This window comes from Rossellomorea aquimaris (assembly GCF_020172085.1).
GTDB classification, from domain to species: Bacteria; Bacillota; Bacilli; order Bacillales; family Bacillaceae_B; genus Rossellomorea; species Rossellomorea aquimaris_E.
The window spans coordinates 459,597-574,939 of record NZ_JAIVAT010000007.1; the positions used below are offsets into that span (position 1 = coordinate 459,597).

The following is a 115,343-nucleotide window of genomic DNA, read 5'->3' on the forward strand; positions in this document are numbered from 1 at the left end:
TCGATGATGAATGTTCCGCGGTCAGCAAGACCATCTTCTTCATTAAGTACATCGAAACCGCGAGTGATGCGTTGAGACGGATCACCGATCATTGCGTATTTGATTTTACCGATTTTTTCAGAGCTGTCGTGCCAGCCTTTATGTGTAAAGTGCGTGTCCGTAGAAACAGAATATACCTCTACGCCAAGCTCTTTAAGTGTTTCGTAGTTATTTTGAAGGTCTTCAAGTTCTGTCGGGCATACAAATGTGAAGTCTGCAGGGTAGAAGCAGAAAATGCTCCATTGACCTTTTAGGCTTTCGTCTGTAACAGTGATGAACTCACCATCTTTGAATGCTTCTGCTTTAAATGGTACGACTTGTGAACCGATTAATGACATAGTGTAAATTCCTCCTAAGTAGTGGTGTTTGATTGAGAATCATTAACAGATTGTAATAATTCTAATTCGATATTCATTATTATATATTTACGTTTTTTTGTCAAGGGAAAAGCTTCTATATTTAGAAAAGGGGGATTTTCATGTTCAAAAACGCAATGATAATAGTATTCCTGCTCGCTTTGTTTCCTATGCAGGTCAATGCTGCTACATCAAAGGTTATAGTAGAGGGAAGTGCGGGTGGTTTCCATTATAAAATGATCAAGGAAGACCGTACGATATTTTGGGAAATTGGTTCTAAGAAACATGAGAAGACGTTCAAGCAAAACAGTGAGAATAAAGGATATGTGGAGAGTTTTCGGGAAGCTGTGAGTGAAGCAGAAGTTCACCGTTTTACTCTGGTGGCATCGGCTGGGTATTTTGTTTTTGTCGGGATTATAGCATGGATACTTTATAAAAAAAGAAGTAATATATTTTGGCAATTGAGATTGTTCATTGCCTTTCTGGCTTGTGGTGCGGTTTATTTTGCGGTTACGAATTATATCGAAATGCAGGCAGCGCTTCAGGATGCAGGATATTATTATGGAGTGCTGGTGGTGGAGTAAAGTCAGACATACTGATTGAGGAATAAGAAGACCTCCTTTTCACTATGATGAAGAGTGGGTCTAATGATTATTTTTAGAAAATTTTAAAAAGTAGGTTGCAAAATGACACTGGTGTCGATATAATGAGATTAATAAAACGACACTAATGTCATTTTAAAAAGGGGAGATTCAAATGGAGAACTCTTTACGAAAAAACAAATCGTTCATCACACTGATGACGGCACAGGCCATTTCGGGGCTTGGGGATTGGTTAAGTATTGTGGCGATCATTACACTTGTCGGGTTAAAATGGGAAGCAACACCGATGCAAATGTCATTGATCATATTGAGTCTGGCATTGCCGATGGCTCTCCTTGGACCGGTCACGGGTACGATAGCTGACAGGATGGAACGGAAGACGCTGATGGTGTTTTCCGATGTGGTGAGGGGTGTATTGATTCTGCTCCTGACCCTGGCGACGAATGTGTGGATGGTATATGGATGCTTGTTTCTGACGGGGATGTTCTCCTCGGTATTCATTCCTGCGAAGAACGGGAAGTTGAAGGAACTGGTGGCCAACGAGAACATCAAAGGGGCCATGTCGCTTTCATCTACAATCGATTCAGGCACGAAAGTCATCGGTCCACTTGTGAGCGGGATACTCGTATCACTGATCGGCACATACAACGTCTTTTATCTAGACTCCGCCACCTTCTTCCTATCGGCAATCCTCATCTTCCTGTTGCCGAAAGCCGTCAAGGAAGTGGAAGTAGAAGTGGAGAAGAGGGACGGACCTTCCTTTAAAGAGGAAATCAAAGTCGGTTTTTCGTTCATTAAGAAAAGCAGCTTCTTATTATATGGATTGTTTTTGCTGGGGGTCAGTTTATTGATACTACAGTTATCGGATTCCCAATTCATTGTCCTGTTGCGTCAATTGACGGACGTTTCACCTAATCTCCTCGGGTATTTGGTGTCGAGTGCAGGTGTCGGGATGCTGCTAACAGGAATTTATCTTTCAAGGAAAACCGAGTACAATGCATTTGTCTTGATGTGTATCGGAGTGCTTGGGATCGGCCTTGGATTTGGATTGATGGGGGTTCTGACGTATTTTGACCTGAGTCTGTCGATGCTCTGGGTGCCCGCTCTTGGTCTAATGGCAGGAGCATCTGCCGGCTTCGTCTTCATCCCTTTCCAGGCAGCGACCCAGGAGAAAACACCCGTTCACATGACAGGCAGGGTCTTCGGCGTCGTCAACAGCACGACGACAACGGCAACGATCATCGGTCCGCTGGCAGGGGGAGCCCTTGCCACGTTGATTGGAATCATCCCGTCTTTTATCGTGACAGGTTCATTATTGATCGTATTATTCATCGTTTCAATCACAGTTAAGAATAAAGTAGAGGAGGAGACGGATGTCACCGAAAGTCAGTCAGGAACACAAGGAGCAGCGCCGCTCTAACTTATTGCAGGCCGCCCGTGAGGTCTTTATAGAGCATGGATATGAAAACACCACGATGAAGCACGTCATGGAGAAGGCAGGTGTCAGCAGGGGCGGATTGTATCAATACTTTGAAAATAAAGAGGATCTCTTTGAAGCCTTGATTGAGGCAGAGCAAGTGGAGGTCATCGAGGGAAGCGTCCAGGCGATGCTGAAACAGCAGGGGAGTTATTGGGACGTTCTGCTTATGAGCTTTCTCGGGGAAAGTAAGGAGGCAACGAATGAGATGGATGCCCTCGCCCCTTCCAAGCTTGAATACTTTATCACGGGACGGAATGATGAAAGGAAGAAGGAACACGCCAGGAAACGATTCACTCAGGCGTATCAAATGACCGTCAATATTATAGAGGCAGGTGTCAAAGCAGGGGAATTCACTCCTAGGTTTGATGCAGAGGTGATGGCAAAGGCTATCATCTCCCATATCGACGGGATGGCAATGGATCATGCGATTCTTGATTCTGAAACGATTCTGTTGAAGGAGCAGACGGAGTTGTTAATAGGATATTTGAAGTGGGGATTGGGTGTAGCGGAGTAGGATGGGAACGATGATATAATTGAGATTTCGCTGATGAAATCGGAAATCGCCGATAAAATTGAAATTTCGCCGTTAAAATCCGGAAATCGCCGTTAAAATTGAGATATCGCTGATGAAACCCGGAAATCGCCGTTAAAATTGAAATTTCGCCGTTAAAATCCGGAAATCGCCGTTATAATTGAGATATCGCCGATAAAATCCAGATATCGCCGTTAAATTTAAAATTTCGCCGATAAACCCTTCATCTCGAAGTCCCACCAACATACAAGGGGACAGGTACCACAGACCGATCCGGTCCACGGTGCCTGTCCCCTCGGCTTTTTTTATCCTGAACGCTGTTCTCCCTTCCCCTTTCTCGTTTTCCAAAATACGACCACCCCCAATAGAAACGGCAGGACGAATTGAATCGGAATATGAAGATAATATGGGACAAGCTTCAAACCAACATATAAATGCTCGGCAATGTCTCGGCTTCGATGGAGGGACAGGAGATACACGGCCGCCATTAAGAGGAAGACGTGCCAATTCTTCTGTTTCTTCTTGAATAGCTGGGTGAGGACGACTCGTGCAGCATACATGAAGACGGAGACTTTTATGAAACCTCCTCCGATTAACAGGAGGTAGGTGAAGATTTCCATATGCTCGATGATCCCTAAATATGTGACCAATTCCATCGCTTTTACAAAAGGGAAGTAATAGGTGCTTGCAAAGGGGGCATGTAGGATCCCGATGACCAGCTCCATGGTGATCATGATGATCACGCCGGCAATGACGATTGGAATCCAAACGAACTTCTGCAGCTTTTCTTTTTGGGCAGTGAGTGGAAGCAACACGAGAAATACGACTAGTTCCCCATAAGGGAAAGTCAGTCCTGTCGGGAAAATCATGCTCCTGATTGGTTTCCATCCATGGGAGAAAAGAGGGAGCAGGTACCGTGCCTGAAATTCTTCCGAGAAGAAACCGAGCAGCCACAATACGACCAGGATCAAAAAGGAAAAGAAGGTCATGATCACTGCGCTTCTCGCAATCGCCTCGATCCCAAGCATCACACTATAGCCGACAATGAGCAAAAAAGGAACAGAAGCAATCCAGTTTGGGGCATCGGGATAAAGAATCTGAGTAGTGAAAAAGGCAAAGTCATTCATGACCCTGGCTGCTATGTAAAGAAAGTAAAAACTAAAAATGAAAGCAATGATTTTGGCCAAAAAGGAACCGAACCCCATTTGCAATAGGGGCACAAATTCCTTCCATGAGCTTTTCTTTACGATAAGAAGATAGAAGTAGAATAAGAGGATGCCGAATCCTATTTCCATTGCAATCGCCCAAATGCTGTCTTCCATGGCGGTAAAGTTCAGACCGACCACAATGGTACTTCCTGTCAGAAAGAGAAGCATCATGGAACATACTTCAAGCGTGGACATAGATACCTTATTCATGTTTTCCCTCCTCCTTTTGTATTATTGTTTAATATGGCCGAATCGAATGAATTCGACATTGACACTGGTGTCTACATTTACATTCGATAGAAAATCTTTCTCGTTCCTCTTTTTTGCCCAAATATTCGGCTCCTGGCGATAAAGGGCATCTTTCAGCCCAAGTACGTCTGTACCGTCTTCTTGAGCCTTCTTGATGACCGCCTCTATATCAGCCTTGATTTTTTTCTCCAATTGAGACTTCAGTGTATTTTTAAGAGAGAGCTTTGTAAGATCCTTTCCGCATCCGATTTGCTCGAGATTTCCTTTGACCTTCACCTTTACACGGAACGAGACTGGTTGGGTTTCTGCTTTCAGGGAGGAGGAAGTGGAAATTGTATTCATCGTGAATTCATCATCTGAATCCGGACATGGTGCCGAGATGTTTACAACCTGATCGATTCCTTTCATAAGAGCCAACGAATTGCTTTCTTCATTGGTTAAGTAGGAAGAAAACTTCTCTCCTTTAAAAGTCGCAAACCCTTCAAGAGAAATATGGGCGGCTGGGGAAAACTCTTCTATATTCCCCTTGGTCATGCCTTTGTCGATATCCCCGTGAATCTCCACATAAGGGATGATGATATCCGACGTATGGTCTGTTAAATAACTTAGGATCCGTTCCGATGAAGAGTTCACTAGATTTCCCCAGACTTCTTTCGAATTTTTCAGCATCGTATTCGTATATAAGGCAGTCAGTTTCTCCTGGGGGGTGAACAATGTTAAAAATAATTCGGGACGATCATTTTTGACAATGATAGTGTTAATGCTCGCCGGAACCCTGGGATTGCGGACGAGAAAATCCAATGTTTCATTCAAACCCTCCTCTTTTACAAGTCTTTCGCTCAAGGTAACCACTTGTAGAGTATCGAGAATCGGTTCTTTCAACGTTTCTTTCTTGATTTTTTCGATGGCTTCCGGTATGGTTTTGCCTTTTTGGGTGTAGGTGAATCCGCCTGTCGGATCCACTGAATTCTTCTGGTTGGCCGAAGGGTTGAAAACCTGCAGGGTAACGACATACTGGTCATCCAATTGATCAATCCCGAGGCCAGACACCAGTTCGACTTCATTTAATTGGCTATTCTTTATATATCCCACAATAATCGATCCCAACAGGATGAACAAAATGGTGATGAGACGCAATTTGGATAAATTCACGAGTCATTCTCCTTTTTCGGCTGATCTTCCATCTGTTCCTCTTTATGAAATGCGGGAATGGACTGGTTAATTTCAGGTATCGGCTTCCGGATGAAGACATCCTTTTGCAAATCCCGTCGTGTAAAGGGTGAGATCGGTGCAAGGTACGGGACCGAGAATGATCTCAGGTAGCAGAGATGAACCAATAACATTAATGTGAATAAGGCAATTCCGTATAATCCAAGTAAAGCTCCAATCAAGATCAAACTGATTTTAAGAATCCTAACGGAATAATTCATGGATGCAATCGGAATGATGCTAGAATAGATAAACGAAATACTGATGATCACCAGAGTGATGGGCTGTACGAGCTGTGCTTCCACAGATGCCTGGCCGAAAACGATGGCGCCAAACAGAGAGATGGTGATGACAAGGTTCTGTGGTAGACGGCTCGAGCCTTCATAGATGGCATCGGTCAGACTTAATACAAGAAGTGTTTCAAAAACGGTGGGAAACGGGACGGACTGCTGCTGTGCCGTGAAACCCACCAATAAATTTACCGGCAGAAGACCTTTATGAAAGGTCGTGAATGCCACATACAAGGCAGGGATATAGAGCGATAACCAGAAGAAAATAAATCGTAATGGCCGTACGTATTTGGTGGCTTCGCTGTTTAAGTAATAATCATCTGGCGATTGGAAGAATTGAATAAGCACAGCCGGCGCAATTAGAACGAACGGGGTTCCATCTACGACGATGCACACCCGACCCTCAAGGATTTCCGCTGATGCCACATCCGGCCGGTCAGAATTCAAAACCAATGGAAAAAGCGATTTTGACTCTTTTGTCAAATACTCGGTAATATAATTCGAACCGATGACAGAATCATAGGTCATTTCGTTTAGCTTCTTTTTAATGCTGGATAAAATCTCGGTATCGACCATGTTCTCTAGGTAAACAAGCGTGACGGACGTATTGGTGATCTTCCCGTAAGTTTGGGTGTCAACCTTTAGCGTCGGATTTTTGATGTATTTGCGAATAAGGGCTACATTCCCGCTTCGGCTCTCGGTAAAGCCGACATCCGGCCCCTGGACAGTGCGTTGTCCCTTTGGATTGGAGAGGGACCGTTCCATCCATTTTGATGTATCTGCAGAGAGAACGTCCGCTTCGCCTTCAAAAAGGATGACAGTGGCACCATTCACCAGCTTTTCAATGACCTTGCTAGTGTCTTGAACGATCTCTATATCTCTGACCTGAAGGACCTCTTGGATTAGAAAAGGGAAGGAAAACTCCTCTTTCTCAGGCACTGATTTTTGCAGCAAAGGTTCGATAATATGTTCCTGAATGGACATCGTATCCACAATGTTTTCTATGTAAAGCAGGCAGGCTGGAAGGTGACCGCCGGGTAGCTTTAAATACCGGGATTTAACATCCGAGCTTTCCCCGAAGGATGCAAGAAGGCCTGAGACTCTTTCTGCTAAGTTCTGATTCATTACGCTCACCCTTTTGGTAGTGTCAATAGGATAGTATGCGCTGAAGGGGTGTAAGTCATTCTTACGATAGTTGAAATGATAAAAGGTATCCAACGTTCTTGTCACGCTGGCGTTTATTGAAAAAGAGCCAGGGTCTCCTGGCTCTTTCTTCTATTCCTGGACGGACCCGATTTTAAAGAGTTCATACCATCCTTGAATGTCTTTCTCGTCACAGACATTCAATTCCAGTAAAATGTTTCTTGAAAATTCGAGTGCTGCGGTTCCATTCGCCGTGATCAGCCCATTGTCGCGTACCGATGGTTTGGCAATGTAGTGTTCCTCGCCGCGATATTGAGGCGCTCCCTCTTTTAAATAAGGAAGAGAATTTCCCGTATGCTTATGGTGATCGAGGAATCCGTGTATGCCAAGGAATGTCGTGGCATCACAAATGGCCGCGACTGGGATGTTTTTTTCGAAGCAATCCTGTACAATCTTCTTTACCTGTTGATTCTTTTCTTCGCGCCATGTGGTTCCGCCTGGCATGATCAACATGCTGAAGTCCGATGGTACATCCTCCAAGCTGTAATCGGGAAGAACCTTCAATCCTCCCATGGAAACCTTAGGCTCCTTATCAATGGCAATCGTTTGAACCTGATAGCCCGTCCACGATTTGTTCAACTCCGCCGTGACGTAACTTGCTTCCCAATCGGCGAAGCCGTCTGTGATAAACACCAACACTCTTTTCAAATGCATCCCCTCCTTGTTATATTTTACCATAGGGGTTGGCTGCGAGAGAGGGATGACTTAGTAAATTTGAAATCGCTGATAAAATGGGGATTTCGCTGATATATTTAAAATGTCGCTGATAAAATCCGTATTTCGCTGATATATGGAAAATTTCGCTGATAAATGAGTAAGAGGCAAGAAATATTATATGTAAACGCATACCCAATCCCCCATACGCACATCCTTAGGACATATGTCCTTTCACAAAACCCCAACCTCCTATTAAATAGAACAAAGAATAGGAGGATGAACGATGAAAGGTGCTTTATTTGCTCTGTTAGGAGGACTTTGCATCACGATGCAGGGGATCTTCAATGCACGGATGAGTGACGCGATCGGCGGGTGGCATACGACTTCGATGGTCCACCTGGTGGCGTTTATTATATCGATGACCATATATATGAAAGTTAGGGATGGAAAAGGAAAGAGTTTCAGGCAGGTGCCGTTCCTGTATTTGATCGGCGGCACGTTCGGAGTGATCGTGGTGTTCTCGGAACTGACGGCGATCCACAGTATCGGGCCGGCAGCGGCGATCGCAATCTTGCTCGTCGCACAGATCGGAACGGCCTTCCTCATAGAATCACGGGGATGGTTCGGGGAAAAGAAAATCCCGGTCACGCCTCGGCAGGTTGTCGGACTCACGATGATGCTTGCAGGAGTGATTCTGTTTCAATTGTAGAAAAGGAGTCGGATGATGAAAGAAATCCAAGGTGCTCAACCAGACCGTTATATTACACAGTTTGAGCTGGACGATTTATTTCCAGCTGATTTCAGAAATAAGATCAACATGTACTCTTTTGAAAAAGAAGACGTTTTATTTTCCACAGGAGAAGAGCTCGACGAACTGTATTTTCTCATGGAAGGGAAAATCAAGATCTTCACGCATTCACCGGAAGGAAAGCTGTTAATCAACCGATTCAAACGGCCCCTTGCCTTGATCGGGGATGTGGAATATTCGAAAGGGACAGCGGTCCTTAATTCAGTGGAAGCCGTCACGGATGGGGTGTTCCTGTCGGTAGGTTTTACCGATTTGGCAAGGCTAGAGAAAGAGAACCCCGCGATCATGCGCTTTCTGTTTGATACCGTGGCCCACAAGTTTTATACCGAAATGAGTATCACAAGCATGCACATGCTGTATCCCGTCGAAGTAAGGCTCGCAAGCTACTTGCTATCCATTTCCGAAGCAGGCGAAGGGACCATGTTCCATCAGGAAATGCACACGTCCAATCTCATGGAGCTTGCCGAATGGATCGGCACGAGCTACCGCCACCTGAACCGGGTGCTGAAGAAGATGGCAACGGACGGTCTCATCGAAAGGGTCAACGGCTCCATCACCATCAAAGACCTGGAACAACTCAGTATCCTTGGAAAAGGAAACATCTACGAATAAGGAGGAACTCACATGTTCGGAATCGGATTAGCCATCATAGCAGGCATCCTGATCAGTCTGCAAAACGTATTCAACGCCCGTGTCAGTGAAAAAACAGGCCCATGGGCGACCACGAGTCTTGTCCTCGGACTCGGCCTCGTTTGTTCACTGCCGGTTTTCTATACAATGGAAGATAAAAGTCTCTTGGATTTCAGCGGTGTGAATCCCGTGTTTCTTTTTAGCGGAGTGTTCGGCGTCGGAATCGTGTTCTTCTTGATGAGGGGAGTCACGCTGATCGGCCCGGCGTATGCGATTTCCATTGCGCTTATTTCACAAATCATCATCGCGTTCATGGTCAACACAGGAGGCTGGTTCGGGTTTGAACCGTCTTCATTGTCCTGGGAGAAACTTCTCGGGATTGGCCTGTTGATTGGCGGGGTGTTGGTGTATAAGCTGGAGAAGCAGAATGAGGAGCAGATTGAAGAAGAAAGAGAAAGTATAGGGGCGTGATGCCCAATAACATAGAGAAGGCGCATGCTCCTTAATGGGGGCATGCGCCTTTTCGTCTATGAATGCCACTTTCCAATTTCCTCACCCATCCTCACTGGGCCTTTTTCCCGGGTGAAGCTGAACTTCCCTTTAGGAACACAGATGACGACCGTCGAGCCAAATGAGAAGTACCCATACGAATCACCGCGATGAACGGTGTCTGCTTCATTCGTCCGAACGATCGAGTTCACATTCAGTGCCCCGACCATGACATGAGCAAGAGGAGATCCTGCCACATCGAATCGGGAGACGAGTCGATAATTCCGGGTTAGTGGACGGAGACCGTGCTTCAGTCCGAGCTCGTTCACGGGATCTGCGTGTTTCCCGAGCGTGTAGACTTCCTCCACTTTCGCATCGATCGGCACATGAACGCGGTGGTAATCAGTCGGGCTCAAGTAGAAGATGAGAACTTGTCCGCCCGCGTAGGGTGCTGCTTTCTCTTTAGATCCCAATAGTTCTTCCACCGTATAATCCTGACCTTTGACCATAAACGTGCTCTCCGGGGTCAAATCGTCGACGACGGAAAGATATCCGTCGCACGGACTGACGAAAGCATCGGGGGAATCGGCGACCGGTCGCGCACCAGGCTTTAATTCCCGTGTGAAAATATCATGAAGGGTGCCATAGTCACGGAGTCCCCGTGTGGCTTCGTCCATATTCAGCTTATAGAGTTTGGCAAAAGAGGCGATGAACGGTTTGCTCACTTTTGATTGAGCGAATCGTCGTAGTCCATTTGCGATGACGGGATGTCCGTTCAATTCGAATACTTTTCGATAAAATGTGGTCCTAATCATGTATGGTCACGTCCTTTAAGGGATGGTATGAGTGTTCCTTCATTCGTCTGTTCGATTTGTTGATAATAATGGAGGAAGGGGGATTTGTCAATGGATTTGTGGGGAGAGAGGGGCGGGATGAAAAGGGATCCGGCTGGCGTTATTTTGTCTGCTTTTGGAGGGGAAGGTCTTTGGATGGTCTGTTTTAGCTGGAGTGGTATCTTGAAAGGGTCTCAGATGGCTGGATTTGAAGTGTCATTCTTGATGAGTACGGTCTTCGCAGAGGAATTAAACGGGTTTTGACTTTTTTTAAACCGGTTTCCTGATTATTAATCCTCAAATGAATGTATTCATCCTGAATTCTCATTTATTAATCCAAAAATACAATAATTAATCCTCCGTGTCGAATTTTCTTTAATCTAACTAAAAAGCCCCTCTCATCAACGGATAGGGGGGACTTTGATTGAAAAAAATTGCTCTTTTACAAATTGATATTCCTCTTTTGAACTCCTCAGCAGTCCATACCTTACTTTATCATAAATGGGAATGATCTCGGTTGGTCCTTCGATTCTCTTAAACCATTCAGATAGTGTTTCGTGATGCCGTTTCTTTTGAGAAGCGGTTAAACACTGCTCCCATTTTATGAGTAAGACCCTGACCCCATCCATATTTTGAAGCGATAGTGGTTCTCGAACATCCTTCTCATACACATCCGTTTTAGGTAAAGGGGTGCGTTGATCCATGAAAACTTCCTGTAACTCATCCCGCTGCTTATTGCGTCTTTTGGCTAAGAAATAAAACAATAGGAGCACCAGTACTATGGCTCCAATGGCAGCTTTCATACGTGATCCACCTTTGTTTCGGATGTCTGCTACTAGATCGGGGCCACCTATGATTCTATACAAAACTCTCCATTTAGGTGGTTCTCCATTCCATTCCTCCCACTTCGAATTTGAACTTACAACGATAGGGGGAGCGTCTGATTCCATGACTTTCTCTTCGACTGAAAAATGAGATTTGATTTTATTGGTCATCGACATGGACGATAGGGTAAACAAATATCCTATACAGGAGCTGAGCAATAAAAAGAGAAGGGTGAAGAATAATTTCTTTTTCATGGATTTCCCCTTTACTACGTGTTTGTAAGATAATGGTAACAAAATCCAGACTAAAGAAAAATCACGCCTCATCCCAAAGGACAAGGCGTGACACTCACTATCTCAAATCAAACCGATCCGCATCCATCACCTTCACCCACGCGGCAACAAAGTCACGGACGAATTTCTCTTGGTTATCATCCTGTGCATAGACTTCCGCAAGGGCACGTAAAACAGAATTCGAACCGAATACAAGGTCAAAACGTGTAGCCGTTCTCACGACTTCTCCTGTTTTGCGGTCGCGGCCTTCGTACTCATTGAACCCGACTGGTTTCCACTCAATGCCCATATCTAACAGGTTCACGAAGAAGTCGTTGTTTAATGTACCGACTCTGTCAGTGAAGACACCGTGCTTCGAGTCGCCGTGGTTGGCTCCAAGAGAACGCATGCCTCCGATGAGGACGGTCATTTCCGGTGCAGTCAAACCAAGAAGCTGTGATTTATCCACCAGCATTTCTTCCGGGCTGACGGCGAATTCCTGTTTCTGATAGTTACGGAATCCGTCTGATACCGGCTCGAGCACTCCGAAGTTCTCGACGTCGGTCTGTTCGGCAGTAGCGTCTCCGCGTCCAGGTGAGAACGGTACGGTTACGTCGAAGCCAGCATCACGAGCGGCTTTTTCAATTCCCGCGTTACCGCCTAATACGATCAAGTCCGCTAGGCTTACTTTTTTATCTAGCTTGCTTTGAAGGTCTTCGAACACACCCAGGACTTTTTCAAGCTGAGCCGGTTCGTTCGCTTCCCAATCTTTCTGAGGAGCTAAGCGGATGCGTGCCCCGTTTGCGCCTCCGCGCATATCGGAACCGCGATAGGTAACAGCGGATGCCCAGGCCGTTTTCACGAGCTCACTAACCGTTAAGCCAGTATCTAAGATCTTTTCTTTTAATGAAGCTACTTCACTATCTGATAGATCGTAGTCCACGGCTGGAACCGGATCCTGCCAGATTAACTCTTCATCCGGAACCTCTGGTCCCCAGTATCTTGCTTTCGGCCCCATGTCACGGTGAAGAAGCTTGAACCAGGCGCGTGAGAAGGCGTCGGCGAATTCGTCCGGATTCTCGTGGAAGTGACGGGAGATTTTTTCATAATCCGGGTCCATCCGAAGCGCCATATCCGCCGTTGTCATCATTGTTTTCACTTTGATGGAAGGATCTTCGGCGTCCGGTGCCATATGTTCTTCCGTCATGCCGACCGGAGTCCATTGGGATGCACCAGCTGCGCTCTTCGTTTTCTCCCACTCGTAGCCGAATAGAAGGTCGAAGTAGCCGTTGTCCCATTTTGTCGGGTTCGTTGTCCAGGCACCATCGACACCACTTGAAATCGTGTCACGACCTTTTCCGCTTCCGTATGAGCTGATCCAGCCAAATCCTTGATTTTCGATATCTGCCGCTTCCGGATCTTCGCCGACAAGGGCAGCGTCTCCGGCTCCATGTGATTTACCGAATGTGTGACCGCCTGCGACAAGGGCGACAGTTTCATAGTCGTTCATCCCCATGCGTCCGAACGTGTCGCGGATATCACGAGCACTTCCAAGTGGATCCGGTTCACCGTTCGGGCCTTCCGGATTGACGTAGATAAGCCCCATCTGGACGGCTGCTAATGGATTTTCAAGCTCGCGGTCACCTGAGTAACGGTTGTCGGCGAGCCACTCTTTTTCATTTCCCCAATACACATCTTCTTCAGGATGCCAGATGTCTTCGCGTCCAGCTCCGAATCCGAAGGTCTTCAAGCCCATAGATTCAAGGGCGACGTTACCTGTAAAGACGAGAAGGTCCGCCCAGGAGATTTTGTTTCCGTACTTTTGCTTGATCGGCCATAACAGACGGCGGGCTTTGTCCAGGTTGACGTTATCCGGCCAGCTGTTTAATGGCGCAAAGCGCTGTGCACCTGACGAACCGCCTCCGCGTCCGTCCGTTTCACGGTATGTACCTGCCGCGTGCCATGACATGCGGATGAAGAATGGACCGTAGTGACCGTAATCGGCCGGCCACCAATCCTGGCTGTCTGTCATCAGATTGTGAAGATCCTGCTTCAGGGCATCGTAGTCAAGCTTTGCGAATTCTTCCTTGTAATCGAAGTCTTCCCCCATCGGGTTGGATTTCCGGTCGTGCTGGCGAAGGATGCTGAGGTTGAGCATGTTCGGCCACCAGTGTTTGTTCGTCGTACCTCCAGGAGCTGTCGTCGTCGTGATGGCACTGTCCTTGTGATGAGTGAAAGGACATTCTCCAGATGCTGCTGTGTGATCCTTTTGATCAGGGCGATTTTGGTTTTCCATTACGATTCACCTTCCTGTTTTAAAATGGTGGGAGTAGCAACTACCACATAAATAGTGTGATAATTATAATAATTCTTAATTATCATTATAAAAGATTAGAATGTTTATTGAAAGCGTGAAGCTTCCAAGGATGGTGAATTTTAACATGGTGTTAACAAATCGAGATTTTTAGACACGTTGAGCCTGGCCGGAAGAGCATGATTGTATATGGAATGGAATACTAGTTAAGTAGTACTCCTTATAAAATGTCCTGTATAAGTTTGTTTTATAACATAAAAAGGGGGCGGAATGATGAAGAAATGGGTTTTGATTTTAGCTGTAGCTGTTAGCCTGGCTGCTTGTAATCTACAACCACCTGGTAAGGGAAAACCAGTGGGGACCAAAGATGTTATAGAAGAAAATCCAGTCTCTTATGAAAATGATTCCTTTAAAGAGGTAGTCGTCACTCAATCTGAAGATGAAATCATTGTGACGGGGAAGGCCCAAGTATTTGAGGGGGTTTTTCAATACGCTCTTTATAATGGAGAAATCGTGTTGGCAGAGGATCACTACCAAACAGAAGGGGCTCCTGCCTGGGGTGAATTTACCCTTACGTTTAAAAATGACTTGGTCACCAAAAATGAAATGAAACTTGAGTTGTTTTTCTACTCGGCAAAGGATGGGGCGAAAACGAATATCTTGGAAATCCCATTTTAGATGAGCTGTGTGCAGCTCATCTTTTTGTGTCTGCTTTCTTCTTTTTATAAAAATCATACCCAATCCCCGTGAAAAAAAGGAAAAGTAGTAAATAGAGCACGAACAACTCGGCTAATTCCATCACTCGAAAGGGACTGAAGGCATTATGCCATGCTTTCGAAACATCATATCCCTGTAGAAGGTCGAGACCCATGGAAAACGCCGTTAAACATCCCATCATTAAAAAGGTAATGCCCATGATTTTCATGAAGATCACACTCCTGCTATTAGGTTCTTCTCTTAGTGGGTGGTTCATACTGTTCTTCCTTTTGTTAAAAATTACATAGAAACCCCGGATATGGTTAAAGTAATAAAAAAGTAGAAGAAGGGTGCTATCACTTATGCCTTCGTTCTTTAAAGGTAGGAAACCAAAGAAGAACCAACAGCCGGATTCTGAGCCAGCATCCGGGCACTCTGAAGACCATATACAGGAGTCCTTATCCGATAATCTTGAGTTCATCAAACAGAAAACAGGAAATAGTTCAGATGTTGTCATTCGTCATGTGAAAATGGGGGAGAAGTCCACCATTCAAGCGGCGATCGTTTATATTGAAGGAATTGTGGACGATCAATTCATTCAAGAGTTCTTGCTGCAATCGATGATGAAAGATGAGCATAAAGAAACACTGAACGAGCACGATGCATTGGAAGTGATTTCAGATAACATGATGACCGTTGGACACGTGTCATCTTTTGATACATGGGTGGATCTGTTTCATTACTTAATGGAAGGGGACACCGTTGTTCTGATCGATGGAATTTCAAAGGCTTTACGTGCATGCACGAAAGGCGGGGAAACGAGGTCCATTTCAGAATCGACCACTCAAATGGTGGTCCGCGGTCCGAAAGGGGCCTTTACCGAGACGATCTCCACCAATACCGCCATGGTGCGCCGCATCATCAAGACCCCTGATTTATGGATGGAGTCCTTCAAGGTAGGGCGCGTCACGAAGACAGATGTGAACCTGATGTACATACATGGCATTGCGAATGATCAAGTGGTCAAAGAGGTTCGTGAGCGGTTAAACAAGATTGATATCGACAGCATATTGGAATCAGGCTATATCGAACAGTTGATAGAAGATCAAACAATGACCCCGTTTCCGACTATTTTTAATACGGAACGGCCTGATGTTGTGGCAGGGAATCTGTTTGAGGGACGTGTCGCCATATTTGTGGATGGAAGTCCATTTGTGCTGATTGCCCCTGCTGTGTTTATTCAGTTCTTTCAGTCGGCGGAGGATTATTACGCCCGCTTCGATATTGCAACGTCGATCCGTCTGCTACGGATACTGATGTTTACCATTTCACTGATTGCCCCTGCGACCTTTGTGGCCGTCACCACCTTTCATCAGGAAATGGTGCCGACGACGCTCATTGTCGCCATCGCCGCTCAAAGGGAGTCCGTCCCTTTCCCGGCTTTCGTGGAAGCCCTCCTGATGGAAATCACGTTTGAAATCCTGCGGGAAGCCGGGATTCGATTGCCGAAAGCGATTGGATCCGCCGTATCGATTGTAGGGGCACTTGTCATTGGGCAGGCGGCGGTTCAAGCGAGCATCGTGTCACCGGCGATGGTCATCATCGTATCGATGACGGCGATTGCAAGCTTTGCGACCCCTTCGTTTGACATGGCGATTTCTGCCCGTTTGATCAGGTTTTTGTTCATGATTGGGGCTGCCACATTTGGTTTCTACGGAATCATTTTGATCTTCCTGATGATGGTCGTTCATTTATCCAGTCTGCGTTCCTTTGGGGTGCCCTATATGGCCCCGCTTGCTCCATTCATCCCGGTCAATAATAAAGATACCTTTGTACGATTACCGTGGTGGACGTTAAGACAACGACCACGGTTAATGAGTGCGAATACAACAAGGCAAGGGACGCAGCAAGGTCCGAAGACGCCTGCGTCCCGTAAAATGGTCAACCGGGGTCGGAAGGAGGGTGGCAGCAATGGGTCGTAGTAAAGGGATGATTTTCTTCATCATGATGACCGTGACTGTTTTGCTTTCGGGCTGTTGGAGTAAGAAAGAACTGACCGACCTTGCCATCGTATCCGCGATGGGGGTGGATAAAACAGAAGATGGAAAATATGCCATGACCCTGCAAATCATCAATCCCGGGAACGTCGCCGGGGGGATGCATGGTTCACAAAGTCCGCCCGTTTCCATCTATTCGGCAACCGGGGATAATCTAGTGGAAGCAAGCAGGCGTGCCTCGGGCAAAATTTCCCGCAGGTTATATTATGCCCACGCGAATCTCGTGGTGGTGGGAGAGAAGCTTGCCAGAGAAGAAGGTGTAGCGAAAATCATCGATGCCATCGACCGAGATCATGAATTTCGGATCACGACCACCATGGTGATTGCGAATTCTTCTACCGCAGAAGATCTGCTTAGAACGTTAACCCCGATTGATAAAATTCCAGCCAATAAAATTCTAAAAGCATTGGAATTCTCCCAAAAGAAATGGGGTCATAGCTTGAAGACGTCGATTCAGGACGTGATGAAGGGATTGCAATCATCCGATGGGGCTACGGTGGTATCGGGGTTTCGTCTTGTTGGAGATCCGAAGCGAGCCAGCCAGTTGGACAATATTCAGGAAAGTGAGCCGGAATCCACACTCGAAGCCAGTGGCATTGGCATTTTGAAAAAAGGAAAACTAGTGGACTGGGCGTACGGCCAAACGGCGAGAGGAACGGTATGGATTAAGGATGAAATCCAGGGTACAGACATCAACATTGATTGGAAAGAGCATAAAGAGGCTATCGCCTATCAAACGATCCGCCAGAAAACAACCGTGTCCGGGCAAATGAAAAATGGTCAGCCTCATATTTCCGTTCATACGAGGGTGGAAGGAAGCATAGGGGAAATGAATGTGCCTCTTGATATCACGGATGTAAAGATCATTTCGAAGATGGAAAAAAAGTTGGAGAAAAAGATCAAAGGGGAAATCAAACAAGCCATTGAACAAGCTCAGGCAAACAAAGCCGATGTCTTTGGTTTTGACGAAGTCATCCGGCGTGCTGCACGGGATGATTGGCAGAAGCTGAAGCCGATGTGGAACGATGTGTATTTTCCCGAATTAAAAGTGGATATAACAGTGGAAACGTACATTCGTCGTGCCGGCCTTAGAAATAAATCGTTTCTTTCGAGCTTGGACGAAGAGTAAGAGAAAGGAGGGACCAGTAAAGTGGAAAAGGCAAAAATCAGCAGTATTCAGCTCTTTGTCTTGATGGTTTTATTTGAAATGGGGAGTGCTTTACTCGTCCCTCTTGCCATAGATGCCAAAAAAGACGCGTGGCTGGCGATCCTGATCGGAATGGTCGTCAGTTTAGTTCTATTGCTCGTCTATCATAAACTGTATTGGTATTACCCAGACCTATTGCCGACAGAGTACGTGCAGAAGATCCTGGGGAAAGTAGCTGGAACGATCCTTGCGCTCCTGTATATTTTTTACTTCATGTATGATGCTTCAAGGGTTCTGCGCGACTTTGGTGAAATGCTATTATCCTCTGCCTATCCGGAAACGCCTTTATTCATTGCCAATGCCCTGTTAATGCTTGTCATCATCTATATGGTTCGAAAAGGGATCGAGGTTATCGGACGATCGGGAGAGCTGCTGTTTATGTTCATGTTTAGTCTTTCGGTCGTTGGATTTATTTTGATCGTCGTTTCCGGTCTGATCGATTTCAGCAACTTGCAACCGGTACTGGAAGAAGGGCTTATGCCTGTCCTGAAAGTCGCCCTTACTCAAACCTTGTATTTCCCGTTTACAGAAGTCATTGTTTTCACGATGATTTTGCCGTACTTAAATAATCCAAAGAAGGCGAAGTTGACGATGATGTGTGCAACAGGATTAAGTGGAATCAATTTGATTCTGACGATGCTCATTAATATCAGTGTCCTTGGTGTGGATTTGACGGCACGTTCCCAATTTCCCCTGCTTAGTACGGTTCAGACGATCCAGGTAGCCGATTTTCTGGAGCGGCTGGATGTCTTTTTCATGCTTGGTTTAGTCATCGGTATTTTCTTTAAAATCAGTATATTGTTTTACGCGGCCGTCATCGGGACCTCCAGCTTATTCAAGGTTCAATCGCCTTCTAGATTGGCTTATCCCCTAGGGCTGATCGTTCTATTTATCTCGATGTCGATTGCGAGTAATTTTCAGGAGCATATCCATGAAGGAATGAAGGTAGCCATGTATGTCGTACATTTGCCTCTTCTTGTCATCTTTCCGTTCCTCCTTCTTCTGATTGCGTTCGTGAAAAATAGGAAAAAAACAAGCGGGTAAACTTTCTATAAAATAGAAGGGACAGTAGAATGGAGAGAGAATACATAGCTAAGAAGGATTAAATAAAGGAAGTGGATAGGATGGATCTCGAAACGGTGATGGGGGAGCTCGAAGCCCTCGGGAAGGAACGATCGAAGAAGATGTACATATCAAACGGTGCCCATGAGCCGGTGTTTGGCGTAGCGACGGGTGCCATGAAGCCTATGGCTAAGAAAATCAAGAAAGATCAGGCGCTCGCTGAAGAACTGTATGCTACAGGGAATTACGATGCCATGTACTTTGCCGGCATCATCGCCGATCCGAAAGCGATGACTGAAGCAGACTTTGAACGGTGGATCGAAGGAGCCTACTTCTACATGCTGTCGGACTACGTGGTGGCGGTGACGCTTTCTGAATCCGATATCGCTCAAGAGGTGGCCGATAAATGGATCGCAAGCGGGGAAGAACTGAAGATGTCAGCAGGATGGAGCTGCTACTGCTGGCTCCTCGGGAACCGGAAGGACGAAGCGTTTTCCGAAACAAAGCTTGCCGGAATGCTCCAGAAAGTGAAAGAAACCATCCATGATGCACCGGAACGGACGAAATCCGCGATGAATAACTTTGTCACGACCGTAGGGGTTTCCTATGTCCCACTTCATGAAAGAGCCCTCCAGACAGCAAAGGAAATCGGGCCGGTTGAAATGGTACGGGAAGGGAAGAAGAACAGCGTCCTAAAGGCTGCCGATGATATTGAGAAGCAGGTGGAGAAGGGACGGATCGGGTTTAAGAGGAAATATGTGAGGTGTTAAAAGAGACGGATCTGCTTGTTTGGCCAATGCAGATCCGTTTCTTTTTTTAGAGGGGCAAAGGTACATGGTGTCGAATGGTATGGGGAGAAGAATAGAAAAGGAGAGAATTCTATGAAATTCCTATGTATCGGCTACTATAATGCGGAGAAGATGGATGCAAAACCAAAGGGAGTGATCGAGACAGTCATGTCAGAATGTGGACCACATCTTGATACATTTTACAAGACGGGTCAAGTGTTGCTGGACGTGGGCGTGGAACAAGGTGAGAAACAGGTAAGGAGAAACAGTGGGCAGGTGAAGGTGACAGCTTCACAAGAGGACGGAGAAAAGATCGGCAGTGTGTTCATCCTTGAAGCGGGGAACATGGAAGAAGCGATTCAGGTAGCGTCCCTTCATCCATCGGTCCAAGTGGAAGCGGGAGAGGAGTTCGACTGGAGACTTGAAGTCCACCGTGTCCATACTTATAAAGGAGATCGGAACTTAAAAACCACATGAGATTCAACAAGACATTTGAAAAAATAAGCTTTATTCTGAAAAATCTAGAGGGACAGGTTCCATGGCCTAAAAGAGCCAAGGGACCTGTCCCTCTGGTATTTTGGTATTTAAACTTTTTAGAAAACCTCTTTTGCCTTTGTTTCGTCTAATTAAGTGGGAGGGAAGACTGTGGAGGAACTATTGGAAATGAGGATACAATCAATGGAAAGTAAAACGATTGAGGAAGTCGTGGAGCAGTATGGGGAGGACGTGTGGAAGCTTGTCTTCTCATATGTACGCCATGAACAGGCTGCGGACGATCTTACTCAGGAGATATTTATAAAAGTGTATAAGAAGATGGATACCTTTTCAGGTCGAGCATCGCTGCGTACGTGGATATGGAGGGTAGCGATCAATCACTGTAAAGATTACTTGAATAGCTGGTATAAGCGGAAGGTGTTTACGGAAGAAGACCAACAATTTCAAATGATGAGTTCCGGGAGTTCGGTTGAAGGGGATGTCATACAGAGAAGTGAGGACCGGGAGCTTGAAGAAGCCGTGCTGGGACTTCCAGTAAAGTACAGAGAAATCATTTATCTACATTATTATGCAGAGCGCACGATAAAAGAAATATCCGTCCTTTTGGATGTAAAGGAAAATACGGTGAAAACACGGTTAAGGAAAGCGAAGCAATTATTGAAGGAAGGCTTGGTGAATGGATGATGGAGGAACGTTTAGAAGGACTTCGAAAAGCGATGGACCTCGGTTCATTTAAGCAAATGCCTTTTACAGAAGAGAAAAAGCAGATGATCAAAAGAGGAATCAAAAACTCCAAGGGAAATGACCAGGATATCCTATTGCATATATTGCAATTACTAATGGACAAGAAGACCGGACATGAACTCCTCAAGAATCTTCGCAGCAGGGGAATCACTCAATATGAGGATAGACATGGCTTCCTGTACACCGCCCTTCACAAAATGGAACAGGACAAGCTGTTGGACTCCTCTTGGGAACTAGAAGGGAAGTACTATAAACTATCAAGTCGGGGAAGGAAAGCCCTTCAACGGCTGGAAGAAGGAAAAAGCGTGAAAAATCTTTCCTTCCAAGCATTACTTGAGGGGGAGTGAGGATGAGGGAAACGAGAGTGGATTATCTAAACCGCGTGATCCGGCAAGTGAGGTCCAAAGAAGCGAAGCAGTTCGTCGCCGATGAGCTTCAGCATCACCTGGAAGAGGAAATGAGGAGCTTAACAAAAGCCGGTATGGATGAACGGGCTGCGGAAGATAAAGCGATTAAGCAAATGGGAAGTGCAGAACGCCTTGGGATGGAAATGAATAAGCTTCATCGTCCTCGTGTGGATTGGATCATGATTGGGTTGGTTCTGTTGATCTCGTCCATTGGGGTTCTTCCTAGCATGCATGTGAGTCCAGAATTGTATAATGATAACGGCTTTCTATTCAGGGAAATCACCTTCCTTCTAATCGGCATCTTCCTTTCTGCATTACTGATGTTGTTTGATTACCGGAAACTCCGTGTATTCAGATGGTGGATTTATGGTGGGACGGCCTTCATTCTGATTGTTTTAATGTTCTTTCCCAATACGTATATCAATGGGGAAGCCCATTTCAGAATTGCAAGCTTCACACTTGACAGCACAACTGCAGTCACTGCATTGGTGTTGAGTTGGATTACATACTTTGGCAACCCCAAAACGTCTTTTTGGTGGATTCTCCCTTTCATTGCTGTAAGCCTTTATTCATTAGTGATGCTTCCAAGTGCACCTGCTATATTTGTTTTTACATTGACTTTAACAGCACTGTTGTGGGGGCGTTTTAAATACAAAAGAAAGGTTATAATTTGGGGTTATTCGTTCATAGCAGCTTTCGTCGGAGTCATGATATTAAATGCCGAACCATACCAACTGTATAGGTTGTATGCCTTCGTTCAACCAGAGGAGTACGGAAGTAATTTTGGTTACATGTACTTGCGTAATCATGCACTAATGGCTGAAGGAGGGTGGTTCGGAGTACAAGGGGGCACGGAGACGATCAATGAAGGTCATACAAGCTTTGCCCTGACAACGATTACCTATTATTACGGGTGGATAACAGGCGGTGCACTCATCCTGATTGGATTATTCATCATGTACCGGATGCTGCGTCATATCCGATCGATCAAGGAACCCTTGGGACAAGCGATCATCCTTGGTGGGGTCTCATTATTCTCAACACAATTCCTCTATAATGTGGGGATGACCTTGGGATTTCTGCCTCACACGGGGATGTCCCTTCCATTCGTAAGTTATGGGTTGAACCCGACATTACAGACGTTTATCGTAGTGGGGTTATTTTTGAGTGTTTATAGAAGAAAATCAATCATTTCCTCTGGAAAGAAGCGAGAGGAGATGAAGGGTGATGTTTGATTCAAAGTGTAATGTAAATTAACAATGAAATATGCCGTTTATATACATTCAATGGTGAGCGGGATTAAACAATGGATATGTTGGATGCAATGAAACGGATTTCGATCTGCCAGTCATGTACTCCATAATTTCAATGGATCAATTGATCGAGTCAAATAAAGAAACCGCAGCAAAAACCAAAGAGGAATGATATAAATGGTATACAGATCAGAACGACATTTCACCTGCTGGTGATACAACGATTTTCACCAATTCCTCTCTCTACCAAGCGTGGGGGATGAGTTTTCAAACTGGTTCACGAGCAACTGGTGATCGCAGAAGGAAGTGATCATGAGATACATAAGAATCAGCCGGGGAGTGTGGTGGCATCTTTGTATAGATTAAAGAAGCCGAAAACCAAGGGATTCAAAGAGACAGGTCCCCCTACCTGAATGAGCCAAGGTACCTGTCCCTCTGGCTTCAAAAAATAGGCTTTATTTGAAAAATACCATGGAATTTTTCCTGTACTAATGGAATGGTCCATGCCTCTATCCCTCTGCTGAATAGAATAGGATAGAGGTGAAAACGATGAAAAAATTTAATGATTACAATTTATTGCCGAAGCTAAGAAAAGGAGGAAGTTTAAACAAAAGTGCAGGCTTACTTCCTCCTGACAGCTGTGACTTTTTTCCTTATCAAAGTGAGGGTCCACAAGGGCCGCAGGGACCAGCGGGGCCTCAAGGACCACAGGGGGAAACAGGACCACAAGGACCCGAAGGATCAGGTGTATTTGAATGGGGGGAACTGGTGATATGGGCAGATTCCAATGCGCCGGGCCCGGGAGATGGGACTCCATCGGATCCGTACACGTCCCTCCAGGCAGCCGTTGATGCCGGAACGAATAGTGCGGAGGCTGTTGCAACCGGGATGAGGGCGAGGGTTATTGTTCTTATCGCCGCAAACTCTGCCTTTAACGAAGATGTGGTCATTCCTCCTGCACGACATGTTCAAATGCTCGGCGTGGGACCGTGGCAACTAGGTGATTCGACTCTGGCCGATTTTGCTTCAGCGGTTCCGAGAAGCATTACCATTGAGACCAGTATTGCAGCTGAACAGGCGTACACGTCCCAGGGACCGGAATTTGTGGCCAGTCCTGTGACAGTGGTGGGTACGATCAACAATGGAACCTCTGTCAGCACGAATTCCAATTACACAGATGGAGCCATCATCAGTGGGGATATCACCTTTCAAAATGTGAACGAGGTAGATCCGGCTACCGCTGTTGAATTTCAACTATTAAATGCCAGGGTAGTCGGAGACATCCAGCAGGCCGGCAACATGAGGGATGTGAACGCGTACCTCTACAGTACCCGGATCAACCGGATGATTCATGACGGGTTAAGGATTCAGCGGATGGTCGAATCCCGGGCAGACGGAGTCATCGCTGTTGCCGCCTATAATCATATTAACGCCACATTGTTCCTGGGCGACGTCACGATTCCCGAGGTGGGAAGTGATCTCCCTCCGGTAGGTATATTCAATAGTGATTTCCAAGACATGGAATGGGACGGACCATTGACCCTTGATGGAGCCTCCAACTACCGTTTCGTGACCAACGAAAATGGATTTACAGGAACGAAGACGGTGATGTTTGAACCCTAAAAATGATGGAACAAGCATGAATGTGAAAAGCGATCTTCAGCATGGTGGAAGATCGCTTTTTTTTGATAAATAAAAACCCCCTCATAAACTCTGTGAGGAGGTTCAATCATTCGTTTCCGAACCACGTTTTATGCGCTTCGATTTCGTTGTCGTGCTCTTGATCCCAATAGTCTACTTGATACGAATAATCATAGTTCATAATACACTGTATTCCACTGCCCTGAGCGTCATGACCCGCACCGTAGTTGTGGGAGAATTCGTGCTGTGCCGCATGCCATGTGTTCTCGGCTCCTTGATCAAGGTTGACACTGATGGCACTTCCGTTTGGTGCAGAAGGGTACACGTACGCGATACCTCCTGAGTTGAAGTTCACATCACGTGTGAAACCTGCCACGAAATCATAGCCGTTTCCGTTAAAGTCACGGTCAAGATCCTGCAGGATTTCAGATGCGCTGTTTCCGTTCGAGTCCCATTGTGCAAATGCTTTAATTTCAAAATCGATGCCGTGATCACGCGTGAAGCCGTCATCCGCTTTTTCAATAATATTCGTCGTCAGCGTTTGCCAATCAGGATGCGCCGCGCGGTATTCTTCATCCACGGCTACGAGTACCGTGACAGTCCGGTCTGTTGTTGCTGGTGGCTCCTCGGTTCCAGTTCCGGTACCGCCTCCTCCAAGCCAGTCGAACAAGCCGAATAATTCTTCAGAGGATGGATCTTGTTCCTTCGACTTTTTAATGGATTTCTCCTTGATTTTCTTCCCTTTTTCATTCAATACATCCGCAGTCGTATTGCTCTCGACGCGTGATGGGACGTCAAATGTCTGCTTCCCTTTTGTTTTTGCTTTTGGCAGCACATGTCCGATTTCCACCGTGTTCCCTTGGGAATCGATGATCGCTGTCTCAGCCGATGCACTTGTCGCATTCGGTAAGAATGTCATGGATAAAGCTAAAGATAATGTAAGTAGTCCGGTTTTCTTCATGTGATGATCCTCCTAATATGTACTAGCCTGGCCGGGCAACTATTAATCTATCATAAAAAACTCCCAGTATCCTGAGGGTTATTGTAAAGATTTCCTCTTCAGAAGGGGAGGTTAGACTCATTTTTTGTTAAAAAGGTGTAAATGGAAGGATTGAAAATGTGGGTGTGGCAGGGGGATAGGTCCTGTGGTCTAGGTTGGGTATAAGGGTAAGATTTTTCGACAAAGAGATCATTTCTATGAAAATGGTGCTCATAAATGTAAAGAGAAGGTGATGGACAGGTAGTTAATCCAATGAAATAGCTTCAACATCATTACTTTAGAACAACTCGAGTGAAAATCCATCATAAAAAAGGGGATATCCCGCGGTACGCCAACCCGACCACGGGACATCCCCTGCTTCTTACGTCTTCGGAAACGTAAATCCTTCCCCAAATACATCCCGCACATCGTGAACGACGACGAATGCTTTCTCATCGATCTGCTGGATCATTTTTTTCAGAAGGAAAAGTTCCTGTTTATTGATAACCACATACAGAATATCCTTCGATTCCTTCGAGTAGTGGCCTCTTGCGTTGATGACGGTCACCCCGCGGTCCATTTCGGCACTCACTTTTTCCGCGATGGCATCGGTATCCAGTGAAATGATCGTGACCGCCTTTCGTGTATCGAAACCATCGATCAAATAATCGAGGATTTTCGTGCTAATATAAATAGAGATCCCGGTGTACATCGTATTCTCGATTCCAATGACGAACGAAGAACCAAGCACCACAAGGATATCAAATACAAACATCGTCGTGCTGACGGCCCAGCCAAAATGCTGGTTGAGCATGCGGGCAATGATGGTCGAACCGCCTGTCGTACCACCTGAACGAAGCACAAGGCCGAGTCCGAGCCCGATGAACACACCTGCAAACACGGTGCCTAACATGATGTCGACGGAATGCCCCATTCCTTCTGTCAAATGAATGAAGAGGGAAGTAAAGAAGATGGCAAGCATCGTGTACCATGTCACCCGTTTATTTAATACCTTATATCCGATCGCGAGCAGGATGCCGTTCATGACGAAGTTGGTAATACCCGGCGACCAACCCCATACATAATAAAGGGTCATGGAGATCCCCGTCACGCCGCCTTCCCCAAGCTCATTCGGGATCGCAAACAAATTGACCCCGAGAGCGAAGAATAAGGAGCCAATAATAATCAATGTCATTTCTTTCGCAGTCGTATTCATATCATCACTCCATTCTCGTTGAATACTAGGATACTATAGCACATGGGAAGCCGGGGGGACAGGTCCGTTGGTGCTTTTTTTGAGGTGGTGGGACAAGGGACCTGTCCCCATGGCACGAATTGCTGGAAGCGAGTGAGGAAATAGAGGAGAGCCACAAGGACAGGTCCAGTGGCTCTTTTTTTGTAAAAGAAAATATATTTATTTGTCAACCATTAAACCAATTATTAACAATTCTGTCACAGTCGATTATTTAACTAGAAAATAAAGTAAATAGTCCTGTGCATCGTGTATGGGATCCCTTACATTTAAGGTAATACATAATAGGATAAAAATGGTTAATGTAGATAGTTCCATATGAAGTCACTCACGTAAAGGAGGAAGGTCGTGGACACTCAACTGATCATCTCACTCGTTATTCTAATCATTCTGGCTGACATCGGTTCCATCATCCTCTTTGTGAAATTTAGAAGAGGAGACATGGAGGTAAATCCATTCATCACCATCCTGAAGAAAGAAGCTCAGATTTTCTACTATGCTCTGTTCAAGTGGAAGGTAAAGGTAAAGCCCACCGAAGGAACGTATGCCTACCATAAAGGCTCCAACTATTTCTGGCTCTTCATCGCACTTCTCCATGAACAGGTTATCGAAGCGTTCGCTTTTCATTACTATTTAAAAGATGTGGATCCACTCCGAGCGGATATCCTCGTCGTAATGCATGTCTACAGTATCCTTTATATGCTCGGGGACTATAACCTTGTCCGCAACTTACCGATTCAATTCAAAGATAATCAAGTCCTCATGAACGTCGGCGTGAGGAGGTCACTCCGGTTTCACATAGAAGATGTCGCAGCCATACAGCCGGCAAGGACCCAATATGCCAAAAGTGGCGGCATCATCCATGAGAAACATGTGTTTCATGTGGCCATGCTGCCGAGAGTATTCACACGCGTATTCGGGATGATTGATGAATTGAGGTATGAGATCGTCTTCAAGGAACCGATTGAGGGGAAAGGATATTTCGGACAGAAAAAAGTGGTGAAGAAGGCGTTGGTTTATATGGAGGATCCGGAACCGTTTATCTCTCATCTTCGCGAAAAAGTGGAGGTGGAGAATAAACGATTATCATAAGATTATAAGCGAATGGAGCTACATGTTTCGACAAACAGCTCATATAATGGAAAACCGGCTCATATATCAAAATTCCGGCCCATATATTTTCAAACGGGCTCATATATTTTTATTCCGGCTCATAAATGGTCAAAACTGGCTCATATCCTGTGGTGAGGGACACATTCTATCTCTTTGCACCCCTCAAATACCTTTCATTAGCCCCGTACATAGTTAATAAAAAGAGTTTGATAGGTTCCATTTACACAAATAGGGTCTAGAACATGTTAAATGATCAATATAAGTACTTGGAAAATAAAAAAACAGCCGGCCCCAGCCGGCTGTTCCTCACTCATTTAACTCTTCTGCGCATTCATCGCTTCCCATTCTTCCTTACTCGGGCCATACACGCCAGGAACTCTCAAACCAGCTTGACGCATTAATACCGTCAATTGTCCACGGTGATGAGCCTGATGTTGAATTAACAGGCGGAATACGGCTTGAACCGGCATGTCCATTCCAAAGAGATTCACCATTTCGTTCATTTTCTCATCAGACACTTGCTCAGAAACGGCTTCTGCAAGGCGGTCGCTGACAAGCTTATACGTTTCGCTGATTTCTGCAGCTGTTACTGGTGCGTCTTTGCGAAGATCCGGCACCTCAAATGTGATGCCAAGCTGAGCAGGGAAGTAGTATGTAGCTCCCGTGATGTGCCAGGCAACGCTTCCGATGCTGTACAAATCAGGTGTCACTTCTTGCTTCAATGACTCGTCCGTCAGTGCGTCTAATACCTTTTGAGTGACGGCAGCTTCTTGTTTCCATTCTTGTAAGAAATCATTTTTTGATGTGAACATGGCAATTCCTCCCTTAATGTGATCACCATTATTGTAGCATGCTCTGTGTTCATTACGCTTCTTTTAAGGCTGCTGATTTTTTATCTGGCGTTATATTTCATATTAATGGATCCTGCTTTCGATTCCCGCTCAATCAGCGTTCTCTCTTTGTTTCTTACGATGACCTTCAGTTTTTTTGTAGAGTGTTTGGCGGCTTTGGCTTTGATGCTCCAATCGTCTCCGTTCCGACTTAGCTGGAGAATCCCTGCTTGATTCATGCTGAAGAGTAAACCATCAGATGTTTTAAACGTATCGGCATTCCAATAGACCGCTTCCGTCAACTGTAGCTTCTTGTTCTTCACGACTTGCACATCCCGGTCATTGCGAAGGATCTCTATAGGAGAATCGCTTTTGATCTCATCGAATTCCTCTTTCGTGGCACCGGGTACGACGATATATTGATAGCGATTTGATTTCGGTTTGTAACCGTGATTGATCCAAAGGCTCAGTACTTTTTCTTTAACCTGTGGTTCGCCGTCATACCGTTGATTGATTTTATTCCAGCTCGCTTCCCGTTTGTTCAGCATCAGGTGGATGCGGTCGTTGTTTCCGGGAAACAGGTATCCGATGCCGTCGTGGTAGACCCAGCTCGGTTTATCAATCGTCTTGTGAGTGGAATCATCGAGTGTGGGTGTTTCGGACGTTTCAACCGGTTGATTCCAGATGCGCTGGTCGATGGTCGTGACGATAGGGTGCTTGCTCTCCGAATGGATATCGGCACCGAGAGCAACAATACTGTCTCCGAAAAAGAACCAGGATTTTTTCGCTGATAATTCCTGATACTTCATGTTCATGGCAGAAACCCCATTCTTCCCATCACTGAACATGAAGGTGTCATTGTTTTTGCCGGAAAGGGGTTCTTTCTTATCATCACTGTGGACGACGGTGGTCCCGGGGATCTTGCGCCAGTCCCAGACCGGGAAGATGCCTGCATAACCGTTCCCTTTTAAATAGAAGAGATTCGCACCGTCGGCCATATGACGATTGTTGATGCCTTCTCCGTTATAGTACGGCTCGCTTGATGTCATTTCCTCCGGCAGTACCCGGACGGAGCTGTAGTACTCCTTCTGATGATGAACCATCAATCCGGATTTCTCATACGCCCGATTGCCGGTGAATGGGGGACGCTTGCCCTCCAGGCGTTCGATCAGACGATTGAAGTCATCACTTCGGTTGGTCGGTAATGTTTCCATCATTTTGGCGGTGGATATCACATCCTGGAGTTCATTATCCTTCCGGGTAATCCCTCTTCCCAATGACGTGTAATCGAAGGTGTCACCGGTGATGAACCATTGAATGCCGTCCAGGATAAAGTGAGAGAGCAAATGATAGTCTTTACTGGAAAAAGAATAGGGTGTTCCGTGCACGAAGGTGAACATCCTCGACACTTCTAATGCGTACCGTATTCCATATGTACCGGTCTGGACGGATTGTTCATGCTGGTGAAACGTCATATCGGGCTGAATGCCGATACTGCTCACCTTTAATGATTCTTCTATGGAAGAGACCGCGTGCTTGATGGCCACAGGATCTTCCCGCACTAAACCGGTGACATACTTCACTTTTTCACCTTGAATCAAGTTCAGACCGTGCTGTGGGGGAGATTCGAATTCGGTATATTTTTGCAGTAGGTTTAACGAATCTTCCTCGGTGTTCGTCGAGAGTTCCCCGTCCATCAACAGAAGGATATTACTCATGAGCATCGGGATTCTCAGCTTATTCCACCACCAGTTTCCGGCTGTTACGGGATGAGAATTCCAGTATTCCAGTCCTGCCTGGATGTCGTTTTTCAATTCTTGATCCTGGTGTGTTCGATAGGCTTTTGCCATGGTTTCCAAACGCTCTAAGTGCTGCACCGTTTCCCGCGGATTCTCAGCACTCTCTCTGTACGTGATATCCGAGAATTTCCCTTCACTGTTCAGTTTCTTCTCGAGGGAACCTATGTCCTGATCGCTGAGCGAGTCAGTCAAATAGGCAGTGTACCGCTGTTTCAGTTGGGGCAAGGTGTCTTCTTTAGGCTTTTCCTGTTCATCGTCAGGAATGAAAAGCATCATGATGGCCGCCAGTAGTATGATGGCCAGTGAAATGAGTGTTATTTTCTTCGTTATGGTCAATCGTCTCACCTTTCATCCTGATAGTCTGTTTGGTAAAAGGTAACATACTTTGAGGGAAGGGGATGGGGTCCATACTAAAATGATAGAAGGATGTAATATAACGGTGTGGCTGTGACATTTTTAAGAGAATTGTTACAAGAGTGGCAAGGCAGGGGATCATAACGATCAGTAAGAGGATTATATATTAAAATACCGGACCATAAATCCCTCATCCGTTTTATATCTCTCGAAAGTAGCAGTCCATAAAATTTGAATACCTAGGAACAATCATTACACCGCTGTTGATTTCCGTGCAAGACTTCGCTTTCCTCGGGCGGAAGGCGAGCCTCCTCGTCGCTGACGCTCCTGCGGGGTCTCACCTATTCCGCTTTTCCCGTAGGAGTCTTCGTCTTGCACTCCAATCAACAGCTAGAACCTGCTATTTACACCATTTGTGCTTTATCCATAACAAAAAAATCCGAACGATTTCGAAATATCGTTCGGATTTTACTTTGACTAAAACACTTTTGACCAGCCTTATCTATTATCTCGCCTCAATCCCACTACTGGCCAAGCGTTCTACCCCAGCATACGTATTCCCCGATAGAGTCAGCTGTTCGACACCAGCGACGACATTGATCCCGTAACGGCCATTTCTCAAAGAATTATCCCGAATGCATATGTTGGAGAATGAACTTGTCCCATCAAAGCCTTTGTTAATGCGGATCACATCCGATGCCGGGGAAGCTTCCCGATTGGCAATCGTATTTCCGCTGACACGGACATTGTTCCCCCCGGCGATATCAATGGCAGCCGAAAACCTTCCAATGCCGTCGATCGTATTTTCTATGATCTCTACATTGTCGTTGTATATCGATATGCCAGACCACATATCATACTCATTGGTTTCTTTATACGTGTCATAGACATTATCCTGGTAAAAGCTGTTGTGGATCTGGTTATGAGCGACAATCGCACCCGGGGACTGGATCTTGATCGCCCGTTTATGATTTCGTTCAAATGTATTGTGCTGGATGGTCACGTGAACATCATCCTTGAATCCCTGGACGACGATCCCGTCTCCGTCATCTTTAGGCCCAATATCTGAAATCAACGAATGCTGGATCGTGATGTTCCGGCTCACAGGTTGGGTAGATAAAGCAGGGCTGATGAGAATCCCACGGGCGACTTTATGGTTCCAGCCGACATTGGATGAAATGTTTTTGGCAAAGACATCTCGAATCGTCAAACCTTCGAACAACACATCCTGAACGCCACCTTCAACGCGGATGGCAATCGGCGTGGACGTTGACAGAGGGGAATTATCGGGCTGGCTGAAGCGGGTCAGCTCAACATCCTTCACTGTCAGGTTGCTTGTGCCGTTCATGACGGTCATCCCGCGCAGGAATGTACGACCTCCATCGATCGTTAAGTCGTGTATGTGTATGTTCTCCCCGTAGATTCGAAACATCGTGTCTCCCGGTGCAGCTGCTTTGATGAAAGCATTCTCTCCATAGACTTCTGTATTCATTTTGACGGTTACGGTATCGGTGATGAGGTAGGTTCCCTCTGGAAAATAAACGGTTCGGTTCTTTCCATAGTACAGCGCCTTTTTGATGGCGGTCGTGTCGTCGGTTTTTCCATCCCCGACGGCTCCATAGGCTTTGACATTGATCATACCGTTGTCCGCAGCGGTATCGTTCGACGCTCCGGCAACACACAGGATCAGCATGGCGATAACAATCAATCCTTTTTTCATGACGTATTTCCTTTCCTTTTGAATAAAATAGGAATTATATCCTCCAATAGTATCGGATGGGTATGAACCTTTTTACACAAAAAGAAAGGATTTATCAATATTTACCAATAAAAGAAAGCAGCCAAGGGGCTGCTTTCTGGTTCTTTATGCGGATGCTTTGTGTTCTGGTTGTACGGCTGGCTTTCGTTTACTGTTCTTGATCTTCGGAACCGGAATGATGAATCCGCTCAGAGGGATGAACTGAAGGATCCGGATGAAGACAGCGGCGATCACCATGACGGCTAAGAACATCAGTGGAACATATTGTGCCTGCCAATAGGTTTCCGGAAGATGGCGGGCGAATAGATATAGAATCATCGGATGGATCAGGTAGATTCCCATAGAATATTGGCCGATGACGGTTAACGTCTTTTTGACGATGTTTAGTTTTGACAGGAATGGGTATATCCCTACCACCGCGATACAGAGGACAGGGATGTTCACCAGGTTCGTCAATCGACGGTTGGATACGTATCCTTTTGTTTGATATTCAAAGACGGCACCGGCAGAAATCAGCAGGATGACCCCAAGCATTTTCCACGGGCGTTTCGTGGCGAACGCGACAATTTCTTCCCAGAAGTACGCCATAAAGCCACCAAAGGCGAAATAGAAAATCCAGATTGGCATAAATGATTTGCTGGCAAGGAATTCGCCAAGCTTACCATCGATATCAGGATGAAAGCCATATAGCTGATAGCTGATAATCAATGAGACGAACGTGAAGATTAAGAGTAACGTCTGCGTCCGGAAGATCTTCTGCAAGAATGGAAAAATGATATAAAATTGCACAACGATGGCGACGAAATAGAGATGATAGAATGAATCTCCCGTCAGGATTTTCATGATTTCAGCTCCAGGGTCTCCGAGTGTCTGCTTATCATAATGGAAGAGCAGATAGCGGTAAGCGACGCTCCAGATGAGAAACGGAATGACAATCTTTGAAAATCTTGATTGCAGGAATCGTCCAAGCTCGAATCCACGTCTTTTGACTTGATAAAAGAGCAGGAAGCCGCTGATGACAGCAAAGATGGTGGTACCGAATCGGCCATATTGATTCAGGAAATAGGTGAACCAGTTCCACGTTTCATCGTTCATTCCGTAATGGGTGGCAGAGACGTGAACGCCTACCACCAGTAAACAGGCAAAGGCACGTAAGAAATGGATTTCGAAAATATACTTTTTGTTGCTTGGCTTCGTTTCTGTTTGAGCGGCCATTTTCTATTCCTCCTCGGGTATTGGTGATGTATTCCAGTATGATTTTGATAGACAGATGTTATAATCAAAATGAATAGAAGGAATCTTCTTAATTATCAAAAATTGGATGTGTGTAACTTTGATGGAATAGGCTATAAACAATAGTACCTTTATACCGATATAAGACTAGAAACGGAAATAGGGTCTTTTACCCCAGGATGAAATATCCCGTTCGGTGGAAGACATGGAAATAAAATAGTAAAAAGCGAGTGATCCATATGTCTGCCTTTTTTGAGATCTTTCGATTCGGCTACCAGCTTGTTTATACCATCATCATGTTAGTCGGTTGTAGTTTCATCTATTATCAATTGTTTAAAAAACGAAATAACTAAAGAGTTTGATATAACTTCGAAAATACATCATCGATGAAGCGAATATGTTCATCCGGATGTTCCTGTAAGTAGGTCTCGGTCAACAGGCCAGCCAGTTCGCCGCAGGACGATACATCGATGCTCTTTACAAATTGGTGTCGTGATTTCTTCATTAAGAATTGAGCACTCTCATCTTTCAGGACGGCGATTACCTGCCGGTCGATTGGAGTGTTCGGGTTCAGTCTGTGCACCAATCCTTCCTCTTCTAAGTACTTCATATTCTTTTCTTCCTGACCTGGCAGCACCGAATGCACAAAGACCGGAAGCATTTTCTTGATGGCCTCTCCCATGGTGATTCCACCTGGTTTCGTAATGAGAACATCGGCCCAGTTGTACAGGTGATTCATTTGTTCTGCTTCTGCTATATACGACATTCCCTTTATATTCGGAGAGTTCAATGCCTGGACATGATCCAGGAGTTCCTTATTATGACCGCAAAGGATCGTATAATCGATCTTGCTTGACCCCTTTTTAGTGACAAGGGATTGAAGGGAATCCCCCAATCCAAGACTTCCGCCGCCGACGAGTACATGGAGCTTAGTATCCTTTTTCGTTGGCTTCCGTTTTTTAAACGTGTCATTGGTCAAAATTCCTGAGATCTTGATCGAATCGGAATCGACTCCACCTTCGATCAGCGTTTGCTTCATATCGGAGGTGGGGACAATATGCATATCCACATGCTCTTTTCCCCAGACCCCATTCATAAAGAAATCGGTATACACATTCACGACGGGAGCCGTTTCGATCCCATAGCTTCTCAGTTTATCGATTAAGAGAGAAGAGAAGCTGTGGGTACAGAGGATGAGGTCTGGCTGCTCCTCCTCCAAGAGCTGCTCCATCTTTTCCACGAACAGCGTTTCATACAAGGAGTGCATGAAAGATTTGTCTTTCTGGAAGAAAGATGTGTACATCCAGCTGTAGGCAGACGGCCATTTCGTGATCCAGTTCAAATAGAGCTGTGAGATGACCTTCTCCAGGGTTTGGTTCGTGTAACTGAGAAAGTCCACTTTCGTACATTGGATGTCAGGATCTTGTTTGTGAAAGGCTTCGATTAACGCATCAGCCGTTCGATGATGTCCTGATTCCATTTGAAAAAGGGGTAGAAATAGTACGCGTTTCATGAATCATTCCTCCAGGGACAATACGATTTATAGTAAGGTTGTAAGCTTTTGTTTCAGCGTTTTCTTTAACGGTACGACACTGGATGTGAATCCGATCAGTAAACTGATGCACAGCCAAATCATGCTGCCTTTCAGTGAAATGTGCGGATCAATCGTGAAATGGAGGAGCGAATCCCCAAGCTTCCATCCGAGCAGCCAATTAAGCGGATAGGACATCGCACACGAAAGTCCCCAGCCTAATACTGCGACGATGGTGCTTTCCCCGATAAATAATCCATAAACCTTCGCATTGGATCCCCCGAGGCTCTTCATGATCCCGATTTCTTGTGTTCGCTCATATATATTCATGCTGACTGCAATCATCAGATTGACGATTCCAACGATGGAAAACACCCAGCCAATGCAGGCGATCGTCAACAGAACGAGCTTGATGATCTCCTTCGGTCGTGCATTCATGCTCTCGACCGTTTCGGATCCTTCAATCCGAATCCCATTGGATGATAATACGTCTTCTCCATCATTCAGGAGAGAGTGGACGTCTGTACCGTCTTTCTTTTCCACCATTAAACGGTTGATGGTCTCCTGTCCGAGCCAACTCTGATAGGAGGGCTGAACCATGTAAACCGATGGACCGGTCAGGGAGCTTTTGATGATACCGGCAACCCGCCATTCCTTTTTCTCTTTTCCAATCTGCAACGAAACGGTGTCGCCAGTGGATACCGGTCCCAATTTCTCTGCAAGCTCCGAGTTCACCACGATGTCATCAGGGTGTTCCGGATTCAGCCAGCGTCCTTTTACAAGCTCCGGCTTGATGAATTCAGATGTTGCCGGAAGGGAGTACAGTAACGCATTTATATAATCAGAGGAAGAAGCATCCTTCACCTCTGTATTTCGTTTCGTCCAGCCTTCGACGGTTTTCACGCCATCGATGCTTTCTGCCAGGGAAGTGATCTCCTTCTTGGGAAGGGGACTGCTGACAGACCATTCCACATCATGGTGCCAGAAGTCATCCATCTCATCCATCGTGTGCCCCAGTGATTCCTGCATGGAGAAGCAGGCTATGATAACCGCTCCACCGAAGGAAAGCATGAGGATGTTCAGGATCGACTGGCCCTTCTTTGATAAAATGTTCCGAATCGACAGAAGGGACAGGTGAAAGAATCGTCGCCGGCTTCTGCCCGATGCCTTCATCTGTAATCGTCCCGATCCCTTCAGTCCTTCCACCATAGGGGAGGAAAGCAAGCTCCTGACAGGTACGATGGCACCGAATAACGGGATGATGAACGACAGAAGAAGTAACCCAAGGGCAAGGGGCGGTGATATCCATTGCGTCAGTTCACGTCCGAAATTCAATTCTGCCCCGAGATATGAAACGAAATAGCGTGATGCCACGCTGCTGATCGGAATTGACAGCGTACTGATCACTGTTCCAATCAGGAATATCAATAGAAGGTATTGTTTCCAGAGATGAGCGTATGTGGCCCCGGTTACCTTCTGAATACTAAGGGAATAGATATCCTCCGAGATAATGCGATGGAAGATATGGACGATTAAGATGAAGCCAAGAACAAACGCAAACAATCCAAGGAGAATAAAGATGTTCAACAATGAATCGACCATCGTCTCCCTGATGAAAAACGTCTCGGACGAGGTTTCACTCCGGTAAACCGTGATTCCGTTGTCTTCCAGGCTTTTTTGCAGTTTCTTGACCATTTCCTTCTGTTTCGATCCGTCCTCGAGCTTCACGTGAATCATGTTCTTCGATAGTGGGATATTCCATTTCTCTGCCGTCGCTTCAGAAATAAAGCCGTACCCAATCCCGCTGTACTTCGCCGGAATCCGGGAATGATCCTGGACGACACCGGCCACGGTAAGAGCCGACCCTTTGGTCTGGGATGGCAGAATGATATCCATTTTTTCCTGCTGCTTCAATCCCGTGTCTTCGGCGGTGGCTTTCTCGATCCAGATCGTTTGATTCCGTAAAGGATCCCCGTCGATGAGTTTCGTTTGATTGATGGAGTAGCGGGAATCATTCGGTACGATCAGTAACTGAAGATTCATATACTCCCCATGGAGCTTCGCACGGCTTCTCACTTCGGTCTTCGCTTCCGCGTGTTTGACTCCTTCTATAGAAGAAACAAAATCGATGTCTTGATCAAATCGCCCGGTATAAAAGGTGATATCGGCTAGGTTTGAGGTTTGCCGGCTGTTCTCCAGCAGCTCTTGAAACAAGTATTTCGAGTTGAGCAGCGTACCGATGGAAATCAGGCAAAACAGTAATGAGCCCAACATCAATAATGCTTTTGTTCTTTGGTGAAAGAAGCTTCTTAAGGCAAGTCTTACGTATATCGGCATGTTATTCACACCCTTTGTGAATGGGGTTCATAAACAGATCCATCTTCAACATGAAGTCTTCTTGAGACTTTCTCATAAAAGTCGAGGTCATGTGTGACAAACAGGACCGTTTTCCCCGATTCGGCCAATTCCTGGAACAGTTTGAAGATCTCTTTGGATGTTTGTGAATCCAGATTACCCGTCGGTTCGTCTGCTGCGATCACCGGAGGGTCATTGGCGAGTGCTCTGGCGAATGCCGTTCGCTGTCTTTCCCCGCCTGAGACCGATGCCGGGAACTTGTCTGCTTTCATGCCAAGTCCCATTTGTTCCAACAGCTCAAGTGCCCGCTGTCTCTTCCGCTTTCTGTTGTTCACAAATTCCATTGGAAGCATCACATTCTCTACCAGGGTCAGGGTCGGAATAAGATGAAAGGACTGAAATACGATTCCGACATGTTTTCCTCTCCATTTCGTGAGGGCCCTGTTAGAGAGACTGGCAATATTCGATCCATCTATCTGTACGGTGCCGGAAGTCGGAGTGTCAATTCCTGAAAGAATGTGTAATAAGGTTGACTTACCACTTCCGGATTTGCCGAAGATCCCGACCAATTCTCCCCGTTTTATTTCAAATTGAACGTCTTTTAAGACGTATTCCTGATGTTCTCCGTTAGGAAATTTCTTTGATACATTTTTCACTTCTATCATTCATTGGCCCCTTTCAGCTTGAACTCTCCCCATATATAGCACCCAGGCGGGGAACCTGCAACAGGGGGTTGATGGGCAGAAGAGGGCCTATGATTCTTTCTTCACGAAGATTTGGTCCTTTTTCTTACAAATATTTACTTATTGAGAGAGCGAGGATGATAAAGGAATGATATGAAATACACGTTATATGGGGGAAATTGGAATATGAAGCGCATACATCGAGAAAGGGGCATGCCACACGTCTCATTTTTTGACTGAATTTTTTCACAACTGGGGGAAATAGGGATCTACACAAAAAAATAGAAAAGAAGCCACTTTTATTTTTTCAGCGTTATTACAGGAATATGTTGTTTGTAAAGGAACGGACGAACGTCTGACCTCTTCCTGTTTTTCGTTGACATGAATCGGCAAGATCAGACCTTTTTCGTGACAATGTTACAAACGCGTTACAGTATAAAGTAATGATGAACGCGGGAAAAGTAATCGTTTCCAACGTTGATATGAAAGCTTTCCGGTGAGCGGTTTGAAAGAAGAGTGAGAATAGTCTCGGTGTAAATAGATAGATTGTAAGTGCCGGTTGGGTTTTATAAGATCGGTGTGTGAAACCTCCCCGTTACGGAAATCGGAAACGGGAAGATTAGCGAAGGAAAGAAATACATTTTATATACGAGAGGAGAATGGGAATGGCTAAACTGGAACAAGATCTGCCAGGAGGAATGGATAATACCAATCTACAAACACAGAAGAAACTTTCCTCCAAAGAGAAGACATTTGTTATCACGTTGTTTCTACTTACCGTCTTGGCCCTGTTCTACGTGAACTGGACAGCTTCAGATAAGCTGAACTTAACAATCGGACTTTACGGTGCCGTCATGATCAGTTACCTATTAGGAAAAATGCTTTTATCATTTAAATACCAGGAAATCATGGGTGATCCACCTGATTTGAAGGTTTCGGTTGTTATTCCTTCTTATAATGAAGAGCCGCAGGCAGTTCTCGGAACGATCGAAAGTATATTGAAGCAGGACTATCCAGTTCATGAAATCTTCGTCATCGATGATGGAAGTAAGGATGTATCTGCCTATCACGCCGTACAGAAATTACATGAAAATCTACAAGCCGGTGTAGGAGCGACATTCTCGGAATTGAAGAAGGATAACCCATCCTTCCATATGCCGAATCTCATCGTCCACCGTCTTCCGCAAAATAAAGGAAAGCGTCATGCGCAAATCTGGGCATTTGAAAGAGCGACGGGAGATGTATTCATCACAGTCGATTCCGATTGCACCGTATTCTCAAATGCAGTCAGAGAGTTATTGAAACCTCTTAATGATAAAGAAGTCGTAGCAACGACGGGACATGTAAACATCCGAAATCGTACGGATAATGTGTTGACCCGCTTGATCGATATGAGATATGACAATGCGTTCCGTGTTGAACGTGCAGCGCATTCTGTTACGAATAACGTATTAGTATGCAGTGGACCACTTAGTGCGTACCGCCGCGAAGTGGTGATGAAGAACCTAGATCATTATGGAAATCAGAAATTCCTCGGACAACAAGTACAGCTAGGAGACGACCGCTGTCTTACGAACTATGCGATCCGGGAAGGAAAGACGTTATACCAATCAACGGCCCGTTGTATCACCGATGCACCGACCAGCCTGAAAACCTTGATCAAGCAGCAAAACCGCTGGAACAAATCGTTCTTCCGCGAAAGCTTGATCGCTCTGAAAATCGGCCTTACGAAACCGAATGTGTTCGTATGGGTCATGCTTGAAATGTTCTTGTGGCTCGCCTTTGGTGTGTCCCTGATCTTTGCGGTGTATTATACATCGACAACCATGGGATTAATCATGCTCGTCTATTACTTGGCGTACGTGGTGATCAGTGCCTATGCACGTAATGTGTTCTACGCCTATAAGAGGCCATTGACCTTCTTGCTGGCACCTATATACGGGATACTGTTCCTAGTCATCCTTTGCCCGATGCGTTTCTGGGCTCTATTAACTCTTCGTTCCACTTCTTGGGGAACTCGAGGCTAAGAAGCCCCTTACCAATATAAAAAACAATGATTCTACTAAAGGAGATGTTGTAAATGAGAGTACGTAAAGCCATCATTCCTGCGGCCGGTTTAGGGACAAGATTCCTACCGGCCACCAAAGCTCAGCCGAAAGAAATGCTTCCGATCGTCGACAAACCGACCATTCAATACATAGTAGAGGAAGCGGTCAAATCAGGCATCGAAGATATTCTGATTGTCAGTGGCAGAGGAAAACGTGCGATTGAAGATCATTTTGACAAATCCTATGAATTAGAAGAAACACTCTTGAAAAAAGAGAAATATACCCGATTAGATGAAATTCAGGACATCTCGTCCTTGGCGAACATCCACTATGTCCGTCAAAAGGAACCAAGGGGACTTGGACATGCTATCGGATGCGCGAGTCATTTCATCGGCAACGAACCGTTTGCCGTCCTACTCGGGGATGACATCGTTAAGTCTGAAACACCTTGCCTAAAGCAACTGATCGACGTATTTGATAAATATCAGTCATCGGTACTGGGCGTGCAGGAGGTTCCGCAAGAGGATGTATCCAAATATGGAGTCATCTCACCACTTGATAACCGGACGCTTGATGAAAATCTTGTTGCGATCTCATCCGTGGTGGAAAAGCCGAAGACCGAAGAAGCACCATCCAACTATGCGATCATGGGGCGTTACGTGCTGACTCCGGATATCCTGCCGATCCTTGAGACATTACCACCTGGTTCCGGCAACGAAATCCAGCTGACGGATGCCATCAAAATCCTGAATGAAACACAAAATGTACTGGCGTATAATTTCTCAGGTAAACGATATGATGTAGGAGATAAATTCGGCTTTATCAAAGCAACAATCGATTTCTCCCTGCGTCGCCCTGACTTGAGCGATGACGTGAGGGGATATCTGAAAGAAATCATGACCGATCAAGAGTATATGGGCATTCACTAATGCTTGCGGCAACAACCAGAATGAACAATCTTTATTTGAGGAGGAATTACGATGAAAATTGCCATTATTGGAACGGGATATGTGGGACTTGTGACAGGTGTATGTCTATCCGAAATCGGTCACGAGGTCACATGTATCGATATCAATCCAGAAAAGGTCGATCAACTGAAAAAAGGGATTTCCCCTATCTATGAACCTGGATTGGAAGAATTGATGGAGAAGAATCGTGAAGCCGGTCGCCTAGACTTCACCACCAATTACATCATTGGTCTGAAAGACAAGGAAGCGGTCTATATTGCAGTCGGCACCCCTCAAAGCGAAGACGGTGCAGCCGATCTGACGTATGTGTTTAACGCTGCACGCAGCATCGGACAGAACATCACGAGAGATGTGGTCGTCGTGACGAAGAGTACGGTTCCAATCGGCACGAATGCGAAGGTACGTCAACTCGTCATGGCCAATCTACAAGACAACGTCTGTGCAGAAGTCGTATCGAACCCTGAATTCCTGCGTGAAGGATCTGCCATTGAAGATTCCTTTAACGGAGACCGCATCGTGATCGGATCAGACCACGAAGGAGCAGGTGATATCGTCGCGGAAATCAACGAGCCATTCGGCATCCCGATTCTACGGACGAGCCTGCACAGTGCCGAAATGATCAAGTACGCAGCCAATGCGTTCCTGGCTACCAAGATTTCATTCATCAACGAAATTGCCAATCTATCAGAACGGACGAACGCCAACATCGAAGAAGTGGCCAGGGGAATCGGAATGGACACACGAATCGGGAACAAATTCCTGAACGCCGGTATCGGATACGGAGGCTCCTGCTTCCCGAAAGATACCCAAGCCCTTGTGAAAATCTCCGAAGAACGTGACTATGATTTCCACCTATTAAAGTCGGTCATCAATGTCAATGAAAAGCAGAAGACCTCTCTTGTCAGAAAAGCAAAAGAGCGCTTCGGCACCCTGCACGGAAAGAAAATCGCGTTATTAGGACTTGCCTTCAAGCCTGAAACCGACGACATGCGCGAAGCTGCCAGTATCTCAGTAGCCCGCGAACTCATCGAAGAAGGAGCAGAAGTCATCGGATACGATCCAATCGCAACCGAAAATGCGAAAAAAGTACTTCCAGAAGAAGTACAGTACGTCGACCAAATCGAAGAAGCCATCAAACAGGCAGAAGTGGTATTTATCCTGACAGAGTGGAAAGAGATTGTGGAGAAAACACTTATCTTCTCTAACCTGTTCATGGAAACACCGATCGTATTTGACGGGCGTAATTGTTACTCCAACGAAGACCTTGCGAACCTTGAGATCGAATACATCTCAATGGGAAGAGACCAAGTCACAAACGTTCAAGAACGAAGAGTGGCAGCAGCTATATAATAGAAGTAAGAGAGAGCCGGGGGGACAGGTCCCTTGGCTCTTTTTTTGTGGGAATCTATAGGATGCATTAAAGCCGGTTCCGCCTCCCCTGGGTTGTTGTCCTCACCTATACCCACTTTTCTCATATAATGTTATGAATCATTTTGATGTCGAGATCATTTGTAGAATGACTCTTAAAATCCAAACGAGAAAGTGGGTGAGGCTCATGGCTGACAAAGAAATAGGAAAGTCGAATTGTAAGAAACATAAAAAGAAACATCGAGACGAAGAAGATTGTTCCGAAATGTCGAAATGCTGTAAGCGTGGACCTAGAGGAAGATCAGGGCCGCCTGGTCCAAAGGGTTCGAAGGGTCCACAAGGGCCAGAAGGTCCTCAAGGAGAGCAAGGTCCACAAGGTGAACAAGGTCCCCAAGGAGAGCAAGGTCCTCAAGGTGAACAAGGTCCTCAAGGGGAGCAAGGTCCCCAAGGAGAGCAAGGTCCTCAAGGAGAGCAAGGTCCACAAGGTGAACAAGGTTCTCAAGGTGAACAAGGTCCTCAAGGAGAGCAAGGCCCTCAAGGTGAACAAGGTCCTCAAGGGGAGCAAGGTCCTCAGGGTGAACAAGGTCCTCAAGGTCCTACGGCAGACTCAGACTGTGATTGTTGTACCGAGACCATGAAAGACTTAATCAGTTTACTCATCATGGATGAAGAGAATGCAGTGGACATACTGACGCAAAATGACAATATTTCTAACGTGAATTTGGATATGATCGTAAAGGATTACATTGTAAGGTATGACGAAACGAAATTTGTGCCAATCTGCCAAATTGTGGCCATTCAAGTCAGATCCACTTTACCGAATTTGGATAGTCTGCCAGAGCCAGAAGATAGTACTGGCAGCTGTGCATGTTGTGAAGATCCTGTAACGTCCTTCTTTGTAGATTTCGAGGGTAGCACTACTCGATTTACCGTCAGTACAGTATCTAGTCAATTGCAAAATGTAACAAATGCTACTGTAGAGGATGTATTTGAAGGATTAATCTTGTTTGAGCGGCCTGGGGTAGGCACACCACCAACATTTATTTCTTCTTGTTTCATTGACGGGTTTTCTATGTAAGAAAATCGGGGTCATACATGCATGGAACCACGGGAACTAGGTACCGTGGTTCTTTTTTCTGAGGGCAGACCTTTCGTTTATGATGACCTCTTTATTATTGCACCTGATTTGAAAAATCCTATTAACCCGGACAATGATTGAAGTATGATGGACTGTAAGAGAAGAATTCAGATTACGAGGGGGAAAGAGGATGAACTTTACACTACATGAAGCAATCGAAATATTGGAAAGAACCCCGGTCACCTTGGAAACATTCTTGAGTGGTCTATCGAAAGAATGGCTTGATTGCCATGAAGGAGACGGAACCTGGAATGCGGTCCAAGTAGTGGATCATCTCATAGAAGGGGAAAAACAGAATTGGATCCCGAGATTAAAGATGATTCTTCAAGAGGGGGAAAGTATGGTGTTTCCTGTATTTGATCGTCATTCGCACTTAAAAGGTAGAGATGTAGAAAATCTGGAAGAAAAATTCAAGGAATTTGCTGCCCTTCGCTTTGAAAATATCAAAGAATTAAAAGAGTTGTTGGCTCACTACGAAAATGCCTTTGATCGAACAGGCTTGCATCCTGCTTTCGGAAAAGTCACGGCCCGGCAACTCATCTCGACTTGGGTGGTTCATGATTTGACGCATCTTTCACAAGTAGTGAGGGTGTTTTCGAAACGATATGGGGAAGATGTAGGGCCTTGGAAGGAGTATTTAGGGGTATTGAATCAGCGGTAGTGAAGCAAGGGGACGGTTCCCTTGCTTCTTTTTAAATGAAATGGAAGCAGAAGAACCGTCCCTGTGCACCCTTACGGATGAATAATCTCTATCTTTTTATCCTTATGAACATCTTCTGTACCAGCTTCCACTGCGGTTTTATAATAGCTGCACTTATGATTAATGACTTCCATGGTTTGCTGTAGCTCCTTGATTTTGGCTTCCACAGTTGCTTTTCTTTCCAGGAACATATTGTATCGATTCTCAAGGGTGGCATCGCCTTCTGAGCACCAATCGATGAAGTGCTTGATCTCCTTGATCGGCATTCCGGTGGATTTCAGGCACTCGATGATGTGTAGTGCGGAGATATCCGATTCTTTAAATCGTCTGGTGCCACTTTCAGTCCGTTCGACAAAAGGCATGAGGCCTTCCTTGTCGTAGTATCTCAGGGTGTAGATTGATAGGTCCAACTGCTTTGCCACTTCTCCAATGGAATAGGTCTTCATATTCGCGCTCCCTTTCTAGTCATCTAGACGTCGAGTTAACTCTATATTTGTGGAGAATCGTAGCATGGTCAACACCTGCTGTCAAAGCAAAACGACTCAGCAGATTGAGTAAGGGTTATCTCTTGACCTAGAGTTCACTATAGGGTTTAACATGGATGTAACAAGAGTTCATTTTCTCTTGAAAGCTACTATTACAGGAGGTTTTTATACATGGTAATTGCTAAAGCACGAGCTGTTGACGGTCCTGACAAATCTTTCAGAGAGGCTGAAATCGAGAGGCGCGATCTTGATCTGCATGATGTTCTGATTGAGATCAAGTATGCAGGGATCTGCCATTCTGATATCCATACGGCACACGGTGAGTGGGGAGAAGTGAAGTATCCACTCGTACCCGGACACGAGATTGCGGGTATCGTCACAGAAGTTGGTTCTGAGGTTACGAAATACAAAGCTGGAGACAGGGTAGGAGTCGGATGTATGGTTGGTTCCTGCGGCGAATGTAAGAATTGCCGTGAAGGGGAAGAGCAGTACTGCCTGGAAGGAAACATTCCTACCTACGCAGGCGTGGACAAATATGGTGAGCTTACTCAAGGCGGCTACTCAACCCATATCGTCGTAGAGGAAGATTTCGTCCTTCGCATCCCTGACAACATCGAACTGGATGCTGCGGCACCTCTTCTATGTGCAGGGATTACGACGTATTCTCCATTGAATCATTGGAATGCGGGTCCAGGGAAGAAAGTAGCCGTTGTCGGCATGGGTGGACTTGGTCATATGGCAGTCAAGATTGCACATGCCATGGGTGCCGAAGTATCCGTTCTTTCCCGTACATTAAATAAGAAGGAAGACGGACTGGAATTCGGGGCAGAAGCTTATTATGCTACCACTGAGCCGGAGACGTTCGAGAAACTGGCAGGTACATTTGATCTGATCATTAACACGGTAAGTGCGAAAATTGACATCAATGCGTACCTCTCCCTGCTGACGCTGGATGGAGCGATGGTCAATGTAGGAGCACCTGCTGAGCCACTGGAAGTCAATGTATTCTCATTGATCGGCCATCGTCGTTCATTTGCAGGATCCCTGATCGGAGGCATCCGTGAGACTCAGGAAATGCTCGATTTCTGTGGGGAACATGGAATCGTGCCTTCAATCGAAGTGATTTCCGCTGATTACATTGATGAAGCGTACGAACGGGTATTGGGTTCTGATGTGAAGTATCGATTTGTGATTGATACGAGTACGATTTAATAGAAAAGAAGCAGGGGGTTCCCTTGCTTCTTTTTTTATTGGTTGGAAGCAGGAGAACCGTCCCTTTGCTTCCAGGTTTTCAACCACCCCCTAAACGGATATATAAAATAGAGAAAGCAATCGTGAACAAGGTGAGGTGCTTTCGTTATGAAGAAGTCGGTGAATAAACTGGAGGAGGAAATCGTAATGAAGAAAGTCATGAACAAACCTGAAGATCTGATCGTGGAAATGTGTAATGGGATGGCCATGGCTCATCCGGAGCTCGAATTTATGAAAAAGTATAAGGTTATGAAGAAGAAGGACCTCGATGAAAACAAGGTCACGTTGATCAGCGGCGGGGGAAGCGGACATGAACCTGCCCATGCCGGACTGGTGGGAAAAGGGATGCTCGATGCTGCGGTGTGTGGGGATGTGTTTGCCTCGCCTTCGCAGATCCAGGTTTATCAGGCGATCAAAGCGACGGCCGGTAAAAAGGGTGCTCTGCTCGTCATTAAGAATTACAGCGGGGATATCATGAATTTTAAAAATGCGGCTCACATGGCTTCAGAGGATGGAATCCCTGTGGAATATGTCAAAGTGGATGACGATATTGCCGTGGAAGATAGCCTTTATACCGTGGGACGACGAGGTGTCGCGGGGACCGTGTTGGTACATAAAATAGCCGGTGCGGCGGCTGAGGAAGGCAGAAGCTTGAAGGAAGTCAAAGCCGTGGCGGAAAAGGCCGCTGAAAATGTCCGCAGCATCGGCTTCGCGCTCACATCCTGTACGGTACCGGCAAGCGGATCTCCGACGTTCGAATTGGGTGACGATGAAATCGAATATGGTGTCGGCATTCACGGAGAGCCGGGGACAAGACGGGAAAAAATGGCGTCAGCTGATGAATTGGCAGATCGTATGGTCAACGATCTTCTTAAGGATCTCAAAATGGAAGATGATGATTCTTCTGAGATTGCTATTTTGGTAAATGGGTTTGGCGGCACGCCACTGCAAGAGCTCTACCTTTTCAACCATGCCGTTACCAGAATTTTAGCAGAAAAAAAGATTTCCATTAACCGTGCCTTTGTCGGCAATTATATGACCAGCATCGATATGGCAGGCGCATCCTTGACCGTGATGAAGCTGGACGAAGAGTTGAAAACCTTGCTGTCAAGGGAGAGTACTGCGCCAGCGTTAAGAGTAGACGGACCAGTGCCGGGTGTGGAGTACATCGACCTTGAGGAGGAAGATGACACGAAACCAGTATCCTTCGAGGTGGAAACACCGGAAGAACATGCTGAGATTAAACATAATAGAGCGACACTCGAAAACATCATCTACCTAGTGGATAAAATGAGTGATGTCATCATCCAAAACGAAGTACCTTTCTGTGAATTGGATTCCCATGCCGGGGACGGGGATTTCGGAATGAGCGTCTCGAAAGGATTCAAGCAATTGAAGCGGGAGTGGAAAGACATCCTGAGTCAAGAGAACCTCACCATCGGCAGCTTCTTAGATGCAAGTTCCATGGTCATTATGGAATACTGCGGCGGTGCTTCCGGTCCAATTTGGGGTTCCGCGTTCCGTGCGGCAGGAAAATCAGCGCAGGATCGAAAGGAATTGACCGTGGAAGAATTTGCAGACATGCTGCAGGCAGCCGTGAAGGAAATCCAGGATACAGGTGAACGATCCTTCGGCAGAGGAGCAGAGGTCGGCGACAAGACCCTCGTCGATGCACTCGTTCCATGTGCGGACTCCTGGTCACAAAGTGCCGCAGACGGAGATGACTTCAAGACCGCTTTTGAAAAAGGTGCTGCGGCTGCTGTAGAAGGAGCCGAGAAAACGAAGGAGATTGTTGCCCGGATGGGACGTGCCGGTACCGTAGGGGAAAGAAGCCTCGGACATCCGGATGCCGGTGCTTATGCGTTGGGGGTTATTTTTACGGAGCTTTCGAAGAGTTTAAAATAATGATAGGGGAAGGAAGGGGACCGTCCCCTTCCTTCCCTAAAAAAATAAATCTACGAGAGAGGATATAATCTCAACAAGTACGAATGTCAGGATCCCTTGAACACAAAAGAAAACGAGGAAGAGCGCCTTTCCTGTGAGCCAATTGAACCTTTTTAGCTTTTTATATACACGGGGTCCGATGCCGAACATTCCCTTTTGCATGGCGTTAAACACTCTATCCAATACAGTAACGGGTGGGTCTGAAATACCATTCTCGTAGCGCTCCAGCAAAATTGTACCTATGATGAAAAAACCAAAGGAGTGGGCGAGGTGGCTACCAAGGATGCCATAAATGATTATAGAAAATATATATACAGCCATTTCAATATCTAACGTGAAGTACATATGTATTCCTTTCTTTACCAAGCGTTGAATTCTCTTTTTCTATCATACTAAATGAATCCAACTGACAAAAGATTTCCATTAACGAAACTTTGCAATTCAGTTAGTCGTATACATATATAAGGAATGAACGTAGCGTTGGATTTGAGGAGGCATACGAGATGGAATTGTATATATTTCTAGCTGTTTTTGGTTTATACGTTCTGGTGTCACTATTGATTTTACCGATTCAATATCGTTTTTTAATCGCTTTAAAAGCTGAAGAACAAAAGAATCGATTAAAAGGAAAGAAGCAGGGGGAAATGTATGACGCCATGAATGCGGGAGAACTGAGTCTTCATGGGAATATGCAGGGAAATCCGTTGTTCTTCTTGGCCAATTTCTTTGCTTCCATCCTTTATAGAGTGAAGCATCGTGGGAAACGAAAGTAGATCCACAAAAAACAGTTATCCTTTTACCGGATGACTGTTTTTTTATGACTTGCTCTAAAGAATTGACCCTATAATCAATATGAAAAAATTGGTATAATGGCGTAATATCCATTTTTAACATAGGGGGATGTATACATGCGTCAAGAAACGGCTGTAGAGAAAGTGTTGGAGAGTTTAAAACAAGATCCAAGCGTCCGGAGTGTATTCCTAAAAGGATCCATGGGACGGAATGAACACGATGAACATTCAGATATCGACCTGTACTGTTTAGTAAAGGAAGGGGAGGAGAAGGAATTTCTGACACGACGCCTCGATCATTTGAAGGCGTACAAAGACCTTATCTTTCACGATGATATCTTCATCATCGCACCGCAGATCATCGCCATCTATGAAGATTGGCTGCACATCGATCTGTTCACGGTAACGGAGAAGACGTTTCAGGAGAAGGATTTCTTTACGGTGTTATATGATCCTGAGCATCTTATGGAAAAATACGAATCTAGCCAAAACCTAACGATTTCAAAAGAAGAGTTCACGGGTAATGTCCTAGACGCAGCCTGGTTTCTATTTCAACATGGGAAAGCAGCGGCGAGAGGGAATCATACATGGGCTGTGGAAATGCTGCGGCATTCTATGAGGAACGTGACGACCATTCTGCTGGCGAGATATGTAAAGGAGCGGGCGGTTCTTGGATTGAAGACCATTCACAGAGATCTGCCGCAAGAGGTGCAGGATCGAGTGGTGGAGATTTATGAGGAGATGACCCCGTCCCGACATGGGGAGGCTGCGAAGAAGATTGCGAGTCTGTTAGAGAGTGAGTTTGAATGGATTCGGGAAGAGCTCGGAGATCAGGACCCTGAGGTGAATTCATTTGTACAAATCATGATTGACAAGGTACTACTGAGGGTAGAGGAACATAAATGACCCTAGTCCATCACGCCTAGAATAAACTGTCAAAATTTTTTATTCTCATAGGTACAATGACACGCGTATTCTCTGTTTTCTCACATTAAAATAACAAAGAAATGGTGAATTTCTTTTGAAGAAGGGGAAAATATGAACGAGATTAAATTGAGAAGTAAGTTGAAGCAGCTACATAGTTCCGATTCCGCGAAGCGGTTTGAGGCGCTCGGGATGTTGTATGAGTTGAAGCAGGAGAATGATCTGAAGATCCGGGTGGAAGTGTTGAAGGATATGGTGAAGGACGCGGCCACTTCTTTTCCTGAGCGTGTGGACACCTGGGATAATCCTTCCTATGGATTGATGGATTTTGTTTGTGATTATCCGATGCCTGAAATCATCGATGAGATCATCAAGCGCTTTGATGGACTGGATCCAGATGCGAAGGTCCGTGCCCTGGAGTGTCTGTTGCTCACGAAGGATGAGGGGATTTTTCAGGAAGTTCAGGATAAAACGGTGCAGTTGATTTCAGAAGAGGACGTGAATCTGCCGGTCGAGGAACTGTGCAGGTTTCCGATGCTCGTAAATGGGATTGTCGATCAGACGTTTGAGAAACTGGAATCCTCTCATTATAAATTTGTGTATTATGAATTTATTACCGCGATCAATGAGTCGGGTGTGGATCCTGGCTATAAAAGGACGAGAATCCTGCCGGTGCTCCTTGCTGATTATAAAAAGCTGAGGGAAGAGTACCGTGTATACGACGGTGAATACAAACCGTCATTTGTGTATCAATCGTGGAAGGAATCTTATTTCCTGTTGAGATATCGACTCAACGTGCTGATCGGGTTAATGAACTATTATTTTACCGATGAGACGGTTGATCTTCTGAAAGAGGCTGTGAAGTTCAAGGATCCAAGGATCAGTACCAATGCCTCTATCGTCTGTTTGAACAAAAATATCGATGTCCCAACCCATATCCTTGAATCGCTTTCTACGAATCTTGAAAGCGCGGAAATGTTGTACTGGGGGCTCTCGGAACACAATAAAGAACATGTTTTCCCGGTCAGTCCGAAGCAGCCAGTGCTGGCCAAGTCGCATCTTTTCGACCATCTCGTCTACATGCGTGACGAAGAAGGAGAGCTTCTGAATATCTATCCTGAGAATATCCAAGTGGTGGATACAGTGGACACCGCCAACTCATACGGTCAGCCTCTGCGTTATTATCTGATGAGCTTCTCCCATGGGGACGACGTGCTCGCTGCCTGGGTGGGAGGCTACAACCTGGAGGATGAGGACGACAGCGCGGAAATGTGGGAAGGAACACACACCGACCTCGAACCTTTACAGGACAGAACCGTCGAGGAGCATAAACAGCTTTTCTTGAACATGCGAGAAGAGACCGCTCGTGAAAATGAGCACACCGTGTATTATGAAAGTTCACCGAAACTATCCAAGGGCTTATGGTTCTTCTATGCCATACTGATTTCACACTGGATCAGGATTTTCATTAACGGCGTAACGGAAGAAGAGATTTACGTATCCCTCGCCTTCACGTTCCTTGGAGCAATCCTCTCCATCTATGAAATGTGGAAAAATAAGCGGAGTGCCGTCGTCATTTTGGGTAAAGAATTGATCAAGGCAAAAGGGGAGAAGAAGGAAAGCATTCCTCTGCAGGAGATTAAGAAAGTGACGTATGATAAGAAGCAGATCAGTGTATACAACAAAGAAAATGTTCTCACCATGAAGGTTCCATTGCGCTGGGTGGAGTATCACCAGTTTTATTATGCGATGGTGGAGCAGACAAGTCATTTGAGGGAGCAGCCGTATATAGAGGAGTAGGGGACAAGGGGGCTTGTCCCTTTTGTTTTGTTCCAGTTATAAAAATGGGCATGATGGTGGAACTAAATCCCATCTCAAACGTAGATAATGGTAAGACTTAAAAAGGGATGGGAGGCAACAGTATGAAACAGCTATATATCAAGCAAAAAGTATTCAGTCTCAACGAGAAATTTACCGTAAAGAACCAAGACGAGAAGGACGTTTATTATGTAGAGGGAAGCTTTATGAAGGTCCCGAAAACGTTCTCCATCATGAATCAAGATCGAAATGAAGTCGCGCTAATTACGAAAAAGGTATTAAGCTTTTTGCCCAAGTTTTTCGTTGAGGTAAACGGTCGAGAGGTCTTGACGATCAAGAAGGAACTATCCTTTTTAAAAGCACGCTATTCGATTGATGCGGCAGACATAGACGTGCAGGGAAACTGGTTGGATATGGACTTTCAAGTATTACAGAATGGCAGAGTCGTAGGGAGTGTAGGTAAAGAGTGGTTCAGTTGGGGTGACAGCTACAGGGTGGAAATTTTAGATGAAGAGATGGAAACGATTATTCTTGCCCTTGTGATTGCGATTGATTGTGTGAAGGCGGATGAATCGGCAGCTACGGCGTCGTTTTAAGAAGCATAGGGACGGTTCTTGTGCTTCTTTTAGATGGTCTTTGTTAAACTTTACATTTTGTTAAAAAGGTTTCGAATGTGCTGGTGTGTGGGAACAACTTTATATTAAGGAGCGAGCCAAGGAGATATCCTTGGCTTTTTTGATGTGACTGGCCAAGATACCTGTTCCCCCTGATATCAATCTTCATCCCCTTCTATTTCTTTCATCCCATGCTTCTCCTCAAGATACTTACCAATCAAAGACTGATTAATGCCATGTCGAACGGCTCTCCAAATAATAGAATATAAGACTGCTCCGAAAACAATAAACCGCAGAAAAGCTAGAAAGATCACTTCCAACGTATTCACCTCCATAATTGCTGACTCTATCTATTCCCTCGAATATTGATCTTTCTCCAAGGCGGGTTACTTCCAAATGAATGTCTATCTTATCACAATACAGATGGTAGTTTTTTCAGTGTTTGTCTTTTAGCTCCTAAAGGGGTGAAATGAATATCCAAACTGAAAAAAATTTAAATTATTTCTATATACTTTAATCGTCCATGGATTTGAACGGATACACCATAATAAGAGAAAGTTAGTTTCATTAAATTATATTCAAAAAATAATTAAGGAAATGAACTGGAATTTATTATGTAAATATTCAAAAAACTAAGAAAATTACTCTTGACGCCTATTTTGAAATCCCTTACCATTCTAGTTAGCGAAACGTTTAGCTAAACGTTTTTTTGGAGGATGAAATGATGGTTACAATCAAAGAAGTTGCTAAGAAAGCGAATGTTTCTATTGCTACTGTCTCAGCGGTCATTAACAAAAATAAGTTTGTTAGTGATGATTTAATCACGAGAGTGGAAGTGGCGATCAACGAGTTAGGATATCGCCCCAACAAAGTAGCAAGAAGTTTAAAGAAAAAGGAGACCAATCTCATCGGGGTGGTGGTCACAGAGATAACGAATCCCTTTTATCCGTTAATGTTTAAAGGAGTTGAAGATGTTGCAATTGACAGCGGTTACAGTGTGATGCTGTGTACGACAGGAGATGACCCGAAGAAGGAACATTTCCTGCTGCAATCCATGATCGATCAAGGTGTGGATGGGGTCATTCTCGCAACAGTCGATGATGAAAAGTCTGAATCAATTACCTTACTGAATTCATTGAATATCCCGTACGTCCTGATCAACCGGTCACCGAGGAACTATGAGGGTACGATGGTAAGAATCAATAGTTGCAAGGTAGGGGAGATGGCTGCAGAGTACCTGTTGGAATCGGGTCATCAGGATATATGTTTTATCGGCGGTGATCGATTGAACAGTTGGGAAAGGGAGAAAGGCTTTACCAATGTGCTGAGCGCCAACGGGATTCAGGTGGATGAGAGTCGCCTGATACGAAGCGGATACAGCATTGAGGAAGCATACAAGGATGTTCGGTCATTCATTCAAAAGGGAAATCTCCCAACCGCGATGTTTGCGGCTAGCGATGTGATGGCATTTGGTGCGATTAAAGCCATTTTGGATTCGGGATTGAACGTGCCGGAAGATATTTCAGTCATCGGATCAGATAATATTTCGTTTTCAGAGGACTTTCTAATCCCGCTAACGACGATCGATGCGCAAACCTATGATGTTGGAAAATTGGGAAGCGAAATGATGGTAGAGAAGTTAAAGAATAAAGACAAGGCAAGCAACAATCGATTGCTTCTGGAACCTAAAATGGTGGAACGTAAAAGTTGTAGAAAAATAGAAAGGAAGAGTGATCAATGATGAAGGAAGTTGTAATCGTAAGTTATGCAAGAACGGCTGTTGGAACGATGGGAGGAGCCATAAAGGATATCCATGCGGCAGATTTAGGGGCGACGGCGATTAAAGAAGCAGTCAAGCGTTCTGGTATTAGCAAGGATAGCGTTGATGAGGTCATCATGGGCTGTGTTGGGCAGGTTGCTGAAAGCGCCTTCATTGCAAGGATGTGTGCCATCCGTGCAGGACTACCGGTAACGAGTAACGCCTTAACCGTCAATCGACTATGCGGATCCGGTCTTCAGGCAATAAACAATGCCGTTCAACAACTCCAGACGGGGAATTCGGACGTAATCGTTGCAGGCGGTACGGAGAATATGGATCAACTTCCTTACTACGTTCGCAAAGGGCGATACGGAAACCGTTTCGGTCACACTCAGTTAGAGGATGGATTGGCAACGGCGCTGACAGATCCATTCGGAAATTATCCGATGGGAGTGACGGCAGAGAAAGTTGCGGAGAAATTTAATGTCTCTCGGGAAGAGCAAGATCAATTTGCGTATGAAAGCCAATTGAAAGCGATAGAAGCAATCGAGAAAGGATACTTCAAAGATCAAATAGTCCCGATTGAGCTGAAAGGTAGAAAGGGAGACGTCACGATCTTTGATACGGACGAACATCCGAGAAAAGGCACCACGGTCGAGAAACTTTCCAAACTGAAACCAGCATTTAAAGAGAACGGTACTGTCACACCAGGGAATTCTTCAGGAATCAATAATGGGGCTGCTGCACTCGTCCTGATGACATTGGATAAGGCAAATGAGCTCGGTCTTGAGCCAATTGCATTTGTGAGGGAACAGGCTCTGGCAGGAGTGGATCCTGAAATCATGGGATATGCACCAGCACCAGCCGTTGAGAAATTATTGAAAAAATCAGGTCTGTCACTGGATGATATTGATTTGATGGAATTGAATGAAGCATTCGCTGCTCAAGCGATAGCGGTTATTAACGAGTTAGGGATTGAGAAGGAGAAAGTGAATGTGAATGGTGGGGCGATTGCACTCGGACATCCAATCGGTGCTTCTGGAAGCATCATCACGGTGAAATTATTAGAAGAGTTAAAGAGAAGGAAGGCAAAGCGAGGGATCTCGACGATGTGTATCGGTGGAGGCCAGGGAATTGCCACGTTATTCGAGTTAGTTTAATACATGACGATGGGAGGATCATAGAATGATTGATTTGACGGGAAAGGTATCGATTGTGACGGGTAGTGCAAGAGGATTAGGTCGAGGGATTGCGATGAAGTTAGCTTCACTTGGAGCATTGGTGATCGTAAGTGATCTGAATAAAGAAGGAACGGAAAGTACGGTCAATGAAATCATCGAGCTTGGTGGAAAAGCAGAGAGCTTCCTCTGCAACGTGGCCGATAAGGAACAAGCCAGGAAATTAGTTGAGGAAACCGTCGAGAAGCACGGGAAGCTGGATATTTTGGTGAACAATGCCGGTATTAATCGGGACGGGATGCTACACAAAATGGATCATGAGCAATGGGATGCGGTCCTTAACGTGAATCTTACCGGCGTGTTTAATACGATGCAGCCTGCGAGTGCGATCATGCGCGAACAGCAAAATGGACGCATCATCAATATCTCTTCTGCCAGCTGGCTAGGTAATGTTGGGCAGGCGAACTATGCAGCGGCCAAAGCAGGAGTTGTCGGTTTGACGAAGACAGCTGCCAGGGAGCTTGCGAAAAAAGGGATCACGGCGAATGCGATCTGCCCAGGATTCATTGACACCGACATGACGAGAGGGGTGCCTGAGAAAGTATGGGATCTGATGGTGTCGAAAATCCCGGCCGGAAGAGCAGGGACTCCTGAAGATGTAGCGAACTGCATTGCCTTCTTAGCATCTGAACAAGCTTCCTATATTAATGGGGAAGTCATCAATGTTGGAGGCGGAATGGTTTTATAAAAAGAGGAGGGAGCATATTGAAGAGTCTCGAAAACGTATCGGTGATCGGAGGAGGATTGATGGGTTCCGGAATCGCACAAGTGCTGGCGGAATCGGGAAAAGAAGTAACCCTTGTCGATCTCAGCAAAGAAGTACTTGATCAAGGGATGGAACGCATTCAATCAAGTTTAGAGAGAAAAGCGGTAAAAGGGATTATCCCCCTTGAAGAGCTTCCCTCTATCATGAATAGAATCACGACATCGGATAATGTGGATGACATCAAGAATTCTCACCTTGTCATTGAAGCCGTTCCGGAGGACATCGAACTCAAGAAAAAGGTGTTCAAGCAGCTGGATCACATCGTGAATGAAGAAGCGATCCTTGCTTCCAATACGTCTGGCCTATCCATCGCAGCCATTGGAGCATCTACTTCAAGACCTGAGAAAGTCATAGGCATGCACTTCTTCTATCCTGCACCGTTAATGAATCTGGTTGAAGTGATCCCTTCGATTGTGACCTCCGACGAAACATATGAAACAGCTAAACGACTAGTTTCTGAATTAAACAAGAATGCAGTGACTTGTAAGGACTATCCTGGATTCCTGGTGAATCGAATGCTGGTCCCTATGATCAATGAAGCCATCTTCTGCGTGATGGAAGGAGCCACTCCAGAGGATGTGGATGCTTCCATGAAATATGGAGCGAATCACCGGATGGGACCGATTACGCTGGCAGATTATGTCGGGTTGGATGTCTTGCTTGCCACGATGGAAGGTTTATATGAAGGATTCGGAGACTCTAAATATCGCCCGGCACCATTATTAAAAAAATTAGTTGAATCAGGGAACCTGGGACGAAAGACAGGGAAGGGTTTTTATGATTACAACGAAGACCATCAATCTGTTCGAAAAAAGGGGGCAAGTGTATCATGACAAAAAAATCCGAGCTACATAACCTGGTTTCTTCTATTAATAATGGAAGCACTCTTGCCCTATGCGGGTTCACACTAAAAGGAGCCTGCGAATCGGTTTTGAAGGAGATCGAAAATCGATTCCTGAGTGAAGGAGTGCCGAATAACCTAACACTTCTGCATGCTGCAGGACATAGTGATCGGGTGAATGGGCTGGAGCATTTAGCTCATAAAGGGCTTGTTACGAGAATCATAGGATCCCATTGGGGGCTTGCACCTAAATGGGGAGAGTTGATTCAAACAAATCAAGTTGAAGCCCATTGTCTCCCCCAGGGGCAGCTGACCCATCTCTTTCGGGCAATGGCAGGTGGGAAGCCCGGAAATTTCTCCAAAGTTGGAATGGGGACTTTTGTTGATCCGAGGGTTGAAGGCGGCAAGATGAATGACAAAGCCAAGGCAAATGAAGGCATTGTGGAAGTAGTGAACATTCTTGGAGAAGAGTACCTCTTCTATAAAGAGGTTCCGATCGATGTCTGTATCATTCGTGGAACGACAGCGGATGAGGCCGGGAACATCACAATGGAAGAGGAAGCGCTGAAATTGGAAGCGATTTCTGTCGCCCAGGCGACAAAGAGATTCGGCGGGAAAGTGATCGTTCAAGTAAAGAATTATGTTGAAAAAGGAACGCTCCCTCCAAAAGACGTGGTGATTCCCGGCATTTATGTCGACCACATCATCCAATCAGGAGATCCATTAAGGGAGCATCGTCAAACGGCTTCCGCTTACTATAATCCTGTTTATTGCGGCAGGTTGAGAGAACCCCTTCAGGACGCTCCGCCACTGCCGCTGGATGTCAGAAAGGTTATCGGGAGACGTGCCGTGAAAGAGCTTTATCCGGATGCCATCGTCAATCTGGGTACCGGCATCCCTGGTGATACGATCGGACCGGTGTCTTCGGAGGAAGGGATCCTCGGTCAATTGAATTTGACAATTGAATCAGGCGTGATCGGTGGTCAGCCGTTAGGGGGCACCGACTTCGGAATTGCCCGAAACGCAGAAGCCATCATCGAGCACCCTTATCAGTTTGATTATTATACGGGCAGAGGCGTGGATATCACCTTCATGGGCATAGCAGAAGCGGACAGCTCAGGGAATGTGAATGTCAGTAAGTTTGGTTCGAAGACCGTTGGCTGCGGAGGCTTCATTGATATCACGCAGAATGCTAAGAAAGTGGTCTTCTGTTCAACCTTCACTGCCGGCGGCTTTGACATCAAGGTGGAAGAAGGAAAACTTTTCATCTCAAAAGACGGAAAATTCAAAAAGTTTAAAGAAAATATCAATCAAATTACGTTTAGTGGAGACTTTTCGAAAGGCAACAACCAGGAAGCATTGTTCGTCACAGAGAGAGCGGTATTTCAATTAACGGAGCAGGGTCTGATGCTGACAGAAATCGCACCAGGCATTGATTTGGAAAGAGATATCCTATCTCAAATGGAATTCGAACCGATACTTTCACCGGATTTAAAGGAGATGGATAGAGACATCTTTCTGAATGACAGAATGGGATTTGAGAAAGAGTTCTTCGACACAGGCTATAACTCAGGGTTACTGATTCATGCGTAAATTAAAAAACGGGGAGGATTCATTCATGAAAAATTGGAAAATGATTTCTTTGCTGATGGTTCTTGTCTTATCGTTGATTTTATCGGGATGCAGCGGCACGAAAACAGGCAGTGCAAGCGGGGAAAAACATGTCTTTGATGTCAGCCTGCCGCTAGGTGAGGGATCTCATCACGATATCGGGCTGAAAAAGTTTAAAGAAGAACTGGAAAAATCAACAGATGGCCGCTTATCCGTCAAACTTCACTACAACAATGAATTAGGCGGAGAGAGAGAAGTCGTAGAAGGAATGGGAATCAATACGATTGACATGGGCGTCTCTTCTACCGGTCCCCTTGGAAGCTTTGTGAATGATATTTATATGTTTGATCTTCCTTACCTCTTTAAAGATACGAAACATGCGTATGCCGTTCTTGATAGCGAGATTGGAGATGAACTGGCATCAAAGATCGAAGAAAAAGCGAATGTAAAAGTATTAGCATGGTGGGAAAATGGGATCCGTCATGAAACCAATGACGTACGTCCGATCAATAAGCCTGAAGACCTGAAGGGCATCAAGCACAGAACACAGGAAAGTGAAGTACAAGTGGATACGTGGAGAACGATGGGTGCAGATGCGACACCGATGGCATGGCCGGAAGTGTATACCGCATTGCAGCAAGGCGTCATGGATAGTCAGGAAAACCCGTTAGCTACCATCTTGGATGTGCGTTTTTATGAAGTTCAGAAGTACTTGAATCTGACGGGGCATGTGTATTCTCCACTACCGTTCATGATGAGTAAGCAATTATTCGATTCTCTTCCTAAGGAAGATCAAGAAGCGATCATGAAAGCGGCAGAACTTGCGACACCTGTTCAGCGTGATGCGAGTAAGACCTTAGAAGAAGAATCTTTGAAGAAGCTTGAAGAAGAAGGAATGACGGTGACAAAACCTGATCTGGAGCCGTTTAGAGAAGCAGTCAAGCCTGTGTATGAAAAATGGGCACCAAAGATCAATAAAGAGCTGATCGATAAAGTCCGCAATTTTGATTACTAAGAATGAGAGGGGGGATGATTTCCCCCTCTTTTACTAAAGGAGGGTTACGATGGGCAGTGTGACCAAGGGGTTTATGCAACTCACACATTATATCAATAAAGTGGTAGGCTGGTTGTTGTTTATCATGCTTGCCGTCATGAGCATACTGATTTTCTGGCAAGTGTTTGCACGGTTTGTGGTCGGGAATTCACTGACGTTTTCAGAAGAAGCTTCCCGATTTCTGATGATCTGGCTCACGTTATTGGGAGCCGGGTACGCGATTAAAGAAGGAGCCCTTATTTCGATTGATTTATTACAGAGTAAACTATCAGGAATCCCGGGTAAGATTCTACAAACAGTGATGTCAGTCATTGCGTGTTCCTTTTATATCATCCTGATCGTATACGGATTTTCGATGGCTCAGGCGATTTCCTTTCAAGTGGCACCCACAACGGGAATCTCGATGTTTTGGCCGATGCTCGCGTTACCGGCCGGAGGAGCTTTGATGTTACTAAATACGATTGCTGCACTGATTGAAAATGTAGGGAAGGGGGAAGAACCAGCATGATCGCATTACTCTTTATCTCACTTGCTATTCTCTTTGCCATTGGAGTTCCGATAGCCATCGCATTAGGGTTGTCTTCCGCACTTGTAGCGGTCTTTGGAGGGCTTGCACCACTTCAGCTTGTGCCACAGCAAATGTTCAATGCCATCAATTCCTTTCCGTTAATGGCGATTCCATTCTTTATCCTGGCGGGATATCTCATGCAAACGGGTGGTATTTCACACAGGCTCGTGAACTTTGCAAGCAGTCTGGTCGGACATATCACAGGTGGTCTTGCCATGGTCGTCATTATCACGTCGATGTTCTTTGCTGCCATATCCGGATCCGGCGCAGCGACTACAGCGGCCATCGGTTCGATCTTAATCCCGGCGATGATCGCCAAAGGCTATCACGTCAATTTCGCCAGCGCCAATCAGGCCGTCTCAGGGGCACTGGGAGTCGTCATTCCTCCAAGTATTCCATTAATCCTCTATGGAATTTCAGCTAAACAATCGGTGGGGGATATGTTTATGGCCGGCGTCATTCCAGGTGTAATCATCACAGCGTCCCTTCTGATTTCTGCGTATTTTGTTTCGAAGCGAAAAGGATACATCGGTGTGGAAAAGTCGAGTGTGAAGGATACGGCTAAAGCATTCTATCAGGCGATCCTCTCGTTATTAATGCCCATCATTGTCCTTGGTGGGATTTATGGCGGGATTTTCACACCAACTGAAGCAGCGGTTATCGCGGTTGCGTATTCCTTTATCATTGGTGTCTTTGTCTATAGAGAAATTAAGCTCAAGGATTTACCACAAATCTTTAAAGAATCATCCGTTACGACTGCTATTGTTATGATTATTATTTCTTCTGCAGGGTTGTTCAGTTTTGTCCTAAACGGATTAAAAATCCCAGACCTCGTGTCTCAAACCTTCTTGGGAATGACGACGAACATTTATGTGTTTATCATCCTCGTCAATGTCTTCCTGTTAATTGTGGGAATGTTCATGGAGGCAGCGGCGGCCATCTTGATTTTCGTTCCGATTCTGCTTCCGATTGCCACGGCATTAGGAATGGATCCCATCCATTTCGGTATCATTGTCGTCGTGAATCTGGCCATCGGATTGATTACTCCTCCAGTGGGAATCAACCTGTTTGTGGCAACACAGATTTCTAAGATCCGGATCGAGCAAATTTCGAAGGCCATCATCCCATTCGTAATCATCTTGTTCGTGGATGTATTGATTATAAGCCTAATCCCATTCTTCTCAACCTGGCTTCCATCGATTATATAAAGTCCGGTAAATAGCAGGAATTGATTAAAGGAGTGATCACTCATGAGTCTTATGATGAAAGCAGAGGAGCTTGCAGCAAGCATCCCTAACGGAAGTACCATTGCTCTCGTGGGATTTGGCGGAATGGGGCAATGCGACAAGATCCTGAAAGCAATCGGCAGACGGTTTAAAGAAACCGGCACCCCGAATAACCTGACCGTGTTCCATACAGCCGGCCAGTCAGACCGACAGAATGGAATCGAATATATCGCGGAAGAAGGACTGGTCTCCCGTGTCATCGGAGGTCACTGGGGGCTCGCGCCTAAATTAAGAAGATTAATAGAAGAGAACAAGGTGGAATGCTATTGCTGGCCACAAGGACAACTGACCCATTTATTGAGAGCGATGGCGAATAAACTGCCTGGACAGATTTCCCCTGTCGGAATCGGTACGTTCGTCGATCCGAGAATCGATGGCGGGAAGTTTAATGAAAGAACACAATCCCAGAAAGACTTGGTGACTCTTCTGGAGATTGAGGGTCAGGAATTACTCCTGTATGCTTCCATCCCGTTCGACTATGTCTTTATCAGAGGAACGAGTATTGATGAAGATGGAAATATCACGACGGAAGAGGAACCGTTGAAACTGGAGATTCTGTCTGCTGCCCAGGCGGCTAAAGCGTACGGTGGAAAAGTCATCAGCCAGGTGAAATATGTAGCGAAAAAGGATTCCATGCATCCAAAAGATGTCGTGGTTCCGGGTTATCTGGTAGACGGGTTTGTGGTAGCAGATCATCCGGAAACGGAGCATCGCCAAGTTCCAAGCACGGTGTTTTCTCCCGTGTTCTCTGGTGACTTGAAGACACCAACAGGAAGTCTTCCTCCTATCCCACTTGATGCCCGAAAGGTGATAGGCAGAAGGGCGACATTGGAATTAGGAAAGAAATCCGTGGTGAACTTAGGGATAGGGATCCCCGGTGATGTGATTGGACCGATTACGAATGAAGAAGGAATCGGACAGGACCTGATCCTAACACTCGAATCAGGAATCATTGGGGGAGTCCCGATCGGAGCGAACGAATTCGGAGTGGCGCGAAATGCATCGGCTATTTTGGATCACGAATATCTATTTGACTATTACCATGGAGCGGGCGTAGATGTTACCTTCATGGGTGCAGCCGAAGTCGATGAACGCGGGAATGTGAATGTTTCGAAATTCGGAAATCGTGCAGTTGGCTGCGGAGGATTCATTGATATTACCCAATCCGCCAAGAAAGTGGTCTTCTGCACAACCTTTACAGGAGGAGCCAAATCATTCATCCAGCATGGGGAAGTGAAAATCCTTCAACAAGGCACGATCAAAAAATTCACCAAACGGGTGAACCAAATCACATTCAGCGGGGAATACGCAGCGAAACACAATCAAGAAGTGATGTATGTGACAGAGCGTGCAGTGTTTGTTCTAACGAAAGAAGGATTACTGCTTACCGAGATTGCCCCGGGATTCGACCTGCAAAAGGATGTCCTTGATCTAATGGAATTCAAACCGATCATCGCCGACACGTTAAAAGAAATGGACAACAGAATCTTTAAAGAAGGAATCATGAACATCAACCATTCACGATTCATACGGGAAGAAGAAAAGAATGTACACCCTGATACCAGAACACTCGTATCAGGGCTTGATTAAAGAAGGAGGTGGAACGGAATGGAGATGAAAGTCGTCATTGCCCCAGATTCCTTTAAAGGGAGTATGACCGCAATAGAAGCCGCCTCGGCCATAGAGGAGGGAGTGAAAAGAGCCCATCCGGGAATCAAGACGGTATCGATGCCAATGGCCGACGGCGGAGAAGGCACCATGACATGCCTCGTGCAAACAACCGGTGGACATTATGAAGAGGTGAGTGTAAATGGACCATTGGGTAACACAGTGAACGCAACCTTTGGCTGTCTCGGGCATTCCAGCACATGCGTCATCGAAATGGCGGAAGCATCCGGCATAGCCCTGGTGGATAAGAGCAATCTGAATCCTATGGAAGCTTCCACATACGGAACCGGTCAGTTGATTAAAGAAGCTTTAGATCAGGGATACAGACACTTCATTCTCGCCATTGGAGGAAGTGCTACAAACGATGGCGGTACCGGCATGCTCCATGCATTAGGGATGACATTCTATGATTCTACTGGAAGTGAAATTACTCCAGCCGGAAAAAAGCTGATTGATATCAAAGAGATTGATGTTTCTGATTTCGATCCTAGAATACAAGAATCGACCTTCCTGATTGCGTCAGATGTTCAAAATCCATTACTGGGACCAACCGGGGCAACACATGTATTCGGCCCACAAAAAGGAGCCACTCCGGTTATGGTGAAAGAATTGGAAAAGGGAATGGAAAACTGGGCTGACCGGGTTTATGAACAGACCGGAATTCACCTTCATGATCACCCAGGAGCAGGAGCAGGAGCAGCTGGTGGCATTGGTGGAGCATTCCTCGCCTTCTTCCCGGCAAAAATGGAAAGAGGGATCGATGTCGTCATTGAAGCAACTCAATTCAAGGCTTCCCTCGAATCTGCCATTCTCGTCCTAACAGGAGAAGGGCAAGTTGATTATCAAACGGCTTCAGGGAAAACGCCTATGGGTGTTGCGCAGGCAGCGAAGGAAAAAAGAGTTCCAACGATTGTTTTTGCTGGTAGTGTGGGAGAAGGAATTGAGTCTTTATACGAGTTTGGGGTTAAGAGTGTCCATAGTATTGTAGATGGACCTATGACTTTGGATGAGGCGATTGGAAGGGCTTCGGAGTTGTTGACTAAGAGGGCTGAGCAGGTGATGAGGACTTTTTTGGTTTCTGTGGTGGATGGGATTGAGAAGGTGTATTAAGAGTGGGAAGAAATTCTTTGTGGGAATGTTTGTGTTGGTACCTGCCTACGATGCGTAAAGATATCGCATTGTAGGCAGCTATTTTTTTATACCATCATTGTTGTTTACTAATTATTAGGCGAACTAACTTTCTAAATGAGGGTTTTAGATTTAATTAATGAGCTGAACTATTTATTGATAGTTTTCTGATGCTCATAACAATAAATTTCCCCCTTAAAAGTATGTTTCGCTAAACAATACGCCCTAACCTTATCAGAAACAGGCTTATTGCAAACTGCACAAGTAGAACGTGAACTGGTCTTCTGTTCAGTTTCATTCAATACTCGCTTATGTTCTTCTCTAACTTTTAGGTCATTAATATTTGCATTTAAGAAATCTTGATAAATAGACGACATATCACTCTCATTTAAATAAGGTTCTGTATGCTGGATTTTCAAGACTGATTCCTTCCGATGGATAAACTCCGACAACTCTATGTCATACACAATCAATTCGTTAGAAGCGATTTTACGGTAATCCAAATCCACTTTAAATGTAGAGCGCTTTGTAAAAGAAACTATGGAAATAAATAAATCATGGTACCTCTCATCAATAAATGAAGAGAGTGCTTTAATGTGTCCATAGTTCTGTATAAAAGGATTCATCATTTTGAATTTACCATTGACCAGCCATGTACTTCGATCTTTCCCGCCATAAATGGTACCCTGATAGTTTTTCGTTTCAATAGTAAAGATCGCGTATGGAGTGATCACCACATGGTCAATTTGTGAATAGCCGGACTTCGCTTTTGGATTGGGTATAAGGAGATCGCTTAGGTGGCGGTAAGACTTGGGCAGTTGATCTAGTTGGATATCAATTTTGTATTCTCCTAGTTCTCCTTTTCTTGTGGCGATTTGTTCATTCGTTCTTTTAAGTTTTGGTGGTGAAATACTAGTAGCTTGTTTTGGTTTTGGCTCACTCTTCTTCTTTAAAAAATTTAGGAACAATAGCATGAATTTCTCCTTGGTGGTTTGATATTGTTATTATCGTATTTATTTGTGAAAACTTGAGCCGTGTCAGGTAGGATAAAGCAGACCATTAACTTCACAAAAGCTATGATCTTCGCAAATAACATTCTAATTTGAAAAACAAAGGTCCGTCCCTAAACCTATTCAAAGGTTCTCAGGGACGGACCTTTTCTTATTAAGCCTACTCCAAACTCCTCGAATAATGATCCTTTACCCAATAAGTCAACGTCCCATCCTGCTCAATACGATAACGCAGATCAGCTTTCTGCAATCCTTCAATCATCAATGGACGTAAATCACTCATTTTTCGATTACTTTCTTCTATATAAGTAGAGATTATTTCAGAATGATAGGTTTTGGCATTTGCCGATGACAGCAAATAGTCGACGGCCGCCTGTTTGATGACGTACAGTTCGATGGTTTTGTCGTGCAGTTCCTGGAATTCCCCAGGAGGATTGAGATCAATGAGCTTCTGATAATTTTGAGTGAGCATCATGTCGGTCTCATTGATGTCGAGAGTCAGGGATGAAAGATTTCCGTTGGAAGCATTGATCTTTGTCATCAGCTGTTTGAAGCTTTGATCGCTGGAGCTGAAATATTGCTCTCTCTCCTGTAGATAGTTTCGTATTTTTTGTTCCTGCTGTACCGTGATTTCGTTGTAAATCTTCATTGGTAAGCCGCTGGCGAACAACGCAAGGAGGATAAATCCGATTACTCCCCATGACCATTTGGGAGCTTTCTTGTTTTTGGGTCTATACCGATCGTCATTCCAGTAGTCTCTTTCTGCTATGGGCATTAATGGTTCCTCGTTTCGTTCAATACTAGTAAAATACTCCTTTTATGTTACCATAATATTACACATGAAAATGGTTTATAGATATTTTTTTACCTAAAAGGAGGAGGTAATCATGGGTAAATATTTTGTTCCTACAAAAGGGATAAATTCTTGGAAGGAGTTCTTAGCGGATCCGGAAAAACAATGGAAGCCATCATATTCCGCATATGAATTAGCAAAGTCTTGGGAAAGTGCTGACAATCTTCCATCCAGTGTAGAAATAGCATTTGCAAATAGTAATATTTCACTTCTTGAAAATGTGAAAGTCTTGTATGGATTTCCTGAATACAAAGTTTCACTTCCAGGAGGTGGAGCTTCATCTCAAAATGATCTTTACCTTCTGGCAAACGCGGATGGTGTATTGCTCCCAATAATGGTTGAAGGAAAAGTGTCAGAACCGTTTGGAGAAGAAGTGAGGGTTTGGAAAGGTGATAATCCAAGTATAGGGAAGATAAATAGATTACGTTCCATTTTGGAATTGTTGGGTCTTAATGAAGAAGAGGTATTAAATACAAGGTATCAGTTATTCCATCGGACAGCTTCAGCAGTAATTGAAGCCAAAAACGTTCATGCTCAACATGCGTTAATGCTGGTTCATTCCTTTAATCAACAAGCGAAGTGGTTTGAGGATTACAGGGAGTTTGTGAATCTATTTGGCGTAAAGGCAAAGAAGGATGCTGTTGTAGGGCCAGTTAATGTAAATGGAGTTCAATTGTATTTTGGATGGGTGACTGAACAGGTCCCATTGAAGTCAAAAGAATATTATTATAGCTTGTTTAAGACAGAGAAAGCAATTGCTTTGGCAGAGGAAGTAGATCATTACTTATACGAAAAGAGTCCTTACAAAGAAGAAGTAGCAGATTATCACGAACGTACTAATAATGGTATTCGTACAGATTGTATAGGATATGTAAGCAAAAGATCTCCATATAAATTCGCCACTATTACGTCTGCAAGGAAGGCGTGTTTTGTACTCCACCTTGGTAAAAGACGTCATACAGAAACGGCAATGAACATGCAGAAAGAAATTGATAAGATGCTCGGTCATGTATATGAAGAATCGGATAAAGGAAAGCTCACGCCGGGTGAAGTGTATATAAGGTTGGAGTGGGTAGATACCTTAGAGCAGATAACTAGATTTATTGATAAGGCGTATAACTTAAGATTGCAAAAGTAAAATAACCTACAATTAGTCATTCAAACAAAGCCGCAGCTTACTCCCGACGTAAGCTGCGGCTTTCTCTCTTAGCTAACTTTATTACTTCTTTCACATCCGAACCCCTATATATAGAAGTCCTTCTATTATCATCTGTAAAATATATCTCCCCATAACTATGTTCACGGGTAAAGCCGACAATCATAAAATTGTATGTTTTCTTCCCTTTTAATAGGATGAATTCTTGTTTCTCGATGGTAATCCCCCCATTTAAACTACCAAGTCAATCCTCTTTAAGTTTCTTCTCTTTTTCTATTCTATCAATTTCCTGAAAGATACGGTCAATACTAATTCCGGTATTATTATGTATGCTGTTCAGTGTAAGTGCACTTGGGATTCTTTTTCCGCGCTCAATCATCCCGTAGCCTTCCTCTGACATGTGAATAGTCCAGGCAAACTCCGCCTGTGTCATTCCACGTTCATATCTTCCCCGTTTCAATAGTTGTCCCAGTGTCTTCGCAAAAGGCTTATTTTCTTCTTTTACCAAAGAATTCTCCCCTTTTTAAACCCATTATCAAATCGGGGGAAAGCACACACCACGAACAGGTGATTGGATTATTGAAAAATATGTAAAAAAATAAAGAATTATTTTTGCCGCCGTTCATTTCCGAATGAAACACTTATGAAGATGACTAAAAGGAAAATGAAAAAAGTAAGAAATGGACTGGAGGTACGATCTTTGCGTAATGAACCACTTAATAAAATGTTAAAATATAGGTAATATAATCCATAGGAGGTCACCAACATGCCGTCCTACAACAAGTTAGTACGGGATAAAATCCCACAGATTATTGAAAGTAAAGGTAAGGAGTTTTCAACAAAGATCCTCAACGATGAAGACTACATACAGTACTTAAAAGAAAAAGCTTATGAGGAACTTGATGAATACTGTGCGGCTGAAACGGATGGAGAAGCTGTGGAAGAGCTTGCTGATCTCTTGGAGGTTGTCAGGGCTTTGTCTAAGCAGCATGGATTTACCATTGAAGAAGTAGAAGCAGTACGGAAAGATAAGGCTGAGAAACGTGGGGGATTTCAGGGGAAGGTGTTCCTGATTGAGGTAAAGGATTGATTCATTGGAAGTTCCAACTTACCTATATTATAGGAAGAAATAAATCTCTATGAGTGGTGGAAAATGATGAACAGCTTTGAGCTAAAGGAAAGAATTAATAATCTGTCTATATGGAAGAAAGGGGACCAGAGAGCTCCCCATAAACCATTGTTGATCTTGTTTGCGTTGGGGAAGCTTCAAGCAGAAGCAACCAGATTTATAAGTTATGAGGTTACAAGGGAGAAGTTGACAGAACTGTTGAGGGAATTTGGACCTCTCAGGAAATCCTATTATCCTGAAGAACCATTTGTACGATTGAGGAGAGACGGGATATGGATTCTGGATAAAGAAGCAAATGCAAAGAGTCCGAGTAATCGTCAATTGCTGTCTGATGAAGTTGCCGGGGGATTCACCCCGGAAGTTTATTATCTTTTGAAAAATGATCCCAAGCTGGTCCAGGAGATTGCCCATATTATATTAGATAGTCACTTTCCCGAAACAATCCACCAAGATATTCTAGATGCGGTTGGACTGGATTTCACAGTTTATACGAAAAAGAAGAGGGATCCGAAATTCAGGGAGAGGATTTTAAGGGCTTACGGGTACAGTTGTGCTGTTTGTGGTTATAATGTAAGACTAGCGCATACACTGGTAGGGGTCGAAGCAGCCCATATTAAATGGCATCAAGCTGGTGGTCCGGATACTGAAGAAAATGGAATAGCTTTGTGTTCTTTGCACCATAAGCTATTTGATAGGGGAGTCTTTACTTTTACTCCTGAGAGAAGGATGGTAGTTTCTCAGGATGCACATGGGAGTAATGGGTTTGAAGAGTGGTTGATGAGGTTTAATGGTCAGGCGGTACGTGAGCCAATTCAGTCTTATTATCAGCCTGATCGTTCGTTTATAGATTGGCATATCAGTGAAGTGTTTAAAGGCCCACAATATGGTTGTTAATTCTTCAATACTGAAAATATGATAAAGAAGAGGCTGTGAATCTTTGTAAAGAAGGCTTCTCTTGTCATTAATTAAATGGAATGTTATGGAGAAAGAATTGTTCCCATCGGTAAGTGGTTTTCAGCGTAAGATGTATTATTCTCAAGGAGTTTTCAAGTCTTCTACTCTTGATAAATTCCAAAAATAACTAAATGATAGGAATATACTGTTAGACGAAAGGTTGACGGATATTATATTGAGTTTACTCTGTTAATCGATGAAATGAAGTATGAATGGGTTATTCCCATAGAATATATTAATAGAGTATATGTTCCTTGTTAATATTTCCGATAAAGCATAAAAACAATCATATTTAATCTAAAAAAATATTATATTTTTCATATGTAATCTATATTATCAAAATGTATTGGTTGATTTTGATAATAAAATAAACTATTATGTGAATATAAGATATATATTGATATAGAGGTGATACATTTTGAGTGATTTAAATAGAGAAAAACATGAAAGATTTAAAAAGATTGCTGAGCAAAGGACAAATAAAATTTTAAAGACACTTAAGTTGCTGGGAAACTGTGCGAACAAAGGAAATTACAACTACACAGATGAAGAAGTAAGGAAGATTTTCGCAGCAATAGAAAGAGAACTTAAAAATACCAAGAGTAAATTTCAGGAGGAACAGGAAGAAATCGAATTTAAATTATAAGGGGGAGACTTTATGATAGAAGATTCCGCGATTCAAGTACCAACAAACTGGAGGTCAAATATTGATCAAGTTGTTGCAGGATATGAAACTGAACCGGCAAAAGGGTTAGTTCATGGTCTTCAAAAAGACGGTCTTCAAAATATGTGGGGAGCAAAAAACAATAGAAAGGGTACGAATTGGGGTGCTAAATTTCAACTTATAGAAAATGATATGGGCACTTTCCTTGCGATGGAAGATTGGGGAACTACAGGTATGACAGGCCCAAATATTCCTATGGATCAAATTAATAGAATGTCAGGTGACTTGCATCCAGATTATAAGTTGGCCCGTTTTTCGGCCATGAATTACTCGGGTGGTAATGAAGGGGCGGGTCTGTTTGGCCGTGGAAAGTTGCTTTTTTCAGCTGCCTCTAAGGATTATAACTTTTTCTTTGAAACTCTTACAGAAGAAGAAGGCTACAGAGCGAACTATAAAATGCTGGAAGGAAACATATTGAATGTTGGAAAAGTAGCTTATGAAGGGGAGAGAGCCCACTCCTTTATTAGAGATAACACTGGAATTGATCCTATTAATAGAGTCGGAAGTAGAATTATCATTGCTAATCCAAAAGATGAAATTGTTACCGCCATAAAAAATGGTGATTTTAAAAAAGATATTGAAGAGACCTGGTGGAGGATTATATTAAAATATAATGCCACTATTTTAATTGAATATAATGGAATGACAGAGAAAGCAGAAGTTCCTTCTGAATATAAAGATGCTCTTGAGGAAAAAAATGGATGGAAAGCTTGGAAGAAGTCTTCATTTATGGTCCCTGGTTATTATGAGGTAAAAAGAATTCAGCTGTTTGTTTCTGAATCTGAAATAAGTGAAGAATTACGTGGTGTATCTTTTTACCGAAGAGATATGAAAATTGGTAAGATCGATTTGGATATACCTGCAAAAATTCAAAAAAAATACTTTGGTTTCATTGAGGTTGATCGTGATTGGGAAAAAGAATTAGCCGAAAATGAAAATCTCGAACATTATGGCGTTAAAAATAAATCTAAAAAGTGTTTCCAGAAAATCAAATTCGAAGTAAGCAACGAGCACAAAGCATTTATGGAAGAACTAGGGTTGTTTAAAAAGCAACGAAGTGAAGACGAACGATTAAGACAGGAATTAACAGAAATATCACAAGGTTTAGATTCATTTTTAAACACAATGAACATTGATGCTGTTGGCAACAGAGGAACCAAAAAAAACAAAATCGAACTTAGCTGGGCAGGAATGGATTTCCCTTCGAACCGTGATAATAAGCAACTGTTCACAGGAGATCAAATTAAGAACATTAAATTCAAGATAAAGAATAATTTGGGCTCAACTAAAAAGGTGCAATACAAACTAAATGTATTATGCCAAAATCGTGAAGTGAAGAATATAGCTACTAGTATAAAGGATATTCAAGGATCGACTGAGGAAACTTTTGGTCCATTTGATTTATTGATTGATGCACCTTTAGTCAAATTTGAAAAGAATATACTTAACCTAGAAGTGGTCTGTGCTGGTAAGCAAATAAATAAACAGATACCTTTGTATTATGATTTAACACCTGTGACTGTATCTGGGCATCCTTTCTTGGTGCAAAACTCTAGTATTAGTTTTCCTCATCAAGAATCCAAGAGGGTTAATACCAATGAAAGCTTGAAGGATATAAAATATACCATTGAAAACAATACAACTGATAAAGCATTCATTGCGTTCCATTTAACTACACACAATGCAGAACAAAGTAATGAGTTAATTGAATCGGTCTATTTGAACAGAGATATCGTGCTAAATGCTTTTGAAAAAATTGAAATTAAATGCCCGGATATCCTTTTTTTACAGGACATTTATGAATCAAAATTAGACAAAGGCAAGGTTGAATTAAGAGCAAGAATAAGTGCAGCACAAGATTTTTCCGCTTATGAAACAGCTCAAGAACTTTCGAAAGGATCTAAAATCTCTTTTTACTTTAACCAAGATCCTGAGGGAAGTGGTAGCACGTTCAGTGATTTTAGATCTTTCGCTGATGAAAACGGGAAAAGATCTGATGTAAACAATTTAGATGGAAATTGGGTTTTCGACCTTTATATAAAGCATCCGGCCTATGAGCGGGTAATGGAGGATGAAGAGAATCGAAAAGAATACTTAGCAGAAGAGATGTTGAAGCAGATGGTTCGAGCCCATATTCAGGAAGGGAATTATTCTATTTTAAATGTTGATGGAAATGAACAGGAGGATAAAGATTTTGAAGAATTGCCTCCGGCTGAGTTGATGCAAAAAATCTACTTCGCTTTAGATAATTTGCAATTTAAAAGATTAAAACTTTAAAGGGTGAAAATAGTGGCCAAACTGATTAAAAAAATTGATGGAAAAAAGGCGTACTTAGGCCTGCTCACTCCCCAGGAATTAGAAGAATCAAATAAAATGCAGGAGTATTTGGAAACATTTATTCCTGCATTAGAGGAAAGGTTAAATAACAAGTATAAACAGCGAGTTGTAGCTTATGCCTACGAGTTTGGGACTGAATTAAGAAAGCTTGTTGAACAATTTAACATCAAGGGTATCCAAGAAAAAATTTTTTGGGACCAAATAAGAGATTTTGCATCTAATGATGAAGGCCGTCCAAAAGACAGAGGTAATAGGAAAATTTATGACTATTACTATAAATTGTCTTTTTATCATCTAGAAGATATTCAAAATGTAAACTGGGGCGAGTGGTCACAATTATTTGATACTAAAGAAGTAGTCAAGGAAGAGCGGATAATAAAATGGATGGCTATAAAAGCCAAAAATAATAAAATACCAAGGGAACCGTTCAGACTATTTGTAACGGGGGTAAGGTTGTTTGTCAAAGATAAAGATACCTTAGTGTTTAGTGATAAACAGCTATTTGAGAAATATGACATGATATTTGGGCTTACATCTTTATATTTAGAACTGTACGAGAAATTCTTCACTAAGCAAAACAGGCAGCCAACTGAAGCAAGGTTGAAGCAAAAGAAAAAGTACCAAGAAAAGTACTTTAAAGAAGCTTTCTTGCATAGAAGAAAAGAGAAAGGGGCAAGCCTAAAGAGTATAAGTGAAAATGTTTTCAAGAAAGTTTATTTACTAAATGAAGAGTAAATTCATAAAGTATCTTCACTAAAATATGTTTTCTTAAATAACTAAAGGCCTATACCCTTAAGGGGCATAGGCCTTTAGTACGCGCTATAGAAGTGAAGCTACCGGTAAAGAAAAAATGCAATATCAAAAAATCAATTGGAGGCGAATTTCATCAACATCAACGCCTTTTTCAGCATTACAATTTCTTCTAATAAGGAATCAAAAAACTTTTCTTTAATTTTTTCATCGTGTTCTTTTAGAAATTTCCTAAATGGATCCCTCATTTAAATGCCACCTTTCGTATAAAACTCTTCGCTCTAACGGGACAAATTGCAAAAAACGTATAGAATTCTTCATACTAACAGGACAGATGGTCATTTATTAGAAGTATCATAAATCTACAGAAGTTGATAACCGTAGGAAATACTGGCTTTAAAGTTATTTTACTTCATCAAAAAGTTGTATCAAGTTGAAAAAATTTCAGCTAACATAAAAAACCTGAAAACCTCTTTTATATGGTCAATTTATCTTATACTATGAAAGTACCCCTTAAATTTATAAAAAAGGAGCATTAAAGAAGCTGTTCTAGGCACCAGGTAGTCGAGGTACCGTTCACTGGTTACCGGTGAAACTACCAACGTTAAAGGGGAAATTTCAAATGAAAACCAAAGTAAAAATCGAGTTCAAAGAAAAGACATTCTTCATCAAATCTTCTAGCGCATACATCTATGTCTCTATTGAAAAGTCACGAAATAACACCAATGAAACACCATTTGAATTCAATGTTTCCAAATCCAGACTAACGAAGATTATAACAGGCACCTTGTCCCTCTTGGGGGCTGGTGGAGTAATTGCAAAGTTCATTTAAAGAAGAGAAGCTCTTTTTAGAGCGTCCCCTTTTTTTTGTCTTGTCACTTGACACCTTTTCAATTACTGCTGTAAGTTACACTTCATCATTCTCATCATTTGTATGCACCTCTAAAATAAACTCATCCTCATTCACTTCGTAAAAAGGAGCAGTGTTTAGCAAATCATTAAACTTTTCGCGAAGGTCTTCACGGTTTGGCCTATATGTATGACCGACGGAAAAAAGGTGTGGATTTATCATAAATCCATTTTCACATTTAGCAATAAACTGAACACTATATAGTCTCTTGATGCATTTGGATACATTCCCTCTATCCATATGAAGGCGGCTAGCGATTTCCTTTTGTTTAAGGTATGCGATATTGTCTTCTTGTTTCATGTTTTCGCATAAAAAAAATAAAACTCGAAAATCAGGACCACCTAAGTCACTATTTCTTAATTCGCGAAACCACTCCAATGTAAACGATCCCCAGTAGTACTGGTAATGTCTTATTCTCCGTCTAGGCAATCCGAACCCTCCAATTTGTTGTATATATTACAATTATTATCTCATTTATTGTTTTATTTACAATATTAAGTTGTGTTTTTAACAACTTTTTGCAATAAGTGATTAGTTATAAATCCTTGTAATTATTGAATTTGTGGAAGTTTATCCGGATTTTTTATCGCTTTCCCATATAAAAAGGAACAATTAAAATTGAAGGTAACATCGAGAGTCACTTACACCATTAATCGAGAAAGGAGGATATCCCCATGAAAAGAAGAATTGGAAAAAGAGTATGTATCACTAAAGGGAAGTCTGCTAAATGGGGGCGAATAATCAAAGTTGCTGATCCTACCCATTACATTGTACGTTTTGAAGATGATCGAAAAGAGTGGGTAAGAAAATCTGATGTGGAGTTCTTTGAAATAATGACAGGGGAGTGACTTTAAGTCACTCCTATTTTAGTGAATAAATGCTATAATCCAATGTCATTACAGTTCGATCTTTTTCATCCTGCGTATTTCTAATATATCGAAGCGTAATGGCTGGCGAAGAGTGATTTAACATATCCTGCAGCAACAAAATGTCAGTGCCGGCTTTATACTGGTGATAGACAAGGTCTTGCGAAGTGAATGAACCACGATATCCGTTACTCCGATCGTTAGCCGTTTCACCAATAATTCTCCAGGCGATTTTCGGTTTTTTTGTGTTTATAAAAATAAAATAGTATAGTGCACCTATATCATCCTAAAAGGTGATATAGGAATCTCACTGACAATTTATACTTTAAATAGATGTAAAAAAATAGAAAGGAGGGGCTGATAATTAAAGTTGATATTGTTCAGAGGCTGGTCAAGAAAGCTTTACTATATAGGTTGATGGACAGTGTGCAAAGTCTGGTGGTAGAAACCAACTTTTCGCATCAGAAAATAAGTGAGCTCACTGGTAGAAGAGGAAATTGGTTTAATGATGCTTTTAATAATAATGAAGACATTCAAATTTCTTCACTTTCAAAGGTTCTTTCTGTTCTCGATGAGCAAATTACCATTGAGCAATACAGCCTTTCAGCTTTGTTCAGTGAAAAATCCTTGAAAATCTCAAGAGTTTTATGTTCTTTACCTGATGAGTCTGAAGAATCACTTTCCTATTTCATATCAACGGAGTTGGACATATTTTCAGATCTCCTAGCTGATTTAGGATCCTTAAATTATAGGGGGAAGCTTTCTATTGAGGAAAGTGTTTGTTTTCGGGAATTGGAAGGTTTGATAAGACAGTTGAAATTACCTGATAAGGAGGACTAGCTCATTGAGAAAAGTATGGTTTATTACACGTCCAGAACGAGACCCAAAATTTCATGTTGATGCATTGCGAGCTCTCCAATCAGCTACGGATGACTTTCAAACAGTTTGGTCAAGAAACAGAGATGCCCACAAGCTTTATGAAAAAGTGCTAGCGTCTGAAGAGCTCAAGCGAGATAATATCAGTCATGATGGTTCAGGTGGAAGAACCTGGGCTGCCATGTTAAGGACTTTCGGTTATGTATATACTACACCTTTAGGTACGTTAGCTCTCACTAAAGTGGGAGAAGCATTATTGAATGGAAATAAAATACGAGAAAATATTTCAAAGCAAATATTAACCTTGCAGATTCCGAATGCTTATTTTTTAGAAAGTGGATTTCGCCCTAAATTTGAGGACGATTTTCAGATTCGACCTGCTCGTTTCCTAGTCAGGCTGGTTAACCAACCGGAGCTTGGTTATTTTATTACTAAAGAGGAGATAACTTTTTTTGCATTAACGGCAAAGAAAGATGTTGAGTTGTCTTTAGTGACAGAAAAAATCCTAGAGTATCGAAAAGCAAGCGAAAAGGAAAAGGATGAAATCAAGAAAGAAGTGGCTAGTGTGTATGATCATAGAGAGCGTTCAGATAACGAAGCACGAGATTTTGCGTCGGCACACGGGGATGTTGCACATACTTTTATGATGCTTTGTGATTACACCGGACTCGCTGATTATGTCAGAGGTGATGCTTTACGTGTCCCTTCAGAGAAACATAAATCAACATCTGCTCAACTTAATGAAGTAGAAGGAAGATATCCTTTTAATAAACGGTATTTAATCTCTTTAGAACGATATTCGCAAAATGCCGGATTAGACGTTGACAGCTATAAAGCAAGTGCTTTTGGTGCAATAGGGCCAGCGACAAATCGAAGTAAGAGCATTAAAAAGGTTCATCGACTTCTGTCTTCGTATCCTGTTCCTCAGTCTCTCTCTGTTGAAGAGATTATGAAGGTCCTTGAGCAAGAGTTTTCAAGTAGCGAAGCTAAGAAATATGTTTCTTTATTGAAGGATTATAAGTTCACTTCGCTAAATGAAGATTTCGTTGAATCTTATGTATATGAGACGGATGATTTAGTTTTTGAAGATAAAACAGCTGAAGTTTTAAAAGCTATTGGATTCGAAGTGGAACTTCGACCAAAACCTGTAACAGACGACCGCACAGAAATTGAAATATTATTCCATGTGGATGATGATACGATTGGGATAATGGATGCGAAAAATTACAAAAAGAAATTTCATCTTTCAGCAAACCTTGCTTCTCACATGGCTTCTGAGTATATACCTAATTACAACGGATACAAAGGAAAAAAGGTATCTTTCTTTGGGTATGTCACAGCTAGCGATTGGAGTGGAGAACGAAATATCGGGAAAATCACCGATAAAGCTCAAGCGATTGACCAAAATTTAGTTGTTCAGGGAGCGATTTTCCCAGTTAAAGCATTATTAGGATTCCTGGATTATTGTTTAGATAACGATATTGCTAAAGATGAAAGAAAGAAAATTTTTCTCTCGCTTTTCATTAATCAAGGATATAAAACTGTTTCTGATATGGTTTGAAAAATGCAACCCTTTTTTGGGGGCTGCATTTTTTGTTTGAAAGGTGTAAAATAGGGAATAGCATATACATATGCAAGAACATATTTTCGGTTTTTAATTTTACTGCTAAGGAGCGATTTAAAATATGATTTTTACAAAAGGAGAGCTTTTTAATGGGCCTGGCGGATTAAGTTTAGGCGCAAAAAATGCACGCGTTGTAGATTCTTCTGGTCAAGAATGGGGCATTGAACATCTTTGGGCCAATGATTATGATGCTACAGCTTGTGATACCTTTAGGCTTAATATTTGTGAAGATATCAAGGATACATCTGTTCACTGGGGTCCTGTAGAGGAGTTGCCTATCGGTAATAAAGATATACTGGGGGATATTGGTTGCTTTGCATTTGGTTTTCCTTGTAATGATTATAGCCAAGTTGGCGAGAAGCATGGATTGAATGGAACATTCGGTCCTCTATATTCATACGGAGTTAAAGTTTTAAGAGACTACCAACCTAAGTTCTTTGTAGCTGAAAATGTTGGGGGCTTACAGAGTGCCAATGAGGGACAAGCCTTTATTAGAATACTTACAGAACTAGAAGAATGCGGATATAAATTAACACCACACTTATACAAATTTGAAGAATACGGGATCCCGCAAGCACGTCATCGTATTATTATTGTTGGGATTCGTAATGACCTTGCTGAACAAGGGATTGAATTCAAGGTTCCAGCGCCTACAACCCCTTCTTCAACGGAATATAGAACATCTTCTGATGCACTTACTAACCCGCCTATTCCAGAAGGGGCACCTAATCATGAAATGCCAAGACATACTCAAAAAGTAAAAGATATGCTCGATTGTATTCCTGAAGGTCAAAATGCTTGGTATCCAGGCATACCTGAGGAATTGCAACTAAAAGTGAAAGGAGCCAGGTTAAGTTCAATATATAAACGCTTAGATTCACAGCGACCAGCTTATACGGTTACGGGTAGTGGGGGAGGCGGGACCCATATGTATCATTGGTCTGAACCACGCGCTTTAACTAATAGAGAAAGAGCGAGACTGCAAACATTTCCAGATGATTTTGTTTTTTGCGGGAACAAAGAACAGGTTCGAAAACAGATTGGTATGGCTGTACCGCCTGAGGGAGCACAGATAGTATTTGAAGCCATACTGAAATCATTTGCAGGCATTGATTATGAACATGTTCCTCCTGCAGCTAAGCTGCAACTTGAAAATTTAAGAGGGAAAAGAAAAGTTACTGTAACCACTTAATCACTTTAGGAAGCCTTTAATTAAGGGCTTCCTTTTCTGTTTTTGACTTCTTTATAAAGTTTAATAATTCATCCACTGTAAATCACTAATTATCTTATGTTCCCAGACACGCTTGATATTCCAGCCTTTTTCTTTATAATACTGGGTAATTTCTTCTTCTCTTTCTTTATTACGATGAAGTTTCTTACTCCAATATATTGTGGTTTTCGGGTTTATTGTGATTCTTTTTATATATAGTTATTACCCTGATCTTAGATCTGTTCAGGAGTGGATGGACTTATTATCATATATTGTCTATAGCATTTTCTTAATTTCTTCTTCAGAAAGAATCGGATTATCTTCCTCCAATGCTTTCAATAACTGCTTTTCCTCATCAGGATCAGTTACTTGATAAGCATCATCGTGTCTGACTTCTTCTACTTTCATTAATAAGTACTTTCGTTTGCCGACTTGGATGTATGAATGCCCCGATTGAATTGCTTTTTTTACATCATCTTGATCAATTCTTATAGGTTCCATTTACATGACCAACTTTTAGTTATTTAATTTTTAAAAAGTCATCTAATTTAAAGAATAAAGCTTAAGAAGATGCCGTTTTGCTATATAATCCTTTTTCAATTTAAGGTGAAATCGAATTCGAAACAAATGGGGCATATTTAAGTAGAGTATGATTGAGCTATAACGTTTGGGATAACTTGGAATAAACTAAAACAGCAGTCTGTTGTTTTTTGGTATAATTTTAGTATGAAGAGTACTAACGTTATGAAGATATTCACTAAAGAAGCAAGGTTGTTACCACATCAAGGAGCATATCTATTTTGATTATTTAATATGGGGGGAAATCTAATTGAAAAATGAAAATGAGAAAAATTTAGAGAAGACTAAAAAGGTCTTGGATAAACTTGGTGTGGAAGATGCTAAAGAAATAGTTAATATAGCAAAGTTCGAAGGATTAATAGAGAATATATCTAAGCTACCTGTGGAAGCTTTAGAAAGTTTGGTTAGTAAAATTCCAAACTTTACAGAGCTATCTAAGATGTATATCGATAATTTAAATTATTCATATGATAAATTAATGGATGATTTAATAGATGAAAAAAAGAATCTTTATTTGATGTTACAAAAAAAAGATTTGTCAGATAGTGATAAGGCGTGGGTGATGGGTGAAATTAAGGACATAAAAAAGACTATGCTTATAAAGGATACATTGTATAATATCCAAAATAATAAAGTGTTTAAAGTAGGTGCAGCAGCTCTTACTATTGCCGCTGTAACAGTTGCAGGTAATAAGATGAAGAAATAAATATCCAAAAACACTCATATAGAGTGTTTTTTATTTTAGACAAGACAGTATTTTCATGCCATTAAATTCTGATTTAATGGCTTATTAATAAGTTCATAAACCCTCCTTTTCACATTCGGACCCCACCCGAATGTTTTTTTATAGAAAAATTATTTATAGGGTGTCCCTTTCACTCCCATCTCCCTATATAAAGGGTGAAACCAAAACGAAATAGGAGTGATTGTAATGAATGGATGGAGAAAGCTTGAGACAGGTATGTTGGATAAGGAGACGTTTCATCACCCGGAGGATCTTCGGTTGTATGTGTTGATTCTGTTGAATGCGACGTATCAAGGTGGGGTTCAGGTTGGCGGTGTGGTGCTTGGGGAGAGGCAGTATGTGCGTTCGCTCCGGAAGCTGCGGGAGGATCTGTGGTTCTATAATGGGAAGAAGATTGATGAGTATTCGCATTCGCGGATTCAGCGTTCTATTAAGCGGTTGGAGAAGTGTGGGTGGTTGAAGGCGGAGAAGTATGAGCATGGGTATGTGTTTACGCTAAGGCCGACGAAGGATTTCGCCTGTGGGGAGTATTTGAGTTGGATGGGGATGTCTAAGAAGGAAGAGGGACATGAGGAATCCGGTGGTGACCAGCCTGATGATGGGGTTGGTTCCGGGATGTCTTCGTGCGGCGAAAAGGATGTGAAACAGGTGCGGAGAGAACCTGCAAACAGACTTAAGAACTTAGAGAAAGAAGAGATCTTAGAGAACAACAACATCAAAACCACTGCCACTAGAGACGCTAAGGATGTAAATAGGCTGGAGGCGCTGATTGGGCATTTCGTTGGCAGAAGGGGACAAGGCTTTCTGTTGACGCCGATGGATCACGTGGCGATGGAGCGGATTAGCTTGAGCGAGTTGTCGACGGATGAGTTGATTGGGTTTATGGATGAGCAGTTTGACAAGCAGCAGAGCATCAATCCGAAGCTGACGATCAACAGTCCGAAGTATTTGGAAAAGGCCCTTGAGGCGTATATCACTCCTCGGGAATCGATGGAGGACATGGATGACTTCTTGGACGGGCTTGAGGAGATTGTGACGGAGGCATGACTTCGGGAGAGTTCAGGGAGCTGGTGAAGATGATCAAGGGAGCGTATCCTCACCGGCTGCTCAGTCGGGATACGGCGATCATCTGGTATCGGCACCTGAAGGATTGTGAGTATGACGGGGTGAAGAGGCGGATTGAAGCTCATATCAAAGTGAGTCCGTACATGCCGACGATTTCTGAGCTGTATGAACCGCCGGTGGAAGAAACGATGATACTACAAACCATGGAAGCGTGGGAAAAAGAATGAGCGGAGCGAATTGAGAATGAACGACGAGACGAGTGGACACGACCTGCACCACCATGGGGCTGAGGAGCAGCTGCTTCGGGAGTTACATGAAGCGGAGAGTATGATAATTGGAGCAGTTCTTCTGAATGCGGATGTTTTGGATACACTGACCTTGGAGGAGAAGCATTTTAGCCTGCTGAGGAACCGCCTGATTTTTAAAGCGATGAAGGGGCTTCAGAAGAAGAGGTTGGAGATTAATCTAGTGATGCTGTTGGAGGAGCTTGGGGATGACATTGAGAATGTCGGAGGGGTCCAGTTTCTCCTGGCGCTTGCCAACTACTGTCCGACGACGGTGAATATTGAGCAGTATGAACAGATTGTCCTGAAGTATTACGAACTGAGCCTCATCAAGAATTCGGCCCATCACTTCCTGAACGCCTACACCCCGGAATCCGCACAGGTCCTCTACAAAGCACTCATCGACATGCACACGAATGCGACGATTGACGAAGATACGAAGGATGACATCATCATGGATCTCTATGAATCTCTTTACATGGAGAGGGACGGACTTCCCGGTGTCTCGACGGGATTCGAGAGCCTGAATGCGTTGACGGGAGGGTGGAAGGAAGGGGAGCTCATCATCCTGGCGGCGAGACCTTCCATGGGGAAGACGGCTTTTGCCATTCAGCTTGCGTGGGAGTGCACGAGGGAGAAAGGGGTGAGCATGCTGTTTTCCTTGGAGATGAGTTCGAGGCAAATCATGCAGCGACTTCTTTCGAGTTTGACGGAAATTAACATGATGAAATGGCAGAATCCCTATAAGTATTTGACGAAGGACGAGATGCCGAGGATGCATGGGGCGATGAACGCCGTGTATAAAGCGAAGCTCGAACTGTCGCAGAATGGGATGATTACGTTGCCGGAGATCAGACAGCGGATCATGAATCTGAAGCGGGAGTATCCGACGGAGCCGTTTCTCGTGGTGATTGATTACCTGCAGCTGATCACGGTGAAGGAGCGCTTTGACCGGCATGATTTGGCGATTGGGCATATTACGAAGCAGTTGAAGGGGATGGCGAAGGAGTTTGGGATTCCGATCATTCTGTTGTCGCAGCTATCGAGGGGAGTGGAGTCCAGGGATGATAAGCGGCCGAGGCTGTCGGATCTCCGTGACTCTGGGAATATCGAGCAGGATGCGGATGTGGTGTTGTTTCTGTACCGGGATGATTATTACTATCCGGATTCGAAGAACGGTCAGGAAGTGGAAGTGAAGATTGCGAAGAACCGGAATGGGCCGGTGGGGACGGTGAAGTTGGAGTTTGTGAAGGAGTTTGGGCGGTTTCGTGGGGGATAGGTCCGTTGGCTCATGAATAGGCGATAATAAATGGGGAGGGATTGGGATATTGGTGACGGAGTATGCGAAGGGGAATGAGATGAATTTTCGCGTTGAGAGTTTGAAGGTGTATGGGGTGTTGGGTGAGGATGGGTAAGTGTTGGTGAGTTATCGGGAGCTGTGGGAAGGGTGTAAGGAGGATGGGGAATTGGGTGAGGTGTTAGAGTGGACCAAAAGTAAGCAGGAGATCCGTCCCGTGCTTCATCTTGTCTTCAGTGGTTTTGACAGCAGTATATACAAAATCCCTCCCCTTTGACAGAGAGGGAGGGATTTTTTTATGTTGTTTTTATAAATGTATTTGCTATGTTGTCTGAAAGTATTGCATATAAATACTTCTCCTCATTAGAGAAGTATTTTTGATCATTCAATAAATTTAACCATTAAAACATCAAACGATATTTTGATCATTTAAGAATTTTTCAAATAGCTCAGAACCTTGTTCTACAGATAAATCTTCACTTTCAATTAAATAAATGCCTATCATTAAGCCGAAATTCTTTATAGTAGGATATGCTTCCTTTGAAAGATTAAGTTTATAATAATCATTTTCAAAGAACATACACCAGATGTTTTGATCTTTAACTTTTAAAAAAATAGCTTCTAGGTCTTTTTGATTTTTATAATATCCTACATGTAAATGATAACGATCATCGAAAATCAATTGAAATTCAACTCCTAAAAATTAAAATACTTTATGATGAGTTTTTAAATTTGGAGGAACATGATAATGGAGAACGTTTGAACCACCAGTTTTAATCGGGAAGTAATCCAGTCTGAAAACTACTGATCCAGTTTTCTTAAGTCTGACCTGAATAATTCTCCCACCTCCACCTGCACCTTCTAAAATATATGTACTTGGTGCTTTTATAGCCTTTTCTACATAAGGTCTGGCTATAGCCCATCCCTTTTTCATGCCTTCTCTACCTACTTTAGATGTTAACAGTCTAATTGCAGCAGCAGCAATAGGAACCCATTGCCCTTGAACAGAACTTTCTTCCAGAACAGTATCTTGGTCTGTGAGAATCATATGTTCTTCAAATTGAAGAAAAACTTCATCATTAACTAAAAAATCAAAATCTTCTTCATACTTATTTAAATCAACATTAGAAACATCAACACCTGTTGTTTCATATAGGCTTTCAATTACTTCTTCATCAACAAAAGTTTCTTCTGTATCACTAGCTAGTACAGAAGGACTCAAAGTAGAAAGAAATAGAACCAAAGATAAAAGTACAACAATACACTTCTTCATAACTACACTCCTATTAAATTATTCTAATATCTTAAAGGGATTCATAACCTCATAGCCATCTATTTTTCTATATTTATTATCTTTTGACAAAATAGAACGATTGAAATTTATATTTACATTTCTATGTTTTTCAACATAAAGAGCTAAGATTCCGGCCATATAAGCTGATGCCATAGAAGTACCACTGCTAATTAAACTATCCCCTGTTGTTGAATAACTATTTATATACTGACCTGGTAATAAATAATCTAACTCCTCACCCAAAGTTGTTCCTTTCCATACTTTATTTTTCTTATCTAAAGCCCCGACAGCAATGACATTGTCATATTTAGCAGGATACATAATATCAATATTTTCTTTCAATCCATAATTACCTACAGAAGAAACAACTAATATATCTTCATCTAATACAGCTTTGTCTATGAGCATCTTAAGTTCTTTCGAATCTTCAAATGTTCCAAAGGGCATTAAAATAATATCTACATTTTTATTAATAGCCCATTCTACAGCTTTTACGATATCAGTCATTTCACCTCTTAATGTATTGTTTAATGCTTTTGCAACATACAATTCTATGTCAGGAGCAACACCTATTTTTTTTGAAGCTAACAAACCTGTTATATGGGTACCGTGTCCATGATCGTCTGTGAAATCATCAGAATTATCAATAACATTAATACCTTCCACAACGTCTATATTTAATGCTTTGTCAGATATACCAGTATCAATTAAAGCAACTTTAACATTTTTTCCTGTTAGTCCATATTCAGTATGTAAAGTATCAATATTTAAAAAGTGATAACCCCAATTTTTTTTATAAAATGATTCTTTTGATTTCTTTTCATAAAAAATAAGCCCACTCATAAATAACAATAAAAAAACAAATAAAATGATTATTCTTTTTCTCATTTACAATCCCCTAATAAAGTTACATCTTAATAGTTTGAAATAACCACAAGAACCTCCATATACCAATTTAAATTCCTCCAATTGTGCACTTAGTTATTATAGCAGTTCCTCATTTATGCCTATCTTAAATAAACCTTAAGTTTCAAGGAGAGCCACGGGGACAGGTACCGTGGCTCAGGATTAAACTATGTAAAGGGGAGGAATTGGGATGTTGGTGACGGAGTTGATGGACTGCGATCGTTCTAGACGAGAGGATAGTAGATGAGAAAAAGGAAGTAAGAGAAACGTCCCTGTGCTTCCGGTTCACCCATGAAGAAGGGGTTATGCCAGCTCTCGTGGAATACTAGGTAGTAGAAAGCCTAACGATCCCTCCCTATGCATATCACACTCTCTACGTGCTGCCATACTGAATGAAAAGGAATCCCCTCTACAGCGAACCATGCCCCAAGCCTATTCAACGTTTTTTATTACCGTCAGTTAGGGTATAAGATTAATAAGAAGTATACAGACTTGATGTATCGGCAAAAGCACTGGCACAAGGCCAACAGGATATTGAACGTATATTAGAAAACCATACATATTCCAAACAAGATTTCCGAACAGGAGGAACAATAACCATTGAAAACAAAAACAGTACTGATCATTGGAGGCGGACTCGGCGGGGTTTCAGCTGCCATTACACTCGCACAAGCGGGATACGATGTCTCCTTATATGAAAAAAACGATCATATTGGAGGGAAGTTAAACCGGCTTGAGCAAGACGGCTTTGGGTTTGATCTTGGCCCGTCCATTTTGACGATGCCGCAGATCTTTGAGAAATTGTTTGCGGCGAGCGGTAAATCAATGAAGGATTATGTCCAGATTGAGAGGCTGGATCATCAATGGCGTTCCTTTTTCCCTGATGGAAATGTCATAGACTTGTATGAAGATGTGAGCGATATGCTAGAGAAGAATGCCTCTCTAAGTGAAAAGGACATTCGTGAATATCAACGTCTGCTGGAGCATTCGAAGACACATTACGATATGACGGATAAAACGTTATTTAAAGGTGCGGATACGGCAAAAGGAATCGTCAAGCAGGCGGGACTGTTCAGTGTCTTGAAGAACATTGACCTGATGTCCACGGTGCATAAATCCCTCGATAAGCGGATCAGTCATGAGCAGTTTCGAGATATGCTCTCTTATTTTATTAAGTATGTCGGTTCGTCCCCTTACGATGCGCCGGCTGTGATGAATATGATGATCTACATGCAGCATGATCAGGGGGCATGGTACGTTCCCGGCGGTTTGCACAAGCTCTCGGACGCTCTTGTGAAGCTGGCGGAAGAAGTGGGGGTGACCTTCCACCTTGGACGGCAGATCGTCAAGCTGGACAAGAAGGCTGGCGATATTACCGGAGCGCTATTGGATGACGGAACACGGGTGACGGCCGATCACTATGTGTCCAATATGGAAGTCATACCGGTGTACGAGCGATTACTGAAGGAAGACAGCGATTATATTAAAAAATTAAAAACGAAGTTCGAACCAGCGAGTTCCGGCCTCGTCATGCATCTTGGTGTGAAGAAGAGTTATCCGCAGCTACGCCATCATAATTTCTTTTTCGCCGAAAATATGAAGGCGCAAATGGAATCGATCTTCCATCGTCACGAACTGCCGGACGACCCGGTCATTTATCTTGTCAATGTGAATAAAACCGATTCGACTCAGGCGCCTCCAGGCCATGAAAATATCAAGGTGCTGCCGCATATTCCGTTTATCCGGGATGAGAATCCATATTCGCATGAGGACTATGAACAATTCGCTGAGCGAGTCCTGATCAAGTTGGAGAAGATGGGTCTTGATGGCTTGCGTGAGAACATTGTCACGAAGGATATGTGGACACCGGAAGATATCAGGCGTACGTATGGTTCCGACCGTGGGGCGATTTATGGGACGGTGTCAGACAGTAAGAAGAATAAAGGCTTGAAGTATCCGAAACAGAGTGAACGCTACGACAATCTTTACTTTGTCGGGGGAACGGTGAATCCCGGAGGCGGAATGCCGATGGTTACTCTAAGCGGCCAGCTTGTCGGCGAGAAGATTATGGAGAGGGATTCTGGATGAAAAAGGAGTGATGTCATGATCGTCTCACTGCCTGACCATTGGATCATACTCATTGATGTGCTTGCCTGGACGTTCTTTCATCTCGCCATTTCGGCCGTATGCTTGAAACTGCCGTTGACATGGTTTCTGAAAGACCATTTCTGGTTTCGGACGTTCCCTTTTGAACAGTCCGGAGCATTGTGGCAACGTTTATTCCAGGTGAAAGCGTGGAAGGGATTGATTCTGGACGGCACGATTTTTCTTAAAAAGGGATACAGCAAAAAGGGGCTGCATGGGACGAAGGAGAGGGACTTGAAGATGTTTGCCGCGGAAACGAAACGCGCGGAATTAACCCACTGGCTCTCCATCCTCCCTGCTCCCTTGTTCTTCATTTGGAATCCCGTATGGGCAGGGTGGGCGATGGTTCTGTATGCCCTTGTCTTCAACCTTCCGATTATTGTGGTTCAGCGGTACAATCGTGGGCGTATATCGGCTATTACGTCAGGAGTCGGAAAGAAATCAAGCAGGCTACTGTGAGGAAGTGCAGCTACATAAAGGTTGAACGGGAATTGGCACTTTTGTGCGTTCTAGAGGAAGGAGGTAGATGGCATGACAGCTTCAGAAGTGATCAATCTCATCTTGGGTGTCCTGGGGGTGATCATTGGCATGATCGTGTTTTGGTCCTTGCCGGTTCCAAGATTCACCTCCAAACATACAGCGGGATTGCCGTTTGTGTCCATCATTATCCCTGCCCGAAATGAAGAAGGCAGGATCTCGCCGTTATTGCAGTCGTTGCAGGAGCAGCGATACAAGGGATTTGAGATTCTGTTGGTGGATGATGATTCATCGGATCGTACCGTTGAGGTTGCAGAACGTTACTTTGTCACTGTCCTGCACAATAACGGGGCAGGGAAATCGTCTGCGTGCTGGCGCGGTGCCAAGGAGGCGAAAGGAGAGTGGCTGCTGTTCCTGGATGCCGATACCCGATTCACCAGTGTGGATGGATTGCGGAATCTTCTCCATTACTACCAAGGAAAAGGAGCCAGGGGGATCCTCGCCTTGCAGCCCTATCACACAGTGGAGCGCGTGTATGAGCATCTCTCCATTATCTTTAACATCATCGTCGTGGTGGGGATGAATCTATTTACCGTCTGGGGATCACGGTTCAAAGCCGCAGGCTCGTTCGGTCCATGCATTCTATGCAATCGAGACGATTACTTTTTATCCGGCGGGCATGAAAAGATAGAGGGGGCCATCATGGATGATCTGGCGCTGGGAGAAGCATTTCTGGATCAGAATCTTCCCGTTCGCTGCCTGGGCGGGAGGGGGATCATTTCGTTCCGGATGTATCCTGAAGGGGTGGGAAGCCTGATCGAAGGCTGGTGCAAAAGCTTTGCCGTTGGTTCCAAGTCCACTCATCCCATCGTCATGTTGATGGTCATCCTCTGGATTACCGGAAGTTTAACCAGCGCGTTTTCATTGATCTCTTCGATGATAGAGGGAAGTACTGCCGCTATGATCGTCTATGGAGTATTGTATATCCTCTATAGCGTTCAAACAGCATGGTTTGCCCGCAGGGTCGGGGATTTCAGATGGGGGTATTTCCCTTTTTATCCTTTATTCTTTTTATTCTTTGCGGTGATTTTCTTTTATTCTTTTGTCCGGGTGAATGTGTTTCATTCTGTGAAGTGGAAGGGGCGGAAGATAAAGGTGTGAAGAGGGAAACAGGGGGACAACCAAGGGTTCAGACGCCCGTCATGCTAAAGCTTTAGCATGACGGGCGTCTGAACCCTTTTTTCTGAGGGAGCAGGGGAGAAAGGTCCGTTGGCTGTGGAGGGTTCTAATTTTGAAAACTATAACAAAAAAGTCAATTAGCACCCTCCGTTATTTTTTTATCTTTATAATACTCTTTCATAGATTTTTTAATTGTTTTCTTGGTAAGGAGTTTTTTCTAATGCTTTATCAAATAATGAGATAATGGATGATTTGTTATCTTGATAGTTTTCGTTAACCATATAGATTCTCTCTTCTTCAAAGATTTCTTTAACCATTTCACTTTTTCTTTCTTGATCTAATTTACTCCAGTGTTTTACTAATAAATAGTTATTAGAGATGTCTTCAACGGGTTCTCCACCCAGAAAGCCAAATAGAAGAAATGGGAATGTACAACATAGTAAAATAGCCATTAATTTTTTCAAGTTATCCCTCCATGTATGTATTAAGGTTAACTGTGTTTTTTGGAATGTGTAAAGAGAAGGTAGCGATCGGGTGAGGAGTGCTTAATAAGTAAACATATTTTCCATTTTAATGAAATATCTAGTAAAATAGTATTGTTAATTGTAGAAAATAAATCCTGTAATGTCATTCGCCAATTGATGTTTGTAATTGAATCAATGGAATGAATTGCAGTGGATTTAATATAATCTAGGGGATCAAAATGAAAAAATTCTTTGAAGATAAGACGAAAGAAATGGCTCCAAAAGTAATAGACACTTTTAAAAAGGGTCAGAAAATGCTGGTAAGTTTATTTAATAAAATTGATTTCGACATAACTAGAACCATAAGAATTTTAAGGGAGAAACAAGAAAGACTTAAACAGTTCATAATAAATAGAGAGAATATGGTTAAAGAAATAGAAATAAAAGAAAATGAAGTTAATCGCTTAAGGGAACAAATATATAACTTGAAAAATAGTAGTAATTCTGGGCAACTGGACGTTCTAAGAATGGAATTAAGTAAGAAGTTAGATGATTTAATAGCCAGTCAACAAAAGTATTATGAACTGGAAAGCAAAATTGAGGAAGAACAAAAGAAAGTAAGTCTTCTACTTCAAGATAAGCAAAAGTTAGAACAAGACCGAAATTCTTTGAAATTAAGATATGACAAAGTTAAAACCAAGTTAAATGCAAATAATAAGAAAACAAAAAAACTTGAAGAAGAACTCAAAGGGTTGAAAGTCAAAGAAATTCGTTATGAAGAATTATTAAATCAGAGTACATCAAAGGAAGAACTACAACACTATGAAAAACAGTTAGAAGAACTAAAAAAACACCTTAACATAAAAAATACAGAGTATGAATCAATTATCACTGAAAATAATCAATATAGGCTGGACCAAAAAGAATTAGAACAAAAATTACTAGAAAAAATGTCATCATTAAGTAAGCTAAGTAATGATCTAAACTCTACTAATATGGCTCTTAAGCACATAAAAGAAGAAAAGAATAAGATCAAATCAATACTTCAAACAAAAGAGAAGGACTTGAAATCAGCAAATTTGAAAATCACCAAATTAGAAGTAGAGGTTAAACAATTTAGACAACTTGAAAAGGAATTTGAAAACAAGTATGACATTGCTTTAAAAGAAATGAAAAAAGCAGAAAAGTTACTTGGAGAATTCCAAGAAGATTTTTCAAATGATATGATTTCATACGAAGAAAGACTACAGGAATTACAAAATGAATTAGTGGATAAACAAAATGAACTTTCCATAGTTAAAGCTGAAAAGGGGGAGGCTGAAAACTTATCTCATGAAGAGAAAAAGGTTTTAGAAAGAGAGTTTGAACCGAGATTCAATGCTCTATATAAAAATTGCTGTTTTCACCCTGAGTTTTTGAGTGATTTCTTTCATATTACTCCTTCAGACCGCTTGAAAGTAGAAGCGGCAGTTGTTCAATTGAATTACAACTATGGACAAGCAGTAACAAATATAAGACCAAGTTGTATAAGAGCAAGAAAAAGCAAAATACTGGAGTACCCTTTTGGGACAGACTCTGTAGGAAGGATCTATTTTCATAAAGAAAATAACATTGTACATTTGCATCGTTTAAGTAGGACTAAGAACGGTAGGGGGAAATTGACTCAGGATAATGTGATTGAATGGTTGATGTTGAATAAGTAGTAGATTCTATAAAGAAGACTGTATGATTGTTAGTCATTATTAAATAAATTTGTTTGATAAAAGGTTTTATAAAGAAACTAGGGTAGTTATGGGGATTGGTACAAGTGAAAATATCCATTCTTTCCTTATTTGGAGACTTACAATCCTATTAAATGAATACCTTATATTGGATCTCGGTAGTATGTGCTAGTTTTTATGTCTATTTTACTAATGTAATAAATTAACTATAATGGTAAAATAGTTGAGGGGATCGTTGCATTTTACTAGTCAAATTAATCTTATTACTAATGCAATCGGAGGAGTTTATCTTGATAGAAATAGCTATCTTAATAATAGTATTTGCTTCTACTGGCATAATAGAGCGAACACTAAAATCAATGAAAGATCAAAATGAACAAATTATTAAGTTACTTGAAGAAATAAAAGATAAACAGAAATAATAGTAAAAACCCCGTCATTGGACGGGGTTTTATTATTAGAACCACTTTGCGTAGTAAGTATTCTTCCCTACGTATAAACGTAAAGACTTAGTGTAAGTTGGGCCAAACGGAAGTTTCGAATCGAAATAATTTTTGTACGTAGCATGTGCTACTCCACCGCTAGTTTCAGTTGCCTTGGTGATTTCAAATTGATCAGTAGAAATTGTATATCCGATTCCATCTTTTTTTTCATCATAAATTTTAGTGATTCTGTCATAACCATTATTGTTAATAACGAAATTTGCATAATAAGAGATATCCAATATACCATCATAATATCTAACTTGAGACTTACAGGTACTCGTATAGCTCGTATTTGTGCAATTCACAAGTCTCATGGCTGCGCCAGAAGCAGTACTAGCAGCACTTACTAATGTATTTTGCTTCTCAAGAGTAAGAGCCTCTGTAATATTTTCTGGAGTATCTTCCTTAATAATTTCTAGACTTAATTCTACAACAGAACCATCTTCAAACTCATGTCTTTGAACCGGTTCTTCAGGTGTCACAACCATTGAATCTAATACTTTATCAACTTTTTCAGGGTTTCTGGAGTCAATAGTTTGTCCATCTTCTAACTTACTTACTAATTTATCTGCAGTTTCAGAAGTAATACCTATTTTAACAAAATCCTCTTTTAATTCTTTTTTCTCTTGAACTGTCATTTGTTTTAAATGTGGATTTTCCTTAGCAAAAGTTGCCGATGATCCTAACGAGATAAATAAAACAGCTGCAAAAAATAATGATAATAATTTTTTCAATGTTCTCTCTCCTTTTCTTTAATATGGTAATAATAGCATTATTTTCAAATGGAAAAGTTGTGATATTCCTAGAATTATAAACTTAAAATTTGAAATTATGAGTTTTTAATTCTGTGTAAGTATGAGTATTTCTGATAAAAGCAATGAGTAGTAAAGGATTTTTTAGGCTAATACCTCATCTATTTGTTGAGTATTCTCTCTATAAGGCACACGGTTGAGGGCATTTCTATTTATTTATGCTATTCCATTAAACATCTCTTCTTCATTATCAAAAACACTATTTAACATATTTTCCTCCTAATCTCTAAAGGACAACTAGAATAAGAGTGTCTACCAGCTATATAAAGGTGAAAGAACATATTTATGGTTCATTTAAGGATTATTTAAGGTTGGTTTAACTTACGGCCATTATAATAATAAAGTTCTGTATAACAATTGATCGAAGGTTAAGTGGGTGAGGACAATAGGGTTCCTATTTTACTGTGTGATTGCATGGTTAGTATCTGCATGTGATTCTTTTTGAAGGGAAAGGTTCTAGCATCAAGCTGGGGATGACTTCATTAAGTAATGCAGAAAGGGGTAAGATAAATGAATACGGAAATTAATGTAGAATTTTGCCTATATGGTGATGAATTAAATCCAGATGATATTACAGAGTCTCTTGAGTTGGTACCTTCTTTACGTTATAAAAAAGGTGATCTCATTAAAGAAAAGGGAACGCTGACAAGAGTAGAGGGATGCTGGGAGATTGAAACAGGATATGCCCCATCACTCGACATCAATGATGCTTTGGTTAAAATGAAGGACATCCTTCATGATAAGAAAGAAAAAATCATTGAGATTAAAAGAGCTGGTAAGCTTGGATGTAGATGGACCATTGTCATTAAGGTTTATGAAGACGATGTTCCTGGCATGCATTTTTCTTCGTCTATGCTATCATTTATCGTGAACGATTTAGAGGCGGAAATGGATATTTGTCAATATGTCATAAGAGAAGAAAGTCATTAAATAAGTAGCTTAACGCTAAACTCAGTCTTGGGGATGCCCCTAGGCTTTTTTTATTATCTTAAGGTGGTAGAGTGAGCCATAGGGACAGGTCCCTTGGCTCAGGTATGGATGGTGAAAAAGGTTTCTTCGTTTCGGCAAAGGGAATTGAGAAGTAAAAGGAAGATCAAGGTCCGTCCCTATACTTCTGAAAACGTATATAACAACCCTAGTAGTGGTGAAGATAAAAGAATAGTTAAGAAGGAGGATATTATCTATGAAAGCAGCGTGGTTTACTCAATTTGGTCCAGCATCAGAGGTTCTTCAAGTAGGGGTGGTAGAAACTCCTGTCCCATCACATGGAGAAGTTCTGATTCGTATACACACATCAGGTGTTAACCCTTCTGATACGAAGAAGCGCCTTGCATCATTCCCGGATTTACTTGATCATGGTGCTGTCATCCCCAATAGTGATGGCGCAGGAATTATAGAAGCGGTAGGGGCGGGTGTCCCTCATTCCCGTATAGGTGAACGGGTTTGGGTGTACCAGGCTCAATATGGACGACTTCATGGCACTGCCGCAGAGTATGTAGCTATTGAAAGTAATCGTGCCGTTCCTCTTCCGGAAAACACAAGCTTTGCGGAAGGGGCTTGTTTAGGGATTCCAGTCATGACTGCGCATCGCAGTGTCTTCTCTGATGGGCCGGTTGAAGGGCAATGGTTGTTGATCACAGGAGGTGCCGGTCGGGTTGGTCACTATGCGATTCAATGGGCTAAAGAGGCAGGTGCAAAGGTGATTGCGACAGCGAGTAACGAGATAGCTCGTGAGCATTGTTTGGATGCAGGAGCGGATTATGTAGTCAATCATCGAAGTGACGGAATGGTCGATGAGGTGCTCAAGATTACCGGCGGAGTCAAGGTGGATCGAGTGATCGATGTTGAATTTGGAGCTAATTTACCGAGAGTATTGCAGTTGATCCGGATTGGGGGAGTGATTGCGACGTACTCCTCTACGGTTATACCCGAACCAACATTGCCTTTTAAAGAAATGATGTTTATGGATTTAACACTTCGCTTAATTATTGTGTATGCTATGCCGGAAAGTGCAAAACAGGCGGCTATCAAGGATATTACAACTGCTCTCGAGAAAAATCGTCTGCAGCATCGTATTGCCGAAACGTATACGCTGGATCGGATTGCGGAGGCCAATCAGAAGATAGAGGATGGAGATTCTTATGGGTGTGTGGTTGTTGAAGTGGAGTGATAGGGAAGAACAGAAAACACCGTTCCTGGCTAGAGGAGCGGTGTTTGTCAGATAAGTATGAGTTCAAGAATGTTAAGATAATGCTTTGATCAAATCAATAACTAGTGGAAGTGCTTTAGCAGCAAAATTCAGAACAGCTAAGAAAATATCCATTATTTTACCCCCTTTCCATTATTTAATAATGTCATAATAGCACGAATTGTGTCGAAAATAACTAAATATTTTTAATTATTAAATAATTGATGAGAAAGTCCTGTTTCTTTTATAGGTAACATGTCCTCTTTAACATGAGAAAAGGAGGAGGAGGATTATTTGGAATGAAGATCTTAAATATTTTTTGGAGCGTTTACGTACTTTTTAAAAAACTTCATGATTTCCTTCGATGGTCCACATAGTTATTATAGCAGTGCAGGACTTATACCTACCTTAAAAGAACCATAAATTTTAAAGGGAAAGGTGCCTGATCAATTAATGATCAGGCACCGTTTTATTGTTTCGTTCCAGGATGTAAATCGTTCTCGGTTAACCCCCGCAAACTGCTATAATAAGCCCAGTGACTTTCGAAACTATACAGAAGAGGTGTCCTATGTCATGAGCTGGAAGGTGAAAAGCTTTAATGAACTATCAACCCACGAGCTATACGAAATGTTACAAGTAAGGACCGGGGTCTTTGTAGTGGAACAGGAATGTCCCTACTTGGAAGTCGACGGGAAAGATCTGCACGCCCATCATCTTTATAAAAAAGAAAATGGTGAGGTGGTTGCCTATGCCAGACTCTTGCCTGCAGGCGTTTCATACAAAGAACCGTCCATTGGAAGAGTCCTCGTGAAGGAAGCCTATCGTGGGAGAGGGTTCGCAAGCGAGTTAGTGAAAAGAGGATTGGCTTTCATTCATGATGAGTGGGGGGAACAAACAGTGAAGATCCAGGCTCAGGAGTATTTAAGGGAGTTCTATGGGTCGTTTGGATTCAGGGCAGTAACGGAAACCTATTTGGATGATGGAATTCCTCATATTGATATGATTTTGCATAATCCATAAAGCCACGGGGACAGGTACCGTGGCTTTTTTCTTGATTCTGAATAAAAAGCCGAGGTATCTGTCCCCTCGGCTCTTCATAAATTCCGATCCAACAAACTCCCCATCTGCCTCGCCACAACCACTGCAGGTTCAGAGAGTCCCCCGGTAATCCACGCCTCGACAATTTCAACGATAGCGGCTCCAAAAAATTTGAGCACAAGTTCTTGGCTCAAACCTTGATTGATTCCTTCGGTGGTATCGACGTCCACCTCCAGTTCCTCAATGACAAAAGCGAGGAAGCTCGTACGGAATGTGGGTGCGCCTTTGCTCGATAGGATGGTCGTGAAAAAGGCCTCGTTCTGCTGGAAATAATCGAACCAGATCAAGTTGCCTTCCTCGAAGCTCAGATCGGCCGCTTCCCGGCATAGTTTCCGGAGCTCGTGGATGTGCTCTTCGATGAGGCGATCCAGAATATCGAATTTGTCGAGGTAGTGGTCGTAGATGGTTCTGCGGCCGACGTTGGCCCGGTCGGAGATGTCCTGGATGGTGATATGGTCAAAGCCTTTCTCCGACATCAATTGTATGAATGCCTGCTTGATGGCTTCTTGTGTTTTTTGTACCCTGCGGTCAATCTTGGTCATGGATCGATGACTCCTTTAATGATTTCGTACAATATGGTCTCCTTTGTGCGGAAACGCACAGATCAAGGTGTTTTGATCATTGAAGATCTCTTTATGTCGTTTTATATTATACACAGATGTGCGGTATCGTATCAATATACGATTTCGTATTTTAAAGAAGGGAGACGATTACATGTTTAACGAAAAAAGCAGATTATCAAACGGAGTCGAAATCCCCATGCTTGGTCTTGGGACTTGGCTCTTGAATGACGAACAAACATCCAAGGCGGTTCAGGAGGCAATCTCCATCGGGTATCGCCACATCGATACGGCCCAGGCGTATGAAAACGAAGCAGGCGTCGGAGAAGGAATCCGCTTGAGTGGCGTGGCGAGAGAAGAGATCTTCGTCACATCAAAGGTAGCCGGAGAGGCGAAGACGTATGAAGCAGTCGCAGAATCCATCGATGCATCATTAGAAAAGCTCGGGATGGACTATATCGATCTGATGATCGTTCATAGCCCGCAGCCGTGGGTGGAGTTCCGTGAAGAGAATCGATATTTTGAAGAAAACAAGAACGTTTGGAGAGCGCTGGAGGATGCGTATGAAGCCGGGAAGGTGAAGGCGATTGGTTTGTCCAACTTCCTTCAGGATGATGTTGAGAACATCATTGAGCATTCGAAGGTTAAGCCGATGGTCAATCAGATCCTGGCCCACGTAAGCCATACACCGACGGAGCTCATCGAATTCTGTCAGCAGAATGACATCCTCGTGGAAGCTTATTCTCCGATTGGCCATGGAGCAGTCCTCGATCACGAAGAAGTAAAGGCAATCGCAGATCAATACGGGGTGAGTGTGGCCCAGCTTTGCCTGCGCTATGACATCCAGCTTGGACTTGTGGTCATTCCGAAGACGGCAAATCCGGATCACATGAAGAATAACGCCGAGCTTGATTTCGTCATCAGCGATCGCGACATGGAAGCATTGAAGCAGGTGGAAAGTCTTGAAAGTTACGGGGAGCATGATTTCTTCCCGGTCTTTAGCAAAAAATAATAGGAGGGGGATTTCCTTATGGCAAAACATGAAGAGTTGCAAGAAGGGGGCTTGTTCCCTGTTGGAGAGAAGAATGAAGCCTTTGCGCAGTATTTTATTGGGCAGAGTTATTTGAATGGCTTGGTGTTTGATCCCAATGTGAGTGTCGGGATCGGCAACGTCACGTTCGAACCTGGGTGCCGAAACAATTGGCACGTTCATCGCGATGGCTATCAGGTGCTGCTGGTCACTGGGGGAGAAGGCTGGTACCAGGAAGAAGGGAAAGAAGCTCAGTTCTTGAAAGCCGGCGATGTCATTGTCACCCATGACGGGGTCAAGCACTGGCATGGGGCGACGAAGGACAGCTGGTTCTCGCATGTGGCCATCACGGCCGGAACGCCTGAGTGGCTGGAGTCGGTTTCTGATGACTGGTATGAGGCTCTTTAAATGATGAAGCGAGCTTGTCTTGATGAGGGATGAGCTCGTTTTAATTGTTTGTGGGAGCATGGGGACGGTTCTGCTGCTTCCCTTCTAGAATAGAATTCGTCCCTTGTTTCGCAATAAATGAATCGCTGGAACAAAAGAAAAAGGATGATTGGCTAAGATTTGAATCACTCTTTTCTTTTATGAATGTAGTTCGCAATTTGTTCTGTACAATAAAATATGATTAATCCTGCAGATAAAATAAGAGAACTGCTTATTAACGGTTTATGATGAACCATTTCAAAGAGAGAATTAATAAAAAGGGAAACTCCCCAAAATATAAATGTACTCTGAAATGCAGTATTAACACTATTCATATTCATATTTTCGTCTTTTTTAAAAAACAACACGTCTTCCTCCAAGTTCATATATTTCCATGACCATTTACTTAATAATTGTACAGCACATTCCTCATTCCACCCTTAAAGCAACCTTAAAATTACTGCTGTTCTGTCTTGACGGAAAATAAGCACGAGAACCGTCCCTGTGCTTTTTGAAACTTAAATAAAATTAATGTTCTAATATTCAGCGGAATCCTCTGGTTTTGTATGGTAATTTATTATTTGAACTGAATCACCTGATCTACAGAAAAGAGGAAAGAGATGCCGATACTTTTAATCGTCCTATTTCTATTCATCGTTTGTTTCACCATTAGTTCATCCTTAAATATCCTTTTGAAGCTGACAGATAAAGAACATTGGGCACTTTCGTTTTTCATTAGTCTCTTTTTTTCGTTGAGTATTACGTCTTTTATTTTTGCTATTTAATAGATTTTTAGTTCTTGCAGTGGACCCTGAGAGTGGGAAGGAAAATGAAGGAGAAATTAATATTATGAATAAACAACTGATTGGTTCTATGTTTTTCCTTATGACTACGATTCTTTATAGTACCAAATACATTGCGGCTGCTATAGCCGGCGCAGATAGTGGTACATGGAGTGAAGAAGATTTTTCCTTTTATGTATCTTTCACGCCAGATATTTTTAATGTATTGATGTACCTTACAATGGGAGTTGGTGTTATATATATTGTTTGGGGTTTTTTGATTATGAAAAAGAAACACATTGACCCATCCGGTGAAAACGGAGATGAAGGTTGAATTTCGCTTATATGGTGATGAGGTGAGTCTGGAGGATAGTAGGATTCCCTATTCAGCAATCCCTATTATCATGGAATAAGTTATTACAATGACCGGGGGCTGTCTCGCATTGTATTGGCAAGAATGATGTATATAAGTACATTAGCAGGTAAAATGAGAAATATTAACCTTACGCCAAAAGAAGAAATATCGAAAAATTCCGCTATACCTCCGCAAACCCCACTTATTGGTTTTTCAATTCGTTTCGCCTTCCTTCACACATATATTTAGACGGCATTCCATTGTTTCGATTAATCTACTAACCTGCTCAAAATGAACGGATTGTTGATTAAATTATTTCAGATTTACCATTATTAAACAATGTGTTTTGCTGTTATTTTTGCAATTTGACAGACTGGAAGTGTAAGAAATCCATTACGAACAGAAGGGTGATTATGATGGAAAAACAAAAAGAAAACCTAACCTTCCTCGGATACTTTCTCATATTCCCACTCCTTCTAATCACGAGCCTTTTATTATGGAGATTTGTCATACAAGGAAATGGCCTATGGTCCGTGTTAACAGACGCCTTGTCGATTATAGGAATCTATTATATCCTCACAAGTGTGATTTTTCGTTTTCTTATAAGGAAACGAGTGAGGATTGAAAGATAATAGGAAATGAGAAAGGACCTCCTAACATTGGGAGGTCCTTTCTCATTTCCAATCTCACCTACGAAGCACGAGAACCGTCCCTGTGCTTCCAAAATAAATATGCATCCACAAATCCAATGATTGCAACAAAAGAGTAACCAAGTGTATTCTCCCAATCATTGCTTTTCGTTGCAATATAAGCAAAAAGTAAGCCAACCGTTACTAGAATGGAACAAATAATTTTAATCCTCATACTGACACTCCCATAATAAATCTCACCGCATCTATCGTCTATCAAAAAAGTCTTTCGCTAGCTTATCATTAGGATCTAACATCAGGATCTCTTTTGCCGTCTCATACGCTTCCTCTTCGTCTACCACTTGATCTGGTATCATATGCAGAAATAAGAGATTGGAAAGGTAGCCAACCTCCAGTCGATTGGTCAATTCCACACAACGCCTAGCATGATAGAGGGCGGCATAATAGGCACCATCCAGGTAGCTTAGTGGATTTACCATCAATCGAAAAGCCATTTCATGTAACTGTACGGTCTCATTTTCAACTAGTAAACTCATGATGAAGGAATAGTTCGCTATGCTTGAATCCTGGAAGGCAATATCCATTAGTTCTTCATCAAGCTCTGAATAAGAAAGTTCTTTTGTCTTTATTTTGGCTTGTTCAAAATGTCCTTTTAATATGTAGTCATTCAGTTCTTTGGTCATGATTCTTTACCCACCCGTTATAACGATTTTATTGGAATTGGTCAGTCTGACCTTTAACTCATTCATTGTACACAATTTATGTAACGCCAACCTTAAGGCAACCTTAAATTAACGATAAATCTCAAAAATCGTCGCACCTTTCATGGTAAAATAGGATTAGAATTTAGAAGACTGGGAGTAAGCGTATGTCAGAGTTAATATATATTGCAGAAGATGATGTGGAAATTAACGAATTGATCACCCTCCATTTGCGGAATGAGGGGTATCGGGTAGAGCAGGCTTATGATGGAGAAGACGTGCTGATGAAATGCAGGGAAGAGCGCCCGAGTCTTCTTATCCTGGACTTGATGATGCCGAAGATGGACGGGTTTCAGGTGATTAAAGAAGTACGAAAAAGGTGGAAGGTACCGATCATGCTGCTGACAGCGAGGGCAGATGATGCGGATAAGGTCCTTGGGTTTGGACTGGGGGCCGATGATTATGTGGTGAAACCTTTCAGTATGGTGGAACTGGTATCTAGAGTGAATGCCCAGATCCGGCGCTATACGGATTACAGTGTGTCGGAACAAGAAGGAATCATTCGAAACGGAGCCCTCGAATATGATCCCACCAATCAAACGGTGACGAAGGACGGGGAGCGGCTCTTACTCACACCGAAGGAGACCAAGCTGCTATCGATTTTTATGAAAAATGTCAACCGGTTGTATACCAAGGCGCAGCTTTATGAGCTCGTGTGGAACACCGACTATATCGGTGACAGCAATACGATCATGGTCCATATCAGCCGGATCAGGGAGCAGGTCGAATCCGATCCTAAATCACCTGTATATATCACGACGGTAAAAGGTCTAGGGTACCGGATGGAGGACCATGAAGACTAATCCGATTCTCCTTAAGAAGTCCGTATCCATTAGCAGACAGTTCTTTATCAACTATGCCTTATTGTTCATCATCCTGCTCGGAGTAGGGACGATCACCCTCTTGGCGAACTACGTGTACGTGGAGACCGTCTATGAGGACCTGGATCAGGATTTCCTGGAAGGGATGTACAAAGACGCGAAAAAATCTGGGTTAAAAGCAGCCTTCAAGGAAAATGAGCTGCCGGATTATGCGTATCTTGAAATCGTCAGTACCGATTATAAAGTAATCGACCAATTCAACAGTCCCCACAAGGTAGGGTTTAGCTATGGGTTGAATGCATTTCTTAAGCATACTGACACGTACGATACCGATTTATTTATACCTGAAAAAGGGGAAGAGTATCTATTGCTCTATTTTCCCGCAGATGATTTTATCCAATTAGACGATGTGTTCTTCTTCACGATCCTCTTCTTCATGGTGTGCCTGATGGCCATCCTGTATTGGTATGTGAAGAGAACCTCTGTCCAGCTCATTCAGCCGATTCAAAAGCTCCTAAAGGGGATCGACTCGATTTCATCAGGGAATTATGGAGAGAAAATCGTGTTCGAGGCGAATCAGGAATTGAATGAGCTCAGAAGCAAGGTGAACCAAATGGCACAGACGATTGGCACGGAAATCGCCTTGAAGGAAAGGTCCGAACAGTTGAGGAAGCAGCTCATTCTGGACATTTCCCATGATCTGAAAACGCCACTGACCAATATACAAGGCTACGCTGAAACGTTAAATAGCTTCAAGCATCTAAGTCAAGCAAATCAGCAGAAATATACAGACATTATTGTATCAAACAGCAAGAGAGCCAACCGGCTCATTCATGACCTGTTCGACCTGTCTCATCTGGATATGGAGCATGACGCCGTTTCTCCTGAAGTGCAAGATATGGCCGAATGGCTCCGAACTCTGCTGTCTTCGTTTGTGGAAGAGTTCGAGGAAAAAGGGTTGGAGTATGAATTGGATATCACCGAATCTCCTTTGATGGTGAGGTTTGATCCTTTAAAGCTTGAGAGGGCGATTACGAACATTCTTCAAAACGGGATGGCGTACAGTGATGGCTACCTGTTCATTTCACTACAGCCGAAACAGGATCAGGCCGTGATGATCATTGAAGATCGGGGAAGTGGAATCCCCGTTGACTACCAGGAAAAGATATTCGAACCATTCGTGCGGATGGATGAATCCCGAAATGGTGAGACCGGAGGAACGGGACTCGGGCTCGCGATTGCCAAGAAAATCATCGAGCAAAATGGTGGATCGATTGAGTTGGATGAGTGGTATGATGCCGGTTGCCGGTTTGTGGTGACGTTTGGGAAGCATGGGGACGGTTCTCCTGCTTCGCGTTGAGAATAAAGGAAGCACAGGAAACGTTCCTGTGCTTCTTTTTATATGGAGCCGAGGGACCTGTCCCCTTGGCTTAGAAATTTCTCCAGGGCGATATGGAGACTGGAGGTGACGGGAATTCTTGAACTATTGATTCCGAGATGGGTCATAGTCTGGGCGATTTCGGGTCTGATTCCGGATAGGATGGTTTTGATTCCGATCAGGGATAAGGCATCCACAACCTTGAAGATGCGGTCGGCTACCATCGTATCAATAATCGGAACACCGGATAGGTCAATCACCATGTACTCTACTGATAATGCGCTCCCTTTAGAGAGGGCTTTATCCATCAGTTCTTGAGCTCTTTCGGTGTCAATGTCCCCGATCAACGGGAGGATACCGACTACATCGGTTATTTTAATCACCGGGATCGATAGTTCTAATGCTGTCGCTTCGGCAGCATTGATCCGTGTATAAAATCTTCTTGTATACGACATGCTCAGCCAGTGGACGGCCCTGTCCACCACGGCATCAAAATCTGAAATCATGTCATAAAATTGATCAATGGACAAATGGAGATTAGACGCTTCTTCTTTAATAATATTCCCGATTAAATTTCGGTAATCTCTCACCTCGTCCAGAGCAATCTCCAATGGAAGATTGAAATTAACAAGTGTATCGACGGCTTCCGATCCCCACTCTTGTAAATGTTCGAAGGCCGGGTCTAAGCCACTTTCAATCGATTTCGCATAAATCTCAATAATATCCTCACGCCAACTATGAAGCCTCGATTCTATGTTATTAAGTTGGCTAACTCTCAAGTTGTCTTTTTGAACGATAAGTTCTTGCTTTTGACTCATTACTTTATCACAGATGGCTTTTTTGTATTTTAATTTCACTTGATCGATCATGTACTCAAGATCTCTCCTTTTACTGTGGTTTCCAATTATATTTTAACATAAAGAAGAGTGAGGGATAGAGAGGGAAAGGTTGGGCTGAGTCAGGGGTGAGCCAAGGGGACAGGTACAGGGGCTTTTATGTCGATATGGAAAAGGTACCCAGGTGCTGATCGAGCTCGAGGGGACTCTAGTAAAATAGGGGGAACAATGGGCAATGGCAGTCAAAAACCATTGCCCATCGTTTCATCAAGATGACACGATGTTCTTTTTTCTCATCCATATCCATCTACTATTAAAAGACGATCGTAGACTGGGTTCTTCCACAAATCCCACTCCCTTATAGCATTGAATCGCCTGTTTATTTAGGGGTTCTATTCTCATATACACCCATTCATATGGATAGTCCTTACACTTTTCAAGAAGTGCTTTTATTAATTGTTTGCCTAAGCCTTTATTTCGTAAAGAAGGTTCAACCACCAAGTGGGCAAGCTCAAGATCTTCTTCTTCCTCATCCACCCATATCTCGCCATAAGCAACGCTTTTTGAGTCTTCCTCTAACATATATCCGAATTGATCAGGTTCTTCATACCAGCTATGGAACATATCGGATGAATAGGGTTGCCTTCCGGTGACAAGCAGGCAGTCCTCCGGATTGTTTAACCATTCTTTAAGGACAGGTTCATCTTCTGGTGTTGCCTTTCGAATGTTCATGATATCTACTCCTACTATTTAAATAGTAAAATGATTTCTTCCAAACTAATTATATAACGACATAGGGTCGACGAGACTACCCATATTTTTGGGGGAATGGCGATTCTATTCTATGCCATGAGGTAAAAGGAAGCAAACGTTTCCTGCAATAATATACTATAAGCCATCGAACGGATTGTTGTACTATGACATCAGAATACATTTCTGAAAGGGGTTATCCTCATGAATATAGCATCTTTCCTACTCTATTGTATGATTGTGACATTTACACCCGGGCCCACCAATATCGTCATATTGTCCACCGTACATCGATTTGGAGCTAAAAAGGCCATGCACTATACGTATGGAGCTACCATCGCCTTCGGTCTATTGCTCGTCATTTCTGCTGTGTTAAACTCTTTACTAATAGAGGTCATACCCAAACTATTAATCGTTATGCAGATGATCGGAAGTATCTATATGTTCTATCTTGCGTATCAACTATACAAAGCCGACAGTTCAAAAACGGTAGCGCAAACGGGAACTTTTATATCAGGATTCCTCATGCAATTTTTAAACCCTAAGGTCGTATTATTCACCATGACGGTCATTCCCAGCTTTATTTTGCCTCACTACACGGCTATGCCTGCAGTGAGCATGGGGGTATTTGCCATCACGTGTATTGGGTTTGCCGCATTTATCACATGGGTCTTATTCGGTACCATCTTTAAGACGTTTTTACAGCATCATAGTAAGGTCGTGAATGTCCTGATGGCATTGTTTTTAGCTTATTCTGGCGTCATGATCTGGTTGTAAAGTGAACGGAGGGGCGGATGGAATGGAGTCATTCATTTATAAAAAATCGGCCGGTGTGACGGCATTATCAGCCAGCTTTACGGATTTCTCATATAAAAACCATGCTCATCAAGAGTATGCGATTGGGGTTACGCTGCGGGGGATACAGCAGTATAAACTGAATGGAAGTGTACAATTGTCCCATCAAAGCGGGGTGATGCTCTTCAATCCGGAACAGACACATGATGGAAGGGCGCATGATGCGAGGGGACTTGATTACATCATGCTCTACATCGATCCTGAGCTACTTCTGGAAGTCAGTGAGAAGAAAGAACCTGTCCTTTTTACAACTCCGATTGTGTATGACCACAGGCTTGAACAGAGAGTCGTAAACCTCGCTCAAGCCATATTAAGAGAAAAGGACGAAGCATACTGTAGTGAATTACTGCTATCCCTCACAGACAGTCTCGTTCCAACCAGTCTTACTACAGAGTATAAGAAAGATAACGCATTTATTCGAAAAGCGAAAGGGATGCTTCACACTAACGTAGAAGGGGTCCTCTCACTTAACGAAGTATGCAAAGAGCTGGGGCTATCAAACTATCAGTTTATCCGAGCCTTTAAAGCCCACACCGGAATCTCACCCTATCAATACTATCTGACCTGCAAGGTAGAACGTGCGAAGCAGATCATAGAAAAGAATCGTGACATTTATACAGCCGTCGCTGAATGTGGTTTTGTTGATCTTACTCACTTAAACAAACATTTTAAAAGCATCTATGGAATCACTGCATTTGACTATATGTCGCAGATTAATTGAGGAAGCAAGGGGACGGTTCTGCTGCTTCGTGGTTCCTAAATAAAATAATATAGACAGTTTTTTATGCACTTGATAAAATGAAAATATTCTAACAAATGGAAAAGTAAATTCGATTTAAGGGATCGCAATCCCTCTTTTAACTTAGCTGCTAAAGGATGTCTTTAGCAGCATATTTATTCTATCTGAACATTTCAGGTGGTATTGAGTTACACGCTACTATGCAAAAAAGGAAACGTAACAAGAGCGGCTATTGAAAAGCTAGCCTAAACCAAAACATGCGAACGTTGAAAGGACGAGAGAGATGGTAGAAATCAAGAGATTGAAAGAATGTACGTTAGATGAAGCAGTACATGCTTGGAACACAGGGTTTGAGGGCTATTATTTCAATATGACCATGAATACAGACGCGTTTGCCGCACGATTAGTTAACGAAGGCTTATCAACGGAGCACTCGATTGTAGCTTTTATGGACAATGTGCCCGTGGGACTGGTTTTGAGCGGAATGCGAGAAGTGAATGGGAAGAAAATCGCTTGGAACGGTGGAACCGGCGTTGCGACTTCATTCAGAAGACATGGTATCGGAAAAGCATTAATCGAAAAATCACTAGAGATCTATAAGGAAGAGGCAGTGGACATCGCAACACTGGAGGCCGTTCTGGAAAATGGGAATGCCATTGCTCTTTATGAACAATACGGCTATAGAACCATCGATCAACTTGAATATTTAGAGCTTAAAGGAAGTCTTTCTACCTCTCCTATTCCTCCATCACCGAATGTATATACCTTGAAAGATCCTGTTTATCTTCATGAGTTAGACCAATTATCGTTTTATAAAGGGATGAACCCATGGCAGACTCATTGGAAAAATCTAAAAGGAAGTCAGGCATTGATTGCTCTTGATGAGGAAGGAAAAGCGATTGGATATGCCAACTTCCGAAAGGCATTTTCTTCAGAGGGTGCACATAGTCATACCATCGTGTATCAATGTGAAGCGGCCCCAGAACAAAAGGATGCAGAGGCCATAATCACGTTCATGCTGGCTGACATTTTCGGTGATTTTTCAGAGGATATTACGAGACTTGTCCCAAATTCACCGGTCAGTGCAGATTCGTATGCAGTATGTAAGAGCTTAGGGTTTCAAGCTACCATAAAGCAGGTATTTATGATGAAGGATATTTCCTAGAGTTTATGAAGGGGGACTGTATATTTACAACTGAGGTCGAGATGTACAGTGACAAATCCGAACCGTCCCTCTTCCCTTGACATTCAAACAAAAGTTTATTATCGTAATAAAAAACATCATACGTTTCTCACATTCGTATAACTCCAACAATATGGGTTGGGGGTCTCTACCAGGAACCAAAAAATCCTGATTACGAAGAAGGTACTGTTATTTGTATTTTCTTCGTAATCAGGATTTTTTTTATAGAGAAATTGAGGAGGTCCAACGATGAATTATACTACAATGCCTAAAATTGAACTGCACTGCCATCTGGATGGGAGTGTCAGACCCGAGACGATCATTGAACTAGCAAAGAAGGACGGTATCCACATTCCTTCGTTTGATAAAGAAGAGATCAAAGAAGAACTGATTGCCCCATTAGACTGTGAATCATTGGATGAATACTTGGAGAAATTCTCGATCCCGAATGCTGTAATGCAGTCAAAGGAAAATTTAAAAAGAATCACTTATGAGCTTTATGAAGATGCAGCAGGGGAACAGGTGAAATATATGGAGGTCCGGTTCGCCCCGTTGCTTCATACACAAAAAGGATTATCGGTAGAAGAAATCATTGGAAGTGTCATTGAAGGGATGAAAGAAGCGGAAGAGCAGTTTGATATTAAAGGAAATATCATTTTGTGTTGTATGAGAACGATGTCACCGGAAAGTGCCTTTGAAGTAGTTGAAAAGGGGAAGGGCTTCCTTGGAAAAGGAGTCGTCGCCATTGATTTATGTGCATCCGAAGAAGCAGGATTCTGTGGTAAATTCATTGAACCCATTGCCCTTGCGAGAGAGTATGGCTACAGAGTCACCATCCACGCCGGCGAAACGGGAATCGGAAAAAATGTGCTAGAGGCCGTTGAATGGCTGGGTGCAGAACGAATCGGGCACGGTGTCTATATTACGGACTGTCCGGAAGCGTATCAGGTCGTAAAGGAAAAAGGGATCGTGCTTGAGATCTGCCCAACGAGTAATGTTCAAACGAAAGCGGTCGAAGAGTTCCGCGATCACCCTTTGTATGATTTTCACAGAGACGGAATTAAAATCACCATCAATACAGACAACAGAACGGTGTCGGATACGACGATGACGAAGGAATGTGAATTGGTCTGGGGTGAGTTTGCGATGAGTGAGGAGGATTATCGGGAGATTTATTTAAATAGTGTGGAGGCTGCTTTTGCGAGTGATGAGGTAAAGGCAGGGCTGAGGAAGTATTTGTAGGGGAAGCATGGGGGACGGTTCTGCTGCTTCATTTTGACGTAAAAGAAAGCGCGAGAAGAGCCCCCGCGCTTTCTGGCTGTTACCAACTCTTTTTTAAGGATTCCTTCACATCTCCAGCCTTTTCTTGAATCTTCCCTTTATCCTTGTCGCGTTCTCCTTCTGCAATCATAGAATCGTCGTTTGTCAGTTTGCCTAGCCCTTTCTTCAAATCTCCCTTTGTCTGCTTTTGTTTTCCTTTTATTTGATCATGATTTTCCCGCATGTTTTCACTACCTCATTTCTATGGTTTGATTTCTTATTATTCAATATCCACTTGGAATGAGAATTAAACAAAAGACAGTCGGGAAATGATGGAAGTTTTGGAAGATCAGGGATGGTTTCGATTTCATAAAACAAAGCGGGGGGAGTAGTTCTACCTCGCTTATCATAAGCATGGGGACGGTTCTGCTGCTTCCCAAAACTCAGTAAAGGTTGTCGAAAATGAAAGATATTCTTGAAAGAAAGATTAAGTATAATTTAGACGTTGTGGATTACAGATGTAAGGTATTAGAATCACAGGATCGAAGTGCGAAGCTTTTTCATATCATCGAAACTCCTTTTACCATGGTTAGTGAAAAGGATGAAATAACGATTCCTAAAGGAAGTTATACCTTAGCTTATTATTGGGAAGCTCGACCATACAATGTGTATTTTTGGAGAAGCCGCAGTGGGGAATTCCTGGGTGCGTACTTTAACCTCGTGAAAAATACAAAAATTACGTCTGAGATGGTTTCGTTTGAAGATTTAATTTTGGACGTATTGGTGTATCCGGATGGCAGGTATGCCATTTTAGATGAAGATGAGCTGCCCACTTCCATTGAGCTTTTTGAAAATGGGACAGTGAAAGAATCCTTACATGCATTGATCACTGAAATGGATGACATCATGGAAGAAGTGAAACAAGAAGCGGCTGGTCAATATAGTCATGAAGCACTTTCCCCTTATTTGGCATAGATGGAACAGAAAAAACCAGAACCATGTGGATCTGGTTTTTTCTCTATATATGATCGGTACTCATCCTCGGCGCCTCTGGTTCAAGCTCAGCTGCTGCTCGCGCATTTTCATTATGTCGATCGTTTTGATTTTCGTTCTCTAATGTACGGTGCTTCTCTATGTCTTTGGCCTTTTTCTTATTGTCCATGGAATCACCTCCTATGAATAATATGCTCCATTTTCATTTGGAACATGAACTGGGACGCGGGGACAGGTACCTTGTCCCATGAGCCACCGTACCTGTCCCCATGGTTCTTTTGCCCTTTTTTAAAAATTTTCTAAATATTCCTTGACGGGAATATTCCTTTAGGAGTATATTGTAAATATGAAAACTATATTAACTGCTCTCGCCGAGCCAAATCGCCTGCAAATAGTCGAACTTCTGCGTGATGGCCCTCTTACAGTGGGGGAAATCACCGACAAACTACGAATGAACCAGCCGCAAGTTTCGAAGCATCTCAGAGTATTGAATCAGTCAGGGCTAGTCGAAGTCCAACCAATCGCCAATCGACGATACTACAAGCTAAGACCCGAGCCGTTTAAAGAGTTGGATACGTGGGTGGAATCGTATAGACACCTTTGGAATGAACGATTTGACCGTTTGGAGGACTACCTGCACAAAGTACAGCGAAAGGAAGTGGAGGAAGAATAACCGGAAGTTGTTCATGAAGCAGCCGTGTGTATGAAAATGAAACATAGTTAGAAAGAAAGAAGGAGTTACGGATTCTCTGAAGAATACTACAATCGGTTGCTTTTTTTTACAGGGCTATTGAAGGTAAAGCCATCACGTTTTCACATATGTACATTTCAATCTGAGGAGGAAACGACATGTCCGTCAACAATCAAGTATCGAGAGTAGAGGATAGCCGGGTACTAGTGCTGGAGAGGGTTTTCGACGCACCGCGTGACCTGGTGTTCTCGATGTTCAAAGAACCGGAGCATCTCAAGAACTGGTGGGGACCAAGAGGCTGGGAGCTGCCGGTATGCCGTGTGGATTTCCGTCCTGGCGGTGTCTGGCACTACTGCATGAAGTGCGTGGATCAAAGCCAGGGTCAATTCTACGGGATGGAATCTTGGGGAAAAGGTGTTTATCAAGAAATCATCGAACCGGAAAAGATCGTCTACATCGATGCTTTCTCGGATGCAGAAGGCCATACGAATGAAGACATGCCATCAACAGAAGTGATGCTTGAATTCATTGATATGGGCAGCAAGACGAAGCTGGTCAGCCGTTCTGTGTACTCATCGGCAGACGCTCTTAAGACCGTTATGGACATGGGAATGATACAGGGAATCACTGAAACGTGGGATCGTTTGGAAGAAGCTCTTCAAATCGTGAAATAAATAAGTGAACTTATTTTAAAGGGGTCGAAAATCTATGATTAATAAAGTCGGTCAAATTATGTTATACGTCAATAACCAGGATGAGGCAGTAACCTTTTGGACTGAAAAAGTAGGATTTGTTGTAAAGGCAGAGGAAGATAACGGTCAAGGAATGAGATGGATTGAAGTGGCCCCGAAGGACGCCGAAACAAGCATCATTTTGCACAACAAGGAATTCGTGGCAAAGATGTCAGCTGGGGTCAATCTTGGTACGCCTTCCTTAATGTTTTTCACCGATCGATTCGATGATCTCTATACCGATCTTTCCAATAAGAAAATCAAAGTAGGGGAAATTGTCAATATGCCTGCTGGCAGAGTATTTAACTTTGCTGATGATGAAGAAAATTATTTTGCGGTGATGGAGAAGAAATAAATAAAGGCCAAGGGGACAGGTACCTTGGCACAGTTTTAACAAAGAGCCGCGGGTCCCCGTGGCTCTTTGTTATGGACGCTCCAACACAGCTGCTAGCATCTTGTGCACAACCTCATGATCCCGCACATCGTGCAACTTATATTCCTCACCGGGCAACGAATACCATTCTTCTGCGCCTACATAGGTGATTGCGAGCGAAAGCACACCATCCTCATCACAGGTCGTCACCAGTTCAAGCTCCCCGCTGATCACACCGACCTCAGACGTCATGACCCCGTGAGTTGCCGTAAAAACAGTTGATTTCTTTTCCATGCGTATACCTCCATTCTGGATATGAACAATGCCCGTACGAGCCTGTCGTACGGGCATTTCCGTTATTCACATTAGTAGATGCAGCTGTTCAGCATGCCTTGAAGGGCCGTTTTTTCTGAAGACTGCAGGCTTAAGCCCCATTTGTATTTCGTGCTGATCCACCATTTTGAGTAACCGCAGGCTGCGCCAGAACGCGGTGGCTGCCATGTGGATGGATCCTGGTCGCCTTTGGAACGGTTGGAGCTGGCACTAACGGCGATCAGCTGCGGGCCGCTTAGGTCATTGGCGAAGTCTTCGCGCTTTTGCGTCGTCCAGCTGCTGGCACCGGAACGCCATGCTTCGGCAAGTGGAACGACGTGGTCGATATCAAGATCGGACGGATCGGTAAACGTCACCCCGTCATAATAACTGTACCATGAACCTGATGTGACAGGGCAGCTGCCGCTGTAACTGTCGGCGTCGCGCTGCAGGACTAGCTGGCGGGTGTCACAACCGTTACCCTGGCCGATCCAGTGAGGGAATTTGTCCCTGGAATAGCCGGTCATGGAACCTTCTGATTTTACAGTAAGAGCATTTAATTGAGACTGGGCTGTGGACTTCGATGGTGTGCCAGGCGGGAATGCCAGCGCCGATGGCAGGGATAAAGCGAACGAGAGAAGTAGGGCAACAACAATCAACATCGATTTCTTTAGCATGGGAAAGCCTCCTGTATGTATTTTTTTATATGAACCTTTCATTCCTTTAGAGAATGGAAGGTTCATAGTAAAACCATGTAGTCAGGCAATGAGAAATGATTTTTTTGAGGAATGGCATAAGGTGTGTTCGCTTCTACTTGAATGATAGGGGATGGAATAACCTTCTAACAAGTTAATATTTTGTAAACGATGGTATTTTTAGAAAGATGAATCTTTATGCCTGTACCTTCAGAATCATTTTGTGTGACGTTATCGCTAGATGAAGTTGTGAAAAAATAAGTAGATATGACAGATGTAATTTGAAATAATTGGATAAAAGGAGTATGACTGGGGGAGATCGATGAAAAGGACAAAACTAACTTTCATTTTTATCATTCTTTTTGGTTTTATCAGCTATTCCATGTTATATAACGGTTTTTCTGGAGTGAAAAGCATGACTATACAAGAGTACGATGAAACATTTGAGGATGATGAAAAGATTACCGATCAAGAAATCATCGCAACTGTCACGGGCATTCTGAATCGGTCGAATAAAATCACCAATACACATTATAAACTGGCCGTGCAGCCAACCTACAAACTTCAACTGGAATATAAGGAGACTAAGGAAGTTTTATATCTTCACGAAGGATTCGATACAAATGAAACGTTGATTTCCGGTGATAGTAGGGATCATTATTACAAGATCAATCAGAAACAAACGGATAAAATTGTTCAGCTTTTATTGAAGTAGAAATGGAGGATGGATCATGATACATATCCATAAAGCAAACCCTAGCCACATACAAGGCATAAAAAAAGTCTGCTCCGATGGTTATTGGGCAACGTACCGCAATATCTACACGAAAGAATATATTGAAAGAGTGATAGAAGATTTTTATAACGATAAACGAATACTGAAGGAAGTGACAACATCTGACCGATATTGGGGAGGATATTTTGTCGCGGTTGAAAACGATGAAGTCATCGGCGCTGGTGGAGGCGGGATGATTGGGGAGACCGAAGGAGAACTTTTTGTCCTATACCTGGATCCAACCAGGCGGAATGAAGGGATTGGGACACTCTTGTTAGAGGCCATCACTCAACAGCAGAAAGAAGAATTTCATGCCAACAAGCAATGGGTGTCCGTGCAAAAAGGGAACGAGAAAGGGATTCCTTTTTACGAAGCGAGAGGGTTTGTATATGAGAAGGAGCAGCCTGTTTATGGGAATGAGGAGGGGGAGTATCGATCGTTGCGGTATTCGCGTGATGTGTAAGGCTGTGGTCATCATACTTTCCTATTGGCTCATGTTCTGTGTGTAGGTTTAAAGAAAATTCGACACGAGGGATTAATTATTTAAAAAAGGGATTAATAAATCGGAAAGAGGATTAAAAAATTCTGAATTGGATTAATAATCTTCAATCCGGATCAAATCTCGACGATATTGGATCAAATCGAAAATCCTTGTAGGGTATTGCACACTCAAACCATTACCACATCCCCTTCCAGGAGCCGACTCCAGCTAGAAATAGACAATCTACCATCTTTCCCCCTCAAAAAGCAGTTAAAAAAGGACAGGTAGATCCCAATTCGAACATATCATCGCTTTGTTTCCGGTCCCGAAGTCCATCTAACCTGAAAAAGAGCCACGGGACCTGTCCCCATGGCTCTCTTTGTTGCGGTCTTCGCGTTTCATTTGACGAAGCATGTAGAGGGTTCTGCTGCTTCATGTTCATCAAAAAGAGAAGCACAGGAACCGCCCCCCGTGCTTCCTGGCTTCACCCCTTAAACGTAAACAATTCCTCCGAACGCACCACTTTTTCGTTGGCTTTCTTTTCTCCACTCACTTCTTTTTGAAAAGGAAGATCACTATCAATCAACACCTTCTTTAACGTGGCGCTGATAGAATTGATGCTCAGGATCAGGATGGAGAATAGAATCAACGGGACGACCACGAGCAAGGGAGTGGTGAACACTTGCTGGATGTTCATGCTGATGGTGGCAGCCCATTCATTCGTTTCTGAAAAATAAACCGGGTTGCTTGGTTCAAAAGGACCGATAGCAAATTCCGCCACTTTCATTCCACCAAGAGCCATTAAGATAATACCGAGTTGAATGAGCAGGGAAAGGGCCTGTGATACCTGTTCGGAAAATAACACGATGGAGTGACGCAGAAATTGTGGCAGGAGATGTTTCCGGATAAGGTGAAACCTGCCCGCGCCCATGGTCTTCGAGACATCAACAAATTCCTGCTTCATAAAGAGCTTCATTTCCTCTCCCAGATAGATCCCTAGAGAGGGAATCGTGATGGCCGCCATCCCAGCTAGCTGGATAAAAAAGTAGCGGCTGGATGGGAGGGCGTCTCCCTGGAAAGCCCCCTCTAACGGTGCTAAAAGCCCAAACACGACAATGGCAAGAGGGAGGTATTGAAACGCTTCTCCCAGTCCTTTCAATGTGCGGGTGAATGAACCGGGTAAAAACGTATAAAGAAGGGCGAATCCAAATCCAAAAATCATCCTGAGAGCTGCTATGAAAAGGGCAGCGAAAATCGTGAATTTTGCACCGGCAATCAGGAGGAGCAGGAAATTCCGGCCCAGACGGTCACTTCCGAGTAGCGGCATTTCTTCAGGCGTAAAGGGCGGTGCAGCCGTCACCTTATTGTTGTCATCCATTAAATATTGGGTGATTTTATCATAGTCAGGGTTCAGGAATGGAATCAAAAAGCTTGCCACAAGGAGACCGAAGATGATCAACACAGGAAAAGCCAACCGTTTGACGAGTGTCCTAGACATGGTATTCTCCTCCTTTCAGCCATTTCTTCAACAGCAGAGACCCGATTGTAAATACGATGTAAAACGGGACGAATATCAGAAGCATCCCGATGAAAAACGCAGGCGATGATGACGTTGCTGTTCTGAGTAGAACCGTCATGAAGCCTTTAATATTAAATAAAACTTCAATGACAAGCAGGTTCGAAAGCATGAGCAGAAAGATCGGCTTCAAATGCAGGAAGAAGTGGATCCACACATTCCGGAACACATGGAACCAAATCGTATAACTCTTTTTGAATCCTTTTGAATAGGAGAATTCTACATAGGGTTTGGCTTCTTCTTCCTTCAGCTGGAATAAGAATTGTTTCACTAAAAACACGACGGGCAGAAACGAGAGGCAGATGACCGGAAGCGTATAAATCTGTTCTTCACCGGTCGTATAGATATCGAATAAAAGGAAGTCTGTTTTTTTGAACAGCCAAATAATGAACAGCTGGAACAACACGACGAGGAATACATCCGGTATTCCGTCGAGGATGTTGACCACTTTTTCTGAAACCCTGTAAAGCCTTCTCGGCATAAGCATCATTAGGTAACTCACGACAACCGAAATTAGGATGGCGACAGCAAATGAGATGAACAATAGGCTAAATGAATACGGATAGGTCTTGAGAAAAATGTCGAACATCCCGTATTGTTTATCCTCTGCGCCCCACAGGACGACGATGGAAAAGGGGGAAGCGAGTTCAAGTATCGTCTGCCATAAACGAAGGCCATAGGCTCCCACGTTGATGACAAGCTCTGTATCATAATCTAATAAAGCGCTGATTCCGCTGAGTAAAAACAAACCGATGAACACAATTGCAAAATGAATAGGCGCACGTAATGCTTTAATCATGGAAGTCCACCTTCCTAACCCTGGTAAAATTACATTTTTTACTAGTTTCATGCTACAATAAAGAGATTCAATAGTAAACACGATTCAGAAAATATTGTCGAAGGTGATAAAGGAATGTGTCGAAATAGATTGGTTTTTGTTTTACTCGTTTCATCCTGTTTCCTGTTATCAGCCTGTAGGGTTGTCTTTGA

Annotated in this window: 121 protein-coding genes and 1 riboswitch (2 of these 122 cut by a window edge); of the genes, 78 read left to right on the forward strand and 43 right to left on the reverse strand. The window is 43.2% G+C overall.

Annotated elements, in window-relative coordinates:
- On the reverse strand, positions 1-377 hold the 5' portion of the coding sequence (ahpC, locus tag LCL96_RS14905; protein WP_034761584.1) for an alkyl hydroperoxide reductase subunit C. It extends 187 nt beyond the left edge of the window; only the first 377 of its 564 coding nucleotides appear in the window; its start codon is at positions 375-377; its stop codon lies beyond the left edge, outside the window.
- Between the two features lie 140 nt (positions 378-517).
- On the opposite strand from ahpC, the gene LCL96_RS14910 reads away from it, so the two are divergent.
- The 3 genes from LCL96_RS14910 (at position 518) to LCL96_RS14920 (ending at position 2,991) form a co-directional block, all read left to right on the forward strand.
- Entirely contained in the window at positions 518-979 is a 462-nt protein-coding gene (locus tag LCL96_RS14910; RefSeq protein ID WP_224942288.1) for a geobacillin-26 family protein, read from the forward strand.
- 172 nt (positions 980-1,151) lie between these two features.
- Positions 1,152-2,417 carry an MFS transporter gene (locus tag LCL96_RS14915; protein WP_224942289.1) on the forward strand — a complete coding sequence of 422 codons (1,266 nt, stop codon included), beginning with the start codon at positions 1,152-1,154 and terminating at the stop codon, positions 2,415-2,417.
- Positions 2,371-2,991 (forward strand): TetR/AcrR family transcriptional regulator, encoded by a 621-nt coding sequence (locus LCL96_RS14920; RefSeq protein ID WP_224942290.1) that lies wholly within the window; start codon positions 2,371-2,373, stop codon positions 2,989-2,991. Before LCL96_RS14915 ends, LCL96_RS14920 begins: the two co-directional genes overlap by 47 nt.
- Before the next feature lie 323 nt (positions 2,992-3,314).
- Here the strand turns inward: LCL96_RS14920 and LCL96_RS14925 are convergent, their stop codons facing one another.
- The 4 genes from LCL96_RS14925 to LCL96_RS14940 all read right to left on the reverse strand — a co-directional run bounded on the left by LCL96_RS14925 (position 3,315) and on the right by LCL96_RS14940 (position 7,816).
- On the reverse strand, positions 3,315-4,427 hold the full coding sequence (locus tag LCL96_RS14925; RefSeq protein ID WP_224942291.1) for a GerAB/ArcD/ProY family transporter: 1,113 nt from the start codon (positions 4,425-4,427) through the stop codon (positions 3,315-3,317).
- Between the two features lie 21 nt (positions 4,428-4,448).
- The gene (locus LCL96_RS14930) at positions 4,449-5,618 is read right to left on the reverse strand and encodes a Ger(x)C family spore germination protein (protein WP_224942292.1); all 1,170 of its coding nucleotides are present in this window, start codon (positions 5,616-5,618) and stop codon (positions 4,449-4,451) included.
- Complete coding sequence (locus LCL96_RS14935) at positions 5,615-7,090, reverse strand: spore germination protein (RefSeq protein WP_224942293.1); 1,476 nt, start codon at positions 7,088-7,090, stop codon at positions 5,615-5,617. The genes LCL96_RS14930 and LCL96_RS14935 overlap by 4 nt, the downstream gene beginning before the upstream one ends.
- A gap of 150 nt (positions 7,091-7,240) precedes the next feature.
- Positions 7,241-7,816, reverse strand: coding sequence for a type 1 glutamine amidotransferase family protein (locus LCL96_RS14940; protein ID WP_224942295.1), 576 nt, complete (start codon positions 7,814-7,816; stop codon positions 7,241-7,243).
- Positions 7,817-8,108: 292 nt separating this feature from the next.
- On the opposite strand from LCL96_RS14940, the gene LCL96_RS14945 reads away from it, so the two are divergent.
- From LCL96_RS14945 to LCL96_RS14955, 3 genes are read left to right on the forward strand one after another with little or no spacing between them, the layout of a single operon-like run.
- The gene (locus LCL96_RS14945) at positions 8,109-8,534 is read left to right on the forward strand and encodes a DMT family transporter (protein WP_224942297.1); all 426 of its coding nucleotides are present in this window, start codon (positions 8,109-8,111) and stop codon (positions 8,532-8,534) included.
- 12 nt (positions 8,535-8,546) lie between these two features.
- On the forward strand, positions 8,547-9,245 hold the full coding sequence (locus LCL96_RS14950) for a Crp/Fnr family transcriptional regulator (RefSeq protein ID WP_224942298.1): 699 nt from the start codon (positions 8,547-8,549) through the stop codon (positions 9,243-9,245).
- 12 nt (positions 9,246-9,257) lie between these two features.
- Positions 9,258-9,734, forward strand: a complete 477-nt coding sequence (locus tag LCL96_RS14955) for a DMT family transporter (RefSeq protein WP_224942300.1) — start codon at positions 9,258-9,260, stop codon at positions 9,732-9,734.
- A gap of 56 nt (positions 9,735-9,790) precedes the next feature.
- On the opposite strand, the gene LCL96_RS14960 is transcribed toward LCL96_RS14955, so the two are convergent.
- The gene (locus LCL96_RS14960) at positions 9,791-10,567 is read right to left on the reverse strand and encodes a phosphatidylserine decarboxylase (RefSeq protein WP_224942301.1); all 777 of its coding nucleotides are present in this window, start codon (positions 10,565-10,567) and stop codon (positions 9,791-9,793) included.
- Positions 10,568-10,657: 90 nt separating this feature from the next.
- On the opposite strand from LCL96_RS14960, the gene LCL96_RS14965 reads away from it, so the two are divergent.
- Complete coding sequence (locus tag LCL96_RS14965) at positions 10,658-10,849, forward strand: hypothetical protein (protein WP_224942302.1); 192 nt, start codon at positions 10,658-10,660, stop codon at positions 10,847-10,849.
- Positions 10,850-10,986: 137 nt separating this feature from the next.
- Here LCL96_RS14965 and LCL96_RS14970 read toward each other — a convergent pair whose 3' ends face one another.
- Both LCL96_RS14970 and katG read right to left on the reverse strand, forming a co-directional pair.
- Positions 10,987-11,664 carry a hypothetical protein gene (locus LCL96_RS14970; RefSeq protein ID WP_224942303.1) on the reverse strand — a complete coding sequence of 226 codons (678 nt, stop codon included), beginning with the start codon at positions 11,662-11,664 and terminating at the stop codon, positions 10,987-10,989.
- A gap of 97 nt (positions 11,665-11,761) precedes the next feature.
- Positions 11,762-13,978, reverse strand: a complete 2,217-nt coding sequence (katG, locus tag LCL96_RS14975; protein WP_224942304.1) for a catalase/peroxidase HPI — start codon at positions 13,976-13,978, stop codon at positions 11,762-11,764.
- A 288-nt stretch (positions 13,979-14,266) separates the two neighbouring features.
- On the opposite strand from katG, the gene LCL96_RS14980 reads away from it, so the two are divergent.
- Complete coding sequence (locus LCL96_RS14980) at positions 14,267-14,674, forward strand: Gmad2 immunoglobulin-like domain-containing protein (RefSeq protein WP_224942305.1); 408 nt, start codon at positions 14,267-14,269, stop codon at positions 14,672-14,674.
- A 16-nt stretch (positions 14,675-14,690) separates the two neighbouring features.
- Here the strand turns inward: LCL96_RS14980 and LCL96_RS14985 are convergent, their stop codons facing one another.
- A complete protein-coding gene (locus LCL96_RS14985; protein WP_318246433.1) occupies positions 14,691-14,969 on the reverse strand; it encodes a hypothetical protein in 279 nt (92 codons plus the stop codon).
- Positions 14,970-15,054: 85 nt separating this feature from the next.
- On the opposite strand from LCL96_RS14985, the gene LCL96_RS14990 reads away from it, so the two are divergent.
- The 9 genes from LCL96_RS14990 (at position 15,055) to LCL96_RS15030 (ending at position 24,328) form a co-directional block, all read left to right on the forward strand.
- Positions 15,055-16,674: a spore germination protein gene (locus tag LCL96_RS14990; protein ID WP_224942306.1), complete on the forward strand. Its 1,620-nt coding sequence runs from the start codon at positions 15,055-15,057 to the stop codon at positions 16,672-16,674.
- Positions 16,664-17,878, forward strand: a complete 1,215-nt coding sequence (locus tag LCL96_RS14995) for a Ger(x)C family spore germination protein (protein WP_224942307.1) — start codon at positions 16,664-16,666, stop codon at positions 17,876-17,878. The genes LCL96_RS14990 and LCL96_RS14995 overlap by 11 nt, the downstream gene beginning before the upstream one ends.
- A 21-nt stretch (positions 17,879-17,899) precedes the next feature.
- On the forward strand, positions 17,900-19,000 hold the full coding sequence (locus LCL96_RS15000; RefSeq protein ID WP_224942309.1) for a GerAB/ArcD/ProY family transporter: 1,101 nt from the start codon (positions 17,900-17,902) through the stop codon (positions 18,998-19,000).
- 80 nt (positions 19,001-19,080) lie between these two features.
- Positions 19,081-19,788: a DNA alkylation repair protein gene (locus LCL96_RS15005; RefSeq protein WP_224942311.1), complete on the forward strand. Its 708-nt coding sequence runs from the start codon at positions 19,081-19,083 to the stop codon at positions 19,786-19,788.
- 111 nt (positions 19,789-19,899) lie between these two features.
- Positions 19,900-20,283, forward strand: a complete 384-nt coding sequence (locus LCL96_RS15010) for a YciI family protein (protein WP_224942313.1) — start codon at positions 19,900-19,902, stop codon at positions 20,281-20,283.
- A gap of 186 nt (positions 20,284-20,469) precedes the next feature.
- Positions 20,470-20,985, forward strand: a complete 516-nt coding sequence (locus LCL96_RS15015) for a sigma-70 family RNA polymerase sigma factor (protein ID WP_224943476.1) — start codon at positions 20,470-20,472, stop codon at positions 20,983-20,985.
- Positions 20,982-21,392, forward strand: a complete 411-nt coding sequence (locus LCL96_RS15020) for a PadR family transcriptional regulator (protein ID WP_224942315.1) — start codon at positions 20,982-20,984, stop codon at positions 21,390-21,392. The genes LCL96_RS15015 and LCL96_RS15020 overlap by 4 nt, the downstream gene beginning before the upstream one ends.
- Positions 21,393-21,394: 2 nt before the next feature.
- Entirely contained in the window at positions 21,395-22,687 is a 1,293-nt protein-coding gene (locus LCL96_RS15025; RefSeq protein ID WP_224942317.1) for an FtsW/RodA/SpoVE family cell cycle protein, read from the forward strand.
- Positions 22,688-23,254: 567 nt separating this feature from the next.
- Positions 23,255-24,328 carry a hypothetical protein gene (locus LCL96_RS15030; protein WP_224942319.1) on the forward strand — a complete coding sequence of 358 codons (1,074 nt, stop codon included), beginning with the start codon at positions 23,255-23,257 and terminating at the stop codon, positions 24,326-24,328.
- 106 nt (positions 24,329-24,434) lie between these two features.
- On the opposite strand, the gene LCL96_RS15035 is transcribed toward LCL96_RS15030, so the two are convergent.
- Complete coding sequence (locus tag LCL96_RS15035) at positions 24,435-25,307, reverse strand: zinc-dependent metalloprotease (protein ID WP_224942320.1); 873 nt, start codon at positions 25,305-25,307, stop codon at positions 24,435-24,437.
- 400 nt (positions 25,308-25,707) lie between these two features.
- The gene (locus LCL96_RS15040) at positions 25,708-26,541 is read right to left on the reverse strand and encodes a YitT family protein (protein WP_224942322.1); all 834 of its coding nucleotides are present in this window, start codon (positions 26,539-26,541) and stop codon (positions 25,708-25,710) included.
- A 384-nt stretch (positions 26,542-26,925) separates the two neighbouring features.
- On the opposite strand from LCL96_RS15040, the gene LCL96_RS15045 reads away from it, so the two are divergent.
- Complete coding sequence (locus tag LCL96_RS15045; RefSeq protein WP_224942324.1) at positions 26,926-27,669, forward strand: hypothetical protein; 744 nt, start codon at positions 26,926-26,928, stop codon at positions 27,667-27,669.
- A gap of 335 nt (positions 27,670-28,004) precedes the next feature.
- Here LCL96_RS15045 and LCL96_RS15050 read toward each other — a convergent pair whose 3' ends face one another.
- The 7 genes from LCL96_RS15050 to LCL96_RS15080 form a co-directional block, all read right to left on the reverse strand.
- Positions 28,005-28,502 carry a DinB family protein gene (locus LCL96_RS15050; protein WP_224942326.1) on the reverse strand — a complete coding sequence of 166 codons (498 nt, stop codon included), beginning with the start codon at positions 28,500-28,502 and terminating at the stop codon, positions 28,005-28,007.
- Positions 28,503-28,582: 80 nt separating this feature from the next.
- On the reverse strand, positions 28,583-30,655 hold the full coding sequence (locus LCL96_RS15055) for a polysaccharide lyase family 8 super-sandwich domain-containing protein (RefSeq protein ID WP_224942328.1): 2,073 nt from the start codon (positions 30,653-30,655) through the stop codon (positions 28,583-28,585).
- Between the two features lie 523 nt (positions 30,656-31,178).
- Positions 31,179-32,393, reverse strand: a complete 1,215-nt coding sequence (locus LCL96_RS15060; protein ID WP_224942330.1) for a glycosyl hydrolase family 28-related protein — start codon at positions 32,391-32,393, stop codon at positions 31,179-31,181.
- A 144-nt stretch (positions 32,394-32,537) separates the two neighbouring features.
- Entirely contained in the window at positions 32,538-33,647 is a 1,110-nt protein-coding gene (locus LCL96_RS15065) for an acyltransferase (RefSeq protein WP_224942332.1), read from the reverse strand.
- A gap of 367 nt (positions 33,648-34,014) precedes the next feature.
- Positions 34,015-35,178 carry an MGDG synthase family glycosyltransferase gene (locus tag LCL96_RS15070; protein WP_224942334.1) on the reverse strand — a complete coding sequence of 388 codons (1,164 nt, stop codon included), beginning with the start codon at positions 35,176-35,178 and terminating at the stop codon, positions 34,015-34,017.
- 27 nt (positions 35,179-35,205) lie between these two features.
- A complete protein-coding gene (locus tag LCL96_RS15075; RefSeq protein WP_224942336.1) occupies positions 35,206-37,533 on the reverse strand; it encodes an FtsX-like permease family protein in 2,328 nt (775 codons plus the stop codon).
- Between the two features lie 5 nt (positions 37,534-37,538).
- Positions 37,539-38,216, reverse strand: coding sequence for an ABC transporter ATP-binding protein (locus tag LCL96_RS15080; protein WP_224942338.1), 678 nt, complete (start codon positions 38,214-38,216; stop codon positions 37,539-37,541).
- Positions 38,217-38,899: 683 nt separating this feature from the next.
- On the opposite strand from LCL96_RS15080, the gene LCL96_RS15085 reads away from it, so the two are divergent.
- The 5 genes from LCL96_RS15085 to LCL96_RS15105 all read left to right on the forward strand — a co-directional run bounded on the left by LCL96_RS15085 (position 38,900) and on the right by LCL96_RS15105 (position 44,417).
- Positions 38,900-40,261, forward strand: coding sequence for a glycosyltransferase family 2 protein (locus LCL96_RS15085; protein ID WP_224942340.1), 1,362 nt, complete (start codon positions 38,900-38,902; stop codon positions 40,259-40,261).
- A gap of 53 nt (positions 40,262-40,314) precedes the next feature.
- A complete protein-coding gene (gene galU, locus LCL96_RS15090) occupies positions 40,315-41,211 on the forward strand; it encodes a UTP--glucose-1-phosphate uridylyltransferase GalU (RefSeq protein WP_224942342.1) in 897 nt (298 codons plus the stop codon).
- Positions 41,212-41,262: 51 nt separating this feature from the next.
- Positions 41,263-42,600: a UDP-glucose dehydrogenase family protein gene (locus LCL96_RS15095; protein ID WP_224942344.1), complete on the forward strand. Its 1,338-nt coding sequence runs from the start codon at positions 41,263-41,265 to the stop codon at positions 42,598-42,600.
- A 205-nt stretch (positions 42,601-42,805) separates the two neighbouring features.
- A complete protein-coding gene (locus LCL96_RS15100) occupies positions 42,806-43,696 on the forward strand; it encodes a collagen-like protein (RefSeq protein WP_224942346.1) in 891 nt (296 codons plus the stop codon).
- A gap of 190 nt (positions 43,697-43,886) precedes the next feature.
- A complete protein-coding gene (locus LCL96_RS15105) occupies positions 43,887-44,417 on the forward strand; it encodes a DinB family protein (protein ID WP_224942348.1) in 531 nt (176 codons plus the stop codon).
- A 71-nt stretch (positions 44,418-44,488) separates the two neighbouring features.
- On the opposite strand, the gene LCL96_RS15110 is transcribed toward LCL96_RS15105, so the two are convergent.
- Entirely contained in the window at positions 44,489-44,902 is a 414-nt protein-coding gene (locus tag LCL96_RS15110) for a MerR family transcriptional regulator (protein WP_224942350.1), read from the reverse strand.
- Between the two features lie 210 nt (positions 44,903-45,112).
- Between LCL96_RS15110 and LCL96_RS15115 the strand changes: the two genes are divergently transcribed.
- From LCL96_RS15115 to LCL96_RS15140, 6 genes are all read left to right on the forward strand, one after another.
- The gene (locus LCL96_RS15115; RefSeq protein ID WP_224942352.1) at positions 45,113-46,153 is read left to right on the forward strand and encodes an NAD(P)-dependent alcohol dehydrogenase; all 1,041 of its coding nucleotides are present in this window, start codon (positions 45,113-45,115) and stop codon (positions 46,151-46,153) included.
- Between the two features lie 186 nt (positions 46,154-46,339).
- On the forward strand, positions 46,340-48,097 hold the full coding sequence (dhaK, locus tag LCL96_RS15120) for a dihydroxyacetone kinase subunit DhaK (RefSeq protein WP_224942353.1): 1,758 nt from the start codon (positions 46,340-46,342) through the stop codon (positions 48,095-48,097).
- Between the two features lie 542 nt (positions 48,098-48,639).
- Entirely contained in the window at positions 48,640-48,909 is a 270-nt protein-coding gene (locus tag LCL96_RS15125; RefSeq protein ID WP_224942354.1) for a DUF3949 domain-containing protein, read from the forward strand.
- Positions 48,910-49,044: 135 nt separating this feature from the next.
- Positions 49,045-49,833 (forward strand): nucleotidyltransferase domain-containing protein, encoded by a 789-nt coding sequence (locus LCL96_RS15130; protein WP_224942355.1) that lies wholly within the window; start codon positions 49,045-49,047, stop codon positions 49,831-49,833.
- A gap of 132 nt (positions 49,834-49,965) precedes the next feature.
- Positions 49,966-51,651, forward strand: coding sequence for a hypothetical protein (locus LCL96_RS15135; protein ID WP_224942356.1), 1,686 nt, complete (start codon positions 49,966-49,968; stop codon positions 51,649-51,651).
- A gap of 122 nt (positions 51,652-51,773) precedes the next feature.
- Positions 51,774-52,265 carry an LURP-one-related/scramblase family protein gene (locus LCL96_RS15140; RefSeq protein ID WP_224942357.1) on the forward strand — a complete coding sequence of 164 codons (492 nt, stop codon included), beginning with the start codon at positions 51,774-51,776 and terminating at the stop codon, positions 52,263-52,265.
- A 176-nt stretch (positions 52,266-52,441) separates the two neighbouring features.
- On the opposite strand, the gene LCL96_RS15145 is transcribed toward LCL96_RS15140, so the two are convergent.
- Positions 52,442-52,603, reverse strand: a complete 162-nt coding sequence (locus tag LCL96_RS15145) for a hypothetical protein (protein WP_224943567.1) — start codon at positions 52,601-52,603, stop codon at positions 52,442-52,444.
- Between the two features lie 401 nt (positions 52,604-53,004).
- Here LCL96_RS15145 and LCL96_RS15150 point away from each other — a divergent pair, with 401 nt between their 5' ends.
- From LCL96_RS15150 to LCL96_RS15195, 10 genes are read left to right on the forward strand one after another with little or no spacing between them, the layout of a single operon-like run.
- Entirely contained in the window at positions 53,005-54,024 is a 1,020-nt protein-coding gene (locus tag LCL96_RS15150) for a LacI family DNA-binding transcriptional regulator (RefSeq protein WP_224942358.1), read from the forward strand.
- Positions 54,024-55,202 (forward strand): thiolase family protein, encoded by a 1,179-nt coding sequence (locus LCL96_RS15155; RefSeq protein ID WP_224943477.1) that lies wholly within the window; start codon positions 54,024-54,026, stop codon positions 55,200-55,202. The genes LCL96_RS15150 and LCL96_RS15155 overlap by 1 nt, the downstream gene beginning before the upstream one ends.
- Before the next feature lie 25 nt (positions 55,203-55,227).
- Positions 55,228-55,968 carry a 3-oxoacyl-ACP reductase FabG gene (gene fabG, locus LCL96_RS15160; protein WP_224942359.1) on the forward strand — a complete coding sequence of 247 codons (741 nt, stop codon included), beginning with the start codon at positions 55,228-55,230 and terminating at the stop codon, positions 55,966-55,968.
- A 17-nt stretch (positions 55,969-55,985) separates the two neighbouring features.
- Complete coding sequence (locus LCL96_RS15165) at positions 55,986-56,879, forward strand: 3-hydroxyacyl-CoA dehydrogenase family protein (RefSeq protein WP_224942361.1); 894 nt, start codon at positions 55,986-55,988, stop codon at positions 56,877-56,879.
- Positions 56,876-58,480, forward strand: a complete 1,605-nt coding sequence (locus tag LCL96_RS15170) for an acyl CoA:acetate/3-ketoacid CoA transferase (RefSeq protein WP_224942363.1) — start codon at positions 56,876-56,878, stop codon at positions 58,478-58,480. Before LCL96_RS15165 ends, LCL96_RS15170 begins: the two co-directional genes overlap by 4 nt.
- 25 nt (positions 58,481-58,505) lie before the next feature.
- On the forward strand, positions 58,506-59,513 hold the full coding sequence (locus LCL96_RS15175; protein WP_224942365.1) for a TRAP transporter substrate-binding protein: 1,008 nt from the start codon (positions 58,506-58,508) through the stop codon (positions 59,511-59,513).
- A 49-nt stretch (positions 59,514-59,562) separates the two neighbouring features.
- The gene (locus tag LCL96_RS15180; protein ID WP_224942367.1) at positions 59,563-60,060 is read left to right on the forward strand and encodes a TRAP transporter small permease; all 498 of its coding nucleotides are present in this window, start codon (positions 59,563-59,565) and stop codon (positions 60,058-60,060) included.
- On the forward strand, positions 60,057-61,328 hold the full coding sequence (locus LCL96_RS15185) for a TRAP transporter large permease (RefSeq protein ID WP_224942369.1): 1,272 nt from the start codon (positions 60,057-60,059) through the stop codon (positions 61,326-61,328). Before LCL96_RS15180 ends, LCL96_RS15185 begins: the two co-directional genes overlap by 4 nt.
- A 42-nt stretch (positions 61,329-61,370) precedes the next feature.
- On the forward strand, positions 61,371-62,996 hold the full coding sequence (locus LCL96_RS15190; protein WP_224942371.1) for an acyl CoA:acetate/3-ketoacid CoA transferase: 1,626 nt from the start codon (positions 61,371-61,373) through the stop codon (positions 62,994-62,996).
- 18 nt (positions 62,997-63,014) lie between these two features.
- Positions 63,015-64,184 carry a glycerate kinase gene (locus LCL96_RS15195; RefSeq protein WP_318246435.1) on the forward strand — a complete coding sequence of 390 codons (1,170 nt, stop codon included), beginning with the start codon at positions 63,015-63,017 and terminating at the stop codon, positions 64,182-64,184.
- Positions 64,185-64,351: 167 nt separating this feature from the next.
- Here the strand turns inward: LCL96_RS15195 and LCL96_RS15200 are convergent, their stop codons facing one another.
- Positions 64,352-65,176 carry a nuclease-related domain-containing protein gene (locus tag LCL96_RS15200; protein WP_224942373.1) on the reverse strand — a complete coding sequence of 275 codons (825 nt, stop codon included), beginning with the start codon at positions 65,174-65,176 and terminating at the stop codon, positions 64,352-64,354.
- 196 nt (positions 65,177-65,372) lie between these two features.
- On the reverse strand, positions 65,373-65,987 hold the full coding sequence (locus tag LCL96_RS15205; protein WP_224942375.1) for a hypothetical protein: 615 nt from the start codon (positions 65,985-65,987) through the stop codon (positions 65,373-65,375).
- 112 nt (positions 65,988-66,099) lie between these two features.
- Here LCL96_RS15205 and LCL96_RS15210 point away from each other — a divergent pair, with 112 nt between their 5' ends.
- Complete coding sequence (locus LCL96_RS15210) at positions 66,100-67,203, forward strand: DUF6946 family protein (RefSeq protein WP_224942377.1); 1,104 nt, start codon at positions 66,100-66,102, stop codon at positions 67,201-67,203.
- Positions 67,204-67,465: 262 nt separating this feature from the next.
- Here the strand turns inward: LCL96_RS15210 and LCL96_RS15215 are convergent, their stop codons facing one another.
- The gene (locus tag LCL96_RS15215; RefSeq protein WP_224942378.1) at positions 67,466-67,729 is read right to left on the reverse strand and encodes a helix-turn-helix transcriptional regulator; all 264 of its coding nucleotides are present in this window, start codon (positions 67,727-67,729) and stop codon (positions 67,466-67,468) included.
- 258 nt (positions 67,730-67,987) lie between these two features.
- On the opposite strand from LCL96_RS15215, the gene LCL96_RS15220 reads away from it, so the two are divergent.
- The 5 genes from LCL96_RS15220 to LCL96_RS15240 all read left to right on the forward strand — a co-directional run bounded on the left by LCL96_RS15220 (position 67,988) and on the right by LCL96_RS15240 (position 73,100).
- Positions 67,988-68,311, forward strand: a complete 324-nt coding sequence (locus tag LCL96_RS15220; protein WP_224942381.1) for a nucleoside triphosphate pyrophosphohydrolase — start codon at positions 67,988-67,990, stop codon at positions 68,309-68,311.
- A gap of 66 nt (positions 68,312-68,377) precedes the next feature.
- Positions 68,378-69,244: a phosphorothioated DNA-binding restriction endonuclease gene (locus LCL96_RS15225; protein ID WP_224943479.1), complete on the forward strand. Its 867-nt coding sequence runs from the start codon at positions 68,378-68,380 to the stop codon at positions 69,242-69,244.
- 478 nt (positions 69,245-69,722) lie between these two features.
- Entirely contained in the window at positions 69,723-69,950 is a 228-nt protein-coding gene (locus tag LCL96_RS15230) for a hypothetical protein (protein ID WP_224942383.1), read from the forward strand.
- A gap of 12 nt (positions 69,951-69,962) precedes the next feature.
- Entirely contained in the window at positions 69,963-72,305 is a 2,343-nt protein-coding gene (locus LCL96_RS15235) for a hypothetical protein (RefSeq protein ID WP_224942385.1), read from the forward strand.
- Positions 72,306-72,317: 12 nt separating this feature from the next.
- Positions 72,318-73,100 (forward strand): hypothetical protein, encoded by a 783-nt coding sequence (locus tag LCL96_RS15240; RefSeq protein ID WP_224942386.1) that lies wholly within the window; start codon positions 72,318-72,320, stop codon positions 73,098-73,100.
- Between the two features lie 131 nt (positions 73,101-73,231).
- Here the strand turns inward: LCL96_RS15240 and LCL96_RS23465 are convergent, their stop codons facing one another.
- On the reverse strand, positions 73,232-73,363 hold the full coding sequence (locus tag LCL96_RS23465) for a hypothetical protein (RefSeq protein ID WP_263628192.1): 132 nt from the start codon (positions 73,361-73,363) through the stop codon (positions 73,232-73,234).
- 374 nt (positions 73,364-73,737) lie between these two features.
- Between LCL96_RS23465 and LCL96_RS15245 the strand changes: the two genes are divergently transcribed.
- Positions 73,738-73,947, forward strand: a complete 210-nt coding sequence (locus LCL96_RS15245; RefSeq protein ID WP_224942387.1) for a hypothetical protein — start codon at positions 73,738-73,740, stop codon at positions 73,945-73,947.
- A gap of 75 nt (positions 73,948-74,022) precedes the next feature.
- Here the strand turns inward: LCL96_RS15245 and LCL96_RS15250 are convergent, their stop codons facing one another.
- Entirely contained in the window at positions 74,023-74,403 is a 381-nt protein-coding gene (locus tag LCL96_RS15250) for a MarR family transcriptional regulator (RefSeq protein ID WP_224942388.1), read from the reverse strand.
- A 296-nt stretch (positions 74,404-74,699) separates the two neighbouring features.
- Here LCL96_RS15250 and LCL96_RS15255 point away from each other — a divergent pair, with 296 nt between their 5' ends.
- The 4 genes from LCL96_RS15255 (at position 74,700) to LCL96_RS15270 (ending at position 78,583) form a co-directional block, all read left to right on the forward strand.
- Positions 74,700-74,873: a hypothetical protein gene (locus tag LCL96_RS15255; protein ID WP_224942389.1), complete on the forward strand. Its 174-nt coding sequence runs from the start codon at positions 74,700-74,702 to the stop codon at positions 74,871-74,873.
- Between the two features lie 444 nt (positions 74,874-75,317).
- Positions 75,318-75,731 carry a hypothetical protein gene (locus LCL96_RS15260; protein WP_224942390.1) on the forward strand — a complete coding sequence of 138 codons (414 nt, stop codon included), beginning with the start codon at positions 75,318-75,320 and terminating at the stop codon, positions 75,729-75,731.
- Between the two features lie 4 nt (positions 75,732-75,735).
- A complete protein-coding gene (locus tag LCL96_RS15265) occupies positions 75,736-77,328 on the forward strand; it encodes an AlwI family type II restriction endonuclease (RefSeq protein WP_224942391.1) in 1,593 nt (530 codons plus the stop codon).
- A 124-nt stretch (positions 77,329-77,452) separates the two neighbouring features.
- Positions 77,453-78,583 (forward strand): DNA cytosine methyltransferase, encoded by a 1,131-nt coding sequence (locus tag LCL96_RS15270; protein WP_224942392.1) that lies wholly within the window; start codon positions 77,453-77,455, stop codon positions 78,581-78,583.
- A 294-nt stretch (positions 78,584-78,877) separates the two neighbouring features.
- On the opposite strand, the gene LCL96_RS15275 is transcribed toward LCL96_RS15270, so the two are convergent.
- Positions 78,878-79,102, reverse strand: a complete 225-nt coding sequence (locus LCL96_RS15275) for a hypothetical protein (protein WP_224942393.1) — start codon at positions 79,100-79,102, stop codon at positions 78,878-78,880.
- Positions 79,103-79,430: 328 nt separating this feature from the next.
- On the opposite strand from LCL96_RS15275, the gene LCL96_RS15280 reads away from it, so the two are divergent.
- The 4 genes from LCL96_RS15280 (at position 79,431) to LCL96_RS15295 (ending at position 82,553) form a co-directional block, all read left to right on the forward strand.
- Complete coding sequence (locus tag LCL96_RS15280) at positions 79,431-79,886, forward strand: hypothetical protein (RefSeq protein ID WP_224942395.1); 456 nt, start codon at positions 79,431-79,433, stop codon at positions 79,884-79,886.
- Positions 79,887-80,111: 225 nt separating this feature from the next.
- Positions 80,112-80,972, forward strand: a complete 861-nt coding sequence (locus LCL96_RS15285) for a hypothetical protein (RefSeq protein WP_224942397.1) — start codon at positions 80,112-80,114, stop codon at positions 80,970-80,972.
- Positions 80,969-81,217, forward strand: a complete 249-nt coding sequence (locus LCL96_RS15290) for a hypothetical protein (RefSeq protein WP_224942399.1) — start codon at positions 80,969-80,971, stop codon at positions 81,215-81,217. The genes LCL96_RS15285 and LCL96_RS15290 overlap by 4 nt, the downstream gene beginning before the upstream one ends.
- Before the next feature lie 16 nt (positions 81,218-81,233).
- The gene (locus LCL96_RS15295) at positions 81,234-82,553 is read left to right on the forward strand and encodes a replicative DNA helicase (RefSeq protein ID WP_224942401.1); all 1,320 of its coding nucleotides are present in this window, start codon (positions 81,234-81,236) and stop codon (positions 82,551-82,553) included.
- Positions 82,554-82,980: 427 nt separating this feature from the next.
- Here LCL96_RS15295 and LCL96_RS15300 read toward each other — a convergent pair whose 3' ends face one another.
- From LCL96_RS15300 to LCL96_RS15310, 3 genes are read right to left on the reverse strand one after another with little or no spacing between them, the layout of a single operon-like run.
- On the reverse strand, positions 82,981-83,253 hold the full coding sequence (locus tag LCL96_RS15300; protein ID WP_224942402.1) for a DUF3986 family protein: 273 nt from the start codon (positions 83,251-83,253) through the stop codon (positions 82,981-82,983).
- A gap of 21 nt (positions 83,254-83,274) precedes the next feature.
- Positions 83,275-83,844, reverse strand: coding sequence for a hypothetical protein (locus LCL96_RS15305; protein WP_224942403.1), 570 nt, complete (start codon positions 83,842-83,844; stop codon positions 83,275-83,277).
- A gap of 18 nt (positions 83,845-83,862) precedes the next feature.
- On the reverse strand, positions 83,863-84,753 hold the full coding sequence (locus LCL96_RS15310; RefSeq protein WP_224942404.1) for a S8 family serine peptidase: 891 nt from the start codon (positions 84,751-84,753) through the stop codon (positions 83,863-83,865).
- 618 nt (positions 84,754-85,371) lie between these two features.
- Here LCL96_RS15310 and LCL96_RS15315 point away from each other — a divergent pair.
- The 3 genes from LCL96_RS15315 (at position 85,372) to LCL96_RS15325 (ending at position 88,554) form a co-directional block, all read left to right on the forward strand.
- Positions 85,372-86,859, forward strand: a complete 1,488-nt coding sequence (locus LCL96_RS15315) for a phytoene desaturase family protein (RefSeq protein ID WP_224942405.1) — start codon at positions 85,372-85,374, stop codon at positions 86,857-86,859.
- 15 nt (positions 86,860-86,874) lie between these two features.
- The gene (locus LCL96_RS15320) at positions 86,875-87,375 is read left to right on the forward strand and encodes a glycosyl-4,4'-diaponeurosporenoate acyltransferase (protein ID WP_224942406.1); all 501 of its coding nucleotides are present in this window, start codon (positions 86,875-86,877) and stop codon (positions 87,373-87,375) included.
- A 72-nt stretch (positions 87,376-87,447) separates the two neighbouring features.
- On the forward strand, positions 87,448-88,554 hold the full coding sequence (locus LCL96_RS15325; RefSeq protein WP_224942407.1) for a glycosyltransferase: 1,107 nt from the start codon (positions 87,448-87,450) through the stop codon (positions 88,552-88,554).
- 206 nt (positions 88,555-88,760) lie between these two features.
- On the opposite strand, the gene LCL96_RS15330 is transcribed toward LCL96_RS15325, so the two are convergent.
- A complete protein-coding gene (locus LCL96_RS15330; protein WP_224942408.1) occupies positions 88,761-89,036 on the reverse strand; it encodes a hypothetical protein in 276 nt (91 codons plus the stop codon).
- A gap of 239 nt (positions 89,037-89,275) precedes the next feature.
- On the opposite strand from LCL96_RS15330, the gene LCL96_RS15335 reads away from it, so the two are divergent.
- Together LCL96_RS15335 and LCL96_RS23470 are read left to right on the forward strand one after the other, a co-directional pair.
- Positions 89,276-90,739: a hypothetical protein gene (locus LCL96_RS15335; protein WP_224942409.1), complete on the forward strand. Its 1,464-nt coding sequence runs from the start codon at positions 89,276-89,278 to the stop codon at positions 90,737-90,739.
- Between the two features lie 308 nt (positions 90,740-91,047).
- Positions 91,048-91,179 carry a hypothetical protein gene (locus LCL96_RS23470; RefSeq protein WP_263628193.1) on the forward strand — a complete coding sequence of 44 codons (132 nt, stop codon included), beginning with the start codon at positions 91,048-91,050 and terminating at the stop codon, positions 91,177-91,179.
- Positions 91,180-91,214: 35 nt separating this feature from the next.
- On the opposite strand, the gene LCL96_RS15340 is transcribed toward LCL96_RS23470, so the two are convergent.
- Positions 91,215-91,976, reverse strand: coding sequence for a hypothetical protein (locus LCL96_RS15340; RefSeq protein WP_224942410.1), 762 nt, complete (start codon positions 91,974-91,976; stop codon positions 91,215-91,217).
- Between the two features lie 588 nt (positions 91,977-92,564).
- Here LCL96_RS15340 and LCL96_RS15345 point away from each other — a divergent pair.
- The 3 genes from LCL96_RS15345 to LCL96_RS15355 all read left to right on the forward strand — a co-directional run bounded on the left by LCL96_RS15345 (position 92,565) and on the right by LCL96_RS15355 (position 95,262).
- The gene (locus LCL96_RS15345) at positions 92,565-92,984 is read left to right on the forward strand and encodes a DUF4279 domain-containing protein (RefSeq protein ID WP_224942412.1); all 420 of its coding nucleotides are present in this window, start codon (positions 92,565-92,567) and stop codon (positions 92,982-92,984) included.
- A gap of 253 nt (positions 92,985-93,237) precedes the next feature.
- Positions 93,238-94,224: an NADPH:quinone reductase gene (locus LCL96_RS15350; protein ID WP_224942414.1), complete on the forward strand. Its 987-nt coding sequence runs from the start codon at positions 93,238-93,240 to the stop codon at positions 94,222-94,224.
- Positions 94,225-94,815: 591 nt separating this feature from the next.
- Positions 94,816-95,262, forward strand: coding sequence for a GNAT family N-acetyltransferase (locus LCL96_RS15355; RefSeq protein ID WP_224942416.1), 447 nt, complete (start codon positions 94,816-94,818; stop codon positions 95,260-95,262).
- A 74-nt stretch (positions 95,263-95,336) separates the two neighbouring features.
- Here LCL96_RS15355 and LCL96_RS15360 read toward each other — a convergent pair whose 3' ends face one another.
- Positions 95,337-95,882, reverse strand: coding sequence for a TetR/AcrR family transcriptional regulator (locus LCL96_RS15360; RefSeq protein WP_224942418.1), 546 nt, complete (start codon positions 95,880-95,882; stop codon positions 95,337-95,339).
- A 172-nt stretch (positions 95,883-96,054) separates the two neighbouring features.
- On the opposite strand from LCL96_RS15360, the gene LCL96_RS15365 reads away from it, so the two are divergent.
- From LCL96_RS15365 to LCL96_RS15375, 3 genes are all read left to right on the forward strand, one after another.
- Positions 96,055-96,912, forward strand: coding sequence for an aldo/keto reductase (locus tag LCL96_RS15365; RefSeq protein WP_224942420.1), 858 nt, complete (start codon positions 96,055-96,057; stop codon positions 96,910-96,912).
- Between the two features lie 18 nt (positions 96,913-96,930).
- Complete coding sequence (locus tag LCL96_RS15370; protein WP_224942422.1) at positions 96,931-97,338, forward strand: cupin domain-containing protein; 408 nt, start codon at positions 96,931-96,933, stop codon at positions 97,336-97,338.
- Positions 97,339-98,205: 867 nt separating this feature from the next.
- Entirely contained in the window at positions 98,206-98,472 is a 267-nt protein-coding gene (locus LCL96_RS15375) for a hypothetical protein (protein WP_224942424.1), read from the forward strand.
- Positions 98,473-98,555: 83 nt separating this feature from the next.
- On the opposite strand, the gene LCL96_RS15380 is transcribed toward LCL96_RS15375, so the two are convergent.
- The 3 genes from LCL96_RS15380 to LCL96_RS15390 form a co-directional block, all read right to left on the reverse strand.
- Entirely contained in the window at positions 98,556-98,711 is a 156-nt protein-coding gene (locus LCL96_RS15380) for a PspC domain-containing protein (RefSeq protein WP_224943480.1), read from the reverse strand.
- Between the two features lie 472 nt (positions 98,712-99,183).
- Positions 99,184-99,357: a hypothetical protein gene (locus LCL96_RS15385; RefSeq protein ID WP_224942426.1), complete on the reverse strand. Its 174-nt coding sequence runs from the start codon at positions 99,355-99,357 to the stop codon at positions 99,184-99,186.
- A gap of 31 nt (positions 99,358-99,388) precedes the next feature.
- A complete protein-coding gene (locus LCL96_RS15390) occupies positions 99,389-99,826 on the reverse strand; it encodes a hypothetical protein (RefSeq protein ID WP_224942428.1) in 438 nt (145 codons plus the stop codon).
- Between the two features lie 185 nt (positions 99,827-100,011).
- Here LCL96_RS15390 and LCL96_RS15395 point away from each other — a divergent pair, with 185 nt between their 5' ends.
- Both LCL96_RS15395 and LCL96_RS15400 read left to right on the forward strand, forming a co-directional pair.
- A complete protein-coding gene (locus LCL96_RS15395; protein WP_224942430.1) occupies positions 100,012-100,707 on the forward strand; it encodes a response regulator transcription factor in 696 nt (231 codons plus the stop codon).
- On the forward strand, positions 100,697-102,085 hold the full coding sequence (locus tag LCL96_RS15400; RefSeq protein ID WP_224942431.1) for a sensor histidine kinase: 1,389 nt from the start codon (positions 100,697-100,699) through the stop codon (positions 102,083-102,085). Before LCL96_RS15395 ends, LCL96_RS15400 begins: the two co-directional genes overlap by 11 nt.
- A 38-nt stretch (positions 102,086-102,123) precedes the next feature.
- On the opposite strand, the gene LCL96_RS15405 is transcribed toward LCL96_RS15400, so the two are convergent.
- Together LCL96_RS15405 and LCL96_RS15410 are read right to left on the reverse strand one after the other, a co-directional pair.
- Positions 102,124-102,972, reverse strand: coding sequence for an STAS domain-containing protein (locus tag LCL96_RS15405; protein WP_224942433.1), 849 nt, complete (start codon positions 102,970-102,972; stop codon positions 102,124-102,126).
- Between the two features lie 234 nt (positions 102,973-103,206).
- Positions 103,207-103,671: a GNAT family N-acetyltransferase gene (locus LCL96_RS15410; RefSeq protein WP_224942434.1), complete on the reverse strand. Its 465-nt coding sequence runs from the start codon at positions 103,669-103,671 to the stop codon at positions 103,207-103,209.
- Between the two features lie 222 nt (positions 103,672-103,893).
- Here LCL96_RS15410 and LCL96_RS15415 point away from each other — a divergent pair, with 222 nt between their 5' ends.
- The 4 genes from LCL96_RS15415 to add all read left to right on the forward strand — a co-directional run bounded on the left by LCL96_RS15415 (position 103,894) and on the right by add (position 107,708).
- The gene (locus LCL96_RS15415) at positions 103,894-104,466 is read left to right on the forward strand and encodes a LysE family translocator (protein ID WP_224942435.1); all 573 of its coding nucleotides are present in this window, start codon (positions 103,894-103,896) and stop codon (positions 104,464-104,466) included.
- Positions 104,467-104,488: 22 nt separating this feature from the next.
- On the forward strand, positions 104,489-105,265 hold the full coding sequence (locus LCL96_RS15420; RefSeq protein WP_224942436.1) for an AraC family transcriptional regulator: 777 nt from the start codon (positions 104,489-104,491) through the stop codon (positions 105,263-105,265).
- 301 nt (positions 105,266-105,566) lie between these two features.
- On the forward strand, positions 105,567-106,448 hold the full coding sequence (locus LCL96_RS15425; protein ID WP_224942437.1) for a GNAT family N-acetyltransferase: 882 nt from the start codon (positions 105,567-105,569) through the stop codon (positions 106,446-106,448).
- A 113-nt stretch (positions 106,449-106,561) separates the two neighbouring features.
- A riboswitch (purine riboswitch) is annotated at positions 106,562-106,661 on the forward strand.
- A gap of 54 nt (positions 106,662-106,715) precedes the next feature.
- Complete coding sequence (gene add / locus LCL96_RS15430) at positions 106,716-107,708, forward strand: adenosine deaminase (protein ID WP_224942438.1); 993 nt, start codon at positions 106,716-106,718, stop codon at positions 107,706-107,708.
- A gap of 79 nt (positions 107,709-107,787) precedes the next feature.
- Here add and LCL96_RS15435 read toward each other — a convergent pair whose 3' ends face one another.
- On the reverse strand, positions 107,788-107,970 hold the full coding sequence (locus LCL96_RS15435) for a CsbD family protein (protein WP_224942439.1): 183 nt from the start codon (positions 107,968-107,970) through the stop codon (positions 107,788-107,790).
- Positions 107,971-108,188: 218 nt separating this feature from the next.
- On the opposite strand from LCL96_RS15435, the gene LCL96_RS15440 reads away from it, so the two are divergent.
- On the forward strand, positions 108,189-108,701 hold the full coding sequence (locus tag LCL96_RS15440; protein ID WP_224942441.1) for a DUF402 domain-containing protein: 513 nt from the start codon (positions 108,189-108,191) through the stop codon (positions 108,699-108,701).
- Between the two features lie 43 nt (positions 108,702-108,744).
- Here LCL96_RS15440 and LCL96_RS15445 read toward each other — a convergent pair whose 3' ends face one another.
- Complete coding sequence (locus LCL96_RS15445) at positions 108,745-108,888, reverse strand: hypothetical protein (RefSeq protein ID WP_224942443.1); 144 nt, start codon at positions 108,886-108,888, stop codon at positions 108,745-108,747.
- A 177-nt stretch (positions 108,889-109,065) separates the two neighbouring features.
- On the opposite strand from LCL96_RS15445, the gene LCL96_RS15450 reads away from it, so the two are divergent.
- From LCL96_RS15450 to LCL96_RS15460, 3 genes are all read left to right on the forward strand, one after another.
- Positions 109,066-109,392, forward strand: coding sequence for an ArsR/SmtB family transcription factor (locus LCL96_RS15450; RefSeq protein ID WP_224942445.1), 327 nt, complete (start codon positions 109,066-109,068; stop codon positions 109,390-109,392).
- Positions 109,393-109,568: 176 nt separating this feature from the next.
- Complete coding sequence (locus tag LCL96_RS15455) at positions 109,569-110,084, forward strand: SRPBCC domain-containing protein (protein WP_224942446.1); 516 nt, start codon at positions 109,569-109,571, stop codon at positions 110,082-110,084.
- A gap of 34 nt (positions 110,085-110,118) precedes the next feature.
- Positions 110,119-110,496, forward strand: a complete 378-nt coding sequence (locus LCL96_RS15460; protein ID WP_224942447.1) for a VOC family protein — start codon at positions 110,119-110,121, stop codon at positions 110,494-110,496.
- Positions 110,497-110,565: 69 nt separating this feature from the next.
- Here LCL96_RS15460 and LCL96_RS15465 read toward each other — a convergent pair whose 3' ends face one another.
- Entirely contained in the window at positions 110,566-110,865 is a 300-nt protein-coding gene (locus tag LCL96_RS15465) for a hypothetical protein (RefSeq protein ID WP_224942448.1), read from the reverse strand.
- Positions 110,866-110,879: 14 nt separating this feature from the next.
- Positions 110,880-111,503, reverse strand: coding sequence for an HNH endonuclease family protein (locus LCL96_RS15470; RefSeq protein WP_224942449.1), 624 nt, complete (start codon positions 111,501-111,503; stop codon positions 110,880-110,882).
- A gap of 433 nt (positions 111,504-111,936) precedes the next feature.
- Between LCL96_RS15470 and LCL96_RS15475 the strand changes: the two genes are divergently transcribed.
- Positions 111,937-112,236 (forward strand): hypothetical protein, encoded by a 300-nt coding sequence (locus tag LCL96_RS15475; RefSeq protein WP_224942451.1) that lies wholly within the window; start codon positions 111,937-111,939, stop codon positions 112,234-112,236.
- A gap of 16 nt (positions 112,237-112,252) precedes the next feature.
- The gene (locus tag LCL96_RS15480) at positions 112,253-112,759 is read left to right on the forward strand and encodes a GNAT family N-acetyltransferase (RefSeq protein ID WP_224942453.1); all 507 of its coding nucleotides are present in this window, start codon (positions 112,253-112,255) and stop codon (positions 112,757-112,759) included.
- Between the two features lie 502 nt (positions 112,760-113,261).
- Here the strand turns inward: LCL96_RS15480 and LCL96_RS15485 are convergent.
- A complete protein-coding gene (locus LCL96_RS15485; RefSeq protein WP_224942455.1) occupies positions 113,262-114,275 on the reverse strand; it encodes a hypothetical protein in 1,014 nt (337 codons plus the stop codon).
- A complete protein-coding gene (locus tag LCL96_RS15490; RefSeq protein WP_224942457.1) occupies positions 114,268-115,152 on the reverse strand; it encodes an ABC transporter permease subunit in 885 nt (294 codons plus the stop codon). Before LCL96_RS15490 ends, LCL96_RS15485 begins: the two co-directional genes overlap by 8 nt.
- A 114-nt stretch (positions 115,153-115,266) precedes the next feature.
- Between LCL96_RS15490 and LCL96_RS15495 the strand changes: the two genes are divergently transcribed.
- Positions 115,267-115,343, forward strand: the 5' end (the start) of a protein-coding gene (locus tag LCL96_RS15495; protein WP_224942459.1) for a hypothetical protein. Its footprint extends 598 nt past the window's final position; only the first 77 of its 675 coding nucleotides appear in the window; it begins with the start codon at positions 115,267-115,269; the stop codon falls past the right edge of the window.

Coding starts and splice junctions, on each gene's coding strand:
- LCL96_RS15020 (WP_224942315.1), top strand. CDS start 20,982: ATGATGGAGGAACGTTTAGAAGGACTTCGAAAAGCGATGGACCTCGGT.
- LCL96_RS15390 (WP_224942428.1), bottom strand. CDS start 99,826: ATGACCAAAGAACTGAATGACTACATATTAAAAGGACATTTTGAACAA.
- LCL96_RS15100 (WP_224942346.1), top strand. CDS start 42,806: ATGGCTGACAAAGAAATAGGAAAGTCGAATTGTAAGAAACATAAAAAG.
- LCL96_RS15125 (WP_224942354.1), top strand. CDS start 48,640: ATGGAATTGTATATATTTCTAGCTGTTTTTGGTTTATACGTTCTGGTG.
- LCL96_RS15190 (WP_224942371.1), top strand. CDS start 61,371: ATGAGTCTTATGATGAAAGCAGAGGAGCTTGCAGCAAGCATCCCTAAC.
- LCL96_RS15355 (WP_224942416.1), top strand. CDS start 94,816: ATGAGCTGGAAGGTGAAAAGCTTTAATGAACTATCAACCCACGAGCTA.
- LCL96_RS15350 (WP_224942414.1), top strand. CDS start 93,238: ATGAAAGCAGCGTGGTTTACTCAATTTGGTCCAGCATCAGAGGTTCTT.
- LCL96_RS15325 (WP_224942407.1), top strand. CDS start 87,448: ATGACAGCTTCAGAAGTGATCAATCTCATCTTGGGTGTCCTGGGGGTG.
- fabG (WP_224942359.1), top strand. CDS start 55,228: ATGATTGATTTGACGGGAAAGGTATCGATTGTGACGGGTAGTGCAAGA.
- LCL96_RS15205 (WP_224942375.1), bottom strand. CDS start 65,987: ATGCCCATAGCAGAAAGAGACTACTGGAATGACGATCGGTATAGACCC.
- LCL96_RS14990 (WP_224942306.1), top strand. CDS start 15,055: ATGCCTTCGTTCTTTAAAGGTAGGAAACCAAAGAAGAACCAACAGCCG.
- LCL96_RS15035 (WP_224942320.1), bottom strand. CDS start 25,307: ATGAAGAAAACCGGACTACTTACATTATCTTTAGCTTTATCCATGACA.
- LCL96_RS14985 (WP_318246433.1), bottom strand. CDS start 14,969: ATGAACCACCCACTAAGAGAAGAACCTAATAGCAGGAGTGTGATCTTC.
- LCL96_RS15005 (WP_224942311.1), top strand. CDS start 19,081: ATGGATCTCGAAACGGTGATGGGGGAGCTCGAAGCCCTCGGGAAGGAA.
- LCL96_RS15410 (WP_224942434.1), bottom strand. CDS start 103,671: ATGAACATTCGAAAGGCAACACCAGAAGATGAACCTGTCCTTAAAGAA.
- LCL96_RS15150 (WP_224942358.1), top strand. CDS start 53,005: ATGATGGTTACAATCAAAGAAGTTGCTAAGAAAGCGAATGTTTCTATT.
- LCL96_RS15130 (WP_224942355.1), top strand. CDS start 49,045: ATGCGTCAAGAAACGGCTGTAGAGAAAGTGTTGGAGAGTTTAAAACAA.
- LCL96_RS15210 (WP_224942377.1), top strand. CDS start 66,100: ATGGGTAAATATTTTGTTCCTACAAAAGGGATAAATTCTTGGAAGGAG.
- LCL96_RS15010 (WP_224942313.1), top strand. CDS start 19,900: ATGAAATTCCTATGTATCGGCTACTATAATGCGGAGAAGATGGATGCA.
- LCL96_RS15320 (WP_224942406.1), top strand. CDS start 86,875: ATGATCGTCTCACTGCCTGACCATTGGATCATACTCATTGATGTGCTT.
- LCL96_RS15185 (WP_224942369.1), top strand. CDS start 60,057: ATGATCGCATTACTCTTTATCTCACTTGCTATTCTCTTTGCCATTGGA.
- LCL96_RS15370 (WP_224942422.1), top strand. CDS start 96,931: ATGGCAAAACATGAAGAGTTGCAAGAAGGGGGCTTGTTCCCTGTTGGA.
- LCL96_RS15465 (WP_224942448.1), bottom strand. CDS start 110,865: ATGCCCGTACGACAGGCTCGTACGGGCATTGTTCATATCCAGAATGGA.
- LCL96_RS15255 (WP_224942389.1), top strand. CDS start 74,700: ATGAAAAGAAGAATTGGAAAAAGAGTATGTATCACTAAAGGGAAGTCT.
- LCL96_RS15180 (WP_224942367.1), top strand. CDS start 59,563: ATGGGCAGTGTGACCAAGGGGTTTATGCAACTCACACATTATATCAAT.
- katG (WP_224942304.1), bottom strand. CDS start 13,978: ATGGAAAACCAAAATCGCCCTGATCAAAAGGATCACACAGCAGCATCT.
- LCL96_RS15105 (WP_224942348.1), top strand. CDS start 43,887: ATGAACTTTACACTACATGAAGCAATCGAAATATTGGAAAGAACCCCG.
- galU (WP_224942342.1), top strand. CDS start 40,315: ATGAGAGTACGTAAAGCCATCATTCCTGCGGCCGGTTTAGGGACAAGA.
- LCL96_RS14915 (WP_224942289.1), top strand. CDS start 1,152: ATGGAGAACTCTTTACGAAAAAACAAATCGTTCATCACACTGATGACG.
- LCL96_RS15040 (WP_224942322.1), bottom strand. CDS start 26,541: ATGAATACGACTGCGAAAGAAATGACATTGATTATTATTGGCTCCTTA.
- LCL96_RS15135 (WP_224942356.1), top strand. CDS start 49,966: ATGAACGAGATTAAATTGAGAAGTAAGTTGAAGCAGCTACATAGTTCC.
- LCL96_RS15080 (WP_224942338.1), bottom strand. CDS start 38,216: ATGATAGAAGTGAAAAATGTATCAAAGAAATTTCCTAACGGAGAACAT.
- LCL96_RS15110 (WP_224942350.1), bottom strand. CDS start 44,902: ATGAAGACCTATTCCATTGGAGAAGTGGCAAAGCAGTTGGACCTATCA.
- LCL96_RS15025 (WP_224942317.1), top strand. CDS start 21,395: ATGAGGGAAACGAGAGTGGATTATCTAAACCGCGTGATCCGGCAAGTG.
- LCL96_RS15400 (WP_224942431.1), top strand. CDS start 100,697: ATGAAGACTAATCCGATTCTCCTTAAGAAGTCCGTATCCATTAGCAGA.
- LCL96_RS23465 (WP_263628192.1), bottom strand. CDS start 73,363: ATGAGGGATCCATTTAGGAAATTTCTAAAAGAACACGATGAAAAAATT.
- LCL96_RS14955 (WP_224942300.1), top strand. CDS start 9,258: ATGTTCGGAATCGGATTAGCCATCATAGCAGGCATCCTGATCAGTCTG.
- LCL96_RS15475 (WP_224942451.1), top strand. CDS start 111,937: ATGACTATACAAGAGTACGATGAAACATTTGAGGATGATGAAAAGATT.
- LCL96_RS15220 (WP_224942381.1), top strand. CDS start 67,988: ATGCCGTCCTACAACAAGTTAGTACGGGATAAAATCCCACAGATTATT.
- LCL96_RS14910 (WP_224942288.1), top strand. CDS start 518: ATGTTCAAAAACGCAATGATAATAGTATTCCTGCTCGCTTTGTTTCCT.
- LCL96_RS15095 (WP_224942344.1), top strand. CDS start 41,263: ATGAAAATTGCCATTATTGGAACGGGATATGTGGGACTTGTGACAGGT.
- LCL96_RS15360 (WP_224942418.1), bottom strand. CDS start 95,882: ATGACCAAGATTGACCGCAGGGTACAAAAAACACAAGAAGCCATCAAG.
- LCL96_RS14935 (WP_224942293.1), bottom strand. CDS start 7,090: ATGAATCAGAACTTAGCAGAAAGAGTCTCAGGCCTTCTTGCATCCTTC.
- LCL96_RS15445 (WP_224942443.1), bottom strand. CDS start 108,888: ATGGACAATAAGAAAAAGGCCAAAGACATAGAGAAGCACCGTACATTA.
- LCL96_RS15140 (WP_224942357.1), top strand. CDS start 51,774: ATGAAACAGCTATATATCAAGCAAAAAGTATTCAGTCTCAACGAGAAA.
- LCL96_RS15440 (WP_224942441.1), top strand. CDS start 108,189: ATGAAAGATATTCTTGAAAGAAAGATTAAGTATAATTTAGACGTTGTG.
- LCL96_RS14980 (WP_224942305.1), top strand. CDS start 14,267: ATGATGAAGAAATGGGTTTTGATTTTAGCTGTAGCTGTTAGCCTGGCT.
- LCL96_RS15050 (WP_224942326.1), bottom strand. CDS start 28,502: ATGTTCACATCAAAAAATGATTTCTTACAAGAATGGAAACAAGAAGCT.
- LCL96_RS15070 (WP_224942334.1), bottom strand. CDS start 35,178: ATGAAACGCGTACTATTTCTACCCCTTTTTCAAATGGAATCAGGACAT.
- LCL96_RS15435 (WP_224942439.1), bottom strand. CDS start 107,970: ATGCGGGAAAATCATGATCAAATAAAAGGAAAACAAAAGCAGACAAAG.
- LCL96_RS15290 (WP_224942399.1), top strand. CDS start 80,969: ATGACTTCGGGAGAGTTCAGGGAGCTGGTGAAGATGATCAAGGGAGCG.
- LCL96_RS15455 (WP_224942446.1), top strand. CDS start 109,569: ATGTCCGTCAACAATCAAGTATCGAGAGTAGAGGATAGCCGGGTACTA.
- LCL96_RS14925 (WP_224942291.1), bottom strand. CDS start 4,427: ATGAATAAGGTATCTATGTCCACGCTTGAAGTATGTTCCATGATGCTT.
- LCL96_RS15245 (WP_224942387.1), top strand. CDS start 73,738: ATGAAAACCAAAGTAAAAATCGAGTTCAAAGAAAAGACATTCTTCATC.
- LCL96_RS15395 (WP_224942430.1), top strand. CDS start 100,012: ATGTCAGAGTTAATATATATTGCAGAAGATGATGTGGAAATTAACGAA.
- LCL96_RS15235 (WP_224942385.1), top strand. CDS start 69,963: ATGATAGAAGATTCCGCGATTCAAGTACCAACAAACTGGAGGTCAAAT.
- LCL96_RS14960 (WP_224942301.1), bottom strand. CDS start 10,567: ATGATTAGGACCACATTTTATCGAAAAGTATTCGAATTGAACGGACAT.
- LCL96_RS15365 (WP_224942420.1), top strand. CDS start 96,055: ATGTTTAACGAAAAAAGCAGATTATCAAACGGAGTCGAAATCCCCATG.
- add (WP_224942438.1), top strand. CDS start 106,716: ATGAATTATACTACAATGCCTAAAATTGAACTGCACTGCCATCTGGAT.
- LCL96_RS15175 (WP_224942365.1), top strand. CDS start 58,506: ATGAAAAATTGGAAAATGATTTCTTTGCTGATGGTTCTTGTCTTATCG.
- LCL96_RS15065 (WP_224942332.1), bottom strand. CDS start 33,647: ATGGCCGCTCAAACAGAAACGAAGCCAAGCAACAAAAAGTATATTTTC.
- LCL96_RS15420 (WP_224942436.1), top strand. CDS start 104,489: ATGGAGTCATTCATTTATAAAAAATCGGCCGGTGTGACGGCATTATCA.
- LCL96_RS15285 (WP_224942397.1), top strand. CDS start 80,112: ATGAATGGATGGAGAAAGCTTGAGACAGGTATGTTGGATAAGGAGACG.
- LCL96_RS14945 (WP_224942297.1), top strand. CDS start 8,109: ATGAAAGGTGCTTTATTTGCTCTGTTAGGAGGACTTTGCATCACGATG.
- LCL96_RS15225 (WP_224943479.1), top strand. CDS start 68,378: ATGAACAGCTTTGAGCTAAAGGAAAGAATTAATAATCTGTCTATATGG.
- LCL96_RS15310 (WP_224942404.1), bottom strand. CDS start 84,753: ATGAGAAAAAGAATAATCATTTTATTTGTTTTTTTATTGTTATTTATG.
- LCL96_RS15155 (WP_224943477.1), top strand. CDS start 54,024: ATGAAGGAAGTTGTAATCGTAAGTTATGCAAGAACGGCTGTTGGAACG.
- LCL96_RS15305 (WP_224942403.1), bottom strand. CDS start 83,844: ATGAAGAAGTGTATTGTTGTACTTTTATCTTTGGTTCTATTTCTTTCT.
- LCL96_RS15375 (WP_224942424.1), top strand. CDS start 98,206: ATGAATAAACAACTGATTGGTTCTATGTTTTTCCTTATGACTACGATT.
- dhaK (WP_224942353.1), top strand. CDS start 46,340: ATGAAGAAAGTCATGAACAAACCTGAAGATCTGATCGTGGAAATGTGT.
- LCL96_RS15415 (WP_224942435.1), top strand. CDS start 103,894: ATGAATATAGCATCTTTCCTACTCTATTGTATGATTGTGACATTTACA.
- LCL96_RS15015 (WP_224943476.1), top strand. CDS start 20,470: ATGAGGATACAATCAATGGAAAGTAAAACGATTGAGGAAGTCGTGGAG.
- LCL96_RS15490 (WP_224942457.1), bottom strand. CDS start 115,152: ATGATTAAAGCATTACGTGCGCCTATTCATTTTGCAATTGTGTTCATC.
- LCL96_RS15480 (WP_224942453.1), top strand. CDS start 112,253: ATGATACATATCCATAAAGCAAACCCTAGCCACATACAAGGCATAAAA.
- LCL96_RS14995 (WP_224942307.1), top strand. CDS start 16,664: ATGGGTCGTAGTAAAGGGATGATTTTCTTCATCATGATGACCGTGACT.
- LCL96_RS15195 (WP_318246435.1), top strand. CDS start 63,015: ATGGAGATGAAAGTCGTCATTGCCCCAGATTCCTTTAAAGGGAGTATG.
- LCL96_RS15425 (WP_224942437.1), top strand. CDS start 105,567: ATGGTAGAAATCAAGAGATTGAAAGAATGTACGTTAGATGAAGCAGTA.
- LCL96_RS14920 (WP_224942290.1), top strand. CDS start 2,371: ATGTCACCGAAAGTCAGTCAGGAACACAAGGAGCAGCGCCGCTCTAAC.
- LCL96_RS15345 (WP_224942412.1), top strand. CDS start 92,565: ATGAATACGGAAATTAATGTAGAATTTTGCCTATATGGTGATGAATTA.
- LCL96_RS15460 (WP_224942447.1), top strand. CDS start 110,119: ATGATTAATAAAGTCGGTCAAATTATGTTATACGTCAATAACCAGGAT.
- LCL96_RS15450 (WP_224942445.1), top strand. CDS start 109,066: ATGAAAACTATATTAACTGCTCTCGCCGAGCCAAATCGCCTGCAAATA.
- LCL96_RS15275 (WP_224942393.1), bottom strand. CDS start 79,102: ATGGAACCTATAAGAATTGATCAAGATGATGTAAAAAAAGCAATTCAA.
- LCL96_RS14965 (WP_224942302.1), top strand. CDS start 10,658: ATGGATTTGTGGGGAGAGAGGGGCGGGATGAAAAGGGATCCGGCTGGC.
- LCL96_RS15085 (WP_224942340.1), top strand. CDS start 38,900: ATGGCTAAACTGGAACAAGATCTGCCAGGAGGAATGGATAATACCAAT.
- LCL96_RS15075 (WP_224942336.1), bottom strand. CDS start 37,533: ATGCCGATATACGTAAGACTTGCCTTAAGAAGCTTCTTTCACCAAAGA.
- LCL96_RS15295 (WP_224942401.1), top strand. CDS start 81,234: ATGAACGACGAGACGAGTGGACACGACCTGCACCACCATGGGGCTGAG.
- LCL96_RS15485 (WP_224942455.1), bottom strand. CDS start 114,275: ATGTCTAGGACACTCGTCAAACGGTTGGCTTTTCCTGTGTTGATCATC.
- LCL96_RS15115 (WP_224942352.1), top strand. CDS start 45,113: ATGGTAATTGCTAAAGCACGAGCTGTTGACGGTCCTGACAAATCTTTC.
- LCL96_RS15030 (WP_224942319.1), top strand. CDS start 23,255: ATGAAAAAATTTAATGATTACAATTTATTGCCGAAGCTAAGAAAAGGA.
- LCL96_RS15060 (WP_224942330.1), bottom strand. CDS start 32,393: ATGAAAAAAGGATTGATTGTTATCGCCATGCTGATCCTGTGTGTTGCC.
- LCL96_RS15405 (WP_224942433.1), bottom strand. CDS start 102,972: ATGATCGATCAAGTGAAATTAAAATACAAAAAAGCCATCTGTGATAAA.
- LCL96_RS15470 (WP_224942449.1), bottom strand. CDS start 111,503: ATGCTAAAGAAATCGATGTTGATTGTTGTTGCCCTACTTCTCTCGTTC.
- LCL96_RS14970 (WP_224942303.1), bottom strand. CDS start 11,664: ATGAAAAAGAAATTATTCTTCACCCTTCTCTTTTTATTGCTCAGCTCC.
- LCL96_RS15200 (WP_224942373.1), bottom strand. CDS start 65,176: ATGCTATTGTTCCTAAATTTTTTAAAGAAGAAGAGTGAGCCAAAACCA.
- LCL96_RS15170 (WP_224942363.1), top strand. CDS start 56,876: ATGACAAAAAAATCCGAGCTACATAACCTGGTTTCTTCTATTAATAAT.
- LCL96_RS15385 (WP_224942426.1), bottom strand. CDS start 99,357: ATGAGGATTAAAATTATTTGTTCCATTCTAGTAACGGTTGGCTTACTT.
- LCL96_RS14950 (WP_224942298.1), top strand. CDS start 8,547: ATGATGAAAGAAATCCAAGGTGCTCAACCAGACCGTTATATTACACAG.
- LCL96_RS15335 (WP_224942409.1), top strand. CDS start 89,276: ATGAAAAAATTCTTTGAAGATAAGACGAAAGAAATGGCTCCAAAAGTA.
- LCL96_RS15270 (WP_224942392.1), top strand. CDS start 77,453: ATGATTTTTACAAAAGGAGAGCTTTTTAATGGGCCTGGCGGATTAAGT.